The following is a 99,591-nucleotide window of genomic DNA, read 5'->3' on the forward strand; positions in this document are numbered from 1 at the left end:
GCCGATGGTACTGCAGGGGGGACCCTGTGGGAGAGTAGGACACCGCCGGACACCATTCACGATGGCCACCCAGAAATGGGTGGCCATCGCTGTTTAACCACCACCTCGGATCCCCGCTGCTCACTGGAGCGCGGTGCGGGTTAGGGTGGTGAGACGGTTACGGCCGTCCTCCCCGCCCTCGGGCGGGTCAACTCCACAGAGCATCACCACGACAGGCGAGGAACGCATGGACGACTCAGGATCCGACCGCAACGACCGGGACTCCGGACGTCGTGACGAGCGGCCGCCTCGCGCCGGCGGCCCCGGCCGCTCCTCGAACGATCGCGGCGGCTCGGGCGATTCCCGCCCCCGCCGCGACGGTGATGCTCGTCCTCCCTATCGTGGCGGTGGCGACTCCCGTCCGCAGCGTGATGGTGACTCGCGTCCTCCGTACCGCGGTGGTGGCGATTCCCGTCCGCAGCGCGACGGGGACTCTCGTCCTCCGTACCGTGGTGGTGGGGACTCCCGTCCGCAGCGTGATGGGGACTCCCGGCCTCCTTACCGTGGCGGTGGGGATTCGCGTCCGCAGCGTGATGGTGACTCGCGTGCTCCGTACCGCGGTGGTGGGGATTCCCGTCCGCAGCGCGACGGGGACTCGCGTCCTCCTTACCGTGGTGGTGGCGATTCGCGTCCGCAGCGCGACGGGGACTCCCGTCCTCCTTACCGTGGCGGTGGGGATTCGCGTCCGCAGCGTGATGGTGACTCGCGTCCTCCTTACCGCGGTGGCGGCGACTCTCGTCCGCAGCGTGACAGTGACTCTCGTCCTCCTTACCGCGGGGGTGGGGATTCCCGTCCTCAGCGCGATGGGGACTCCCGTCCTCCTTACCGTGGAGGTGGGGACTCCCGTCCGCAGCGGGAAGGTGACTCGCGTCCTCCCTATCGCGGTGGCGACTCGCGTCCGCAGCGGGACGGTGACTCTCGGCCTCCCTATCGCGGTGACGACTCTCGTGCCCAGCGTGACGGGGACTCCCGGCCTCCTTACCGTGGTGGTGGAGATTCCCGTCCTCAGCGCGATGGGGACTCCCGCCCTCCCTACCGTGGTGGCGGCGACTCCCGTCCGCAGCGTGACGGTGACTCGCGTCCGCCGTTCCGCGGTGGATCGCGCGACGGGGGAAGCCGGCCGTGGTCGGACGATCGTCGGGGCGGCGGAGACCGCCAGGGCGGCGGACGCGGACGCGAGGGCTTCGGCGGCGGACGCGGCGGCCCCCGCGAGGAGCCGGAGCTCACCGAGGAGGAGCGCGAGCGGCGCTCCCTCCAGTCGGTGCGTCCGCGCCACGACGACCCGGACCTTCCGGACGACGTGCAGGCCAAGGACCTCGACAAGGTCGCCCGCAACGAGCTGCGCACGCTCTCGAAGGACAACGCCGAATGGGTCGCCCGTCACCTGGTGATGGCCGGCCGCCTCCTCGAGGAGGACCCCGAGCTGGCGCACCGCCACGTGCTCTCGGCGGCCCGCCGCGCGGGACGCATCGCCGTTGTCCGCGAGTCGCTGGCAATCTCGGCGTACGCGACGGGCGACTTCGCCCTGGCGCTGCGCGAGCTGCGGACCTTCCGTCGGATCTCCGGCTCGGACGAGCAGGTGCCGCTGATGGTCGACTCCGAGCGCGGCGTGGGCCGGCCCGACAAGGCGCTCGAGCTGGGTCGGTCGATCGACCGCACCACGCTGAGCCCCGGCGCGCAGGTGTCGCTGGCCATCGCCATGTCCGGCGCCCGCCTCGACCTCGGGCAGGCGGAGCTCGCTCTCATGGAGCTCGAGATCCCGCAGCTGGACCCGGACCGCGCGTTCTCGTACAGCCCGGATCTCTTCGCCGCCTACTCGCTCGTCCTCGAGGAGGTCGGCCGCTCCGAGGAGGCGGCCGAGTGGCAGCGTCGCGCTGACATCGCGGCGCAGGCCGTCTTCGCGGCCGAGGGCGGCGGTGACGACGAGACGATCGAGGTGATCGAGGAGGAGCACGAGTCGGCGGAGGCCGAGTCCGCTCCCGATCGCGTTGAGGAAGGGACCGCGGTCGACGACGCGGACGACTACCTGGACGACGAGGACGGCCCGACCGCCGTCGACGACGCGGACGAGGACGAGGTCCACCGGACCTTCTCCGAGGAGATCGCCGACGACGACGACGCGGACGCGGACGACGCTGATGCGACCGCTGGCGCCGAGGCCGACCTCGTCGACACGGACGAGCCGACCTTCGCGGACGAGTCCCTCGAGTCGGACGATCTCGCCGAGACGGACCCGGATGAAGCTCTCGACTCGGCTGACCCGACCGCCGACGAGTCGGTCGAATCCGCCGACACCACCGAGGAGGACGGCGATGTTCCGCAGCAGCAGGACTGAGCCCACTCCGCTCGACGGCCGCGACTCCGTCCTGGCCGACCTCGACGGGGTCGTCTACAAGGGTGCCGACGCGATCCCCTTCGCGGTGGAGAGCCTCAACCGCGCGGCCGAGACGCTGCGCGTCGGCTACATCACCAACAACGCCTCCCGCACGGACGCCTCCGTCGCCGGGCACCTCTCCGAGCTGGGGCTGAGCGTCCGGCCCGAGGACGTCGTCACCTCCCCGCAGGCGGCGGTCGTGCTGCTCGCCGACCTGGTCCCGGCCGGCTCGACGATCCTCGTCGTCGGGGCGGAGGGCCTCACCTCCGAGGTCGAGCGCGCCGGGTTCACCGTGACGCGCAGCGCGGAGGACTCGCCGGCGGCGGTCATCCAGGGCTTCGCGCCCACGGTCGGCTGGGAGCAGCTGGCCGAGGCCTCGTTCGCGCTCCACACGGGGATCCCGTGGGTCGCGACGAACACCGACTGGACGATCCCCGTCGCCCGCGGCATCGCCCCGGGCAACGGGACCCTCGTCTCGGCCGTGCACACCGCGGTCGGTCGGCTCCCGGTCGTCGCGGGCAAGCCCGAGCGGGCCATCTTCGACGCGGCGACCGTGCGCTTCGGCTCGACGAACCCGCTGTTCCTCGGCGACCGGCTCGACACCGACATCGCCGGCGCGAACGGCGCCGACATGGAGAGCGCCCACGTGCTCACCGGGATCGACCGGGCCAAGCAGCTCCTCGCCGCGGAGCCCAAGCTCCGGCCGACGTACATCCTCGGCGACCTGCGCGAGCTGCACCTGCCCTACCCGGCGACGACGGTCTCGCGGAACGGCACGCACGCCATCCGCGGCGCCAAGGTCCGCCTCGACGGCGACTCCGTGGTGATCGTGGACGCCGGCGACGACGCGACAGATCTGCTGCGGGCCGCCTGCTCGGTGATCTGGTCGTCCGGCCGCGCGATCTACGGCCTCGACGTGCCGGAGTCGCTCTACAGCTGAGCCTGCTCGGCGGGCTCCCGGCGTCCCTCGCGGCGCAGGAGCCCGTCGAGCCGGCCGGCCAGACCGACCGCGACGATCGCGATCAGCGCGGCGTACGAGAAGGTTGCGGCGAAGACCCCGGTCCCGGCCCCGATCAGGCCGGTGACCGCCGCCGCGAGGAGGCCCGTCAGCGCGAGGGAGACCGAGGCGCCGGTCGAGTCGGCGATCTGCAGGGCCGAGCTGTTGAAGCCCTCCCGGCCCGGAGCGGAGAGCGCGAGCGTCATCGTCCCCATCCGCGGGAACATCGTGCCCATGCCGCCGCCGGCCAGGAACCAGCCCACGCCCGCGACGATCGGGCTGAGGGCGAGCACCGTGACGAGCAGCACGACTCCGATGCCGGCGAGCACGAGCGACGTGCCGAGCCGCATCGCTCCGCCGTGGCTGAGGCGGGTGCCCGGGCGTCCCTGGAGGTTCGAGCCGAGAGCCCAGGAGACGGCGCCCGCGGTGAGCATGGCGCCCGAGAGCCAGGGCGGCAGGCCGTACTGCTCCGAGAGCAGCAGCGGCAGGTAGACCTCGGTGCCGAAGAACGCCGCGGCGACGAGGGCGCGGAGGAGGATCACCGACGGCAGGACGCCCCGGGCGCGCAGCGTGCCGACGGGCAGGAGCGCGCGAACCGCCACGACCACGATGACCACAGCGGCCGCGGCCAGGAGGCCGGCGAGGTCGGGCGCGAGCTCGGCGCTCGTGCTCAGCACGACGACTCCGGCCGAGACGACCACGGCGCGGGCGATGCGGCCCACTGCCCGGCGGTCGAAGGGGAGGCGCTCGCGCGGCTCGAGCGAGCGGAGCGTCGGCGCGATCGCGGCGCTCGCGAGGGCCACCAGGGCGACGACTCCGAAGAAGACCCAGTGCCAGCTCGCGAGCTCGGCGACGACTCCGGCCACCAGCGGCCCCACCAGCGACGGCACGACCCAGGCCGCGGCGAAGGCGCCGAAGATCCTCGGATGCAGCTCGCTCGGGTAGACCCGCGCGACGAGCACGTAGAGGGTGACGGTGATCCCTCCGCTGCCCAGCCCCTGCAGCAGGCGGGCCGCCACGAAGACCGGCATCGACTGCGCGGCGCCCGCGGCGACGAGCCCCAGGGTGAAGAGCAGGATCGCGACCACGAGCGACGGCGTCGGGCCGCGGCGGTCGGCCGAGGAGCCGGCCGCGACCATCCCGACCACGGCGGCGGCGAGCGTCGCCGCGAAGGCCAGGGGATAGAGGGCGCGGCCGTCGAGATCGGCGCTGACGATCGGCATGATCGTCGTCACGGCGAGCGACTCGAACGCGCAGAGGAAGACGAGGCTCGTCGTTCCGATGGTCGTCAGGAGGAGGGGAGCCGAGGTGATGCCGCGGCGATCACGAGAACGCACCTGCTCAACAGTACGCCGAGCGCACGGCCGGTCAGCGGTAGACGGCCCAGTCGTCCTTCGCGAGCACCGTCGGGGTGCCCTCGATCTCGACCAGCCAGCCGCGGTCGTCGCGCTCGAGGTAGCGCCCCTGCACGATCTCGGGGGCCCAGCCGCCGTCGCGGGAGGAGATCCAGCGGACGAAGCGGACGGTGCCTCCGCGCCGGAACAGTGTGCCGTTGTGGTCGCTCATGCGGGGATCTTCTTCACGGAGAGGTCGTCGGGCGACGAGGTTTCGGGGAGGAGGTGGAGGCCGAGGCGGCCGTTCGAGGCGTTCGAGAGCTCGCGCAGCCAGTGCGGGTTCAGCTCGATCGCGGCGGTGCCGTCGTACTCGTAGCGGGTGGGGATGCCGGGGTGGAGCCACAGTTCGGACCGGCGGCCCTCGGCGTCCTCGATCGTCAGGAGGAAGCCCTCGCCGCGGCGGAACCGCGAGGTGATCACGGTCTGGAGGTGGGCCAGGGCGCGGTCCTCGAAGGAGTGCGAGCTGGCGGGTGCGCCGTAGAGCAGTCGTCCCATCGCGCGCACCTCCTCACCGTCGGCGGCGCACGGAAGGCGTGCCGCACCGTCGACACTAGGTATTGCTAAGTCGGTTGACTAACAGTCTCGGCGCCGACTGCGCTTTCGGGACACACGCCGTCCGATCGCCGGAGAAGTGGTTCGATGGGTGCAGCGAGTTCCCGTCCGGGGCGCCTGCCGCTCGGAAGGTGCACCTCGATGGACGCTCGGCCAGACCTGTTCGCTCTGCTCGCGCGATTGCGCACGGCGGAGCGCGACTACGACGGCCGTGTGGAGCGGCGCCTGGGCATCGGCGCCACGGATCTCGCGGCCCTGCGGCTGATCGGAGTCGGGGAGCGGCGCGACGAGATCGTCCGCGCCGTCGACCTGTCCGCGGCCCTGTCGATCACGACGGCGGCCGTCTCCCTCCTCGTCGACCGCCTCGCCCGCGCCGGCTACGTGGACCGCACTCCCGACCCGTCCGACGGCCGCGGCCGCATCCTCTGCCTGACGGAGCGCGCGCAGAAGGCCATCGTCGGCACCGACGACCCGACCTACGAGCAGATCCGCGCGATGGTCGCGAAGGTGCCCGAATCGGAGGCCGCGACCGTCGCGGTGCTGCTCGACGGCCTCAGCCGCATCCTCGAGGGGCAGCCGCCGCCCGAGCTCGTCGACTGATCAGCTCTGCAGGGTGGCGCTCGGCGACTCGCCGAACCGCTCCGCGTAGGCCGCGCTGAAGCGGCCCGCGTTCCCGAAGCCCCAGTGCCGGGCGACGGCGGCGACCGTCGTCCCGTGGGGCGGGCTCGCCGCCAGCTCCACCCGGGCGCGGTCGAGCCGCACCAGGCGCAGGTAGGCGATCGGGCGCATCCCGAGCACCCGCTGGAACGCGGACTGCAGGCCCCGAACGGTCAGGCCCGACGCCGCCGCCATCTCGGCGGGGCCGATCGGCTCGCTGCAGTGGGCGTGCACGTACTCGACGGCCGTGCGGATCCGTGCGTTCCGGGGGGCGAGGAGCTCGGGCGGGACCGGAGCGGACTCCGGAGGGTAGAGGTCGAGCAGCGCGGAGGCCGTGGCGCGGGTGAGCTCGTCCCAGAGCAGCGGCTCGACGCGCTCGCTGCGCAGCGCGCGGGCGGAGTCGGCGACGGCGGTGCGCCAGCGGCGGATCGCCGCGGAGTCGGGGCGGTGCTCGGAGTCGAAGACGAGGGACCCGACGAGGCCCCGCTCGGCGGCGACCCGGTCGACCACTCCACGGTCGAGGTGCACCAGGCGCTGGTCGAAGTCGACGTAGTCGAAGGCGAACGGCCGGCCGACGGGGAAGAGGACGGGACGGTTCTCCTCCATCGCGATCGAGGCGCGGCCGACGTCGATCCGGCCGGAGCCGCCCACGATCCACTGCACGACGACGTCGTCCGAGTCGCCCACGCCGCCCGCGAGGCGCCCGGACATCCGCGAGGTGCGGAGGGTCATCCCGCAGTCGCCGATGGCCGCGTAGCGGTAGCTGAAGTCGGCCGCGGTGGTGGCGGCGCGCCACTCGTCGCCATTGTAGAGCCGCGCGAGGCTGTGCCGCGCCTCGTCCGGATCCTCGCCGCGGGCCTCCAGCCGGACGCGAGGGTGGTGATCGTCCACAGGTCGTTCCGGTGCCTCAGCGCGTGAGGCGCTCGATGAGCTCGCGGTAGCGCGCGGCCGTGCGCTCGACGATCTCGGACGGGAGGGTCGGCGGGAGGCCCTGGCCGTCCCAGTTGTCGGAGAGCCAGTCGCGCACGATCTGCTTGTCGAACGAGCGGCCGCGGATGCCGGCGTCGTAGTCGTCGGCGTCCCAGTAGCGGGAGGAGTCGCTGGTGAGGACCTCGTCGCCGAGGGTGACGACTCCGGTCCCGCGGTCGACCCCGAACTCGAACTTCGTGTCGGCCAGCAGCACGCCGCGGGCCAGGGCGATGGTGGACGCCTCGCGGAAGACGGCGAGCGAGAGGGTGCGCAGCGCCTCCGCGGCCTCCTCCCCGACGATCTCGACCGTGCGCTCGAAGGTGATGTTCTCGTCGTGCTCGCCCTGCGGGGCCTTCCACGCCGGGGTGTAGATCGGCTCGGGGAGCGGGTCGCCGTCCTGGAGGCCCTCGGGGAGCGGGACGCCGCAGACGGAGCCCGTCTCCCGGTACTCCTTCCAGCCGCTGCCGGAGAGGTAGCCGCGGACGACGCACTCGATCGGGAACATGTCGAGCGTCTTCACCAGCATCGACCGGCCGCGTACCGCCTCGGGGATCGCGCCCGGGATCAGATGGTTGGGGACGTCGGAGAGCTGCGCGAACCACCAGAGGGAGAGCGTGGTCAGCAGCTCGCCCTTGCCGGGGATCCCGGGCTCGAGGACCGCGTCGTACGCGCTGACCCGGTCGCTGGCGACGACGAGCATGCGGTCGGCGCCGAGCACGGGGTCGGCATCGTCGGGGGTGTAGAGGTCGCGCACCTTGCCGGAGTAGGCGTGCTGCCAGCCGGGCAGCGGCGCCGTGGTGTCGAAGGACAGGGAGTCGTCGCGGGTCACCGCACCATTCTCCCCGATCCGGGGGGCTCCGCGGCTCCTGAAGACCTCCTGTGTCCTGGCGGATCGGGGCTGTCAAGCACGCGCGGCCGCCGATCCCGCGCGCCTAGCGTCGAGACATGACCTCGCAGAACGACCAGACTCCGCAGAACGACCAGTACACGTTCCAAGACCCGACCGCGATGTTCGCCGACATCGACACGGAGGCCCAGTACCAGGAGGGCTCCGGCCTCGACTCGAAGATGGACGACCCCGCCGACCGCGGCGAGTCGACCTACCGCGGCTCCGGCCGTCTGACCGGGCGCAAGGCGCTCGTCACCGGAGGCGACTCGGGCATCGGCGCGGCCGTCGCCATCGCCTACGCCCGCGAGGGCGCCGACGTCGCGATCGTCTACCTCCCCGAGGAGGAGTCCGACGCGAAGAAGGTCGTCGCGCTGATCGAGGAGGCCGGCCGCACCGCCGTCGCCATCCCCGGCGACATCACCGACCACGACTTCGCGGTGGGCGCCGTCGCGAAGGCCGTCGAGGGCCTGGGCGGACTCGACATCCTCGTCAACAACGCGGGCAAGCAGCAGCACGTCGAGGACTTCCTCGAGCTCTCGGACGAGCAGTTCGACGAGACCTTCAAGACCAACGTCTACGCGATGTTCTGGATGACGAAGGCGGCCGTGCCGCACCTCGCCCCGGGCTCCGCGATCATCAGCACCTCGTCGATCCAGGCCTACCAGCCGTCGCCGATGCTGGTCGACTACGCCAGCACGAAGGCCACGATCAACACGTTCTCGAAGGCGCTCGCGCAGCAGCTCGCGCCCAAGGGGATCCGCGTGAACGTCGTCGCCCCGGGCCCGATCTGGACGCCGCTGCAGACCGCGGGCGGCCAGCCGTCCGACAAGCTGCCCGAGGTCGGCTCGCAGACGCCGCTCGGACGCTGGGGCCAGCCGGCCGAGCTCGCTCCCGCCTACGTGTTCCTCGCCTCCCCGGAGTCGAGCTACGTCGTCGGCGAGACGCTGCACGTCAACGGCGGCATGCCCACGCCGTAACACTCGGCGCTCACGGCGGGCCCGGTCGCGGCGCGGAGGAACCCTCTTCCGCGCCGTGGCGGGGCCCGCCGTTTTGGTTGTCGTAACAATCGACTGCTGTGCAGGTTCGTGCGCGAGAGTCGGTGCATGACCGATTCCCTGCCGATCCTCGACCTGTCCCGCCTCGACCAGGGGGAGGCGGAGGCCGCCGCCTTCCGCCGCGACCTCCGGGAGACCACGCACGACGTGGGATTCTTCTACCTCGTCGGCCACGGCGTGCCGCAGGACCTCCTCGACGACGTCGTCGCCGTCTCCCGCCGCTTCTTCGACCTGCCGGAGGAGGAGAAGCTCGCGATCGAGAACACCCTCAGCCCGCAGTTCCGCGGCTACACCCGCTTCGGCGCCGAGCTCACCAACGGCGACGTCGACTACCGCGAGCAGGTCGACATCGGCATCGACCGACCGGCCGTTCCCGCCGGGCCCGGCGTCGCCGACTACGAGCGCCTCGAGGGGCCGAACCTCTGGCCCGAGGCGCTGCCGGAGTTCCGCGAGGTCTTCGAGCGCTGGCACGCGGAGCTCGCGGCAGTCGCGATCCGGCTGCTGCGCACCTGGGCCGTCGCGCTCGACGCCCCGGAGGACGTGTTCGACGAGGCGTTCGCCGAGCGGCCGTTCTCGCTGGTGAAGGTCGTCCGCTACCCGGGCACCTCCGACCCGGAGCCCAAGCAGGGCGTGGGCGCGCACCGCGACGGCGGCGTGCTGACGCTGCTGCTGGTCGAGCCCGGCAAGGGCGGCCTGCAGGTCGAGCACGACGGCTCGTGGATCGAGGCACCCGCGATGGAGGGCGCGTTCGTCGTCAACATCGGCGAGATGCTGGAGCTCGCCACGGGCGGCTACCTCAAGGCGACGCTGCACCGCGTGATCTCGCCGCTGATCGGAACGGACCGGATCTCGATCCCGTTCTTCTTCAATCCCGCGCTCTCGGCCACCATGCCCTCGCTCCCGCTGCCCGAGGAGCTCAAGTCCGGCCTCTCGGTCGACCCGACGAACGCGCCGATCCTCGAGACCTACGGCGAGAACGCGCTGCGCTACCGCCTCCGGGCTCACCCGAACGTGGCGGCCGTCCACCACGCGGACCTGCTCGCTCCCACCGTCTGACCCGGGACGACGAAGGGCCCCCTCCCGCGCGAGCGCAGGAGGGGGCCCTTCGTCGTCAGTGCGTCAGCAGCGCGCGGCGGCCACGGGGACCGTCGCGGTGAACGCGGGCTGGCCGGTCGCCGATCCGGTCACCGTCACCGTGCCGGCCGGCATCGAGGCCAGGCGGGTGGTGAAGGCGGCGGAGGCGGACGATCCGGGTGCGACCGCGGTGAACGACTTCGAGCCGTAGGCCGAGGCGATCGTGACGTCCGCGGCAGCGGTGTCGGTGTTCTTCACGGTCGCGGTGAGCACGATCTTCCCGGCGACGCAGCGCGTGGCGACGGCGGGGACGAGCTCGAGGGTGTCCAGCGGGACGGCGGCCGAGACCGACGTGCGCACCAGCTTGTCCGGGTACCCGGTGTAGGAGGCCGTGACGCCGGTCACGCCCGCCGGGACCGAGACGCTCGCCGAGCCGCCGGAGAGCGGGACGGTCGAGGTCCACGAGCCGCCGGTGAAGGTGACCGAGCCGACGACGTCGCCCCTGTCGGCCGCCGCGACCGTCGCCGTGACCGTGCGGCCGTCGGCGGTGAGGGTCGTGGTGGAGTCGACGGCGGTGACGCCGGTCCAGTTCTTCATGGCGGTGAGGACCGTCTGCGGGACGCTCACGAACGCGCCGTGCCTCGGGCTGGCCGGGAGGCCGGCGCGGCTCTTGGGCGAGACGTTCCAGTCGGCCGACTGCGAGAGGCGGTTCGTCTGCGAGCTGCCGGCGATGGCCGCTCCGGAGGTGAGGAAGGCCTTGTAGCCGCCGTCGCCGTAGTTGTCGACGAGGAAGGCGTAGCCGTCGCCCGTGCCGGTGGTGTCGTTCGGGTCGCCCGCGTTCAGCTTGATGATCTCGGGTCCCTCACCGGCCTGGCCGGTCTCGAGCGAGGTCATCCGGGTGTCGGTGAGCTGCCACGTGGTGTTCGGGTCGGCGCTCCAGTTGGAGGAGGTCGTCCCGGCGGTCAGGACCTTCGACTTCTCGAGGAAGATGTCCTTCCCGGCCTCGAGGGTGCCGGCGGCGCCGCCCTCCTCGTTCTTGGTGAAGCGGTAGTAGTAGTCGCCGATCTTCGTGATCGTCGAGTCGATCCGCGCGTAGCCGGTGTCCTGCCAGGTGGCGGGAGGAGCGGTGAAGGTGCGGAAGTCGCGGGTGATCACGGAGAAGACGCGGGAGTAGAGCTTGTCGTTGTTGGTCTTCGTCGCGTCGGAGTAGAGGCGCGAGGAGAAGAACACGACGTAGGACTGCAGGGCGTCGTCCCAGTACGCCTCGGGCGCCCAGGTCATTCCGGCGGCCGGCTGGTTCACCGTGATGCCGGTGTCGGCGCCGTTGGTGCGGGTCCACTGCACCAGGTCGGTCGACTCCCAGACCTCGATCTTCAGGCTGCCCTTGGACTGGGCGTCGCCCCAGCCGGTGCCGCAGGAGATGCAGAGGTCGGTGGCGACCATGTAGTACTTGTCGCCGTTGTGCGAGCGGAGGATGAACGGGTCGCGCAGGCCCTTCGTGTCGGTCGTCGAGGTGATGACCGCCTTGCCGCCGTTGACCGGCGAGAAGGTGAAGAAGTCGTTGCCCGAGGTCGCGGCCTGGTAGATCTTCTCGTCGCCGTCCGACTTGAAGTACGCCGAGGCGTAGCCCGCGTCGGGAGCGGTGCGGCCGAGCTCGGCGACCGTCAGCGTGAAGGCGCGCGTCTCGGTGACTCCGTTGAGCGTCGCCTTCGCGGTGAGGGTGACGGTCCTGTCGCCGGAGCCGTAGGCCGGCCGGGTGACGACGCCGCCGCCGCGGTACGGGTCGGCCGCGCCGACCGCCGGAGCGGCGTAGGACGTGTTCGTCGGGGTGACGAGCGCCGGGTCGGACGAGGTCCAGGTGATGTCGGTGCCGTTCTTGGCGCCCTTCACCGCGAGGGGGAGGTTCTCGGTCGTGCGCGTGGCGAGCTTCAGCGCGTCGAGGTCGTCGTTGATGCTCGGGGCGAGCACGACGACGTCGAAGGCGATCGTCGCGCCCTGAGCGGTGGTCGCCGTCAGAGTCACCGGGGTGTTCTGCGCGATCGTGCGCGAGACGACGCCGGTGGTCGAGACGACCGCGCTGTTCGAGGAGGTCCAGGTGAGCGGGACGCCGCTGCTGGAGGCGGGCAGCGTCAGGTTCGAGGAGACCTGGGTCAGCGACGGGTTGCCGGCCAGCAGGACGGGCTGGATGTCCGAGCGCAGCAGGGCGGAGGTCGCGGACGCCTTCGCGTCGGCGGTCGGCATGCTCGAGGCGACCTGCTCGGCGGTGAGGGAGGTGTCCCAGAACTTCACGTCGGTGACGTCGGCGGTCACCAGGGCGTCTCCGGTGTAGAGCGAGCGCCCGAGGTAGCCGAGCGTGGATCCGGTCGGGACGATGCTCGCCATCGACTTCGTGGTGTTCGCCGTCGAGATCTGCGTGCCGTCGCGGTAGAGGGTCAGCACGGTGCTCGACCCCGTGCCGGTGCCGACGAGCGTGAGGGTCGTGAACCCGGGGTTCAGTGTGCCGCCGAACGGCATGCGGGTCTCGCCGTTGCTGGTGGGCTCCTTGACGCGGATGCCCGCGAGGACCTGTCCGCTGGGCGAGCCGTCCGGGTTGCGCGGGTTCACGAAGACGTGGTTGCCGAGCTGCGTGGTGTTCCACGGGCCGACGCCGTCGCCGATGACCCAGCCGAACTGGTTGGCGGTGGTCTGCGTCTTCACCGTGTACTCGACGGCGAAGGCGTTGTCGGCTCCGGTGACCAGGCCCTGGGGGAGGCTCGCGTAGCCGTCGTTCTTGAACCGGGCGACCTGGTCGCCGCCGGCGTTCGCGAAGGAGGCGTCGGTGAGGCCGGTCAGGGTGGCGTTGCGTCCGTTGCCCGAGATGTCGAGCAGGGCCGAGCCGGCGTGCGACATGTCGTAGTGCGCGGTGGGCGCCGGGACGTCGACGGCCTGCGCCGAGACGGGGACGAGAGCACCGGTGAGGGCGACGCTCGTGCAGGCGAGAGCGGAGAGGAAGAGGGATCGCACGCGGCGCCGAGGCGCGGCGGCAGGGGGCTCCGGGGAGCGTCGTCTCATCGTCGAGACCTTTCCTTCAGGGGAGGGATGCGTCGAGCCGAGGGGACCGACGCGTGTGTTCACGTTAACATGTGAGCCGCCTCAGAGCCATGGTGGAATTGCTCCGGCGTCGGGAGCGAACCATGCGACAGGGGCACGCCTCGGCGCAAGACCTGCACCCGCGAGCGCCCGGGGCGTAGCGTGAACGCACCGCATCCTGGCCCCCGGTGACGGAACCATGCCCATCCGCCTGCCCTGCGAGGACTTGACCATGACGACGCTCTTCCACACCGGAGGCTCCCTCTCCCTCGACGACGCGACCGCCGACGCCGTCGTCCGCTACTCGCTCGCGCTCGCGCAGCAGCACCGGATGAGCACGGTCAGCGTCGCCGACGACTCGGCCCCCTCCTCCGTCGTGACGCTCACCATCGGGCTCGGCGTCCCCCTGGTGGTCGCAGGGACCGGTAGCGCAGCGGCGGAGTCGAGCGCCGAGATCCTCGCGCGCCTCGACGCGCTCGACGGCGCGGGCGGTCCGGTGCCCGCCTCGGACGTCGACCCCCGCGCGACGTGGGAGCTCGAGAACGAGTACTGAGCTCCGAGCCGCGGCGCCGCCGGCGCGGATGCGCCCCGCTCCTGCTCCGTGGGCGCGGAGCGTCAGCGCCGGTAGTCGCGGATGATCTCCTGGGCGAGCGTCGTGATCGGGGTCGACGTCGCTCGCGCGCGGACCCGCAGCACCTCGAAGGCCTGCTCGACCGTGGTGCGGTGGGCGTAGGCGAGGATCCCCTTCGCCTGCTCGATCAGCACCCGGCTGTCGAGGGCGTGCTGCAGCTGCTCCTGGGTGACCGTGCTCTGCTGGAGCGCGCGCTGATGCAGGATCCCGATCGTCGCGACGTCGGCGAACGCCTGCACGACCGCGATGTCGTCAGGATCGAGCCGCCCCGGCCGGGCCTGGAAGAGGTTGAGGGAGCCGATCGTCGTCCCCGCCGAGCGCATCGGCACGCAGTGCGCCGAGAGCACGTCGAGCTCGACCGCCAGCGTCCGGAACTCCGCCCACTCCTCGCCCACGGCGCGGGCGTCCTCGACGATCACCGGCCGCCCGGTCTCGGAGCACTGGATGCACGGGCCCGACCCGCTGTCGAGCTGAAGCAGCTCGATCAGCCGGGTGTCCTCGTCCGTGGAGGCGAGCACCTCGAGGGAGCCGGTGGAGTCGGCGAGGACGAGCCCCGCCGAGACGGCGTCGAAGAGGGTCGCGCTGCTCTCCACGAGGGTCTGGGTGAAGTCGACGACGTCGTAGTCGTCGACCAGTGTGTCGGAGAGGGCGACGAACGTCTGGATGACGCTGCGCTCGCGGGAGTTCGTCACCATGTGTCGTCCTGGGCGGTGAGAGGGCGGTCGGGGAACCCGTCGTGCCGGGCCACGATGCCGGAGGCGACATCGACGACGGAGCGCTGCTGGGCGAAGGCGTGGGCGCGCAGCAGCAGCTGCGCCTCCTCGGCCGTGCTGCCGTAGCGCGCGATGATCATGCCGGTCGCCTGGTGCACCACGCGTCGCGAGCGCGGATTCGTGCTCTCCTCGACCTCGTTGTCGCGCAGCACCGCGGCCAGCACCAGCAGCGCCGTCGCGGTGGTCGAGGCGCTGATCCGGCCGAGGAGGGAGTCGCTGAGCGACGTGGGGCGGCGGGAGTAGAGGTCGACCGCGCCGATCGAGAGCCCCGCGATCGAGAGCGGGAAGGCGAAGACCGCGCGCACCGCCGTGGGGCCGATCGCCTCGGTGAAGAGCGGCCAGCGCTCCTCCGCGCCGGTGTCCGGCACCGAGACGGGGCCGGCAGCGCGGATCGCCTCCCAGCACGGGCCCTCGCCGAGGTCGATCTGGATCTCGTCCAGCCGGCTCGCGGTGCTGTCGCTCGCGGCGACGGTCTCGCCGCCGAAGGGGCTGCCGAGCGTGGAGATCGCGACGCCGTCGATCGGATACCCGCGCAGATACGGGTCGCAGAGAGCGTCGGAGTCGGTCACCGCGCCCATTTTAGCCGTCGGCTCCGCTCGGAGCGACGCTCCGCCGGACCGGCGGGGACCACGACGCGGTGACGCGCGGGGGCCCGCCTGGCTGCGCTGCCCGGGCGCACGAGGCGACGGCCCGTGAAGCGGCTCGTCGGGCGCGGACGGTGCATGGTGCGGGGCGGCGGGAGCCGGAGGACGGCGGCCTGCACGGCGACGGAGCGGCTCAGGCCGGGGTCGATCGAGCCGGGACGCTCGAGGGCGGCGATGAGGTCGTCGAGGACGGCGAAGGCGGGATCTGTCATCACGGCTCCTGGCCGGGTGTCCGCGGCCGTTGTTCTGCGCGCCGGGGCGCGGGCGGTGTCGATCGGGTGTCGCCGTGCGGGGTCCGCGCACGACGTCGACGAGGTCCTGCACGACGGTACGGGGCGCGGATCGACCGGACGACGTGGTTGACCTCCCCGAGGTCCGCCGCTACTCGTGCTCTGCGTTGAGCTCGTCGAAGTCGTTCGTGATGATCGACAGCGGGGTGTACGGCGTGATGAGGAGGAGCGCCGGGTTCGCGCGTCCCTCGCCGTAGTTGACCGTCAGCCATTGCGGCGTCGGAGAGGCGAGGGCGGCCTCGACCTCGGCGCGGAACTCGTCGAGGCTCCTGTTGTTGACCGTGTAGGCGGTGCCGTTGTAGATCAGGTCGATGCGCTTCACAGCTGATCGCCCTTCGCCGGAGGACGCACCGGTTCGGCGGGCTCCGAGATCACGTACAGCCCGCCCGCGGAGTTCGCGAGGTCGGTGAGCGCGGAGATCCAGGCGGGGTTGATGCGGGGCATCCGGCCGCCGAAGTACTTGTAGCGGAGCGCGTGGGAGGGGTGGATCCAGATCGCGCTGCGGCCGTCGCCCATGCTGTGGTCGTCGCGCCAGCTGAGCAGGAACGACTCGTTGCGGCGCAGCTTCGCGGTGATGACGATCTGCAGGTGCGCGAGCACGCGGTCCTCGAAATCGATCTCGACGGTCCCGTCGTAGTGCAGCTTCCCCATCGGCGTCTCCAGCCCCTGATCTCCGGCCGGCAGGCGCCCGCCGTTGCCACCACCCTTCCGCAGACCGGAGGGATCCGACAACCCGGCCTGCCATTCTCTGCTCGATCTGTCCAGGTCTTCCGTCAGCGGCGGTCCTCTGTCAACCTCCTCCCTCCACGCAGCCGGCGCTGCCGAGCATGGACGGCATGAAGCACATCCTCTTCGCCGACAAGACGATCCTCGTGGGGGACGAGGCGGCCGACGCGCTCGTCGAGTACGCCGTCGCCCTCGCCGCGAAAGGCGCGGCCGACACCGTCGAGTACACGGGGATCGGCGCGGACGGCGGGACGGTCGACGCCACCTTCCTCGTGAACGCCGCGGCCGCCCTCATCGTCGAGACCACGCCGAGCGACCTGCCCGAGCCGGACAACGCGGCGGAGGTGGCACGGCTGCGCGAGCGGATCGACGCGCTCACCGGCGAGCATCCCGTGCAGCCCGGCGACGGCGAGCTGACCAGTGGTGCCGACTACGAGGACTCCTACGAGCAGTGAGTGGTTCCCGTGGTGCGGACCCGGACCCGGACCCGGACCCGGACCCGGACCCGGACCCGGACCCGGATGCGACCGGCGTCCGCTACCACTGCGAGGCTCCGCAGTGAACCCCCTGATCGGCTGAGGGGAGGCGGACGTACCGTGGCCCTGCGGGTCGCCGACGACACGATCACCGGTCGACCGCTACGGGCACGGCCGCGGGTCGGCCGGGGAGGACGGACACCATGACCGGAGACCATCCCTTCTGGGTGCGCCTCGCGCGCAAGGAGCCGCAGTGCGCCATCGTGCGCGGCCGGGTCTTCGAGATCGGTGCCCCCGACGAGCGGGACGGCGCCTTCCTCCTCACGGTCTGGGAGAAGGGGCGGCCCGTCGGGCACGTCCTGAACGTGGATCCGCCCGCCTACAAGCCGTGCGGACCCGGGCACCCGGTCGAGCCGCAGCGGGTCGACGGGGTCGAGGAGCTGCTCGAGCTCCTGGTGCCCCAGCGCACCCGGCTCGCGGCGCACGGCTGACGCCGCTCCCGTCCGCGGGGGCCGCCCGAGTCCTGTGCACCGGGAGCGGGGCGAGCGCTGAGCACCCGCTGACGGACGCCCGGGACGGGGGAGTCGTGCGGCCGGGCGGCGGCTGGCATCCTGACCTCGGTGCGACGAGCGCGCCCGCGAGGGGGAGCCCGATGAGCACCACCGAGGACGTCGACGACGGGACCGCTGAGTTCGGGTACCGCCCCTCCCTCACCCGCGGCATCGGCCGCTTCGGCAGCTTCGCCGCGGGCGTGAGCTACATCTCGATCCTGACCGGCACGTTCCAGCTCTTCTCCTTCGGCTTCGCTCTCGGCGGTCCCGCCTACTGGTGGTCCTGGCCGATCGTGTTCGCCGGGCAGCTCATGGTGGCCCTGTGCTTCGCCGAGCTCGCCGCCCGCTACCCGGTCGCCGGCTCCGTCTACAACTGGAGCAAGCGCCTCGCCGGGCCGACGGTGAGCTGGCTGGCGGGCTGGCTGATGGCCACCGCGTCCGTGGTCACGCTCGCGGCCGTCGTGCTGGCGTACCAGGCGACGCTCCCGCAGATCTGGAGCGGGTTCCAGCTCGGCGGCTCCGCGGGGGTGAGCGCGGTGGTCTGGGGAGCGCTGCTGATCGCGTTCACCACCGCGGTCAACGCGCGCGGCGTGCGCCTGATGGCCCGGATCAACAGCGTCGGCGTGCTGATCGAGCTCGTCGCGGCGGTGCTGCTGGTGGCGGTGCTCGCGGTGAACGTGGTGCATCCGCCGACCGTGCTGCTCGACACCAGCGACTACGGCGGGAGCACGCCGGGCGGGTACGCCGGCGCGTTCCTCATCGCCGCGATCGCGTCGGCGTACGTGATGTACGGGTTCGACACCGCGGGCTCGCTCGGCGAGGAGACGGTCGACCCGCGCCGGACCGCGCCGACGGCGATCCTGCGGGCGGTGACCGCCTCCTTCGTCCTCGGCGGCCTCATCCTGCTCCTGGGCATCCTCTCGGCGCCCGACCTCGCCGACCCGGCGCTCGGGCAGGCGTCGGGCGGGCTGCAGCGGATCGTGCTGCAGGTGCTCGGGGCCCCCCTCGGAACGGTCCTCCTGCTCTGCGTGGTCGTCGCGATCACGGTGTGCGCGCTGGCGGTGCACACGGCGGCCATCCGACTGATCTTCGCGATGGCCCGCGACAACGCCCTGCCCGGCAGCCGCGTGCTCGCCCGCGTCGACCCGCGGCGCGGGACCCCGGTGGCGCCGGCGCTGGTCGTGGGGGTGCTCGCGGTACTGATCCTGGTCGTGAACATCGGGACGCCGGCGATCTTCACGGCCGTGACGAGCGTGGCGGTCATCCTGATCTACCTCGCCTACCTGCTGGTGACGGTGCCGCTGCTGATCGCCCGGCTCCGCGGCCGGTGGCCCGCAGCCGCGCCCGGGCGCTTCTCGCTCGGCCGCGGGGGCCTGCCGGTGAACGTCGTCGCGGTGCTCTGGGGCGCGGCGATGACGGTCGACCTCGCGTGGCCGCGCGTCGAGGTCTACGGGGAGGAGCTGCGCTGGAGCGCGGTCGTCGTGATCGCCGCGGTCGTCGGGATCGGCCTGGCCTGGTTCCTCCTCCGCGGCCGGCACCGCCTCGGCACCCTTCCCGCGCACGCGCTCCCCTCGACGCCGCCGCAGGGCTGAGCCGGAAGGCCCGTTCTCGAGGCGGGAGGACGGGCGTGCCAGGGCGAATCGGCGGCGGCACCGGGAGGAGGATGGGGGAGCGCGTGCTCGGCCGAGCGCCGCGGGGAGGAGCGCGCGTGCGGAACCGCCTGGCGACTCCGTCCCTGCTCGCGCACGCCGTGCTCATCCAGGCCGTCGCGTTCCTGCTCCGGCCGGCCGCCGTCTACCAGGCGATCCGGCTCGACGTGCCGGCCTGGGCGCTCGGGGCGCTCGGCGCCTCGTTCGCGCTGGTGCCGCTGCTGATCGCGCTGCCGGTGGGCGGGCTGGTCGACCGGGTCGGCGCCCGGGCCGTGATGGCCGTCGGCTCGCTCGTCGCGGTGGGAGCGGCCGCGGTGCTGCTCCTGGCGGGCGGGAGCGTCGCGGGGCTGCTCCTCGGCATCGCCCTGCTCGGCGCGGGGCACCTGGGCTGCGTGGTCGGGCAGCAGACCGTCGTCGCGGGCGGCACCGGAGGGACGCGGCTCGACAGCCGCTTCGGCTACTACACGTTCGCCGCGTCGCTCGGGCAGGCGATCGGGCCCGCATTCATCCCGGTGCTCGCGGGCGGCTCGGTGCGGCCCGACCCGGCGCCGCTGTTCCTCGTGGGCGGGATCCTCGCGGTGCTGCTGCTCGTCTCGACGGCGGGGATCCGCAGCCCGTCCCCGCGCGGACCCGCGGCGGAAGGGGCGGCGGCTCCGGGCTCGACGCTCGGTCTCCTCCGGGTGCCGGGCCTCGCGCGCGCCCTGCTGACCAGCGCGACCGTCGTCGCCGCCGTCGACCTGACCGTCGTCTACCTCCCCGCCCTCGGCGCCGAGCGCGGGCTCCCGGCCGGCGTCGTCGGAGCCCTGCTCACCGTGCGCGCGCTCGCGTCGATGGCCTCGCGGCTCCTCCTCGGCGCGGCCACCGCCCGGCTCGGGCGCACCCGGGTGATGGTGGGCGGCATCCTGATCTCGGCGCTCTGCCTGGTGCTGGTCGCCCTGCCCGCGCCGACCGTGCTCCTCTTCGTCGCGGTCGCCGCCCTCGGCCTGGGCCTCGGGATCGGCCAGCCCATCACGATGTCCTGGCTGATCGAGCGCACCCCCGCCGACCGCCACGGCCGCGCCCTCGCGCTGCGCCTGGCCGGGAACCGCCTCGGGCTGATCGCCCTGCCCAGCCTCCTCGGCGTCCTCGCGGCGGCGTCCGGAGCGGGCGGCGTCCTCATCGGCACCGGTGCCGCGGTCGGCGCGACCCTCCTCCTGCTGCGTGGGGTGCGCCTGGACTGAGGTGCCCGGGGCCGCAGCGGATCGGCGGCGCGAGCGGCGATGCCGGGCCTCGCAGTCGGAAGACCGGAGGGTCAGCTGCCCGGCTCCTCCACGCGGACGTCCTCGGCGGCCTTGTCGGCGCGCCAGCCGCGCCAGACCGGCTGGCGGAGGGTGCCGGAGGCGGTGCGCTCGCGGTAGCGGACCTCGCCGACCAGGACGGGCGACACCCAGTGCACTCCGCGCGACTCGAGCGGAGGGACGGAGACGGCGGGCTCCTCGGTGGCGTGCTCGGCCAGGCGGTCGACCAGTCCGCGGCGCTCGCGGTCGCTGAAGCCGGTGCCCACACGGCCGGAGTAGGCGAGCCCGTCCTCGCCGGGGATCGCGGTCAGCAGCGCCCCGACCGAGCCCTGCAGGCCGCCCTCGCCCTCGCGCCAGCCCACGATCACGACCTCCTGCAGCCGGTGGTGGGTGAGCTTGATCCAGTCGCGCGAGCGGCTGCCCTCCTGGTAGCGCGAGTCGCGGCGCTTGGCGACCACGCCCTCGAGGCCGAGGGCGCGGCTGGTGGCCATCGCCTCCTCCAGGTCGCCGTCGAACACGGACGGGACGTGCACGCGCTCGTTCTCGGCGACCAGCTCGACCAGTGCCGAGCGACGGGTGTCGTAGTCGCTCCCGGTCAGGTCCTCTCCTGCGCGCTCGAGCAGGTCGAAGACCATCAGGTGCACCGGAGTGGACCGGGCGGCCGCCTCGATCTCGCGCGGCTTCGTCAGCCCGCCGCGGGTCTGCAGGGCACCGAAGTCGGGGCGCCCGCGAGCGTCGAGGGCGACGATCTCGCCGTCGAGCACGGCGTCGGCGGCGGCCTCGGCGAGCGGGGCGAGCAGATCGGGGAACGCCGCGGTCAGGTCGTTGCCGTTGCGGCTCGTGAGGGTCGCGGTGCCGCCCTGCACCCGCACGAGAGCGCGGTAGCCGTCCCACTTCATCTCGATCGCGGCCCCCGGGTCCACGTCACCGCGGCGTCCGGCCGTGGCGAGCATGGGGCGGTGGCGGCGCGGGGCGGAGTCCTCGGCCGGGCGGTCGGAGGAGGGTGCGGGGCGGGGAGCGGGCGACGCGGCGGACGCGGCCGCCCTGCCCCGTCGCTGCGTCCCGTGCCCGTGAGCGGGACCCGGCGCCATCAGGTGCAGGAGCCAGTTCTTCTCGGCGCCCTCCCTCGAGCCCGTGTGCAGCAGGGCGTAGCGACGGGGCTCGCCGCCGAGCCCGCCGTCGGGGCGGCCGGTCAGCACCGCGATCACCTCCTTCCCCTCGCGCCACTTCTCGAGCGCGTAGGTGCCCTCGTCCCAGATGCGCACCTCGCCGCCGCCGTACTCGCCGGCCGGGATCGTGCCCTCGAAGGTCGCGTACTCGAGGGGGTGGTCCTCGGTCTGCACCGCGAGCCGGTTCGGGTCGCCCTCCAGCGGCGGGCCCTTCGGCACCGCCCAGCTGACCAGGACGCCGTCGTGCTCGAGCCGGAAGTCGTAGTGCAGGCGCCGCGCGTGGTGCTCCTGGATGACGAAGGAGTCGCCCGAGGAGGTGCCCGCGGACGCCGCCTCGGGCACCGGCTCCGGCGTCTTCGACGCGTCGCGCATGCTGCGGTAGGTCGCCAGGCGGTCGGAGGAGGCGTCCGTCGCGGCGAAGCCCGCCATCCGCTCCGGGGTCGGCTCGAGCCCGGCACCCCGGACGGCGAGCAGCGGGCGGAGGAGGTCGCCGTCGCTCCGCAGCCGCTCCACCACCTCGTCGGGCGACAGGTGGCGCAGGTCCTCGGCGCCCAGCTCCTCCCACGTGCGGGGCGCGGCGGCGGCCGGCCGGAGGCGCCCGCGGAGGGAGTAGGGGGCGATGGTCGTCTTCGCCGCGCTGTTCTGGCTCCAGTCGACGAGGACCTTGCCCTCGCGCAGGGTCTTCTTCATGTCCGAGACGACGAGGTCGCGGTGGTCCGACTCGAGCGCGCGCGCCAGCTCGTGCGCGACCGCCGAGATCTGGTCGCTGGAGGCGGAGGCGTCCAGCGGGCAGTAGAGGTGGATCCCCTTGCTTCCGCTGGTCACCGGCAGCGGAGCCAGCCCCATCCCCTCCAGCAGGTCGCGGGCGAGGAACGCGACCTCGGCGCACGCGGCGAGGCCCGCCCCCTCGCCCGGGTCGAGGTCGAGCACGAGACGGTCGGGCGGACGGCGCTCGCCGTCGGAGCCCACCCGCCACTGCGGGACGTGCAGCTCGAGCGCCGCCTGCTGCGCCAGCCAGGTGAGCCCGGCGACGTCGTCGACCAGCGGGTACTCGACGTCGCGCGACGAGTGCGCGAGCCGGGTCCGGCTCAGCCAGTAGGGGGCGGAGGAGGGGAGGTTCTTCTCGAAGAAGACCTCGCCCGGATGCTCGGCGGTGCCCACTCCGTCGACCCAGCGCTTCCGGGTGACCGGGCGGCGCGCGAGATGGGGCAGCATCGCGGAGGCGACGGAGGCGTAGTAGGAGAGCACGTCGGCCTTGGTGAAGCCCGTCTCCGGGTAGACGACCTTGTCGAGGTTCGTCAGCCGCAGCCTCCGCCCGCCGACCGAGACGATCTGCTGCGAGGCGGCCATCCCCCCATGGTGGAGGCAGGCGCGCGCCGAGGGAACCCCGGACCGTCGCGGGAACCCGCAGCGAGCCGCCTCCACGACTCGGGGTTCCCTCGGCGGCGGGGAGTAGCGTCGACGCACCACGTCCGAAGGAGCCCTCCGTGCCCGACACGATCGCCGACATCCCCCTCACCACGATCGACGGCACCACGTCGACCCTCGCCGACTACCCGCCCGTGCGGCTGATCGTCAACGTCGCCTCCCGCTGCGGCCTCGCCCCGCAGTACGAGAAGCTCGAGGCCCTGCAGAAGAGCTACGGGGAGCGCGGATTCACGGTCCTCGGCTTCCCGAGCAACCAGTTCCTCCAGGAGCTGAGCGACGAGGACAAGATCAAGGCGTACTGCTCGACGACCTGGGGGGTCACCTTCCCGATGTTCGAGAAGGTCCGCGTCAACGGCCGCTCGGCGCACCCGCTCTACGCGGAGCTCACCAAGGCGGAGGACGAGAACGGCAAGGCCGGCCGGGTGAAGTGGAACTTCGAGAAGTTCCTGATCACGGCCGACGGCACGGTCCACCGGTTCCGCCCGACGGTCGAGCCCGACGACCCGCGGATCGTCGACCTGATCGAGGCGTCGCTCCCCGCCTGATCCCGCTCAGCGGCGGGCGCGGGGCGGAGCACGCCGCCCGTCGCGGATCAGCGGTCGCGGAGCCCCAGGGTCGAGCGGGCGTCCGCGGGCTCGACGCCCTCGGGGCAGACGATGTCCGAGACGTCGAACGGCGTCGCGCGCGAGAACGGGATCATCTCGATCCCGTCGACGTGGCGCAGCAGCACGAGGCCGCCCTCGCCCTCGCGCAGGCTCCGGCGCACCTGGCGCAGGAAGATGCCGGCCATGTCGAGCTCGACGACGAAGGAGCGGCCGCTCACGTCGATCCGGCAGCCGATGACCGGCTGGGAGCCGACGGAGACGGAGTCCGGCACGCGGTGCGGCTCGATCGGCTGCTCCTTGCGAAGCGTCCGCACCGGGGTGAGGGTGGGCAGGCCGGTCGCTCGCGCGGTGTCCGTCATGGTCGTCTCCGTCCGTCGACGTCCGCCGATGGTTCCGGGGACGTCTTCTCGACGGTACTTCGCGTCCCCCGCAGAGGGGACGGGGTTGACGGCCGTGCGATCAGGGGGCAGCGGGGCCCAGGAGCGGCGGAGCTCAGGAGCCCTGGCGCTGCTCCTCGGGCTCCGGCAGGACCGAGAGCTCGCCGTGCATGCTGGCGACGCTGAGCATCTGCTCGATCCACGCGCGGTTGAGCTTGGGCTGGTGCGCCTCGGTGAAGCGGAAGTGCAGCGGCACCGACGGGTGCAGCCAGACGGAGCTCCGGCCGTGTCCGGTGGAGGCGTCCTCCATCCACGAGAGCGAGAAGGCTTCGTTGCGGCGCAGCTTCGAGAGGACGGCGACCTTCAGGTGCGCGAGGACGCGCTCCTCGAATTCGATCTCGAGGTTCTGCGGTCCGTAGATGAGCGTGGCCACGGGCCCCCTTCGTTCATCGGGCCGGCCCTGGCGGACGGCTCCTCGGGGGACGGTATCCGCTCGGACCCCGGTGCGGGGAATCGGGCGGGAGACACGCCGGACCCCCATTGACAGTCCCGCGGACGGGACGTAGCACTGCCGGGCGTGCTGGGCGCCACGTTAGCCGACGCATGTAGCGAGAGTCGATGCTCCGTCGCGGATCTCCCGTCGGCCGGGGCCGGCCCGGGAGCGAGCGCGGGCACCTCCGGCCGCCGGCCGCGCCGCTCAGGATCCCGTCACGGCCCGGCCGGCGCGTCCCACCCCTCCTGCGGAGTCGCGCAGGTGCCGCGGAAGACGTACTGCGACGGCAGCTTCCGCTGGTGCGAGGACCAGTCGATCGCCGGCCGCCGCTGCTCCGGAGGCAGGTAGCCGAGCCGGTACACCGCCATCAGCTCCAGCTCGTCGGGCACGGCGAGCAGCGACTCGATCCGCGCCCACGCTCCCGGCACCTCCATCGGGAACGACACGAACTGGATCCCCATCCCCAGCTCGACCGTGCTCAGCCAGACGTTCTCCATCGCGGCGCCCATGCTGAACACCGAGTAGAAGGAGGAGAGCTCGCCCGGCCGGTACTCGGAGCGGTCGAGCATCACCCCGAGCAGCAGCGGCGATCCCGCGACGAGCCGGCGGTTCTCCTCACCGAGCGTCTGCGGGACGCGGAGGGAGTTCATCAGGAACTGCCCGCGCTTCGTGAAGACCTGCTTCGTGAAGGGGCGGAGCGGAGCCGGCAGCTTGTCGAACAGCATCCCGTCGCGCCGCTGCTCCATCTCCTCGCTGCTGAAGCGGAAGTAGGGCTTGTAGCGCTCGAAGAACGTGCCGTTCGACATCGCGGTGGTCATGCTCTCGCCGCTGATCGCGGCGATCCGGTCGATCGTCTCGCGCTCCTCGACGAGCACGAACCGCCACGGCTGGCTGTTGAGCTGCGAGGGCGCCCGGCCGGCCACCTCCATCAGGAGCCGCTGGTGCTCCTCGGAGACGGGGTCGGGCAGGAACGCGCCGTTGGTGGTCTTCCGGCGCCGGACGACATCGAGGAACTCCATGCCTCGATCCTGCCCCGATCGATCGCGCAGAGGGGGGAGCGGCGGCGGCCCGGGGCGCGCGCGGTAGCATCGAGGGTCCTGTGCAGGCTCGAGGGAAGCGGTGGAACGGTGAAGACGAGGGTCATCTTCTACCTTCTCGGAGGTGTGTTCGTGCTCGGCGCGGGCATCAACTCGGTCGTGGGCAGCGGCTTCTCGGTGCCGAACCTGCTGACGATGCTCTGCGGCGCGCTGATCCTCGCGATCGCCGGCTGGCAGGCGCTGCGCTCGTACCGCTCCGACCCCGACCGCGACGTCGAGCCCCCGCGCTAGAAGCCGGGGCGCGTCAGCGCAGGGCTGACCCGGCCCTGAGACGCTGGAGCACTCCTCGGCGCCGCGCCGGCCGCCGCGTCCGCCCGAGAGCGGCGAGCACGAACGGAGCCGCCGCCAGCGCGATCGCCGGGTGCCGACGTCCGTGCGTCCCCGCGAAGGGGATCACCGCCAGCGGGACGGCGGCGGGAGCCAGCGCGGACGCGGCGCGGGTGTCCGACCGTCGCAGCGTCGCCCAGGCCAGAGCGGTGAGCGTCGACGTGCAGATGTAGAGCGCGTGATGGATCCAGTGCCAGCGGCCCGTGCGGAGAGCGCCGGTGGCGACGGCGGTGCCGAGGGCGCAGTTGGCGGAGTAGCTGACAGCGGCGGCGCGCAGCCAGAGCGGACCGGAAGCGCTCACCCTCCGCCGCGTCCTCACACCTCGCCCCGCGCGAGCAGCAGCCGGTAGGGCGCCGCGCGCTCGACCCGCCACCCCTCGGGCGCCACAGTCCGCAGCTCGGCGGCGGTGAAGCTGCGCCGCACCGACAGCGACCCGTCGTAGTGGAGGAACGAGCCGGCCGCGATCGGTCGCGTGGCCAGCAGGTAGGCCGTGTAGGCCAGCCGCGAGCGCTCGATGTCGTTGTGGAGGGCGCGCGGGGCCAGGCGCTCGCTGTCGGCGAGCAGGTCGGCGAGCGACTCCGGCGACAGGTGGTGCAGCACGTGGTTGGAGGTCACCAGCTCGAAGTGCTCGCCCTCGGCGACCAGGTCGGCGCTGCTCGCGCGGCGGAACTCGACTCCGGGCGGCGCGGGCGTGGACGTGGCGAACGCGGAGGCGCGCTCGTCCGGATCGACGGCGGTGATCGCCAGGCGGAGGCCGTCCTCGCGGGCCCAGCCGGCGAGGGAGCGGGCGACGTCGCCGCCTCCGGAGCCGATGTCGAGCAGGCGGAACGGCTCGTCGGGCCGCAGCAGCGGACGGAGGCGCGAGCGGTAGAGGCCACGCCACCCCGAGACCAGCCGGTTCACGGTGCCGAAGCGGGCGTAGGTGGCGTCGAGCAGGGTGCGGTCGCAGTCCGGGTCGTCCATCAGCTCCTGCTCGGAGACCTCGCGGTGGCGCAGGTCCGGCGCGAGAGGGGCTCGCGGAGTCACTCCCCGCCCCGCTTGGTGAGCAGCGCGAGCTCGACGGTGAGGCCGGGCCCGAACGCCATCGCGCCGATTCGCTCGCCGTCGGCCGCCTCGCCGTGCAGCAGGCGCCGCAGGATGAAGAGGACGGTCGCGCTCGACATGTTGCCGTTGGTCCGCAGCACCTCGCGCGACGGGGCCAGCTGCTCGTCGCTGAGGGCGAGCGAGGCCTGCACCTTGTCGAGGATGCTGCGGCCGCCGGGATGGATCGCCCAGCGCTGCACGTCGCTCCGCTCGACCTCGGCGCCGGCCAGCAGCGGGGCGACGGCCGCCTCGATGTTCGCTCCGATGATCGAGGGCACGTAGGTGCTCAGCCGCATCGAGAAGCCGTGGTCGCCGATCGTCCACGCCATCTCGGTCTCGCCCTCGTCGGTGAGCGTCGTGGCGAGCGCGTCGAGCTCGAGCACCGGGACGCCGGGCGCGGCCTCGCGGGCGGTGACGACGGCCGCCGCACCGCCGTCGGCGAAGACGGAGGTCGCGACGATCTGCTCCGGGTCGTTGGAGCTCGTGAGGTGGATGGTGCACAGCTCGACCGCGACGACGAGGACGACCGCCTCCGGGCCGGCCTCGCAGAACTGGCGGGCGGCGCGCAGGCCGGGGAAGGCGCCGTAGCAGCCCATGAAGCCGAGGTGGAAGCGCTGCGTCGAGGGCGCGAGGCCGAGGCGGCGGACCAGCTGGTAGTCAGGCCCCGGAGCGTAGAAGCCGGTGCAGGAGACGGTCACCACGTGGGTGACGTCCTCGGCCGTCATCGACGCGGACGCGAGGGCGCGGCGGGCCGCCTCCGTGAAGAGCTCGGGAGCGCGCTCGGTGTAGACGGCGTTGCGCGCCGCCGTCCCCGGGTCGAGCACCAGGCCGCTCCCCGCGTCGTAGAAGACGCTCGCACCCTCCCGCTCGACCCGGTCGAGCTCGTCGACCACCGTGCTGCGGGTGTCGATCCCGGACGCGTCGAAGGCCGCGCCGATCAGGCGGGACCCGAGCCGGGTCATCGCGGGCTGGGACGCGAAGAGGTCGCGCACCTCGGACTGGCGCAGGACCGTGGTCGGCACCGCCGTCTCGATGCTGCGGATGTGGACACTCACCCGCAGGAACCTATCGCGGAATCCTGCGGGTGAGCGGTGCCCTGGAGCGTGATCAGAGGATCGGCTTCCCGCCGGTGACGGCGATCGTCGACCCGCTGATGTAGCTCGCCTCGTCGGAGGCGAGGAGGACGTAGGCGGGGGCCACCTCGGCCGGCTGCCCGGGGCGGCCCAGCGGGACCTGCTCGCCGAACTCGGCGACGGCCTCCTCCGGCATGGTCGAGGGGATCAGCGGCGTCCAGATCGGGCCGGGCGCGACCGAGTTGGCGCGGATGCCCTTCTCGCCGAGCGCCTGCGCGAACGAGGCGGTGAGGCTGAGGATCGCCGACTTCGTGGCGGCGTAGGGGAGCAGCTGGTACGACGGCTGGTCGGACTGCACCGAGCTCGTCGCGATGATCGACGCGCCCTCCTTCAGGTGGGGCAGCGCCGACTTCACGAGGTGGAAGTAGGCGCTGATGTTCGTCGCGATCGTGCGGTCCCACTCCTCGTCCGGGATGTCGGTGACGCTCTCGCGGCTCATCTGGAAGGCGGCGTTGCTGACGAGCACCTCGAGGTGGCCGAAGCGCTCGACGGTCTCGGTGACGACGGCGCGGCAGTGCGCCGGGTCCTGCAGGTCGCCGGGGAGGAGCAGCGCCTCGCGGCCGGCCTCCCGGACCCACGTCGCGGTGTCCTCGGCGTCGTCGTGCTCGTCGAGGTACGAGATCGCCACGTCGGCGCCCTCGCGCGCGAACGCGATCGCGACGGCCTTGCCGATGCCGCTGTCGCCGCCCGTGATGAGGGCGACCTTGCCGCTGAGGCGGCCGGAGCCGCGGTAGCTGGTCTCGCCGTGGTCGGCCTTCGGCGTCAGCTCGGCCTCGGTGCCGGGCGGTGTCTGCTCGGGGGATTCCGGAGTCATGACTCTCCCTCTCGTGTCGTCGGTCGGTGCCTCCATGCAAGCGGGTGGGAGGGAGGGGGCGCAGGGGGTTGACGACCGGACCGCTCCGTCCTGTCGTCAAGCCCGCGACACCGAGGGCTCCCTGGGTCTTGACTGAGCGTGTCGCCCTTCTTCGGGGCGCTCGGCCAGGAGGTTCGACATGAGCACGACAGACAGGGATCCGGCTGACGGCGGACTGCCACGACGGGCAGAGGGCTCGGCGGCGGGCGGCACGGCGCGCATCGACTCGGCGGGGGACACGGGAGCGGCTGCGGCGACGGACCGCTCCGCGACTCCTGACCGCTCCGCCTCGACGGACCGCTCCGACTCGGCGCACTCGGCCCCCGAGCACCGCGCGCCCGTCGACCCCGACTCCGCCGAGGCGAAGCAGGCCCGTGCGGCCGCGCGCAAGGACATCCACCAGCGCGAGCGCGACCGCTTCGGCGGCTTCAAGATCGGCTGCGCCTTCTTCGGCTGGCTCGCCGCCACCGGACTCGCCGTCCTCCTGACCGCCCTCGTCACCGCGATCGGGGCCGCCGTCATCGGCACCCAGGACGTCACCGGCGACCTCGCGGCCGACCCCGCCGCGTTCGGCTGGGCGGGCGCGATCGCACTGCTGGTCATCCTCCTCGTCGCCTACTACTGCGGCGGGTACGTTGCCGGCCGCATGGCCCGCTTCAGCGGAGCGAAGCAGGGCGTCGGAGTGTGGGCCTGGGCGGTCGTCGTCGCGATCGTCGTGGGCATCGTCTCGGCGATCACCGGCGGCAGCCAGGCGCTCTCCGCGGTCAGCGGCTTCCCGACGATCCCCCTGGACGCCGGCGACGCCACGGCCGCGGCGGTCGTGACGGCGCTCGCCGCCCTGATCGTCGCGCTGGTCGGCGCCGTGCTCGGCGGTCTCGCCGGCATGCGCTTCCACCGCCGCGTCGACCGCGAGGGCCTCTCCGGCCTCTCCGTCTGACGCTCCCGTCCCTCCTCCCTCCCCGGAAGCTGCCGCTCCGGTACGCCACGCACGCCGTGCCGCGCACCGGAGTGGCAGCTCGCGGAGGGGAGGTAGGGTCCATCGCGTGACGGGGGAGCGAGGGGCGCGGCTGGCGGGCGAGCTGCGGGAGTGGGACGCGGGCGCGCTCGCGGACCTGCGGGACGAGTACCTGGCGTTCCTCGAGCAGCGCGGCGAGTCGGCGCTCGAGCGCGACGGCGGACCCGAGCACCTGACGGCGAGCTGCTTCGTGCTCTCGCCGGATCTCGCGCAGGTGCTGCTCTGCTTCCACCGCAAGGGCCGGTTCTGGGTGCAGCTCGGCGGTCACGTCGAGCCCGGCGACGGCTCCACGGCCGACGCGGCCCTCCGCGAGGCGCGGGAGGAGAGCGGAGCGGCAGGGCTGCAGCCGCTCGGCGTCCTGCCCCTCGACCTCGACCGGCACGCCCTCGGCGACGGCTTCGGCCGCTGCTCCCGCCACTGGGACGTGGGCTACGGTGCGATCGCCGATCCGGACGCTCCGGTGAGCGTCAGCGACGAGAGCGACGACGTGGCCTGGTGGCCGGTCGACGCGCTGCCCGCCGAGGTGCCGCCGGGGTTCGCCGAGCGGCTGGCCGGGGCGCTCGCCGCGGCGCGTCTGCTCCGCGGTGCGGGGTCGCTCGGCGGCTGACCGAGGCCCGCCTCCACCCACTCCGCGTCCCGGCAGCGCGCCTGCGACGAGTCCTCCCCGTGACTCCGGCGCCGTGCGGCACGATGGGGCGATGAGCAGCACCGCTGACCCCGTCGTCGTCCTCGCCGGTGCGAGCGGATTCCTCGGGACGGACCTCACCCGCCGCTTCACGGCCGACGGCTGGACGGTGCGGAGGATCGGCCGCTCCGGGCCGGACGCGCGCTGGGGCGACACCGCCGGCATCACCCGGGTCCTCGACGGTGCGCGCCTCCTGGTGAACCTGGCCGGCAAGAGCGTCGACTGCCGGTACACCGCGGCGAACCGCGCCGAGATCCTCCGCTCGCGCGTGGCGACCACCGCGGAGCTGCACCGCGCGGTCGAGGCGGCCGCGACTCCTCCGCCGGTCTGGATGAACGCGAGCACGGCCACGATCTACCGGCACGAGGAGGAGCGGGCGAACACCGAGGACGAGGGCGTGCTCGGCGAGGGCTTCTCGGTCGACGTGGCGCGGGCGTGGGAGTCGGAGTTCTTCGCCGGGGAGACGCCCGGCGTGCGGCGCGTGGCGCTGCGGATGTCCATCGTGCTCGGAGACGGTCCGGCGACGGCGATCCTGCTGCGGCTGGCGCGGCTCGGCCTCGGCGGTCCGCAGTTCGACGGGCCGTGGCCCTCGACGCGCGCGCGCCGCGAGGCCGGCGTGCACCACGAGCACCGGCGCACCAGCGGCCGTCAGCACTTCAGCTGGATCCACGTGGAGGACGTCCACCGGTCGATCCGCTTCCTCGAGGAGTCGACCCTCGACGGGCCGGTGAACCTCGCGTCGCCGAATCCGAGCGACAACACCGAGCTCTCCCGGCTGCTCCGCGCCGCCGTGGGCCGCCGGATCGGCGTGCCGGCTCCGCGCTTCGTCCTCGAACCCGCGGCGCTCCTGCTCCGCACCGAGTCCGAGCTCCTGCTCAAGTCCCGCTGGGTCGTGCCCGCCCGCCTCGAGGACGCCGGCTTCACCTTCGCGCACCCCCACCTCTCCGAGGCCCTCCGCACCCTGGCCTGACCCGCCCCCCCCGCGAGGCGACCGACCTCCGCCGCGAGCCCGTGTCGCGGAGGTCCGAGTCCGAGCGCGGGTCCACTCCACCCCCGGCCACCCTCGAGGCGTCGACCGGAACGCGTGCCGAGCGTGTCGGACGCGCCGATCGCTCCCCGAGACCCGGCCACTCTCCCAGCCGACCGCGCCACGCCGCGCGGGGAGCGGCGTGGCCGACATCACGCTGAGGTCGCTCTACTTCGCGACCTTCGCCGCGATGTCGCTCCGATACAGCCCGCCGTCGAGGTGGATCAGGTCGAGCGCGCGGTACGCCCGCTCCCGCGCCTCGGCGAAGTCGGCGCCGCGTGCGACGACGTTGAGCACGCGGCCGCCGGTGGCGACGAAGCTCCCGTCGACCAGCTGGGTCGCCGCGTGGGCGATGGTGACGCCTGGGACGTCCGCCGCCGCGTCGAGTCCGGTGATGGTCCGTCCGGTGACGGCGTTCTCGGGGTAGCCCTCGCTCGCGAGGACGACGGTGACGGCGACCTCGTCCGTGAACGCGGGCCACGGGACGGAGGCGAGCGCGCCGGTGGCCGCCGCGTGCAGCAGCGCGGACAGCGGGGAGGCGAGGCGGGGGAGGACGACCTGGGTCTCGGGGTCTCCGAAGCGGGCGTTGAACTCGATCACGCGCAGGCCCGCGTCGGTCACGATGAGGCCGCAGTAGAGGAGTCCGACGAAGGGGGTGCGCTCGCGCTCGAGCTGGCGGATGGTCGGGATGGCGACCGTGTCGATCACCTCGTCGACGAAGGCGCGCTCGCTCTCCCAGCGGTCGGCGAGCCAGGGGAGCGGGGAGTAGGCGCCCATGCCGCCGGTGTTCGGCCCCTCGTCGCCGTCGCTCAGGCGCTTGAAGTCCTGCGCGGGGGAGAGGGGGACGACGTCGTGGCCGTCGGAGAGGAGGAAGAGGGAGACCTCCTGGCCGGCGAGGAACTCCTCGATGAGGACGTCGCCGGACTGCAGCCAGAACTCGGCGTGCGCGATCGCGGCGCTGCGCGACTCCGTCACCAGGACGCCCTTGCCCGCGGCGAGGCCGTCGGCCTTGACGACCGAGGGGAGTCCGTACTCGTCGATGGCGCGGGTGGCGTCGACCAGGGTGGAGACGCGGGTCGCGCGGCCGGTGGGCACGCGGGCCATGTCCATCACGCGCTTCGCGAAGGTCTTCGAGCCCTCGAGTGCGGCGGCGGCCCGGTCGGGGCCGAAGGTGGGGATGCGGCGCTTGCGGAGCGCGTCGGCGACTCCGGCGACCAGGGGCGCCTCGGGGCCGATGACGACGAGCTCGATGCCCTGCTCCACCGCGAAGTCGCTGACCAGCCGGGGGCTGTTCGTGTCGAAGTGGATGACCTCGACGTCGCGCGCGATGCCGGCGTTGCCGGGCGCCGCGATGATCTCGTGGTGCTCCTCCTCCGCGAGGAGAGCCGTGATGATGGCGTGCTCACGGGCACCCGAACCGAGGACGAGGATCTTCACCCTGACAGGATAGGGCGCCCCGCGCCGGGGCTGGTCCCTGTGACGTCCTCCTCCGCAGGGCGGCGCTGCGGACGCCGACACGCCGGGCGGAGCCCTGCGGAGGCCTCCGGGAGCGAGCGGCGGCGGCAGGATGGGTGCATGGCCAAGGGCAGGATCGACGAGGCGAGCGGGCAGTCCGCGGTGCGGGCGGCGCTCGCCGGAGGAGCGGACCGGAACACGACGGCGACGGCGGTGCGGTTCCTCCTGCAGATCATCGAGACGAACGTCCCCGGACGCAGCGTCGAGGTGCGCGTTCCGCCGTTCGGCGCGGCCCAGTGCGTCGAGGGACCGGGCCACACCCGCGGGACTCCGCCGAACGTGATCGAGATGGACGCGGCGACCTGGCTGCCGCTCGCGACCGGCTCCCTGCCGTGGAGCGAGGGCCTCGCGAGCGGGCGGATCCACGCCTCCGGAGTGCGCGCGGACCTCACGCCGTTCCTCCCCATCCTGCGCGTCGGCTGAGCGTCGGCGAGTTAACTTCTCGTAAACGCGGCGGCGAGCCGTCGTCAGATTGTTTGACCTGGGGTCCGCCGTCGGGTTGTCTGGGAATAACCCCCTCACGCGGCACGAATCCTCTCCGGATCCACCGCTCGATGCTTGGAGTCCCCTTCACGATGCGCAGTACTTCCCCGGGCCGACGCGGCCTCACCCGACTCCTCTCCGCGACCGCCGTCGGCGCCGTCGCCGGAGCGGCCCTCCTCGGCGCCACGCCCGCCGTGGCGGCCGAGGGCGATGTCGCCATCGACATCCTCTCGATCAACGACTTCCACGGGCGGCTCGCCGCCGACCGCGCCGTCGCCGGAGCCGCCGTGCTCGCCGGCGCCGTCGACTCCTACCGCGCCGCCAACCCGAACACGCTGTTCGTCTCGGCCGGCGACAACATCGGCGCCTCGACCTTCGTGTCGAAGGTGCAGGGCGACATCCCCACGCTCGACTCGCTCAACGCGATGGGCCTCGACGTCAGCACGCTGGGCAACCACGAGTTCGACCAGGGCCGCGCCGATGTCGACGGCCGCGTCGTGGACGCCTCGGCGTTCCCCTACGTGAACGCGAACCTCTACGACACCGCGACCGGCGAGCGCGCCTACTCCCCGTACGTGATCACCGAGCAGGACGGCGTCTCCGTCGCCTTCATCGGCGCGATCACCGAGGACCTCGGCAAGCTCGTCAGCCCCGCCACGATCTCGACGCTCTCCATCGAGCCCATCGCCGAGAACGTCAACGAGGTCGCCGCGCAGCTCCAGGACGGCGACGCCGCCAACGACGAGGCCGACGTGGTCGTCCTGCTCCTGCACGAGGGAGCCGACGCCGACGCGGCCGAGCTGAACACTCCGGAGGCGGACCCCAAGTTCGGCGCGATCGTCAACGCGGTCGCCCCGAACGTCGACGCGATCGTCTCGGGCCACAGCCACCAGGAGTACAACGCGGGCATCGACGCCGGCCGGGCCTTCCCGACCGTCGTGTCGCAGACCGGCAGCTACGCCGAGAACATCGGCCGCATGTCCCTGACCGTCGACCCGGCGACCAAGCAGCTCACCTCGCTCACCAGCGAGGTCGTGCCGCTGACGAAGGTCGTCGACGACCCGGCCTCGGATGACCCGGCCAAGACGATCGTCGTCGGCGCCTTCGAGCCCGACCCCGAGGTCGAGACCATCGTCGCCGACGCCCAGGCCGTCGCCGTCCGCGAGGGCAGCGTGAAGGTCGGCACCATCACCGAGGACATCTCGCGCGCCTACCGCCCGGACGGCACCACGACCAACCGCGGCTCGGAGTCGACCCTCGGCAACCTCGTCTCGGACGCTCAGCTCTGGGCCACCCGTGAGCTCGGCACGCAGATCGCCTTCTCGAACGCGGGCGGCCTGCGCGACGACCTCTCCTACACCGCGACTCCGGACCAGCCCGGCGACGCGGACGGCGTGGTCACCTACGCCGAGGCCTCCGACGCCCAGCCCTTCGCGAACACCCTGGTGACCCTGCAGCTGACCGGCGAGCAGATCTCCGACCTGCTCGAGGAGCAGTGGGTGGGCAGCTCCAGCCACCCGCAGCTGAACCTCTCCACCTCGAAGGACCTCACCTACGTCTTCGACGCCACGGCGCCCGAGGGCTCGCGCATCTCGCAGGTGTTCTTCCAGAACGAGCCGATCGACCCGGCCGCGACCTTCACCGTCGTGACCAGCAGCTTCCTCGCGAGCGGCGGCGACGGCTTCAGCACCTTCACCGAGGGCACCGGCACGGCCGACTCCGGCCGCATCGACCTGGACGCCTTCGTCGGCTACATCCAGGACCTCGGCACCGTCAGCCCCGACCCCGTGCAGCGCACGATCGGCCTGACCGACAACGTCCCGGACTCGGGCGAGTACGCGGTCGGCGACACGATGACCGTCGACCTCTCCTCGCTCCTGTTCAGCACCGGAGCCGCGGCCGACACCACCGTGACCGCGAGCGTCGACGGCACCGTCGTCGGCACCGCGACGATCGACCCGACCCGGGCCGTCACCGACGACTCGACCGGTCGCGCCTCGTTCTCGGTCCCGATCGACGAGAGTCTGGCGGGCGGCGCGCACACCGCGACGTTCGTGCTCGACACCACCGGCACCGAGATCAGCGTCGGCTTCGCCGTCGCGGCCGGCGCCGGAGCGGGCACCCCGACTCCCGGACCGACCACGGAGCCGACGCCCGCGCCGACCACGCCGCCCACCACGGGCCCCGCGCCGACGCCGACCACTGCTCCGGTCGCCGGCTCGCACCACCTCGCCGAGACCGGAGTGGACGCGACCCCCGCGTTCGCCGCCGGGATCGCCGCTCTGCTGCTCGGTCTGGGCATGACGGTCGCGCGCCTGCGCCGCCGCACCGCCGCGAAGTAGCCGCACCGCGCGCACGACGGGCCCTCGACTCCGGTCGGGGGCCCGTCGTCGTGTGCGGGGCGAGCCGATGGTCGACCGCCGGGAGCCGCGGCGGGGAGGCGCTCCCCGAGGAGCGGCGGTAGCCCCCCGGAGACGCGAGAACGCCGCCTCCCGATCGGGAGACGGCGTCGGAACGCGATGAGGTGCTGTCGCGGAGCGGCGGGGCTCAGTGCTGCGCGGGGACCTGACGGTAGCCGTCGCGGCTGGCGACGAGCACCGTCGACACCGTGCCCCATGCGGCGAGGCCACTGAGGACGACGAGGATTGCGATGCTCATGAGTGTTCTGCCTTTCGTTGCGGCGGCTTCTGATCGATCCGCCGGGATGCTGTGTACAACGTCCAGTGTCCGGCCCGGTGTTCCGTAGGACAATCGAACTGTTCTTGCCCTGACGTGTAGTTTCTCTACATGGATGTGCGACGGCTGGAACTGCTCCGCGAGCTCTCGATGCGCCGCTCGATCACGGCCGTGGCGGAGGCGACGCACCGCACGCCCTCCGCGGTCTCGCAGCAGCTCAAGGTGCTCGAGCGCGAGGCCGGCGTGCCGCTGATCGAGCGCTCCGGCCGCGGCGTGGTGCTCACGGCGGCGGGACGCGAGCTCGCCCGGAGCGCCACCGAGATCGCGATCGCGCTCGAGCGGGCCGACGCCGTCTGGCAGACGTTCAAGAACAACCCGATCGGCGAGGTCACCATCGCGACCTTCCCCACCGCGGGCCAGATGCTCCTCCCGAACGCGCTGGTCGCGCTCCGCAGCGTCGAGGGACTCGTCGTGCAGTGCGAGGACGCGGACCCCGGCACCGACGAGTTCGCCGACCTGACCGCCGACTTCGATATCGTGCTCGCCCACTCGCCCACCGGCAGAAGCGCCTGGGCCGGCCGCGGACTCGCGATGGCGGAGCTGATGGTCGAGCCCCTCGACATCGGCCTGCCGGCCGGGCACCGCCTCGCGGACCGGGCGACGGTCTCGGCGGCGGACCTGGTCGGCGAGACCTGGATCGGCGTCCCGGACGGGTTCCCGTTCGAGCGCGTGATGCAGGACATCGAGACCGCGTCCGGCGAGGCGGTGCGGGTGGAGCAGCGCTTCGCGTCGACCCGAGTGACGGAGGCGTTCGTCGCGGCGGGCCTGGGCATCGCGGTGCTCCCGCGCTACACGGCGGGCGGCGCGGGAGTGGTGGTGAAGCCGCTCCGCGGAGTGAACTCCGTGCGGCACATCGTCGCGCTGATGCGGCCGGACCGGGCGGAGCGGCTCTCGGTCCGCACCGTCGTCCGCGAGCTGCGCGCGCAGGCGGGCCGGCTCGTGCACGCGCTCTGAGCGATCACGGTGCCTCGCCCTCGCCCGCGCGGGGGAGAATGGAGACATGAGCGATCCCGCCCGCCCCGAGGTCACCCGCGAAGAGGTCGACGTCCGCCGCTCCCCGCGCGTCTGGCGCATCCTGACCCTCGGCGTCGGGCTCGGAGCGATCGCGGCCTTCGTGCTGACCTTCGCGCTGCCCGAGACGCAGGGCTTCTCCCGCGGGCAGGTCTTCGGCTTCAGCCTGCTGCTCTTCGTGACGCTGTTCGGCGCTCTCGCGGGGCTCGTCGTGGTGCTGCTCGACCGGGTCGTCGGCCGGAAGGTCGTCCGGACCACCGCCGAGCGGATCGTCGAGCGCGAGGACGCGGCCGAGGAGCCCGTGGCCGAGGAGGCCCTGCCCGACGCGCGGACGACGTCCGACGAGGACGACCCGCAGACGGGGTCCGACCGGGTCTAGCCGGCGGAGGCAGGCCGCCCTGCGGCCGCTGCACTCCGCCCTGCGCTGAGGGTCCCGCCCGCGGCTCGCGCTCGCGGACGGGACCGCGGCGTCAGCGTCCCCGGCGCGACGAGGAGCGGCGGCTGCTGCTCGCGCTGGACGTCGGGCGCTTGGCGGCGGCGCGCTTGGCCTTCTGCGACTTCGAGATCTTCTTGGCCACGAAGGTGAGCAGGAACGGAAGGATTCGGTAGATCACGGGGGACTCCTCGGGTGCATGCGCGCGGGGCCGCGCACCCTCCGATCATGGAGCGGCGCACGGATCCGCGGCACCCGTTGCGCCGCGCCCGGCGCTGTGCAGAGCTCAGCTCAGCTGCGTGCGCTCCACCCAGTCGAGGTACTCCGGGGTGACGGTGCCCGTGACGTACTCGCCGGTGAAGCAGCTGGTCTCGAGGTCGGTGACGTCCGAGCCCTCGAGGATCGCCGCCTTCATGTCGGCGACCTCCTGGTAGATCAGCTGGTCGGCGCCGATCGCCTCCGAGATCTCGGGGATGCGGCGGTTGTGGGCCACGAGCTCCTGGCGCGAGGGCATGTTGATCCCGTACACGTGCGGGTAGCGCACGGGAGGCGCGGCGGATGCGAAGGTGACCGTGTTCGCGCCGGCCGCGCGGGCCATGTCGACGATCTCCTTGGAGGTGGTGCCGCGGACGATCGAGTCGTCGACGATCAGGACGTTCTTGCCCTTGAACTCGCTCGACATCGCGTTGAGCTTCTGCCGCACCGACTTCTTGCGGACCGCCTGCCCGGGCATGATGAACGTCCGGCCGACGTAGCGGTTCTTGTAGAAGCCCTCGCGGTACTCGATCCCGAGCTTCTGCGCGACCTGCATCGCGGCGGGGCGGGAGGAGTCGGGGATCGGCATGACGACGTCGATCGCTCCGCCCGGGGTGTACTGCGCGATGGTGTCGGCGAGGCGGTCGCCCAGGCGCAGGCGCGCCTCGTAGACCGAGATGCCCGACATCACGGAGTCGGGGCGGGCGAGGTAGACGTACTCGAACGAGCACGGGATGAGTCGCGGGTCCTTCGCGCACTGGCGGCTGGCCATCCGGCCGTCGGGGGTGATGAAGACCGCCTCGCCGGGAGCGACGTCGCGGACGATCTCGAAGCCCTGCGCCTCGAGCACGAGCGACTCGGAGGCGACGACCCAGTCGTCCGGCGCCCCGGTGTTGCTGCGGCGGCCGACGATGAGCGGGCGGATCCCGAAGGGGTCGCGGAACGCCAGCAGCCCGACGCCGGCGATCAGCGCGATGGTGGCGTAGGAGCCCTCGACGCGCTCGTGCACGCGGGCGACGGCGTCGAACACCTCGTCGGCGTCGAGGTCGCGGCCCGACATCGAGGCCTGCAGCTCGTTCGCCAGCACGTTGACCAGCAGCTCCGTGTCGGAGGTGGTGTTGAGGTGGCGGCGGTCGATGCGGAAGAGCTCCTCGGTGAGCTCGCGCGTGTTCGTGAGGTTGCCGTTGTGGACGAGGATGATGCCGTACGGCGCGTTCACGTAGAACGGCTGGGCCTCCTCCTCGCGCTCGGCGTTGCCCTTCGTCGCGTAGCGCACGTGGCCGAGGCCCATGGATCCGAGCAGCGAGCGCATGTCGCGGGTGCGGAACGCCTCGCGGACCTGTCCCGCGGCCTTCTTGATGTGCAGAGTGCTGCCGTCGGCGGTCGCGATGCCGGTCGAGTCCTGGCCGCGGTGCTGCAGGAGGGAGAGGCTGTCGTAGATGGACTGGTTGACCGGTCCGGAGGACACGATCCCAACGATTCCGCACATGCCGGAGGGGCTCCCAAGGGGATAGCAGGGGGGTTTGACGGTCCATCCTGGCACGCGGGGGACTCATCCCCTAATGGTTCGCCGTGGGCGGATCCGTGGTCGCGGGGGTGCTCGGGGCGGCGCCGACCGGCGGATCGGCCGGGCGGTCGGTCGGGGAGCCGCGCGGCCGCTCAGCTGCTCGGAGCCGTCCAGGCTCCGGCGAGGCTGCGGTCCAGGACGCGGCGCCAGCCCTGCGGAGCCGCGGACTCGCGGCTGGTCGTGCCCGCCATCCAGAGCAGGGCCATCAGGTCGTCGTGGGTGAAGTCGGGGGAGAGGGATCCGTCGCGGTGGGCGGCCTCGACGAGATCCCGGCCGAGCTCGATCGAGCGGTCGCAGGCCTCGATGAGGGCGACCGCGTCGGGGAAGCGGCGCAGCATCGCGTCGTTGAGGGCGGGGTCCTCCAGCTGGAGGTCGATCATCCCGGAGACGAAGCGCTCCAGGCGTCCGCGGGAGGACCGCTCGGCGAGAGCGCGCTCGGTCAGGCCCTTCAGCTTCTCGCCCGCGACGGCCGGGATGACGGCGTCGATGAGCTCCTCACGGGAGCCGACGCGGTTGTAGAGGGTGCCGATGCTCACGCCGGCGTGACGGGCGATGTCCTCGAGGGGGGCGGCGAGGCCGCGGGAGCCGAAGACCTCGAGGGCGGCGGCGTGCAGCTTCTCGACGTTCCGCTGCGCGTCCCGGCGCAGGACCTTCTGCTCGTCCATGCGATCCTTCCGATGATCTTGAGGTGCCACTCAAGTTATGGTCCAATGAGTGTTGAGGCTGACCTCAACTTAGCAGCCCCGCTCATCGCGCCCCGGGGCGCACGACGACAGGACCTCTCATGCCCCTTCTCACCGTCATCGGCGCGGGCCCCGGCCTCGGCCTCGAGATCGCCCGCGTCTTCGGCCGGGCCGGCTTCACCGTCGCCCTCGTCTCGCGGAACCAGGAGAAGCTGGACGGCCTGGCCGCCCGCCTCGCCGAGGAGGGCATCGAGGCGACGGGGTTCGCCGCCGACATCGCGCAGCCCGAGACCCTCACCGCCGCGCTGCGGGCGATCCGTGCCGACCTCGGTCCGATCGACGTCCTCGAGTTCTCCCCCGCCGACTCCGCTCTCACCCCGGTCGGCGTCCTGGACGTCACGCCCGAGAACCTGCAGCCGCAGATCGACTTCTACCTCGGCGGCGCGCTCCGCGCCGTCGGCGAGGTGGTTCCGGACATGATCGCCGCCGGCAGCGGGACGATCCTCGTCACCACCGGCGGCGGCTCCGTCTCCCCGCACGCGGCGCTGGCGAACATCAACATCGCCGCCGCGGGCCTGCGGAACTGGGTCCTCAACCTCCACTCCGCGCTCGAGCCCCGGGGCGTCTACGCCGCCCACGTGGCGATCACCGCGCTCATCGACGGCGGCCACCCGGACGCGGCGGCCGAGGTCATCGCCCGGTCCTACCTCGACCTCCACCGCAGCCGCGACCGCGCCGAGCTGCACTACGTCGCCTGGGACGCGTGACCGCGGGCGCGGAGCGGGAGCCGCCTGTGCGGCGGACCCGGATCCGCGCCGCGGCGGGAGAGGGCAGTCGGTAGGGTCGTCGCGTGAGTGATGAGACGAGCAGCTACGCCCGCGCAGGAGTCGACACGGCGGCGGGGGACCTCGCCGTCGAGCTGATGAAGTCGGCGGTGTCGGCGACGCACGACAGCCGGGTCCTCGGCGGGGTCGGCGGCTTCGCGGGCCTCTACGACGTCTCCTTCCTCCGCGACTTCCGAGCCCCCCTCCTCGCGACCTCGACCGACGGCGTCGGCACCAAGGTCGCGCTCGCCCAGGCGATCGACAAGCACGACACCATCGGGCAGGACCTCGTCGGCATGGTCGTCGACGACATCGTCGTGGTCGGCGCCCGCCCCTTCTTCATGACCGACTACATCGCGTGCGGCAAGGTCGTCCCGGCCCGCATCGCCGACATCGTCGCCGGCATCGCGCGCGCCTGTTCCGAGACGGGCACCGCGCTCGTCGGCGGCGAGACGGCCGAGCACCCGGGCCTGCTCGGACCCGACGACTACGACGTGGCGGGCGCGGCGGTCGGCGCGATCGAGGCCGACCAGGTGCGCGGCGCCGACCGCGTGCGCGACGGCGACGTCGTGGTGGCGATGGCCTCCTCCGGACTGCACTCGAACGGCTACTCGCTCGTGCGCCACATCCTCGCCGAGCGCGGCATCGGCTTCACCGACCGCTCCGAGGAGCTGGGCGGCGTGGTCGGCGAGGTGCTGCTGGAGCCGACCCGCCTCTACACCCGGCCCCTCCTCGACCTGCTCGACGACGCCGAGCTCGGCCCGGCCGTCCACTCCATCAGCCACGTCACCGGCGGCGGGATCGCGGCGAACCTCGCACGGGTGCTGCCGCGCGGCTCCTGGGTCGAGGTCGAGCGGGCGAGCTGGAGCCCGTCCGACGTGTTCCGCGCGCTCGCCGGGATGTCCGGCGCGACGCTCGAGAGCACCGAGGGCACCTGGAACCTCGGCATCGGCATGTTCGCCGTGGTCGCGGCGGAGGCGGCCGACGGCGTGATCGCGCGCCTCGAGCGCTCGGGCGTCCCGTCGTGGGTCGCGGGCCGCGTCTCGACCGCCGCGCGCGGGTTCGAGGGCTTCGAGCAGGGCGCGAAGGGCGTCGACGGCGGAGCGGTCCGCCTGGTCGGGTCCTACGCGGGCTGATCCCCGGAGGCGTCGCGGATCAGCGCGGTGCGGCGTGCGCGCGCTCCCAGGAGTGCTCGTGCCGGGTCAGCAGCCACGAGCCCGCCGCGCAGAGGGCGCAGGCGGCCGCGGTGGCGAGCAGGGCGGTCGCCCAGGTCGGGGCGTCGCGGCTGACGAGCAGGTTCGCACAGGCGACCAGCACGCCGAGGCCGGCGCCCGCGCTGGTGCCGAGCACGAACGGGCCGTCGCGGCGGCTCGCGACGCGCACCGCGACCATGCCGGCGACCGCTCCCGCGCCTCCGACGACTCCGATGCCCGCGCCGGAGGCCGCTCCCATGAGCAGGCCGAAGCTCACCAGTCCGGGCGGTCCGTCGGCGGCGAGGACGCCGGGCAGGTAGAGGACCAGGGCGACGGCGGCGCCGACCGCGCCGCCCACCAGGATCGCGCCGACCAGCAGGGCGGCGGTGACGTAGCCGACCCGCGCGACAGGCCGCGCGGATCCTCCGGGTTCGAACATTCGCGGCTCCATCGACGCGGCCCGCGGGGCAGCGGGCGGTCCTCGGACAGTACGCCCGAACGCCCCTCGGCGGAACCGTCGTCGGGGATCGGCGGGGCTAGCGCCGGAGGGTCTCGCTCGGGAGCTCGCCGAACCGCGTCGCGTAGTGCTGGGCGAAGCGGCCGCCGCTGATGAACCCCCAGCGTGCGGCGACGTCGCCGACCACCAGCGAGCCGATCGATCCGGCCGAGAGCTCCTCGTGCGCGCGCTCGAGGCGGACGTCGCGCAGGTAGTGCCGCGGGGTCTCGCCGAAGGCGCGCTGGAACGCGAGCTGCACGCCGCGGACCGTGAGCCCGGCCGCGTCGGCGATGTCGGCCACTCCGAGGGGCAGGTCGGCGTTGGCCTGCACGAACTCCACGGCCCGGCGGAGGCGCCGCGCGCTGACCGAGGGCGGCACGGCCGGCAGCGGGGCGATGCGGTGGGCGAAGGTCTGCAGGGCGGCGAGCGCGGCGATGCGGGCGACGCCGTCGCGCTGCAGCACGGTGGGCGCGTGCGCGGAGGCGAGGGTGTCGCGCAGGAGCCGGATCGCCGCCCACCAGGCGGTCGTGTCGCGCGCCACGGGGGCGAACCGCAGCGGGCCGGGCTCGGTGCCGTGCAGCTCGGCGGCGATCGCCTCGAGGTGGGCGGCCTCGAAGTGCACGAGCGCGTCGCGGTACTCGAAGGCCTCGAAGCCGAAGGGCCGGCCGCTCGGGAACATGGCCGGGCGCCCGACGACGAGGCGGTGCTCGTCGCGCCCCAGATCGAGGGAGGCGCGCCCCGCGGTCAGCCAGAGGGCGACGTAGACGTCGCTCGGGGCTACCGTGCCGCGCACCCGGCCCAGGAAGGAGGCGGAGTGGAGGCTCACGGGCCCGGGCCCGGTCGTCGTGTAGCGGAACGCGAACGGCACGACCGAGCGCTCGGCCCGGAAGCCGGAGCCGTTGTACGAGCCGGCGTAGAAGTCGCGCGCCTCGTCGAGGTCGCTCCCGCGACGCTCCGACTGCCACACGGGCAGCCGTGCGGGCGGGGAAGTGCTCATCGGGTCAGTGTCCCAGGGGGCACCGACATTCTGCACTCAGTGGCGGAAAGCGGGAGAACGTGCTCGGCCGAGCGACCCGCGCTCCAGGTCGGGTCCCTCACCCGCCGGATCGCCGTCCGCACGCGAAACGGGGCCGCCCCGAGGGAGCGGCCCCGATTCACGGGAGGAGTCACGCACGCTTCTGGTGCGGCTCCTCGACGAGGTCCGTGTCGTCGCCGTCGTCCTCGGCGTCGATCCACTTCGAGTAGTCCGGCTCGTCCGGGTGGCTGAGCTCGCGCTCGAGCGCGCTGTAATCGACCGCCGGGCTGAACGACTTCAGCTCACGGGCGATCTTGGTGTTCTTCGCCTTCTGACGGCCGCGCCCCATGGGTGACCCCCTCACGATGACAGGCCAGACGGGCAGTGAGCCGGCTGGGGAAAAGAGCAGACAGGGAAAGTTGAAATCTACGCGGTAGTTTAGCAGACGGGGGACACGCCACCCCGGGCCTCGATCTGCCGGACGGCCGCCCATCCTCGACCGCGTCAGGAGCACCGTGGACAGCGTCGCCCCACCGCGTCCCGTCGTGGTGATCGGCGCGGGCCAGGCGGGTCTGTCCGTGGCCTACTACCTGCGCCGTCTCGGCCTCGTCCCCGGGCGCGACCTGATCGTCCTCGACCGCGGTCCGGAGCCCGGCGGGGCCTGGCAGTTCCGCTGGGAGGCCCTGCGGCTCGGCTCCGTGCACCGCGTGCACGATCTCCCGGGCATGGAGCGGATGGGGCTCTCGTTCCGCACGGCCGATCACCGGCGACCGGCACGGGACGTGGTCCGCGAGTACTACGGGCGCTACGAGGAGGAGCTCGGTCTCGAGATCCGCCGTCCGGAGTCGGTGCGGCGCGTCACGAGTGCGACGCCGCACGACACGAGGTCGCCGCTCGTCGTCGAGTCCGACCGCGCGGTCGAGCGCGCGAGTCTGCTCGTCAACGCGACCGGCACCTGGGGATCGCCCTTCGTCCCGCACTACCCCGGGCGCGACCGCTTCCGCGGCGTGCAGATCGACCCGACCGAGTACGCCCGCGCCGAGGACTTCGCCGGGAAGCAGGTGCTCGTGGTCGGCGGCGGCACCTCGGCGATCGGCTTCCTGCTGGAGCTCGAGCGGGTGGCGCGCTCGCTGACGTGGGCGACGCGGCGACCGGTGGTCTACCACGACGGCGAGCAGCTGGCGATGGAGTCGGCGGTGGAGGCGGTGGCCGAGCAGGACCGCGCCGCCCGCGCCGGGCTGCCCCTCCCGAGCATCGTCGGCGGCACGGGCGTGCAGCGCACCCGCCGGGTGGTCGCCGGGATCGAGCGCGGGCTCCTGCACGAGCGGGGCATGTTCTCGTCGATCGAGGAGGAGGGCGTGCGCTGGCCGGACGGCTCCTTCACGCGCGCCGACGCGATCATCTGGGCGACGGGCTTCCGGCCGGAGCTGCGCCACCTCGCTCCGCTCGGGCTGCGCGAGCGCGAGGGCGGCATCGCGGTCGCCGACGGAGCCTCGCTGACGGATCCGCGCGTCTTCTTCGCCGGCTACGGCCCGACGGCCTCGACCATCGGGGCGAACCGCTCGGGCCGGCGCATCGCGCGCGCGGTCGTGGCGCGTCTGCCCTGAGCGCGCCTGCCCTGAGCCGGCCTGATCTGAGCCGGTCCGCCCTGAGCGGCGCGGCGCCTCAGATCCTGCCGTCCCAGTCCACCGGCACGACGGAGCCGCGGTAGCGGATCCCGTCCACGCGGATCGGCCCGGCGAGCGCGGGCGAGAGCGGCGCGACGACCAGGGTGTCGCCTCCGGGAGCGAGCCCCAGCGCCGCCGACAGCACGGCGACGGAGGCGGCCGCCGACCAGGCCTGCGGTCGGCAGGCCGCCGGGTACGGCACCGGCGCGTGCACCTCGGCGGCGGGGTCGCCCGAGTGCAGCTCGGGCATCCGGTAGCCGAAGCCCTCGGCCGCGGCGATCAGTCCGCGCGAGAGGGTCGTCGCCTCCGCCCCGAAGCCCTCCCGGGCGAGCCCGGTGACGGCGATCGCGGTGTCGTGGGCCCAGACGGAGCCGCCGTGGTACGACAGCGGCCAGTAGCCGCCCGAGCCGGTGTCCAGGGTGCGCAGGCCGAAGCCCGAGTCGAGCCCGGGGGAGACCAGCAGCTCGGCGACCCGGGCGGCGTGCTCGGGGGAGAGGATGCCGGTGCCGAGGAGGTGGCCGAGGTTGCTGGTGATCGTGTCGACCGGGCGCCCGGCCGCGTCGAGCGCGATCGCCGGGTAGCCGCCGTCGGCGTCGTCGATCCAGAACGCCTCCGCGAAGCGCGCCTTCAGCGTCGACGCCGCCTCGCGCCACTCCGAGCCCTCACGGCCGAGGTGCTCGAGCAGCGCCGCTCCGCCGACCATGGCCTCGTGGGCGTAGGCCTGCACCTCGCAGAGCGCGATCGGACCCTCGGCGAGCGTGCCGTCGCGCCACTGGATCGAGTCGCCCGAGTCCTTCCAGCCCTGGTTGGCGAGGCCGTGCCCCGTGGTGTCGACGTACTCGAGGAACCCGTCGCCGTCCGAGTCGCCGTCGTCGCGGAGCCAGCGCAGCGCCGCCTCCAGAGCGGGCAGCAGCTCCTCGACCTCGTCGTCCGGGAGCCCCCAGCGCCAGGCGTCGTGGAGGAGGCAGACCCAGAGCGCGGTGGCGTCGACCGTGCCGAAGTAGAGCGGGGGCAGCGAGACGCCCTCGCCGGGGATCTCGAGGGTCGTGGCGCGCAGCTCGTGCATGATCCTGCCCGGCTGCTCGGCGGTGTCCGCGACGTGGCGGGTGCCCTGGAGGCCGGCCAGGACGCGGAGGGTGGAGGCGGCGATCCCGGTCCCGAGGGGGAGGAGCATCCGCGCCGCCCAGATCGAGTCGCGGCCGAAGAGGGTGAAGAACCACGGCGCTCCCGCCGCGAGGAACGGCTCGCCGGGCCGCTCCACGGTGACCATGCGCAGGGCGTCGAGGTCGTCGAGCGCGGCGCGGCACCAGGAGGCGAGGCGGGAGTCGCCGGTCTCGAGCGCGGTCCCCGCCCATTCGGCCGGTCCGGACGCGGCGGCGACCACGGCGGAGGCGTCCTCCGCGGCGACGCTCCACACGACCTCGACGCTCCCGCGGGCCGGGACCACGACGCTCCAGGTGAGCACCGTGCCCGAGATCGAGGCGCCGGGTGCGCGCAGCTCGGCGCGGACCGGGCCGTGGGTCCAGTCGAGGCCCCCGTCCACCGGAGCGGTCGCGAAGGAGGGCTCGTCGCGGAGCCCCGCCTTCACCACGTGCACGAGCGAGAAGTCGGGGTCGAGGGTCAGCTCGACGGTCGTCGCGACCTCGTCGGGGAGCGCCGACTCGAGGCGGATGCTCTCGCGGACGCCGCCGGCGGAGACCTCCCGCGAGCGGACCACGCGGATCCGCGGGTCCGCGGCGGCGTCGTCGAGATGGCGGGCGAGCGCGGTGAAGCGGGCGGAGGAGGCGCCGTCGCGGCCGGTCGCGATCGCCTCGAGCGCCGCGCCGCCCACGCGGAGCGAGGCGCCCGCGAGCACGCGCACGTCGCCGAGGTAGAGCCCGTGCACGGGGCGGGAGCCGACCTCGCCCGCCTCGTCCGACCACAGCTGCACGGGTGCGCGGAGCAGGACGAGGGAGTCGTGGAGGAGGGGCTGGCGGGGCGGGGTCTGTCGGTCGTCGCGCTCGGTCGTCACGGTCGACTCCTCACTGGATCGTCGGTGCTGGGGGCGTGCCGCCGATCGTCCTCCGCCGGCCCCGGGAGTGCCGGAGCGTGGCGGACGGTTGACAGCGGCGTCGTCGGAGGTAACCTTACCGAAGGATTTGATCGATCAAACCGGTATATTCCGCCAGGTTGGAACGATCAAGAGCACGTCGAGGAGGACCCATGGCACTGCCGACCGTCGAGGACGTCGCCCGTGCCGCCGGCGTCTCGCGCCAGACCGTGTCGAACGTGCTCAACAGCCCGCACATCGTCCGTGACAGCACCCGCGAGCGCGTGGAGAAGGCGATCGGCGACCTCAACTACCGGCCGCACGCCTCGGCCCGCCGCCTCCGCACCCGCAAGTCCGGCACCATCGGCGTCCGGATGGACCGCGTGCTCGACGGCATCTCCGGCAGCCTGCTCGACCGCTTCCTCCACGCCGTCACCGAGCAGGCCGATGCGCGGGGCATGCGCATCCTCCTCTACACGGCGAAGAGCCCGGAGGAGGAGATCGAGCGGATCGGGCGCCTCCGCGACGGAGCCGACGTCGACGCCTTCGTGCTCACCTCCACCTTCTACGGCGACCCCCGGACCGCCTGGCTGATCGAGCAGGCCGTGCCCTTCGTCACCTTCGGCCGGCCGTGGGGCGTCGACGACCGCAACGACCCGCAGCACCTCTGGGTCGACGTCGACGGCGCCGCCGGGCTCGCCCAGGCCACGGCGCACCTCGCCGACAGCGGCTGCTCCCGCATCGGCTTCCTCGGCTGGCCGAGCGGATCCGCGACCGGCGACGACCGCCGCGGCGGCTGGGAGCGGGTGCACCGCGAGCGGTTCCCCGACGCGCCCCTGCTCGCCGCCTCCTCCGAGGACGACGTCCAGCAGGCCCGGATCGCGGCCATCGAGTTCCTCCGCTCGACCCCGGAGCTCGACGGGCTGGTCTGCGTCTCCGACTCGCTCGCGCTCGGCGCCTCGATGGCCGCCGTGGCCGTCGGCCGGTCCTCCCTCCCGATCGTCGGCTTCGACAACACCCCCGTCGCCGCGGCCGTCGGTCTGCCGAGCATCGAGCAGGACCTCGACGCGGTGGCCGCGGGCGCGCTCGAGCTCCTGCTGGGCGAGCGCGGCGACGACGTCGTCCACCGCTCGCTCGCGCCGGGCGAGGCCCACCGCCTGATCGAGCCCCACCTCGTGCTCCGCACACCCCTCCACCACCCCGCCGACTGAGGCGCCGTCACTCCGACCGGCGCCCCTCCCCACGAAAGGCCAGACCATGACACCCACCCACCGCGCGGCACGCTGGGGTGCCGCGATCCTCGCCGGAGGCCTGCTGCTCCCGCTCGCCGCCTGCTCGAGCGGCTCCGACTCCGGTGACGCGGGCGGCGACTCCGCCCTCACCGTGATGATCGGCTCGTCCGGCGACGCCGAGACGACCGCCGTCACCGACGCCGTGAACGCCTGGGGCGAGCAGAACAGCACGACGGTCGACGTGGTCGCCGCCAGCGACCTGACGCAGCAGCTCGGCCAGGGCTTCTCCGGCGGCAACCCGCCCGATCTCTTCTACATGAGCTGGGACCAGTTCCAGACCTACGCGAGCAACCGCTACCTGGAGCCGTACGCCCAGGACGCCGGGAACGCCGACACCTTCTACCCGGCGCTGCGCGACGCGTTCAGCTACGACGACCGGTTCTACTGCGAGCCCAAGGACTTCTCCACGCTCGGCCTCGTGATCAACACGGACCTCTGGGCGGCGGCCGGCCTCACCGACGCGGACGTCCCCACCGACTGGGCCTCGCTCGAGGCGGCGGCGACGAAGCTGACCGCGAACGGAGTGACCGGGCTCTCCTTCGGCGCCGAGTACGCGCGCATCGGCACCTTCATGAACCAGGCCGGCGGATCGCTCCTCTCGGAGGACGGCACCACCGTCACCGCGGACACCCCCGAGAACGTCGCGGGCCTGACCGAGGTGAAGACGCTGCTCACCGACGGCGTGCTGAAGTTCCCGGCCGCGCTCGACTCCGGCTGGTCCGGCGAGGCGTTCGGCAAGGGCGCGGCGGCGATGGTCATCGAGGGCCCGTGGATCAACGGAGCGCTCGCGGCCGACTACCCCGACGTGAACTACCGCGTCGCCGAGCTCCCCGCCGGCCCCGGCGGGAAGTCGACCTTCACCTTCAGCAACTGCTGGGGCATCCCCGTCGGCAGCGCCACGGCCGAGAAGACGGAGTCGCTCGTGTCGGCCCTGACCTCGGACGAGCAGCAGCTCGCCTTCTCGGACGCCTTCGGAGTCATCCCCTCCACCGAGACCGGAGCCGCCGAGTACGCGACGAAGTACCCCGAGAACTCCGCCTTCGTCTCCGGCAACGACTACGCGGTGAGCCCGGTGGCTTTCGCCGGCGCGGCGACCGTCATCACCGACTTCAACTCGGCGCTCGAGGGCCTCGCGACCGGCGACCCGGAGTCGATCCTCGGCGATCTGCAGACCAACCTGCAGGACGCGCTCGACACCGCGAACGCGAAGTAGCCCGGCCGGGAGGCGGCGGACCCGACCGCCGCCTCCCCGTGCCCGACCGGCACGCCCCACCCCGCGCACGTGAGTCGAAGGAGACGCATCGATGAGCACCACCGCCGCCCCCCGGAGCCGCCGCTCCGGCATCCGCGGGCACGAGGCCCGCTACGGCTGGCTCTTCACCCTCCCGGCGATCGTCGTGATCGGCGTGTTCCTCGTCGTCCCGATCGGCCTCGCCCTCTGGGTCAGCGTCAGCAACTGGAACGGGCTCGGCTCGCCCCTCGGGCCGACCGCGCAGTTCGTCGGAGCCGACAACTACCGCGCGGTGCTCACCGACTCCGGCCTGGCGCAGAAGGACTTCGGCACCGCGATCCGCAACAACGTCTACTACGTGCTGCTCGTGGTGCCGCTGCAGACCGCGCTCGCGCTCTTCCTCGCCGTGCAGGTGAACCGGCGGATCCTGCGGGGCCGGGGCTTCTTCCGCACCGCCTTCTACTTCCCCTCCGTCACCTCCTCGATCGCGATCACCGTGATCTTCCTGTTCCTCTTCTCCGCCTCCGGCGTCGTCAACGCGGTGCTCGGCTGGTTCGGCGCCGACGGGCCGACCTGGATGGCCGACCCGACCGGCGTTCTGCACTCGCTCCTGGGCGCCGTCGGCGTCGACGGCTCCGGGCCGCTGGCCGCGGGCGCCCCGCTCGGCCTCACCTGGTGGGACTGGCTGTCCGGCCCGTCCGTCGCGATGTGCGTTCTGATCACGATGGCGATCTTCACCACCTCGGGCACGTTCATGCTGCTGTTCCTCGCGGCGCTGCAGAACATCGGCGCCGAGATCGACGAGGCGGCGCTCATGGACGGCGCCGGCCCGCTCCGGAAGTTCTTCTCGGTCACTCTGCCGATGCTCAAGCCCACGCTCTTCACCGTGCTGACCCTCGGACTGATCGGCACCTGGCAGGTGTTCGACCAGATCTACCTCACCGGAGGAGGGGCGCCGGGCAAGACGCTGCTCACCCCGGCGTACCTCGCCTACGAGTCCTCGTTCACGGATCTCCGCTGGGGTCAGGGCGCCGCGATCGCCTTCATCCTCTTCTTCATCATCGTCGTGCTGACGCTCCTGCAGCGGGCGCTCCTCCGAGAGAAGGGGGAGCCGCGCCGGCGCCCCCGCCGCGCCGCCCGCGCCGACGCCGCGACGACCCTCACCACGGGAGGCATCCGATGAGCACGCTGACCGAGCCCGGCACCCGCGCCCCCGAGAGCCCCGAGCCCGCCGCGCCGGTCCCGCACCGCCGCATCCGCCTCGGCGCGCGCGGCCGCGCGTCGCTGATCGGCGGCTACCTGCTGCTGATCGCGCTGGCGCTGGTATACATCTACCCGTTCCTGATCTCGGTCGCCTCGTCGTTCAAGTCGGACGCCGACGCCACCGCGAACCCGCTGTCGCTGCTGCCCGCGACCTGGTCGTTCGCCTCCTACGAGCGGCTGTTCACCGACGTCCCGCTGCCGCTGTGGACGCTCAACTCGGTGATCGTCACCGTGTTCGTCACGGTCGGCCGGGTCTTCTTCGACTCGCTGGCCGGCTACGCGCTGTCGCGGCTGCGCTTCCGCGGACGGGGCCTGCTGTTCGCGCTGTTCATCGGAGTGATGAGCGTGCCCGCGGTGGTGCTGCTGATCCCGCGGTTCCTGATCCTCAAGCAGCTCGGCCTCTACGACAGCTACGCGGGGATGATCGTCCCGCTGATCGTGGACGCGGCGGGGATCTTCATCATGAAGCAGTTCTTCGACTCGATCCCGCTCTCCATCGAGGAGGCCGCGCGGATCGACGGAGCCGGAGTGTTCCGGACCTTCCGCTCGATCGTGGTGCCGATGGCGCGTCCGGCGATCGTGACGCTGTTCATCCTGTCGTTCCAGGGCTCGTGGAACGAGTTCTCGCACTTCGTGGTGTCTCGGCAGTCGCCGGAGCTCAACACGCTGACGACCGGAGTCGCGTCGCTCGTGTCGGGGCAGCTGGGCACCGGCAACCAGTACCCGCTGCAGCTCGCGGCCGCGGTGCTGATGTCGATCCCGGTGGCCGTGCTGTTCTTCGTCTTCCAGCGGCGGATCATGAACACGACCGAGGGCGCGGAGAAGGGCTGACGCGGGGGCTCCGGCTCCTGCTGAGCGAGCATCGCGCGTGGGTGACCGGTTCCTGCTGATCGAGCAGCGCACAGGGCGCGTATCGAGATCCGTGTCCGTGCGACGGGCCTCGATACGCGCCTGCGGGGCTGCTCGACCAGCATGCGGGAGTGCCGCCGCTACTTCGCGAGGAACTCCAGGACGACGCGGTTCCACTCCTCCGGGTGGCTCACGGTCACTCCGTGCGGGGCGCCGTGGACGACGTGCAGCTCGGAGCCGGGGATCGCCGCGTGGGTGCGGGCGCCGGAGCCCTCGAACGGAACCGTGCCGTCGCCGTCGCCGTGGATGACGAGCGCGGGCACCGACACGTTGGGCAGGTCCTCGCGGAAGTCGGTGGTCGCGAACGCCGTCATGCAGGCGAGGGCCGCGTGCTTGGCCGACTGCTTCGCCAGAGCGATCGCCTCCTGGCGCTGCTCCTCCGTCACCTTCAGCACGCCGTCGACCGAGAAGAAGTCGGTGGTGAACTGGTCGTAGAAGTCGTCCTCGCTCTTCGTGAGGCCCGCGGTCATCTGCGCGGCCTGCGCCTTCTCGAGCGGGCCGTCCGGGTTGTCGTCCGTCTTCATCAGGTACGGCGGGACGGCCGAGGCGAAGACGACGCTGTGCAGGCGATCGGCGCCGTACTTCGTGAAGTAGCGGGCGACCTCGCCGCCGCCCATCGAGAAGCCGACCAGGGTGACGTCCTGCAGGTCGAGCTCGGTGAGGAGGGTGTGCAGGTCCTCGGTGAGCGTGTCGTAGCTGTAGCCGGTGAGCGGCTTGTCGCTGCGCCCGAAGCCGCGGCGGTCGTAGGTGACGACGCGGTAGCCGGCCTCGGCGAACGCGGGGACCTGCTCCTTCCACGACTCGCCCGAGAGGGGCCAGCCGTGGATGAGGACCACGGGGCGGCCCGATCCGCCGGTGTCGTCGACGTGCAGGTCCGTGTCCTTGAAGAGTCCGTGGTGGGCGGTGATCTCGGCCATGGCGAGTGCTCCTTCCGGCGCCGACGATCGGCGTCACTTGATGTTCGAGGACGTCCCTGCGAGCGGATGGCCGGGGCGGGGAGGGTTGACAGCTCCCGTCACTCCGCGACGACGGCCGCGGCGAGGCCCCGCAGCGCGGTGTGCAGCCCGGGGCTCATGGGCAGCCCGGCGTCGAGCACCGCGTTCGCGGCGGCGACCAGCACCGGTGCCGCAGGGGAGGAGACCACGGTGAGGCCGGCGGGCGGATCCGCGTCGCCCGAGGGCCGCACGACCAGGACGAGCCGGGAGCTGGGAGCGCTCGTGCTGATCGTCGCTCCCGATCGGGCGGGCAGCACCGCGAGGGTGCCGCGGCCGACGAACTCGCGCTCCTCCCGACTGGCGACGGTGAACGCGCCCTCGAGCGGGAGCAGGAGCACCACCGACCCCGGGTCGGCGCGGGGGCTCGGGCGGAAGTCGATCGTGCCGGCCGTGTGCCAGATCCGCCGGAGGAGCACGCCCTCGGCAGCCGCCTCCTGCCCGGTGACGGCGAACGCGGGGTCGGGCCCGGCCTCGGCGTGGCGGGCCCGCAGCCAGTGCCGGGCGGAGTCGCCGCGGAGGGGCATCGGGCGGATCAGCGGATCGGACACGGCGGCTCCCGAGGAACGCGGACCTGAATCGGCCGAGACAGTGAGGAACCATCATCCTAGGAGCGGCGGGAGGCGTGGTCTCCGGAGTGGCGCGTCCTCACATGCCGATGCCGCCCCGGCCGCGCTGAGCGCGACGCCGGAGCGGCATCCGAAGGGTGGTGCGGACTACTGGAATCCGCCGCCGCGGTCCTCCGGGTCCTCGATCGGGTCGGAGTCGGGAGTGTCGATCGAGTAGGTCACGTGGACCGCCTCGCCGACCTCCTTCGCGGAGACGGCGTTGTAGACGAGGTGCGTCTCCTGGCCGTCGACGGCGGCGTAGACGTCGACCTCCTTCTCGTAGCCCCCCTCGGTGCTGACGCGGTTCTCGGTCTGGCCGTCGAACGGCCCGCCCTGGAAGAAGGCGAGGTAGCTCTCGCCCTCGGCGAGTGCGCGGATGTCGTTGCTCATGCCCCCAGGTCTACCACTCGGCGCCTTCCCGCCGCTCGGCCTTGCGCTCGGCGGGCGGAGGAGGGCCGGGGCGCCGCATTCCTCACGCCGGTCGTTCTCGGCTCCGCGGCCGGGGTCAGGAGGCCGACCGTTCCATCCGGCGCCAGGCTCCGCCGAGCAGCGGAGTGCCGGCGGCGACCACGTAGACCACGGCGGTGACGGCGAAGGTGAGGCGGAGGCCGAGCGTGTCGGCGGCGAGCCCTCCGAGGACTCCGCCGAGCGGCATCCCTGCCCAGGTCCCGGCGGACACGAGTCCGAGCACGCGCGCCTGGAGGGCGGTCGGGATGCGATCGAGGAAGACCGCGCCGAGGATCGGGTTCAGGGCTCCGGCGGCGAGCCCGCAGACGGCGGCCGAGGCGGCCAGCCCCACGACACCGAGACCGAGAGCCGGCGCGGCTCCGTAGGTGGCGGCGACGAGGAAGCAGGCGGCGAAGGGGATCCGGCGCGGCAGGCGGTGCGCGACGAGGCCGAAGGCGAGCGTTCCGGTCAGGGCGGCCGCGCCGAACACGCCGGAGACGAGGCCGAGGGACGACGCGCCCTCGAGGTGCCGCTCGGCGTAGAGGGGGAGGAGCGTGCTCGACCGGGCGGCGTCGAGGGTGTTGGTGACGAGGACGAGGGCGATGATGCAGCGCAGGAGGGGATCCCGGCGGATGAAGCGCAGACCCTCCCGGAGGTCCGACCAGTAGCCCGTCGAGCTCTCCTCCGGCCCCTCGGGGGTGGTCGACGGTGCCCGGACGAGTGCCGCCGTGAGGATCGCGGACGCGGCGAAGGACACTGCGGTCGCGAGGAGGGCCGCATCGGCGCCGAGAGTGCTGACCATCACCCCCGCGAGCGGCGCGCCGAGCATGGTGGAGAGGCGGGTGGTGGCGTCGAGGAAGCCGACCGAGCGCTCCAGCGGGATGCCCGCCGTCTGGGAGAGGCGGGGGAGGAGGACGCGTCGGGCGGTCTCCCCGGGGACGTCGAGGAGGCCGCTGACGAAGACGATCGTCAGGAGGACCGGGAACGGCAGCGCGTCGAGCGCGGTCAGGAGCGGGATGAGCGCGAGACTCGTGCCGCTCACCGCGTCGGAGAGCACGGACGACCGCACGAGGCCGACACGATCGACGAGTGCGCCGCCGAGCGGCCCGCCGAGGAGGACGGGTGCGGTCGCCGCGGCGGCCGCTGTCCCTACCTCCACCGGTCCTCCGCCCGCGCTCAGCACCAGGAACGGCACGGCGAACAGGGTGACGACGTTGCCGGTTCTGGAGAGGACGTGCCCGACGAGGAGTGCGGCGAGGGGCCGCGAGGAGCGCTCCGCCGCGCTCATCGCGGCCGGCGGTAGGCCTGGACGAGGAAGAACACCTCTTCCGACCCGTCGTCGGTCCGGTGGTCGTCGCTGATCCGCGCCCACTTCCGGTCGAGCTGCGCGAGCTCGTCGCGCAGCTCCCACAGCTGATCCGCGCTCAGGCGCCAGCGGCGGTCGCTGCTCGTGCCGGCGCTCACCCACTCCTCCGGCAGCGTCGGCGTCGACGCGAGGTACTCGTCGTACTGCTGCGCGTAGACGCGGGAGATCGCCGCCGCCATCTCACGGAGGGCTCCGAGCTTCTCCGGGTCGCGTGCGACCTCGCTCTCGTCCCACACGGTCTCGAGGTGCTTCGCCCTCCACCAGCGTTCCCGCCGATCCCGGCCCGACTCCGGCGCCTCCTCGATCAGCCCGGCTCCCGCCAGCTTCGTCAGGTGGTAGCTCAGCGTCCCCGGCGCCTCGTCGATGTGCTCCGAGAGCTGCGCGGCGGTTCGTGGGCTGAGCTCTCGGAGCAGCCCAAGCAGGCGTAGGCGGGTGGGGTGAGCAAGGACGCGCATGTGAGCTGCGTCGTGCAGATTCGATCGGTCGACCATGCGCTCAGCCTAAAGCACAAGAAAGATTGTGCAAGAAGCGTTGTGTATCTGGGTGGCGGCGCGGTACTTCGACGACCCGTCAGGGCACGAGCCGCTGCGTGATCGAGGCCGTCGGCCCGCTCAGCGCGATCTCGGCGAGCGCGCCGTTGACCAGGGGCATCTGCGGCGGCTGGTGCCCGGTGTCGACGTCGAGGATCACCGGCACGCCGAGATCGCCGAGAGCCCGCCGCACCGCGTCCTCCTGGCTCAGCTCGGGCAGGGACGCGCCCTCGGTCCGGCCGATCAGGACGCCGGTCGCCTGCTCGAACCACCCCGCGAGCCGGAGGGAGGTGAGCATCCGGAGCACCGAGACGGAGTCGGACCCGGCCGCCTCCAGGTAGACGACGGTGCCCTCCGCCGCGTGCCGGCGAGCGAAACCCGGCACGTCGCCGTAGGGCGTGCCCGCGAGCAGGGACACCGTCTCGAGGCATCCGCCGATCAAGCGGCCGGACATCGCCGCGTCCGCTGCCCCGTCGAGCGAGCGCCAGCGGGTCGGCTCCTCGTAGGCCCGATCGCGGTCGAGCGGCTCGTCCGCCCACGCACCCCACGGACGGCTCCGGCGTCGCGGCGCGGCGTGCTGCGTGAACGCGGCTCCGGGCTCGAGACCGGCGACCTCCGTCCAGCGGTGGAACCCGACCGGCAGCTCCCACGGCTCGTCCATCAGATTGGCGCCGTGGATCGTCGCGAGCCCGGTCGTCGTCGTCAGGGGCAGGAGCAGCGTCGAGACGTCCGACCAGCCGACGAACCAGGGCCGGGCCTCCGCGAGGGCGTGCCAGTCGAGCCTCTCCAGCAGCTCGACGGCGAGCTCGCCGCCCCATGGAGGAAGGACCGCGTCCCCGCTCCGGAAGGCGTCGTGCAGGTCGGCCGCCCGATCCGCGGCGGACGCCGGAGCGAGTCCGCCGAGGAGGGCGTGCGGCCGGACCCGGACGTCGTATCCCGCCGAGCCGAGTCGGCGCGCGGCGTCCTGCAGCCGGTCGTGCAGGTGCTCGGGGACTCCCATCGAGGGCGCGGGCACCTCCACCCGGCCTCCGACGCGGAGGGGCGCGGGGTACGTGATGCTCGCCATCCGACGACGCTAACGCCCCTCGCGGTGACGGGCTTCGAATGCTCCGTCCGGCGAGTACCTCCGCGCCCTTCCTGCCCCGACTCGCGGGCGGCCGCTGAGCGCGATCGCGAGAGGGGTCGGCGCGAGTGCCGCGCCGCCCACCCACCCACTCGTGCGCAGCGCCGCCCGCCGGGAAGAAAGATGGGGCCGGGAGGCGCACCGGAACGTGACGTCCCGGTCTCGCACAGGCGTCTCGGCTCCGCTGCTGCCTGCGGCGACCCGCGCCACGCGGCGCCCTCAGCTCGTGAGGCGGCCGATCTCGTCCTCGGAGAGGAGGCGGTCGGAGTAGAGCACGATGCGAGCCGCGGGGTCGGGGCTGTGCGCATCGGGGCCCGCCCACCTCCGGTCGAGACCGAGTCGAGCGACCGTCCGGTGCGATCGCTCGTTCCGTTCCGCGACGACCGCGGTCACGGGGAGCTCCGGCCTGAGCCGCCGCGCCCGCGCGATGCCTGCGGAGGCGATCTCCTGGGCGTACCCCCTGCCCCAGTGGTCCGGATGGACGGTGAACGCGACGTTCCAGGCCGTGTCGGTGAGGAGGGTGCATCCGCCGATCCCGATCGCACCGTCCGCGCCGCCCTCGGGACTCCGCAGCCGGACGACCCAGCTGCTGAGGTCGTCCCGTGCCCACTGCGCCGTCCGGCGGGCGAGCACCGCCCGGGTCTGCTCGACGGAGCCGTGCCGGAGGAGGGGGTCGCCCGCCGCGATCCGCTCGTCGGAGTACAGTCGCCACAGCTCGTCCAGATCGCTCTCGGCGGGACGGAACAGCCGGAGCCGCTCGGTCGTCTCGTCGGGGCGATCACCGGCGCCGATGCTGCCGCCGCTCGCTCGAGGGGGGACTCGCGACCACCGGCGCGGTCGCTGAGGGGTGAGGCGAGCGCGGTGACCGCGCCTGGACGTCCACCTGCTCAGCCCGTGATCAGGCCGGTGAGGCGGTCGGCGGCGGCTCCGACGGTCGAGACCGCGCTGACCGTGAAGAGGCACGCGACGCCCCAGAACCAGGTGCGACCGGGTGCCCCGGCGCTGCGCCGCTCGAAGGCGAGCCACCAGGCGCCGACCACCGAGACGCACGCCGCGACCACCGAGCCGAGCGCCATGCGGACGTACTCCTCCGGTCCGGGGGAGGACCAGGCCGTGGTCGCGAGGACGATGAGCAGCGGGGCCACGATCATCCCCAGTGCGCCGAGCAGCACCGCGTGGAGGTGACTGCGGGGAGGGGCCCCGGCCGTCGTCGTCGCGGTCCGCGTCCGAGTCGTGTCCATGCCGCGTCCCCCGTCGCCGCGGTCCGGTCCGCGCTGCCCCGACGCTATCCGCTCGCTGTCCCGCCGTCACCCCGCACCTCGAAGCGGGCCGCGTGCCAGGGTGGCGTCAGCACCACGCCGCCCGCGCCGCCCCGGCCGAACGCCGAGAACGTAGGATGTCCGGGATGACGATCGGACGCCGCCTCTTCCTCTCGGGAGCCGCCACGGGAGTCGGGCTCCTGGCTCTCGCGGGCTGCACGCCGTCGCGTCCGACGCCGACCCGCTCCGTCACGAAGGCCCCCGTGCCCACGCCGAGCACCACCGCCGTCCCCGCGCCGGCCGCCTTCGTGCGCTCCGCCTGGGCCGAGGATCCGTACGCGCTCGGCTCCGTCTCGTACCTGCCCGTCGGCGCGACGCCGCAGCACCGCACCGACCTGGGCACGGCGGTCCTCGACCGCGTCTTCCTCGCGGGCGAGGCCACCGACACGGAGGCGCCCGGCACGCTCCAGGGCGCCTGGAGCTCCGGGGTCCGCGCGGCCGCCGAGATCAGCGCCGTCGCCGACGAGGGCGAGCGGATCGCGATCGTCGGGGCCGGTCTCGCCGGAGCGGTCGCCGCGCGGCGCCTGTCCGACGCGGGCTTCGACGTCACCGTGGTCGAGGCGCGCGAGCGCACCGGCGGCCGCATCGCCACCGCGACTCCGGACGGCTGGCCGATCGCCGTCGAGACCGGAGCCTGGGCGCTCACCGGCCCGGGAGCCGCCCTGCGCGAGAGCATCGCGGACGCGGGCGTGGTCACGACCGCGGTCGACCTCGCCGACGTCCGCTCGAGCGACGCCGACGGCGCGGCTCTCGACACCGGCACCACGGGTGCCGACGCCCTGACCCGTGCTCTCGAGTGGGGAGCGGAGCAGCCGGAGGATCTGGCGCTCGCCGAGTCGTTCGCCGGCTCCGGAGCGCCCGATCCCGCCGAGGCCGAGCCGGGCTCCGGCGACGGCGACGCCGCCCGCGTGGCGGCGCACCTCGCCGGGACGACCGCGCTGCGCACCGGCGCCGCTCCCGAGGAGCTCTCCTCCTGGTACGGACTGGGCGACGCCTCCGCCGCCACGACCGCGGAGGAGCTGAGCGACGACTCCGGCGACGCGCTGCTGACCGACGGGCTCGCGCCGCTGGTCGACACCTTGCTCGCCGACGTCGAGGTCTCGCTGCGCGCCGTGGTGAGCGGCATCGGCTACACGGAGACCGGCGTCAGCATCCGCCTGGGCACCGGCGAGTCGTTCACAGCCGACCGGGTGCTGGTCACCGTGCCGATCGGGGTGCTCCAGACGGACGCGATCGCCTTCGACCCGCCGCTCCCGTTCGCGCAGCGCGCGGCCGTCGCGGCCCTCGGCTCCGGCGTCGTCGAGACGCTGTGGCTGCGCTTCGACGAGGCGTTCTGGGAGGCCGACGCCCCCGCGCGCTGGTCGCTCGTCGGCTCCGAGGCGGGCATCACCGAGTGGCTCAATCTTCAGCCGTCGACCGGCGAGGCGGTGCTCGTCGGGCTGGTCGGAGCGGATCAGGCCCTCTCGCTGCAGGATCTCAGCGACGACGAGCTGGTCACCCTCGCGCAGACGGCGCTCGAGCCGTTCGCCGTCGTCCCCGGCTGACGAGCTCGCGGAGCCGCGCCAGCGGCCCCCGCCACTCCGACGCGTGCGCCGCCCCGAGCGGCCGCACCCGGCTGAGCGCGAGGACGAACGCGGCGATGCCGGAGATCAGGCTCAGCACGATCACGTCGTAGAGCACGAACATCACGGGTCCGTCGACCTGGCCGGGGTCGAGGAAGAAGTACGGGTACCAGCCGATGAGGGCCCCGCGGACCAGGGTGATGACGCCCCAGACGATCGGGAAGCCGAGCACGGTCAGCGCCCCGCGCCAGGCGACCGGGCGGCGGCCGGGTCCGAGGATCCAGTCGAGGATCGCGAGCGTCGGGATCACGAAGTGCAGGAGCGCGCTCGACCAGGGCACGTCGACCCGCACGCCGCGGTTGTTGGCCTCGACCGCGATCAGCCCGAAGACGATCCCCGACACGACCATGTAGGTGAGCACGAGCGCCCGCACCGTGCTGAGCCAGCGCGGCTCCCGCTCGCGCGCGAGGGCGACCAGGCCGGACAGGCCCAGCACCACGACCCCGGCCATGTTCGACTGCGTCGTGAAGTAGGCGAAGAAGTTGTCGATCTGGAACGCGCGGAAGCCCAGTGTGTAGAAGAAGTCGCCGACGAGTCCGACCGCGCCCAGCCCGGCGAGGGCCAGGCGGAGGATCGCGAACGCCTTCCGCACACCCGCTCCGATCCGTCGCCGCTGGGCCCGGAGGGCCGGACTTCCGGACGATTCTACGGTCGCCGCGCTCGGAGCTCCCCGAGCGCGCAGCTCCGCCGGACGGGGGAGGCGGGCCTCGCGGAGGCGATCTAGCGTGGAGCGATGGTGCGCGCACAGGACGGGAAGGGTTCGGGTCGGATGTCGTCGGAGGAGGCGTCCCGGCGCTGGAACGCGGTCACGGGTCCGCTGTTCCTCGCGGCGGGAGCGGTCTTCGCGGTCCTCGGGAATCCGGTCTGGCCGGTGTTCCTCGTCCTGGGGATCACGTTCCTCGGGCTGACCGCCGGCCCCGGGAGGCCGACGAGCCGGAGCGGAGCGCAGGAGCCGGACCGCGATCGGTGACGCGCGCTTCGCGACGCGGACACTCGCCGGACGCGTCGCCGGGATAGCGTGCGTGTCATGCCCTTCACGCCGAGCCACGCCGTCGTCGCGCTCGCGTTCTCGAACGGCCGGATCCCCGCCGCGGCCGTGGCCATCGGCGCGATGGTCCCGGACATCGGCATGTACCTCCCGATCGCCGTCGCCCGCGAGTCCACCCACTCCCTCCTCGGCGTCGTCACCGTCGACCTGCTGCTCGGGATGCTCGGCCTCGCGCTGTGGAGCGCGGTCGTCGCTCCGGCCTGGCGCGACCTCGCGCCCGCGCTGGTCCGCTCGCGCCTGCGTCCCCGGCGCTCGCCGCCCCGCGGGGCCGCCGAGTGGATCCGCGTGCTCGTCTTCGCGGCCGCCGGCATCGCCATCGGAGCCGCCAGCCACGTGATGTGGGACGGCTTCACCCACCGGGGCGGCCTCTTCGTCTCGGCGATCCCCCTGCTGCAGCAGGAGCTCGGGCCCTTCCCCGGCTTCCGATGGGCGCAGTACGCGAGCGGCGTGCTCGGGCTGCTCGGGCTCGGGATCGGCGCGGTGGTCTGGTACGTCGGCCGCCGTCCCCGGAAGCTCCGCTCCGACGGCCGGCAGCCGGTGCGCATCGCGGCCGCGGCCGTGGTGCTCGCGGCCGCGGTGGTTCCCGCCGGGATCGTGCTGGCGGGGGCGGGCATCGATCCGCTCGACGCCGCCTACCGGGCGCACGTGGTGCGGGCGGCGATCCTGCTCGTGGGCGGCGGCGCTGCGGCCGCGGTCGCCGTCGCGGCGGTCTGGTGGCTCACCGGCCGAGGGGTGCGCGGGGCCGTCGTCTGAGACGACGGAGGACGAGCCTGTCGTCTCAAGGGAGCACGGGCATCCGTCGCGAGGAGGATGCGCCGGTGCATAGCCCACCGATAGCGTCGGACACGGCCCGTTGGGGCGGGCCGCCTTCGGGGGAAGGCACTAAGGGGAAATCGGGGGCTCGCGGCACACGCCGCGGGCCCTCTACCCGTTTCCGGGCCCGCGCCGGCTCGGGGCCGCCGCCGCCTCAGCGCCGCTTCGAGCGCGGCCGGTTCTGCGCGGCCGGGCGCTGCGGGATGCGCGGAGCGCCCTCGCCGGCGGCTCCCTGGGGGAGCGAGGACGCGGGCGGGATCGGGCGGCGGGTCACCGGGCGCACCGGCTCGCCGCGGCGCGTCTGGCCGGGGATCGGACGGGAGCGGCGTCCGTAGATCAGCTCGGACGAGTCCAGCAGCCACGGCACCAGCGCCACCGTCACTCCGTGCACCAGCAGGAGCTTCTGGCGGATCCGCCGCGACTTGTGGTTGTGGAGGAACGCCTCCCACCAGTGCCCGACGATGTACTGCGGCATGTAGACGGTGGTGATCTCGGAGCCGTGCTCGAGGCGGTGGGCCTTGATGTACTTGATCAGCGGGTACGAGATGTCGCGGTAGGGAGAGGCCACGCAGCGCAGCGGCACCTCGATGTCCATCTGCGCCCAGTCGGCCTTGAGCTGCGCGGTCTGCGCGTCGTCGATGGAGGAGTGCACCGCCTCCAGCGTCTCGTGCCGCGCCGCGATGGCGTAGTCGAGAGCCTTCAGCGTGGGCTTGTTCATCCGGCCCACCAGCACGATCGCGTGGTCGCCGTTGGCGCCGAAGGTCGTGGTCGGGTCGACCTCGATCTCCTTCTCGACGTCGCGGTAGTAGCGGTAGACGCCGGCCATCAGGACGCCGAGGATCGGCATCACCAGGTAGACGAGCCAGGCGCCGTGGGTGAACTTCGTGATCGTGACGACGACGAGCACCGCGAACGTCAGCGTCGCGCCGAACAGGTTGATGGCCAGGCTCGTGTAGACGGTGCGCGAGCCCTCGCCGTTGCGGATCATCCGCACCCAGTGCTTGACCATGCCCGACTGCCCGAGCGTGAACGAGACGAAGACGCCGATGATGTACAGCTGCACGAGGCTCGTGAGCGAGGCCTGGTAGACGAGCAGGATGATCGCGGCGACGAGCGCCAGGATGATCACTCCGTTGGAGTAGATGAGGCGGTCGCCGCGGGTGTTCAGCGACTTGGGCGCGTAGCCGTCGCGGGCCAGCACGGAGCCCAGCAGCGGGAAGCCGTTGAACGCGGTGTTCGCCGCGAGGAGCAGGACGGCGGCGGTCGCGGCCTGGATGATGAAGAACAGGATCGTGTTGTTGCCGAACGTGGCGGCGGCGACCTGCGCGATCACGGAGCGCTGCGGGGTCGTGGCGCAGTCGGCGAAGCCCACCAGGTGGCAGGCGTTCTCGGCGTAGTGCACGTTCGAGAGCAGGGCGAGGGCGGTCAGGCCGACGAAGAGCACGATCGCGATCGTGCCCATCGCGACGAGGGTGCGCTGGGCGTTCTTGACCTTCGGGGCGCGGAACGCGGGCACGCCGTTCGAGATCGCCTCGACGCCCGTGAGCGCCGCGCAGCCGCTGGCGAAGGAGCGCAGCAGCAGGAGGACGACGGCCGCCTGCGTGAGCTGCTCGCCCTGCACGGTGAAGCCCGCCGACTCCGCGACCGGGGTGTCGCCGAAGGCGGTGCGGACCAGGCCGACGACGACCATGACGAAGACGCTCGCGACGAAGAGGTACGTCGGGACGGCGAAGGCGCGGCTCGACTCCGAGACGCCGCGGAGGTTCACGGCCGCCAGCAGCACCACGAAGAGGATGGCCAGCTCAACCCGCAGCGGCGCCAGCTCGGGCACCGCGGAGATGATGTTGTCGACTCCGGAGGCGACGGAGACGGCCACGGTGAGCACGTAGTCCACGAGGAGGGCGGCGGCGACCGTGAGGCCCGCCGTCTCGCCCAGATTGGTGCGAGCGACCTCGTAGTCGCCGCCGCCGGACGGGTAGGCCCGGATCAGCTGGCGGTAGCTCAGCACCACCACGACGAGGAGGACGACCACGCATGCGGCCACCCAGGGGGCGAAGGTGAGGAAGGAGAGCCCGCCGAGCAGCAGGATCATCAGCAGCTCCTGCGGCGCGTAGGCCACGGAGGAGAGCGGGTCGCTGGCGAAGATGGGGAGCGCGAGCCGCTTCTGCAGCAGCTGTCCCTCGAGCTTGTCGCTGGGGAGCGGCTCGCCGATGAAGAAGTGCTTGGCGGTGCGCAGCTCGGTCGCGTCGGCCGACGATCCGTCCGCGGCGGACGGGGGGCCCTCGTGTGTCACGAGCGATGACACTACTCCGTACGAGGGGGCAGTCAAGACGGCCGGGAGCGGGCCGAGCGGAGGCTGATCTCGCGCTGTGACCGGGAGTTTCCCGGTGCGGCGGGGAGCGGCGGTCGGCGTGCTCGCGGCCGGCGCCCCGAGCGGGGGGTCAGCGGCCGTCGCGGGTCGCGGCTCCGATCAGGCCGGTGAGGCTGTCGCGGAGCGCGGTGAGCTCCTCGAGGGGGACGTCGAGCCGCTCCGCGATCTGCGGAGGAACCTGCAGGGCCTGCTCGCGGAGGGCCGCTCCGGAGGGGGTCAGCGCGACGTCGAGGCGGCGCTCGTCGTCGCTGCTCCGGGCCCGCGTGACGTGGCCGCTCGCCTCCAGGCGCTTCACGAGCGGGCTGAGCGTGGCCGGCTCGAGGCGGAGGGCGGAGCCGAGGTCGGCGAGCGAGCGGGGGCTGCGCTCCCAGAGCGCGAGCATCACGAGGTACTGCGGGTGCGTGAGTCCGAGCGGTTCGAGCACGGGGCGGTACAGCCCGATGACGGTGCGCGCCGCGACGGCGAGGGAGAAGCAGACCTGGTTCTGGAGGGCCAGCGGGTCGGTTTCCACGGCGTCATCCTCTCATCGTGCCCTGATGGTTAGTACACTAAGGATATGACGCGGAAGAAGACCGGCTCCCTCTACCAGCGCTTCAACGCGCGGCTGTTCCCCTGGATCGGCCCGCCGCCGCTCGGCCCGTACGATCAGCCCGAGCAGGAGGCGCCGGCGGGGCAGGCGTGCCCGCTCTGCGGCCGGCCGATGTCCGAGCACGTCATCGACCGCTCCGGTCCGCGCACCCAGCTGTACTGCCCGAGCGACCCCTCCTGAGTCGCACGCCCCCGTTCGGGGGTCAGGGGCTTGGGGCGGCGGGGGCGGATGATGAGCGCATGTCCCGTCTGAGCCCCACCGCCGCCCGCGTCGTCCAGTACAGCCGTTTCGGCGACGCGGACGTCCTCGAGATCGTCGAGGTCGAGCGGCCGAAGCCCGGGGCGGGCGAGGTGCTGGTCGAGGTGCTCTCCGCCGGGGTGAACCACATGGAGGCGTTCATCCGGCAGGGCCAGTTCGACTCCGACCACTCCGCGGCCTTCCCGATGCGCCAGGGCACCGACTTCTCGGGCGTCGTCGTCGCCCTCGGCGAGGGCGTCACCGACATCAGGCTCCGCAGTGACGTGGTCGGCCACGCGCTCGTCGGCTCCCACGCGACCCACGTCGTGGTGCCGCGCCGCAACCTCGTCGCCAAGCCCGCCTCCGTGAGCTGGGAGGTCGGCGGCGCGCTGTTCCTCGCCGGAGTGACCGCGTGGCGCGCGCTGGAGGCCACGCATGTGGGACCCGACGACACCGTCCTCGTCTCCGCGGCGGCCGGAGGAGTCGGCAGTCTCGAGATCCAGCTGGCGAAGCTCCGCGGCGCGACGGTGATCGGCACCTGCGGCGAGCGCAACTTCGACTACCTCCGCCAGATCGGCGTGAAGCCGGTGGTCTACGGCGACGGGATCGCCGACCGCATCCGGGCCGCGGCGCCCGGCGGGGTCACGGTGTTCCTCGACAACTTCGGCGGGGAGAACGACGCCCTCGCCGACGAGCTCGGCATCGCGGCGGGCCGCTTCCACTCCAGCGACGACCGCAAGGAGATCGAGCTGCGCGCCGTCTGGCCCGACGCCGAGACCGCCCAGCGCGACACCGAGATCCTCGGCGAGCTGGTCGGCCTCGTCGGCGAGCAAAAGCTGCGGGTGCTCGTCTCGGGCTTCTACCCCTTCGACCAGGTGCAGGACGCCTTCGACGACCTCGAGAAGCGGCACTCGCGCGGCAAGATCGTGCTCGGCATGAACCCGGTGGACCCGGCGAAGGTCACCAAGGCGCGCGACATCCACGAGGCCGGCCGCTAGCCGCACCCTCCCGGCGGCTGTCCGGGCTGCTCTCCGGGCGGCCACAATGGGGCCGTGGCGCGCGGACGCCCGGGAGGAGTGACGCGATGGAGGAGCCCGTCGTCGCGATCGTCTGGATCGTCTCGTTCGTGGTGGTGACCGTCCTGGTCACCGGGCTGTCGGGGCGGGTGAACTGGTCCGCTCCCGTGGCGCTCGTCGCCGTCGGGGCCCTCGCCTCCTTCGTCCCCGGGATCCCGGAGGTGGTGGTCGAGCCGGACGTGGTGCTGTTCGGGATCCTGCCGCCGCTGCTCTACGCGGCGGCGATCCGCACCTCCGTCCTCGACGTCCGCGCTCGTGGCGACAGCATCCTCCTGCTGTCGGTCGGGCTCGTCGTCTTCACGGTCGCGGTGGTCGGCGCGGTGGCGTGGATGGTCGTCCCGGCGATCACGGTCGCCGCGGCCCTCGCGTTCGGCGCGATCGTGGCGCCCACGGACGCGGTGGCGGTCACGGCGATCGCGGGGCGGCTCCGCCTGCCGCGGCGGATGCTCACGGTGCTCGAGGGCGAGAGCCTCCTCAACGACGCGACCGCGCTGGTGGCGCTGAACGCCTCCCTCCTGGCGATCGTCAGCACGGTCACTCCCGGGCGCATCGCGCTCGACTTCGTGCTGGCCGTGGCGGTGGGCGGCGGGGTCGGGATCGGCATCGCCGTGCTGCTCGGGTTCGTGCGCAAGCAGGTGCAGTCGTCCGTCCTGGACACGAGCCTCTCGCTGGTGACGCCCTACGTCGCGTTCATCCCGGCGCAGCTGCTGCACGGCTCCGGGGTGCTGGCGGTCGTGGTCGCGGGGCTCTACCTGGGCTACCGGGCGCCGGTCATCCAGTCCGCGCAGGCGCGGATCGCGGAGTCGCTCAACTGGCGGACGATCCAGTTCCTGCTCGAGAACGCGGTGTTCCTCTTCATCGGGCTGAGCCTCTCGTCGGTGGTGGAGGCGACGGCCGACTCGGGCATCGGGGTCTGGCAGACGGTCGGCATCGGCGCGGCCGTGCTCGCGGCGCTGGTCGGGAGCCGCGTGGCCTGGATGTGCATGACGACGCTGCTGTTCCGGCACGGTCCGCGCCGGCTGCAGCAGCGCGGGTGGACCTGGCCGACCGCGATCGGGGTGTCGTTCGCGGGCATCCGCGGCGTGGTCACCCTCGCCGCCGCGTTCCTCCTGCCCGCGGAGACGCCGCAGCGCGCGTTCCTGCAGTTCCTCGCCTTCATCGTGGTGGCGGGGACGCTCGTCGAGGGGCTCGCGCTCCCGCGGCTCGTCCGCGCCCTGAAGCTGCCGGCCCCGAACGAGATGCAGGAGCACGTCGAGAAGCAGATGCTGCTCGCCGAGGCGCAGGCCGCCGGGCTCGCCCGGCTTGACGCGGAGCCGCAGGACGGAGTGGAGGACCGCGTGCTCGACCGGCTGCGGCGGAACGCGACGTTCCTCGCCGACGCCCTGGAGAACCCGCCGGAGGGCGAGGGCGTGGAGCCGCTCCCGCAGGCCTACAACCGGCTCCGGCGCGTGATGATCGCGGCCGAGCGGGAGGCGGTGCTCCGCGCGCGCTCCGAGGGGCGGTACCAGGAGCCGGCGGTGGTGAGCGCTCTGGCGTTCCTCGACGTGGAGGAGGAGGCGCTGGCGGTCGGGCGGCAGTAGCGCCGAGAGCGCGGGGACCCCGGGCGGGATCCCCGCCCTCCCGGCGGTGCGGTGTCCGGGCTCAGCCCAGGGTGGAGCGGACCGAGGCGCGGGCCTCGTCGAGCGCGGCGCGCAGGGCGTCGACGCTCGCGGTCGTCACGGATCCCGAGGAGGCGGCGGTGCGCAGCTCCGCGCGCAGCTCGTCGCGGAACTCGGTGAGCAGCACCTCGGCGTCGCGCAGAGCGATCCGCGAGGCGGTGCGCGCGTCGGCCGAGGCCGGTGCGGCCTGCTCCGGCGCGGGCTGCTCGGAGGGGGTGCCGGACGTGTCCTGCGGGCGCGGCTCCTCGGCGGAGTGCTCCGGTCGGCGTCCGGGCTCCCGCGAGTCGCGCGCAGCGCTGGCCAAGTCGGCGCGGAGGCTCTTCATCGCCTCCGCGACGCCGAGGCGGACCTCGTCGGCGAGCCGGCGGACGGAGTCGGTGAGCTCCTCCTCGATGTCGCCCAGGTCGGTCGCGCGGTTCGCGAGCTCGGCGCGGCCGGCGTCGGTGATGGAGTAGACGGTCTTGCGGCCGTCGGCCTCCTTCGTGACGAGTCCCTCCTCCTCGAGCTTCGCGAGGCGTGGGTAGACCGTGCCGGCGCTGGGCGCGTAGGTGCCGCCGAAGCGCTCGCTGAGCGCCTGGATCAGCTCGTAGCCGTGGCGCGGCGACTCGGCGAGGAGGTTGAGCAGGTAGAGGCGCAGGCGGCCGTGCGCGAAGACGGGGCTCACAGCGAGCTCCCGTCCATCGGGCGGCGGTCGTCGGCGGGGCCGGTGCCGGGGGAGCCCCAGCCCTCGCCCACCGAGGCGGAGGACGCGGCGACGGACCGGCGGACGACGACCACGTCTCCCGAGACGGAGTTGGCGGCGACGTCGACCCACTTCGAGTCGAGCGAGCCCGTGGTCGAGGTGAAGCCCCGGCCGAAGGTGCCCTTGACGACGGAGCCGTCGAGCTGGAGCGTGCCCGAGACGGTGTTGATGCGGTAGCGGGCGCCGAGGCCCTCGTCGACGCGGATCGTGAGGTCGCCGCTGACGGTGTTGGCCTGGATCCGGTCGGGGGTGCCCTCGGCGTCGACGAACACGCTGCCCGAGACGCCGTCGACGGTGAAGCGGGTGAGCTCGCCGGTCGCGGTGACGTCGCCGGAGACGGTGCGCGCGGTGACGCGGCCGGTGTGGCTGCGGACCGAGAGCTCGCCGTGGACGGTGTTCACCTCGATGTCGCCGTGCAGGCCGTCGACGACGATGTCGCCGCCGACCGTCGAGACGCGGGCGTCGCTGTGGAGGCCCGAGACCAGGCCGTCGGCCGAGACGGTGTCGAACTTGAGGTCGACGCCGCGGGGGACGAGGAGGCTGATGTCGGCGCGGTCGCCGCGGCGGCAGAGGCCCTTCACGACGTCGACGATGGTGTCCCAGCGGAGCTGGACGTGGTCGATCTCGAGGCGGTCGCCGTCCATCGAGACCTTGAGCGGGCGGCCGTCGACGCTGTGGACCTCCACGCGAGCGGTCGGCTCGTCGTGGGCGATGACGTCGATCTGGCCGCCGACGAGGGCGACCTTGACCGAGCGGACGACGTCGAGGTCGATGACCTTCGTCTCGCCGGCCTGTACGAGCCATTTCTCGAGGGACATGAGCTCCTCCTCCTGCACCGGGGTGCCTTTCTGAAACGCGATACATCGCGAGTGGACGAGAGTCACGATATATCTCGATCGCTGCGGCCGGCAACGGGGCTCGGCCGGTTCCCAGCGTCGAGCGGCCGGGACCGGGGCGGGGCCGAGGCGGGATGAGGCCGGGGGCCGGAGCCGAGGCCGCCGTCGAGGGGGTGAGGCCGCGGCGGGCGCCGTGGTAGACCGGGCGCATGGACCCGATCGCGGCACTCGAGGAGATCGCAGCACTGCTCGAGCGGGAGCGGGCCTCCCGCTACCGGGCGAAGGCGTTCCGCCGCGCGGCCGCGGTGCTGGAGGGGATGGCGTCCGCCGAGCGGGACGACCTCGCCCTCGTGCGGCGGGCCTCCGGGATCGGCGACACGACCTTCACGGTGATCGAGCAGGCGCGGTCGGGCCGGGTGCCCGACTACCTCGCGGAGCTGCGCGGCTCGACTCCTCCGCCCGCGAGCGCCTTGCGGGGACGGCTGCGCGGCGATCTCCACAGCCACAGCGAGTGGTCCGACGGGGCGACGCCCGTCCTCGCGATGGCGGACGCGGCCCGCGCGCTCGGCCACGAGTACCTGGCGCTCACCGACCACTCGCCGCGGCTCCGGGTCGCCCACGGTCTCAGCGCGGAGCGGCTGGAGGAGCAGCTCGCCCATCTCGCGGGCCTCGACACCGGGCCCCTGCGGCTGCTCAGCGGGATCGAGGTGGACGTCCTCGAGGACGGCGCGCTCGACCAGACGGACGAGCTGCTGGACCGCCTCGACGTGGTCGTCGCGAGCGCCCACTCGAAGCTGCGGCTGCCCTCCCGCGAGATGACGGCCCGGCTGGTCGCGGCGGCCTCGGATCCGCGGACCGACGTCCTCGGCCATGTCTCGGGGCGGCTGGTGTCGGGCGAGCGCGGCACCCGTCCGCCGTCGACCTTCGACGCCCGGGCCGTGTTCCGCGCGTGCGCCGACCACTCCACCGCGGTCGAGATCAACGCCCGCCCCGAGCGCGAGGACCCGCCGGACGAGCTGATCGCGCTCGCGCTCGAGGAGGGCTGCCTGTTCTCGATCGACAGCGACGCGCACGCTCCGGGCCAGCTGGGCCTGCTCGACTACGGGGCCGAGCGGGCGGAGCGGCTCGGCGTCCCGGAGGAGCGGATCGTGACCACCTGGCCGGTCGAGCGGCTCCTGGAGTGGACCCGCGGTTGAGGATCCTCGCGCGTTGCGCAAACGAACTGCGGCCATCACCCCCTTGACAGGAGGCCGTACCGCGGGAGGAGATCCGACGCAAGTGGCGAAATCCCAGCCGCCCACGCGGCATGCTCGGTACCGGTCCGCTCCTCCTGGGCCGCTCCAGCGGTCGGGAGTCGCGCTCCGTCGCACTCTCCGCTCCGACAGACCAGGTGAACCATGGCCACGCAGACCGCTCTCGACGCCGTGCGCGCCGCTCCCACTCTGCTCGAGGCCGTCCGGATGGCGGATGAGCTGACGGTCGCCGCGGTGAGCGACGGCGGCGGCCGCGCGGTGCGCCTGCTCACCCGCGCAGCCCTGGACCCCTCGGACCAGCTCACCGCGATCGCGGCCGTGCACTCGCTCGCGCAGGTCTTCGACGAGGAGGCCGACCTCGCGCTGCTGATGCTGCTCGAGGACGAGCGCCCGTACCTCCGCGAGCACGCCGCCTGGGCCTTCGGCGGGCGCCTGCCCCGCCCCGCCGCGCTCGGACCGCTGCTGCGCCTGGTCCGCGACGGCGGCTTCTCCGGCATGCTCGCGCAGCGCACCGTCCTGCTCTGGGCCTCCTCGACCCCCGACCTCGTCGCCGTCGCGCTCGAGGGCGCGCTGCTCGGCGAGCGCGAAGCGGCGGCCCGGGCACGGCTCGTCGAGACCCTGGGCCTCGTGCCCGGCACGATCGCCGAGCGCACCCTCCTGCACGTGGCCGCCGATCGCGCGGAGGGGCTGGAGGCGCGGGCCGCCGCGACGGACGCGCTCGGCGAGCGCGGCTCCGACGACGCCGAGCTCCTGCTCACCGGCCTGGCCGAGGAGGCGGCGCCGATCGGGCCCCTCGCCCGGCTCGCCCTCGGCGACCTCGCCCCCGCACCGGCCGTGGAGGCCGGGCCGACGGTCGCGCAGCTCTTCGTCCACGCCGACATCGACGGCACCCTGACGCGGGTGGGCGCCGGCGACAACGGCGGCATCGCGACCCTGCTGGTGCGCCTGGGCGACTCGCTCGTCGAGCAGGAGGGCATCGACCGGGTGCTCACGCTCTCGCGCGGGACTCCGGCCGAGGCCGAGCGCGCGCTCGGCGAGCTGCCCGACTCCGGCCACGGCTTCGCTCCGGTCCCGTTCGTGGGTCCGCCCGTGGCCATGCCCCAGGCGTGGAGCCGCCGCATCGCCGCCGAGCGCGGCATCCGCCGGATCCTGCGCGCGGCCGGCCGGGTCGACGTGCTGCACCTGCGGATGGCGGACGTCGGATCCCTCGCGGCGGCCGCGGTCGCCCGGGAGCTCGAGATCCCCGTCGTGTTCACCCTCGCTCCGGACCCGCACGCCCTGATCGCGGGCCTGGACGCGTCCGGCGCCCTCACCCGCGCGGACTTCGGCGAGCACGACGCCGCCGAGCACTTCTGGTTCCGCGTGCGCCTGGTGCAGCGCCTGGCCGCCGACGCCGCGCACACCGTCCTGTTCCCGCGGGAGGAGCTGGCGGCGACCATCCGCGAGCTGATCGGCGTCGACATCACCGCGCACCCGGAGCGGCACACGATCGTCCCGGAGGGGATCGACGTCGGCCTGGTCGAGCGCGGCGAGTCGGCCGCACGGGCCTCCGCCGCCGGTGAGCCGGTCGCGCTGGACGAGGGCGGCGACCTGGCCTCGCTCGACCTCCTGCTGGAGGAGCTGCCCGAGCACCGCCGCGGCCTCCCGCTGCTGCTCAGCGTGGGCCGCCTGCACCGGGTGAAGGGGATGGCGGCGCTCGCCGAGGCCTGGGCGTCCGACCCCTCGCTCCGGGAGCGCGCCAACCTGCTCCTGGTCGGCGGCGACCTCGCCGACCCGAGTCCCGACGAGCGCGAGCAGCTCGACCGCATCCGCGCCGTCGCGTCCGACGGGCTGCTCCTGGCCGGCCACCGCCCGAACGGGTCCGTGGCCCGCTGGCTCGGCGCGATCCGGCACGGCCGACCGGGGCTCTCTGCTCCGGGAGGCGCCTACGTCTGCGCGAGCGTCAAGGAGGAGTTCGGCATCGCCCTCCTCGAGGCGCTCTCCGCAGGACTGGTCGTCGTCGCTCCGGCGACAGGCGGGCCCGTGACCTACGTCGAGGAGGGGGAGACCGGCTTCCTGGTCGACACCGCCGACCCCGCGGCGCTCGCCGCCGGCGCCGCCACCGCACTGGATCTCGCAGGAGGGCCTCTCGGCGAGCACGCCGCGGCCCGCGGGCGCGCGATGGTCGCCGAGCGCTACACGGTGCAGGCCATGGCTCATGCCCTCTCGGGCGTCTACGCGCACGCGACCGCGGACCAGGAGCGTCCCCTCCGCTCGCCGCTCGTGCTGGGGGCCTCGTGACCCTGCTGATCATCAGCCCCGACTACGCGTCGCACCTGCTGCCGCTGGCGACCCTCGGCACGGCGTGGCAGGAGGCGGGCGAGCGCGTCGTCGTGGCCACCGGCGACGCGACGCGCTCCATCGTCGACGGCTTCGGATTCGAGCACATCGCGCTCCGGCTGGGGCGCGGCTCCAACCCGGGCACGATCCGCGCGGAGGAGCAGGCGCCCGACGAGGGCGCGTCCCTCCGCGGCTTCTTCGACGCCACCCGGCGCGGGATGGTCCCGACCCTCGCCTACCAGGCGCGGGAGCGGCTCACCGACCTGCTCTGGGATCCGGCCGGCGTCGCCGCGCGCCTGCGCGTGATCCTCGACGAGGTGCAGCCAGACGCGATCGTGGTCGACCACCTCGCCTTCACCGCGCGCGTGGCGCTGAAGGCACTCCGCGTGCCCTACGGCGACGTCGTGCTCGGCCACCCCAGCGCGCTCACGGTGCCCGGCGAGGTCTACGGCTTCCCTCCGGTCTGGCCGGACGCCTTCGCTCCGGAGCCCGACGACCTCGATGCGCTCCGCGCCCTCTGCGAGCGTGTGCGCGACTCCTTCACCGAGGAGTGGAACGCCGCCCTCACCACCCTCGACCCCGGGGCGGCGCCCAGCGCCGACGCCTTCGCCGAGAGCGGCGACGTCCTGCTGCTCAACTACCCGGGCGAGCTCCACGACTCGGCCCGCACCGCTCAGCTGCCGCCGCACGCGTTCCTCGGCTCCGCCGTCCGCGAGGAGCCCGACGACGCGGAGGTCGAGGAGTGGCTCGCCGCGTCCGAGGATCCGGTCGTCTACGTGAGCTTCGGCAGCTTCCTCTCGGTGCGCGACGACGTGCTCGCCCGGGTCGTCGAGGCCCTGGCCGGCGTCGAGGCCGGGGGCAGGCCCGTCCGGGTGGCTCTCGCCTCCGGCGCGACCGAGCGCTCGGCTCTGGGCGAGATCCCCGAGGGCTGGCTGGTCCGCGGCTTCCTGCCGCAGGTCGCGCTCCTGCGCCGGGCCGTGCTCGCGGTCAGCCACGGCGGCAACAACAGCGTCACGGAGGCGATGACCGCGGGCGTGCCGCTCGTCGTCCTGCCGTTCTCGACGGACCAGTTCGCGGGGGCGGCTGCTCTCGAGGACGCCGGGTTCGCCGCCGTGCTCGACCCCAACGCCGCATCCGCGGGAGAGCTCGCGGAGGCTGCGCGGCGGATGCTCGCACTCGACGCTCCCGCCCGGGAACGGCTGACGGCGCTCGCCGAGGCCCTCGCCCGCGAGACGGGACCGCAGCGGGCCCTCTCCGCCCTGAGCGGAGCGACCGTCCAGCGCTAGCCTGGGCCTATGGTCGAGCCGACACCCCGGGACGCGCCCCTGCGCGCCGAGCGGGACGCCGCGCGGGCGGACCCGATGCTGAGTGCTCTCGGACCGTTCGGGCGCTTCGAGGGGATCGTCCCTCCGCTGTTCGAGGCGGCCGTGCGGATCCTGCACCCCTCCGACGACCCGCCCCGGCGCTGGCGCGAGGTCGCCGAGCGGGAGGGGACGCTCCTGCATCCGCTCGCGCAGTGGTACTCGCTCACCGGCGAGCATCCCGACGAGTACCCGGAGCCCCGCCTCGGAGTGCTCCCGCTCGACGAGCTCGCGGCCGTCGCCGCCGTGCTCGCGGAGCACACGAGCACCCCCGACGACTGCCTCGCCGTGTTCTGGGAGGGGTTCGGCGTGCTGAGCGGCGGGTCGCGGATCCTGATCTCCCGCTCGGACGCCTCGGACGAGCTGCCCGAGTGGATGAGCGACACTCGGCCGACCGGCTGGGAGCACCCCGAGACCGCCGCCGCGGCGACGGTCGAGCTGCCGGGGCGGGAGGGGCCTCTGCTCTCGCTCGACGTCAGGGTGCTCGAGGACACCGCGTGGGCGCGCGCGGCGGGCTTCGCCGACGCCTCCGGGCTCGTCGTGCAGACTCCGCTCGCGCTCTGGCCGGAGGACCGGGCCTGGTACCTCGCGAGCGAGGTCGACTTCGACTCGACGCTGATCGGCGGCTCGCGCGCCCTCGTCGACGACCTGCTGCGGCTCTCCGCCGCGGGGCGGATCGAGGCGCTCCTCCTGCCGGATCAGGTGGACCTCACGAGCACCGGTGACGAGCTCAATCCCAGGCGGCGGTGACGGGGTGAGCGACGAGGACGACGAGCGCTGGCTCGTGGTGAAGGGCCGCCGATGGCGGCGCACCGACCCCTCGCTGCCGGAGGACGTGGTCGCCGGCCTCACCTCGCACCTCGGGCGCGGGCGCTCGGGAGTGCGCTCCGCCAGGCTGCACGAGGACGCGGAGGCGGAGGCGCTGGCGCGCAGGAGGGTCGGGCTCGCCAAGCACGGGCTGGGCGAGCGCGGACCGGCATGGTGGGACGAGCCCGAGGCCGATCGGCTCGAGCGCGCCCGCGAGGCGCTGCGGGCGCTCGAGGAGCTCGACGCTCCGGAGGACTGACTCGGCTTCTGCATCCCCCGAGCGTGCTCGCCGGGCGAGGCGGGCGGGGAGTGCCCGAGCGGATCCGGGGAGAGCGCGCGGAACCGCGGCCTGTGGAGGAGGACCGCTCCCGCTGAGGCCGCCGACCGAGGCCGCCCGCCGAGGCCGCCAGCCGAGCCCGCCCGCCCCTAGCGGAACCTCACCACGAAGCCGTCCTCCGGCCCGGTCGGGAAGCTCTGCAGGCTCACGCGCAGATCCTGCCCGTCCTCGACGTCGTACGGGTGCCCCGCGGCCAGGAGCTCCAGCGCCGCGGACAGCAGGTCGACGGTCGCCGGCTCGCCCGGGCACCGGTGGTCGCCTCCGTAGTGCCCGCCGCCCTGGGCGATGAAGCCGTTGCGGTCGACCGGCGACCGGAACCGCTCCGGATCGAAGCGGCCCGGCGCCTCCCAGTGCGAGCCGTGGTCCGTCGCGTAGAGGTCGAGCAGCATCCACTGCCCTGCGGGAAGCGTCTCGCCGAGGAAGTCCAGCTCCCGGCGGGCCCTTCCTCCGACCATCGGGAAGAACGGGTAGAAGCGCCGCACCTCGTTCGCGAACGCGACGCGCTCCTCCTGGTCGGCGAGCCGCTCCCGCCACTCCGGATGCCGGTGCAGCGCGAGCGCCGCCAGCACCACGAAGCGCCCCACCGCGACCGTGGGCCGCAGCACGTTGATCAGCTCCACCGCGGCGACCTCGACGGGCAGGAGGCCGCCGTCCTCCTTCTCGTGCGCGATCCGGTGCAGGGGAGTCGGGGAGGGTCCGGCCGTCCGGCTCGCCTCGATCAGGCCGCGCGCCCACCGCTCGGTCGAGCGGCGGCGGAGTCGCGCGGCCCAGTTGGGCGGGCCGAAGCGCCCGGCGTTGTCGATCATCGCCCGGAGCTCGTCCGTGCGCCGCAGCACCTCCTCCTCGTCGGCCTCGATGCCGGCCCACGACAGGACCGCGCGGCCCAGGACCTCGGCGGCGACGTCCTGGAGGCGGACCCGCTCGCCGGTCAGCCGGGCGGCGGACGCCTGCCACTCCCGCGCGAAGGCCGAGACCAGCCTCGACCGCTGCTCGGGCGTCTCCACCAGATCCAGGAACATCCGCTTCCGCCTCCGGTGCGGCTCGTCCTCGAGGGTCTGCACGCTGCCCTCGTCCTGCAGGAGGTGCAGCACGGAGCCGGGCAGCGCGCCCTCGCGGTCGAAGCGCCCGCCCTCGTAGAAGAAGCGCGCCGCCTCGATGCCGCGCGCCATGATCACGGGCCGTCCGAGGATCCGGGTGCGGAACGCGTCCGCGCCCACGTCGTCGAAGCGCCGCGTCCCGAAGAGGTAGCCGTCGGCGAGGACGGCCGCGCTGCTGTCGATCGCGGGGAGGACGGGGATCGAGGCGGCGATCAGCCGGCCGATCCCTCGGTGTCGTCGCCCTCGGCCTGCGAGGGCTTGTCGACGCCCGCGTCGTCGACGTGGTCGTGGTTCTGCGGGTTCTCCTGCGGCTGCTCGGTCCGGTCGGTCATGGTGCTCCTCTCGCGTCGGCGCGGTGCGCGCCTCGCGGCCACGGTAGGAAGAGCGCGGCGGGCCCGGGTACCCCGTTGACTCGCGGGGGAGGGGCGGGCAGACTCCGCCGCCCTCAGCGCCTCCGCAGGAGGACCGGCGCGGTCGCCCAGACCACGGCGAGCAGCAGCAGCACGCCTCCGCCCGCCCAGAGGCCCGCCGGCCCGCCCAGCACGACGTCGAACACGAAGCCCACGACTCCGACGAACAGCAGCGATCCCGCCGCGAGGCACACCGTGACCACCCGGTTGCCGAACCGCACCAGCTCGGCCTTCCTCCGCCGCTGGAACAGCAGCCGGTGGGCGATGACCGGCGCCAGCGCCAGGATCGTGACGCACGCGGCGAGCAGGACGAGCACGAGGTAGAGCGCCACGTCCGGCGGCGCGAGGTCGGCGAAGCGCTGCTGGAAGCACAGCGTCAGCAGGAAGCCGCCCAGGATCTGCGTGCCGGTCTGCACGACCCGCAGCTCCTGCAGGATCTCGTTCCAGTTGCGGTCGGATCGCTCCTCCACCGTCTCGTCGCGACCGGAGTCGGGGGCGGAGGGGTCGACGGGTCGCTCGCTCATGGAACGAGGGTAGGGCTCAGCCGAGCAGGGACTCCGCCAGCGAGATCGCCCCGCGCACCCCGGACTCGTCGCCGAGCGCCGGGCGCACGATGCGGATCCGTCCGCCGCCCGTCCCCGTCGCTCCGGGCGCGCCCATCAGCCGCTCGACCTCGGCCTCGACGGCGGGGACGAGTCCCGGCGTCTTCGACACGCCTCCGCCGACGACCGCGAGCCGCACGCCCGCGACGTAGGCGAGCGTCGTGACGAGCTGCGCGAGGTAGTAGGAGCTGAAGCGGAGGTTGGCGGCCGCCTCCTCGGGGCCGAGGCGGGAGCCGTCGACGCCCCAGCGCGCCGAGATCGCGGGACCGGCGACCAGGCCCTCGAGGCAGTCGCCGTGGAACGGGCAGGTGCCGGCGAAGCCGTCCTCGGGGTGGCGGCGGGGCAGCAGGTGCGCGACCTCGGGCCAGCCGCTGCCGGCGAGGAGCCGTCCGCCCGCGATCACGCCGCCCCCGACTCCGGTGCCGACCGTCAGGTAGACGAAGTCGTCGACTCCGGCTCCGGCGCCCCAGCGGGACTCGCCCAGGGCGGCTCCGTTCACGTCGGTGACCAGCGCGAGCCGGGCGCCCGGTGCGGCCGCGCCGATCGGGCCGAGCACGTCGGTCCCCTCCCAGCCGAGCTTCGGCGTGGAGGTGAGGTGTCCGTAGGTCGGCGAGCCGGGGTCGATGTCGAGCGGGCCGAAGGAGGCGACGCCGACCGCGGCGACGGTGCCGTCGACTCCGTGGCCGCTGACGAAGCCGGCCAGATCGGCGAGCGTCTCGGCGGGCCCGCGGGTCGGCAGGGTCGTCGTCGCGAGGATCCGCTCGGGATCAGCGGCGTCGGCGACCGCCGCGACGACCTTCGTGCCCCCGGTCTCGATGCCGACGAGGAGGGGACGGTCGGCGGTGGCGCTCATGGATCTCCAGGGCTCGTGCGGTGCGTCTCGGGTCTCAGCAGGCGGACAGCGAGCGCACCTGCGCCGACAGGGTCAGGGGGCTGCCGAGGAGCAGCACCTGATCGAGGTCGTGGCCCTGCATCTTCACACGGGTGCTGCGCGGCAGGCAGGTCGGCTCGCTGAGGTAGAGCGGGGCGCCCTGCTTCGCGGCGACCGGGCCCACGGCCAGCGCGTCGGCGAAGCCGGTGGCGGTCGCGAGGTAGACGGTGTCGCCCAGCTCGGACGGCGGGAAGACGTCGTTGAGGCGTCGGCTGGTGTCGTGGCGGTCCGTCCCGGCGATGCGCGACACGGTGTCGGCGATCTTCGCGGCGCGGAGGTCGGCCTCCACGGCGGTCGAGATCGACGGCGCACCGCCGAGCAGCTGCACGGAGGAGGGGTCGAGTCCGGCGAGGGTGTCACGGGTCGGCTGGTCGAGGCGCGAGCGGGCGCCGTCGACGAGGAGGACGGGCTCGGCGCGGCGGCCGGCGATCGGCGCGACCGAGAGGGCGTCCGGGAAGTTGGTGCCGGTCGCGACGAAGACGTTCTCGTAGCTGCCGTCCGGGAAGGCGTCCTCGACGATCCGGCGCGAGGTGTCGTAGCGGTCGACGCCCTCGATGCGCTCGGTCGGGATCCCGAGGGCCCTCACCTGCTGGAGCACCGAGTCGCTCACGGAGAGGGCGCTGCCGACCACGACGATCCGCTGCGGGGCGAGGCGGCGCAGCTCGGCCGCCACCACGGCGGGCAGGACGCTCGGGTCGGTGAGCAGGAGGGCGCCGCGCTGCTTCGCGGCGGCGGGGCCGGCGCTCAGCGCGTCCGGCCAGTTCGCTCCGCTGGCGAGGTAGACGACGGGGGCGCCGTCGGCGAATCCGGAGGCGGTCACCGCGACGGCGGTCGCGTACCGGTCGGTCCCGGCGAGGCGGGCGACGTCGGAGGAGTAGGCCGACGGGAAGAAGTCGATGCCGCTGCGGCCGCCCGGCGGCACGGAGACGACCGCGCGCTCGTCGAGGCGGGCCAGGCGCGAGAAGTACTGGTCGTCGTAGGCGGGGTACCCCGGCTCCACGAGGCGCAGGAGGTAGTCGCCGGCGGGCAGGGCGAGGTCGCTCGTGTCCCACGCGCGGGCGGCGCCGGGGGCTCCGGTGACGGGGACGGTGTCGAGGAGCGAGTACGTCCCTCCGTCGACCCACCAGGCCTGCACGTCGAAGGAGGGGGAGGAGACGCCCGGGACCGCGTCGGCGGTGATCGATCCGGACAGCTCGGCGGTGCGCAGGAGGGAGATGGCGACGGACTCGTCGGTCCCCCGGGTCGTCCTCGCGGCCTCGGCGACCGGGGTGTCACCGAACCAGGTCGGGTACCAGTCGTCGCTGCCGATCAGGTTCGCGCGGACGGTGAGGGGCTCGCCGCCGGGAACGGGGAGGGAGAAGTCGGCGCCCGTGTTCACCTCGGCGACCACGTCCCCCTCGGCGTTCTGGACCTGGACGTAGAAGGACGGGTTCTCGGGGGCGGGGTGCTCCTCGTCGGCGTCGCGGAGCGCGATGGTGCCGGAGAGGACGACCTCGGCGGCCGCCTCCTGCGCGGCGCTCGCGCCCGGGAGATCGGGGGCGGCGACGGCCGGACCGGCGGCGAGGCCGGCCAGCAGGAGAGCGGAGACGCCGATCGCGGCGAGGGAGCGTGCGGGCACGGCGGGCCTTTCGGCAGGATCCGCGGGAGGCCGCGGCGGACACGGTGTCTGAATGCTAGCCGCCGCCCGCCTCCGGGCGAGGGCGGGTGTCGGCGGGATGGGCCCCCGTCCGGGGGACGATGGTGGTGGATTCCCGGGCCGCCGAAGGAGTCCGCGCGAGCAGGCTCGCCCCGGCGACCCGGGTCGGATCCCCTACTTGACGACCGCTGTGGTGGCGGCGGAGGTGCGCGTCGCCGTCGTGTAGTCGGCCTTCTTGCCGGTGACGGTCACCGTGATCTTCTTCCCCACCGTGGCGCTGGTCGGCTTGTAGGTGGCGGAGGTCGCCCCGGAGATCGCGGTGCCGTTCGCCTTCCACTGGTAGGTGAGGGCCACCGGCGAGGGACCCCAGGAGCCCGGCTTGGCGGTCAGGGTGGAGCCGACCTTCGCGGTGCCGGTGATCGTCGGGGTCGCGGCGGAGAGGGTTCCCGCCACCACGGCGCTCGTCTTCGCGGAGGTCTTCGTCACGGCGGTGAATCCGGACTTCGACCCCGTGACCGTCACGGTGATCGTCTTCCCGAGAGTGGCGCCGGTCGGCGTGTACGTCGCGGACGTCGCCCCGCTCAGAGCGGTGCCGTTCGCCTTCCACTGGTAGGCGAGGGCGACGGGGGAGGGGCCCCAGGTGCCGGGCTTCGCGGTGAGGGTCGAGCCGACCTTCGCGGTGCCGCTGATGGTCGGCGTAGCAGCGGTGATCGCGCCGCCGGTCACGGCAGCGGTCCCGGAAGAGACCCGCGTGGTTGAGACGTAGCCCGACTTCGAGCCCGTGACGGCGACGGTGATCACCCTGCCCGCGTCGCCCGCGACCGGACGGTACGTGGTGCCGGTCGCCCCGCTGATCGCGGTGCCGTTCGCACGCCACTGGTACGCGAGGGCCACGGGGGAGGGGCCCCAGGTGCCGGCGCTCGCCGTGAGCGTCGAGCCGACCGCGGCGGTGCCGGTGACGGTCGGAGTCGCGGCGGTGAGGGCGGTGCCGCCGATGACGATGCTCCTCGTCACGGCGTAGCTCTCTCCGGCGGAGTTCAGAGCGCTCACCCGCAGCGTGTAGGCGGAACCGACGGTCAGATTGGAGAAGGTCTGCGAGAGCTTCGACGCCGACACCACGGTGGACCAGGGACCGGCTCCACTGTTGTCGATGCCGTCGCGCGACACGCGGTAGCCGGTGATCGAGGTTCCTCCGGTGTCGGTCGGCACCTTCCAGTTCAGGGTCGCGCTTCGGGTGGAGCTGTCGGGGATCGCTACGACGGAGTTCGGCTCCGAAGGGGCGTGGTGCGGCTCGACGACGATCGTGGTCGTCGCGGATTCGCCTTGACCGATCTTGTTGAAGGCGGTGACCGAGAAGGTGTACTCGGTGTTCGCCTTCAGATTCGTGAAGGTCTGGCTGTAGGGCTGAGCGGGATCGCTCCGCACGGTACTGACGATGGTCGACCAGGGTCCGCTACCGCTCGCGTCAGTGCCGGACCGGCCGACGCGATAGCCGAGAATCGGCGAGTTGCCGTCCCCAGCCGGCGGCTGCCAGCTCACGACGACTCGGCGATCCGATCCTGCCGTTGCCTGGAGCGATGAGACGGAGGCTGGAGCGGAGGTGCTCCACGTCGCCGTCGCGCACATCTCTTCGCCTCTCGCGAACTCGGCAGTCTCATCTCCGGTGTACTCGTATGTCTCGGCGGCGACGCAGAACTCGTACTGCTGCCCCGGCTTCATCTGGAAGGACGTTTCGCTCGTTCGGAAATCGACGATATCTTCGTATTGATCCGAATAGTCCTGAGTCGCCGCACGCCAGCTGTATCGGTCGAAGGAGCACGACATCCCATCCTTCGTCGGCGAAGTCCATCGCCAGGTGACCGTTCCGGTGCTCGACACCTCTCCGGAGACCTGAGCCGGAGCCGGTGCGGTCCAGAAGTGGTCGATCTCCGCGATCGAGCTGGTGCTCTGGGTATCGGAAGGCACGAGCAGGACTCCGTCGGAACCGCCCTCGAACGGAACGCTGAAATCAGTGACGCTCGCCACTTCGAAGTAGTACGGGTTCCGGTCGGACCCGAGATCCACCGTGATCGACGTGCTGCCGGAAGTTGAGTAGAGCCGGACGGTGTCCTTCCAGCCGCCTCCGTCCCACCAGTCGCCCTCGATCGTGTAGATGTGCACGCGATAGCCGGCGACCTTCTGCGCGGGTGCCGTCCATGAGATGGTGACGGCGTCCGTGCAGCTGTTGTCGGAAGCGACGACGTTCGTCGGCGCAGCCGGCGAGCCCGCGGCCTGGGCCGGGGTCGCGACGAAGAGGGAGAGGAGCAGGGCGAGGAAAAGGGAGACGCTGAGGGTCTTCGTTCGCATGGAGGAGAGCATCCGGATTCGTCGGAGCGAGAAGGCCGACGACTGTCGGACCGGAGGGATCGTCCCATGCCGCTTATCGCTGCACTAAGTCCCCCATTCAGGGCAGAATTCGGTGGATTCCACAGATGTCATCAGCGCGATGACAAGAGAGAGGGATAAGGCCTTCTCGCCGAGAGGCGCAACGTCGTCCCTCCGAAAGCCCCTGCCTCAGGGCGAGGAAGAGTAGTCGCTGCCGCAATACAGCGCCCCGCGCGAGAGCCGCGGCGGTTTCCCGCGCCGCACCCACCGTTCACGCGCGTTCCGTGCGCCCCACGGCGAGAACCGCACGATCGGCGCGTGCAAGACTGGGCGCGAGCGTGCTCCATCCCGTTGCGTCATGCGCGGGGCACGGAGCCACTGGACCCGGTCCGCTCATCCGCATCCTTTCGCAGGAGGACTCGAATGACCGATACCGCCGTGCTCGCCGAGGCACCCGCCCGAACCGCCGTCGCGAAGACGATCCTGATGTGCCGTCCCGAGCACTTCACCGTCGTCTACCGCATCAATCCGTGGATGGACCCGCAGGTCCCCACCGACACCTCCCTCGCCGTCCGGCAGTGGCAGACCCTCTACGACACCTACGCCGACCTCGGCTTCACGATCGAGCTGATCGAGCCCGAGGCCGGACTGCCGGACATGGTCTACGCGGCCAACGGCGGATTCGTGATCGACGGCATCGCCTACGGCGCCTCCTTCACCTACCCCGAGCGCCAGCCCGAGGGCCCGGCGTACATGGACTGGTTCCGCTCGGCCGGCTTCGACGTCCGCGTCCCCGAGGAGGTCAACGAGGGCGAGGGCGACTTCCTCCTCGTCGGCGAGCGGATCCTCGCCGGCACAGGCTTCCGCTCCGCCTCCGACTCGCACGCCGAGGTCGCCCGCGTCTTCGGCCGCGAGGTCGTCACGCTCGAGCTCGTGAACCCGTCGTTCTACCACCTCGACACCGCGATCGCCGTGCTCGACGACACGAACATCGCCTACCTTCCGAGCGCGTTCAGCGAGGAGGGCAACCGCACCCTCCGCGAGCTCTACCCCGACGCGATCCTCGTCTCGGAGGAGGACGCGTCCGTGCTCGGGCTCAACTCCTTCTCCGACGGCCTCAACGTCGTCATCGCCTCCCGCGCGACGGGCTTCGAGCGCCAGCTGCGCGAGCGCGGCTACAACCCGATCGGCGTCGACCTGTCCGAGCTGCTGCTCGGCGGCGGCGGCGTGAAGTGCTGCACGCTCGAGCTGCGCCGCTGACCCACTCCCCGTGGTCGGCGACCCGCAGCGCCGACCCACCCTCCACTGTCCACGATCCGTCGCACTCGACGCCGAGTGCGACGACTCCTGGAGAGTCGATCGTCCCCTCAGGAGGAACGACATGAGCATCACCGACACCGACACCGCCCGCTCCGCCGCCCTCATCGCCGCGGAGGAGGAGCACGCCGCCCACAACTACCACCCGCTGCCCGTCGTCGCGGCCACCGGCGAGGGCGCCTGGATCACCGACGTCGAGGGCGTCCGCTACCTCGACTGCCTCGCCGCCTACTCCGCCGTGAACTTCGGCCACTCGCACCCGGTGCTGCTGGAGGCGGCCCGCGAGCAGCTCGGCCGCGTCACCCTGACCAGCCGCGCGTTCCACAACGACCGCCTCGGCCCGTTCGTCACGGCGCTCGCCGCGCTCGCCGGCAAGGACATGGTCCTGCCGATGAACACGGGCGCGGAGGCGGTCGAGTCGGGCATCAAGGTCGCCCGCGCCTGGGGCTACCGGGTCAAGGGCGTCGCTCCGGGCCGGGCGAACATCATCGTCGCGGCGGGCAACTTCCACGGTCGCACGACCACGATCATCTCGTTCAGCGACGACGCGGAGGCGCGCGACGGCTTCGCCCCGTTCACGCCCGGATTCCGCACGGTCCCGTTCGGGGACGCGGAGGCCCTCGAGGCCGCGATCGACGACGACACCGTCGCCGTGCTGATCGAGCCGATCCAGGGCGAGGCGGGCATCGTCGTGCCGCCGGCCGACTACCTCCCGGCCGTCCGCGAGATCACCGCTCGCCGCAACGTCCTCTTCATCGCGGATGAGATCCAGTCCGGCCTCGGCCGCACCGGCGCCACCTTCGCCTGCGACCTGGTCGGAGTCGTCCCCGACGTCTACCTGCTCGGCAAGGCGCTCGGCGGCGGCATCGTCCCCGTCTCGGCCGTGGTCGCGGACGCCGACGTGCTCGGCGTCCTGCAGCCGGGTCAGCACGGCTCCACCTTCGGCGGCAACCCGCTCGCCGCCGCCGTCGGCCTCGCGGTCGTCGAGATGCTCGCGACCGGCGAGTACCAGGCCCTCGCCCGCGAGCGCGGCGCGCAGTTGCACGCGCGCCTCGAGGCGCTGATCGGCCGGGGAGTGGTCGCCGTCCGCGGCGCGGGACTCTGGGCCGGCATCGACATCGACCCGGGGCTCGCCTCGGGCCGCGCCGTCTGCGAGGCCCTGATGGCCCGCGGAGTGCTGGCCAAGGACACGCACGGCTCGACGATCCGCCTGGCGCCGCCGCTCGTGGTCACCGCCGCCGAGATCGACTTCGCCGTCGACGAGCTGGAGGCCGTGCTCGAGTCGCTGCGCTGAGGCGCACCGTCCTCCCTCCGCGAGGTGCCGCTCCGGTCCGCGGCACGCCGTGTCCGGCGTGCCCGAACGGCATCCCGCGGGAGGGGGAGGGACGTGTTGAGACGGGACGTCTCGATGTCGCGGCAGGCCGTCGCCGCTCTGCGATACTCGCGCGATGAGCACACCTCTCCCGCCGGAGAACACCCCGCCCTCGTCCCCCGACCAACCCGCCGCAGGCCCCGCCTACGGCACGGCGACCCTCCCTCCCCGCCCCCGCGCGACCGGCCCGACCGGCCTCGCCATCGCCGCACTCGTCGTCGGCATCGTCGCGTTCCTCGTCGGCCTCGTGCCGGTCTTCGGAGCACTCGTCGGGATCGCCGCCGTCGTCCTGGGCATCCTCGCCCTCCGCCGCGGTCAGTCGAAGGCGATGTCGATCACCGGCGTCGTCCTCGGCGGTCTGGCCGTCCTCGCCTCGCTCCTGACGACGATCGGCTTCGGAGCCGCCGTGAACTCCGCCTCGAGCGACCGCCCGGCGGCCGTGATCGTCGAGTCGTCCGAGCCCACGACCGCTCCCGTCGTGCCGGCCACGGAGGAGGCGGAGGTCGTCGAGACGGCGGAGCCCGCACCCGTCGAGACGGTCGCCCCTGCCCCGGCGCCTGTCGAGACGGCGGCTGCTGCGCAGGTCTCGCCCGAGTTCGCCTCGGCACTCATCAAGGCGCAGAGCTACTCCGAGATGCTCCACATGAGCAAGGCGGGCCTGTACGGCCAGCTCACCTCCGAGTACGGGGAGCAGTTCTCGCCCGAGGCCGCGCAGTACGCGGTGGACACCGTCTCCGCCGACTGGAACGCCAACGCGCTGGCGAAGGCCAAGGACTACCAGGCCCAGATGGCGATGGCGCCGGAGGCCATCCGCGACCAGCTGACCAGCGAGTACGGGGAGCAGTTCACGAGCGACGAGGCCGACTACGCCATCGCGCACCTGAACGACTAGTCCCACTCGGACCGTCGCGGCACTGCGCGGCCACTGAGCAGGTCCTCCCGGAGCGCGCCGCCGTCCGTCGCCCACGACCCGGGCGACGGAGGGCGGCGGACCACCGGAGCCGGTTCAGGCCAGGACGGCGAGGGTGACGGGGAGCGCCTCGCTCCACCTGCCGGTCAGCCGCTCCTCGCCCTCGAGGAACGGCGGCGCGAGGACCCGTGCGAGGACGAGAGTCAGACCGTCGGCCGAGGTCGTGGTGGTCCGTGCGTCGCTGCGGACGAGCACCGTCGACGGCGGCCCGGACGCTCCGGCGCCTGATCCGCTGCCCTGCACCGTCGCGGTCGGCGGGCGGACGATGCGCTGCCCGTCCTCCTCGAAATGCTGCTCGACCTCCCGGGCGCCGGTGCGGATCGCCGTGGCGAAGGCGGCGATCGCGACGGGGTCGCCGGCACCGTCGTAGACCCAGCGACGACCGAGGACGGTGTGCTCGACGGTCGCGAGGAGATGCGCGTCACCGCCGGCGAGAGGCGAGCCGCGGTAGGTCAGCGGCACTTGGAGCGGCGGCTGCCCGGTCGACTGGACGATCAGCGTCTCCACTCCCACCTCGCCATCGGGGTCGTCGAACCGGTAGGCGCCGAGCTGCGTGAATCCGCCGCCCTCGCACCAGGGCTGCGTCGGCGCCCATGCCTCCACGATCTCGAGCTTCCCGGGGGTGATCGTCGCACGGTGCAGAAGGGCCATGCACCGAGAGTAGAGCCGGCCGATCCGTCCGGAGGAGTGCCCGTCAGCGAGCGGCGCCCGCCGTCGCCGACTCGGGCAGGCTGCTCATCGGGAGCGTGTACTCGCCCTTCAGCGCCGAGATCCAGACGGTGGTCGGGGCGACGGCGGCGAAGTTCGAGTTGAGCAGCGCCATCAGCGTGGTGTGCAGGGAGTGCGCGTCGATGGAGCCGGCGTCGTTCGCGATCGCGATCGCGCCCGTCGCGTCCGAGAGGACCTCGGCGCGGAGCCCGTGCGTCTCCGCCTCGGCGGCCGAGGCGAGGATGCAGTTGTTGGTCATGTAGCCGACGAGGGTGATCGTGTCGACGTCGTGCTCGCGGAGCCAGTCGAGCAGGTCGGTCCCCGCGAAGACCGTGCCGAACCGCTTCGTGACGTTCTTCCACGAATCCGAGCGGCGCTTCTCGATCTCCGGGTGCAGCGCGAAGGACGGACCCGACGGGTCGAAGATCGGCGCTCCCTCGCCCGCGCTGTGCTGGACGACGGCGATCGGGAGGCCCGCGGCGGCGGCGGAGTCGAGGGCGGCGGCGATCCTCGGCAGCGACTGCGCGTGCGGCGGGTACTGGATCTCGAGCGGACCGCTGAAGTACTCCTGCTGCACGTCGACGAGGATCAGTGCGCGGCGCGGTGTGGTCATGAGGGGCTCCCATCGGTGGCGGACGTCCCCGATCCTCCCGCCCGGGGCTGGGAGCGGCGGTCAGCCACGCGGCCCGCGACCCGGTCGTGGGCGCAGGCCCACACCTCCTCGTGCTCGAGCGGAGTGAGGACGCCGGCGTCGAGCAGCCGGTCGGCCCGCCGCAGCGCGGCCGCGATCGCCGCCTGCTCGGCGACGGCGGGGGAGTCGACGTCCGCGATCACGAGCCGGCGGGCGCAGGCCCGGCGGAGGCGGCGGGTCGAGCGGGCTGAGAGGAGCAGGAGCGACGCGGTCGGCAGGGCGAGCGCGGCCAGCAGGAGGAGCGGCAGCCGGTCGAGCGCGAGCGTCCCGACGGCGCCGGCGGCCGTCACGGCCACGACCAGCTGCGGACCGGCCGCGTGCAGGCGGAGGCGCCTCCGCTCCTCGACGGAGGTGCCGGGCGCGAAGACCACGAGCTCGCTCCGGACGACGCCGTACCGGCTCGCGCCGACGGTGTGGCGGCCCCAGCGGGGACCGGCGTCGAGGAGGCGGAGGAGCAGGTGCACGAGCGCCATCGTCGGCCCGCGACGGCGGGTGGGAGGAGGTCCTGACGGAACGCGGACGCGTACCGGGCCGATCCGCACGGTCCGCTCGCGCGACGCTCACGACCCCCTCACGACGCGGGATCGCGCGTCGACGTCCCTCCCCAGCCGATTACCCGTGAGGAAAGCGTGAGGATCCGCTCATTCCGGGCGGGCGCGCTCCTCACGGCGAGTAGAAACATCCAGTGACCTCTTCCGTCGTCCGTGGCGACCCCGACGCCCTCGAACCCTCCCCTCTCTCCTCCGCGCGCGCGGGCGGGGTGAAGGCGTGGCTCCTCGAGGGCCTCCGCGACGACTCCGGAGCCCACCCCGGCCCCCACGCGGCCACCGGCAGGACGCACTCCTGGTGGCGCGTCATGTGCCTCACCGGCGTCGACTACTTCTCCACCCTCGGCTACCAGCCGGCGATCGCGGCGCTCGCCGCCGGCCTGGTCTCGCCGCTCGCGACGATCGTCCTGGTGGTGCTGACCCTCCTCGGCGCGCTCCCCGTCTACCGCCGCGTGGCCCGCGAGAGCTTCCGCGGCGAGGGGTCGATCGCGATGCTCGAGCGCCTGCTGCCCTGGTGGGGCGGCAAGCTCTTCGTGCTCGTGCTGCTGGGGTTCGCGGCAACCGACTTCATGATCACGATCACCCTCTCGGCGGCCGACGCGACGGCGCACGCGGTCGAGAACCCGTTCGCCCCCGCCTGGTTCCACGGGGCGGAGGTGCCGCTCACGCTGGGGCTGATCGCCCTGCTGGGGATCGTGTTCCTCCGCGGGTTCCGCGAAGCCATCTCGATCGCGGTCGTGCTCGTGGCCGTGTTCCTCCTGCTCAACGCGATCGTGATCGCCGTGGCGATCGGGCACGTGGCCGAGAACCCCGTCGTCATCGGCGACTGGTGGTCGGCGCTCACGACCCAGCACGGGAATCCGCTGATCATGGTCGGCATCGCCCTCATCGTGTTCCCCAAGCTCGCGCTCGGGCTCTCCGGCTTCGAGACCGGGGTCGCGGTCATGCCGCAGATCCGCGGCGACGCGGGCGACACCGAGGACGCCCCGGTCGGCCGCATCCGCGGGGCGAAGCGGCTGCTCATCACCGCCGCCGTCACGATGTCGGCGTTCCTCATCACCTCGAGCTTCGTCACCACGCTGCTCATCCCGCAGGCGCAGTTCCAGCCGGGCGGCGAGGCCAACGGCCGCGCGCTGGCCTACCTCGCACACGAGTACCTCGGCGAGGGCTTCGGCACGGTCTACGACATCGCGACGATCTGCATCCTCTGGTTCGCGGGCGCCTCCGCGCTGGCCGGCCTGCTCAACATCGTCCCGCGCTACCTGCCCCGCTACGGCATGGCTCCGCAGTGGGCCGGCGCCGTCCGTCCGCTCGTGCTGGTCTTCACCGTCGTCGCCTTCGTCATCACGATCCTCTTCCGCGCCGACGTCGACGCGCAGGGCGGGGCCTACGCGACCGGCGTGCTGGTGCTGATCACCTCCGCGTCCGTCGCCGTGTTCCTCTCGGCGAAGCGCAGGAAGCAGCGCAAGCGCGCCGTGGGCTTCGCGGTCATCGCGCTGGTCTTCGTCTACACGACGGTCGTGAACGTGGTCGAGAGGCCCGACGGCGTGCGGATCGCGGCGGTCTTCATCGTCGGCATCCTCGCGGTCTCCCTCGTCTCGCGGGTGCACCGCTCGTTCCAGCTGCGCGCCACCTCCGTGGTGTTCGACGCCGCCGCGATCGACTTCCTCACCACGGACGCCGACGACTACGGCGTGATCCGCATCCTCGCGAACGAGCCCGACGACGGCTCCGAGGCCGAGTACCGGGACAAGCTGGCGGAGGAGCAGCGCGACAGCAACCTGCCCATGCGCGGGCCGGTGCTCTTCCTCGAGGTGCACACCACCGACTCCTCCGACTTCGAGGAGGACCTGGTCGTGCAGGGCCGCGTCTGCCACGGCTTCCGCGTGCTGACGGTGACCAGCGGCAACATCCCGAACACCATCGCCACGGTGCTGCTCGAGATCCGCGACCTCACCGGCGTGATCCCGGACGTCTACTTCGAGTGGACCGAGGGCGGCCCCATCTCGAACATGTTCCGCTTCCTCATCACCGGCACCGGCGAGGTCGCCCCCGTCACCCGCGAGGTCCTCCGCCGCGCGGAGTCCCGCCGCGACCGCCGACCGGGCGTGCACGTGGGCTGACGCCTGCAGCGGGGCGGGGCGTGGCGGCGCCGAGGTGCCGCTCCTGCTGCGCGATTCCGCCGAGACGCCGCTCCGTCATCGAGTCATCGCTGCAGGAGCGGTGCGTCGGCGGAGGAGCGGTGTCCCGGCGCGCGGCCCCGTAGCGTGGGCGCGGACGCCCGTCGGGGCGTCGACACCGACGAACGGACGACGATGACCCTCGAGGACCAGCGCGCGCACATCCTGACCGGCGCCGTGTACGACGACATGACCCCCGAGCTGGTCGCCGCGCGCGAGCGGGCGGTCCTCGCCTCGAACGCGTACAACGCGAGCTTCGGACGCCCACCGGTCGAGCGGGAGGCTCTGCTCCGCGAGCTCGTCGCCTCGGTGGGCGCGGACACGCACCTCGAGCCGACGTTCCGCTGCGAGTTCGGGTTCAACATCACGATCGGCGACCGCTTCTACGCGAACTTCGACTGCATCCTGCTCGACGGCGCCCCCATCACGATCGGCGACGACGTGCTGTTCGGCCCGCGCGTCTCGATCTACACGTCGAACCACGCCCTCGACCCGGCCGAGCGCGCCGCCGGTGCCTGCACCGCGAAGCCGGTCGTCGTCGGCGACGGCGTCTGGATAGGCGGCGGCGTCACGATCAACCAGGGCGTCACCATCGGCGACGGGGCCGTGATCGGCTCGGGCAGCGTCGTCACCCGCGACGTCCCCCCGCTCACCATCGCCGCCGGCGTCCCCGCCCGCGTCCTCCGCTCGATCACCCCCGACGACCGGACCGGCTACCGCCCGGCTCACTGACGCGGACCCACTCCGGCTCCGAGACGCCGGCTCCGAGACGTCGCGGGACTGCTCCCGGCCTCGCGGCGATCCGCCCTCAGGACTTCACGGTCGACAGGGGCTCGGTGATGCTCTCGAGGCTGCGGCGCTCGGCGTCCACGCCGAAGATCAGGGCGATCACGCCGCCGAGGATCATCACGGCGGCGCCGACGAAGTAGCCGATCGTCAGAGGACCGCGGTCGCTGCCGTCGCCGATCAGGGCGCCGTAGAGGGCGGGGGCGACCGCTCCGGCGATCTGGCCGAGGGTGAAGAAGTACGAGATCGCCTGGCTGCGCAGCTCGAGCGGGAAGATCTCGCTCACGGTGAGGTAGGCGCTCGAGGCTCCGGCGGAGGCGAAGAAGAACGACACGCACCAGAGGATCGTCTGCGTCGTCGCGGTCAGGACGTCCATGCTGAAGAGGACCGCCGAGACGGCCAGGACCGCTCCCGAGACGCCGTAGGTGAGGAAGATCATCTTCCGCCGGCCCCACACGTCGAACAGGTGGCCGAGCACCAGCGGCCCGACGAGGTTGCCGATCGCGAACGGGAAGAAGAAGTACGAGATCGCGCTCTGCTCGACTCCGTAGAAGTTCTCGAGCACCAGCGCGTAGGTGAAGAAGATCGCGTTGTAGAGGAACGACTGGGTGATCATCATCGTCGCGCCCACCAGCGTCCGCTTCGGGTACTGCCGCAGCAGCACCCGGGCGATGGTGCGGAACGGGATGCTCTCCGTCGCCTTCACGGTGATCGCCTTCGCGTCGTCGACAGGCTCGAGCACGCCGCCCTCCGCCTCCACTCGGCGCTCGATCTCGTCGACGGTGCGCTCCGCCTCCTCCTCGCGGCCGTGCGTCATCAGCCAGCGCGGGCTCTCGGGGATGTGGCGGCGGAGGTAGATGATCGCCAGTCCGAGGATCGGGCCGAGGAAGAAGCCGAGGCGCCAGCCGACGTTCTCGGCGAAGAGCGCGTCGTTCAGGAAGAACAGGTTGGCCGCGGAGCCCAGAGCCGCACCGCCCCAGTAGGTGCCGTTGATCGCGATGTCGACGCGGCCGCGGTACTTGGAGGGGATGAGCTCGTCGATCGCGGAGTTGATCGCCGCGTACTCGCCGCCGATCCCCATGCCCGCGAAGAAGCGGAACACGGCGAGGAAGACGTAGTTCGGCGCGAGTCCCGCCAGGCCGCTGGCGACCAGGTAGATGACGAGCGTCAGGATGAACAGCTTGCGCCGCCCGAGCTTGTCGCTCAGCCGCCCGAAGATCAGGGCGCCCGCGATCTGGCCGCACAGGTAGATCGTGCCGAGCAGGCCGACCTCGAAGGCCGAGAGCCCGAACTCCTTCGCGAAGCCGGCGGAGGCGACGATCTGGATCTCGAGGCCGTCCAGCACCCACGAGAAGCCGAGGCCGACGACGATCGACCAGTGGAAGCGGGTCCAGGGGAGCCTGTCGATGCGGGCGGGCACGAGGCTCCGGACCGGGCCGCGCGGACTGGTGGATGTCGACATGGCGAGCGCCTTCCTGTCGCCCCGGCGTCGTTGCGGAGGAACGCTGTCCCGAGCGCGGCGAGACGACACTAGACCCGCGGGCGGCTCCATATCGCCGGGCTATTCACCCCTTGTCACGGACGGCCGAGCGGGTGTATCCCGGGGATCTGTGCCCACCCGGAGGCGGAGCGAGGCGCGGAGCTCATCGGCCCGGATCCGGAGCGAGGCGCGGTGGACGCGAGCCCGGATCCGTCCCGCGGGGCCTGACACCGCCCGCCTCCTCGGCCTAGCGTGGAGGCATGATCGACGCGACGCCCGCGGGCACCCCCACCTACGTCCTCAGCGAGGGGCCCGTCTGGGATCCGGACACCGCCCGCCTCACCTGGGTCGACATCGAGGCCGGCGCGGTCCTGTCCGCCCCCGTCACCGCGGAGGGGATCGGAGCGATCTCGCGCACCGACGTCGGCGAGCAGGTCGGCGCCGCGCTGCCCCTGGGCGACGGGCGGACGCTCGTCGCGCTGACCCGGCGGCTCGCGATCCTGGAGGTCGACGGCTCCCTCACGCGCGGCTCCGAGCTGCTGCCGGAGGGGCACCGCTTCAACGACGGCACGATCGACCCGCAGGGGCGCCTCCTGGTCGGCTCGCTGACCCTCGGCGAGTCGGCGGGCGACGACGTCCTGCTGCGCATCGAGCACGACGGATCCGTCACCGTGCTCGACGACGACCTGCGGCTCTCGAACGGACTCGGCTTCTCGCCGGACGGCTCTGTGCTGTACTCGGCCGACACCGAGTCGGGCGTGATCCACCGCCGCTCCTATGCGGACGCCGAGCACGGCCCGCGCGAGCCGTTCGTCGAGCTCGAGGAGGGCGTGTTCGCCGACGGACTGACCGTGGACGCCGACGGCCGCGTGTGGGTCGCGGTCTGGGGCGGGAGCGGCGTTCGGGTGTTCGAGGCCGACGGCAGCCCGGTCGAGGGCGAGGGCATCAGGATCGACGCCCCGCACTCCTCCAGCATCGCCTTCGCGGGCGAGGACCTGGACATCGCGGTCGTCACCTCCGCATCACGCGACCTCTCGGCGGACGAGCGGGCGCGTCATCCGCACGCCGGCGGACTGTGGATCGCGCAGCCCGGAGCCCGCGGCCGCGCCGCCACGCGCTGGGTGGAGGGCCCTCTGCCCTAGGCGCGGCCGGTCGCCCGTCAGACGGCGGGCGCCGTCGGCGGGCTCGGCTCCGACGCGGGCTGCGGCACGAGGGTCAGCCGCGAGATGCGGTAGCGGTCCGTCTCGGCCACGCGGAGCAGGTGGTCGCCGACGAGCACGGAGTCGCCCACGACGGCCACACGGCCGATCCGGTCGAGGACGAATCCGCCGACCGTCTCGTACGGACCCTCGGGCAGCTCGATTCCCAGCTGCTCCGCCAGGTCCTCGAGGATCATCCCGCCGTCGACGTCGTGCAGCTGCTCGGCCGCCTTCGCGTCGACCGCCTGGCGGGCGCCGTCGTACTCGTCGTAGATCTCGCCGACGAGCTCCTCGAGCAGGTCCTCCAGCGTGATGATGCCGTCGGTCCCTCCGTACTCGTCGATGACGACGGCGATCTGGTGGCCGTCCTGGCGCATGGTGCGCAGGGCCGCGAGCACCTTCGTCGTGCCGGGGACCGCGAGGATCGGGCGGGTGATGTCGGCGACGCTGCTCGCGGTGCCGGCGCGGCCCGCCTCCGGGAACGCGGACATCAGGTCGCGCACGTGGACGAAGCCGAGCACGTCGTCGAAGTCGTCGCCGACCACCGGGTAGCGCGAGTGCGGCTGGTCGAGGACCGCCGCGTAGCCCTCGGCCACGCTGAGCGCGCCGCGGAGGAAGTCGACGTCCGGGCGCGGGCGCATCACCTCGGCGACGCGACGGTCGTCCGCGCGGAAGATGTCGGTGAGCAGCCGGCGGCTGTCCTCGTGGATCTCGGTGTTGCTGGAGATCATGTCGCGCACCTCGTCGGCCGAGACGCTCTCGCCCTTCTCGCGCGGGTCGGCGCCGAGGAGGCGGACGACGGCGTCGGTCGAGACGGACAGCAGCCAGATCACGGGGCGCATCAGGCGCGCGAGGGCGTTGAGCGGCGGTGCGAGGGCCTTGGTGAACGCGACGGACTTCTGCATCGCCAGGCGCTTGGGGACCAGCTCGCCCAGCACCAGGGAGAGGTACGCGATGACGAGGGTCATCAGGATCAGGGCGACGGTGGAGGCGGCGGAGGCCGAGAGGCCGAGCGACTGCAGCGGCGGCACGAGGTCGGGCGCGATGGTCGAGGCGCCGTACGCCGAGGAGAAGAAGCCGGCGAGCGTGACGCCGATCTGGACCGCGGAGAGGAACGTGTTGGGGTTGCGGACGAGCTCGGCGATGCGCCGGCCGCGCTCGCTGCCGGCCTCGATCGCGCGTACCTGGCTCTCGCGGAGGCTGACGATGGCCATCTCGGTGCCCGCGAAGACGCCTCCGAGGAGGACGAACAGCACGACGAGGCCGATGTTGAGGAGGGTGTCGAGATCCACGCCGACCAGAGTAGGGATGCCGGCCGTGAGAACGCCTCGTGGACTCTCAGGGAGCGGGGTCGGGCGGGACGACGCCCCGCCCGCCCCCTCGCTCAGGACGCGTCGGCCGGGCGCACGCCGATCGTGAGGATGAGGTTCGCGTAGATGCGGCGGTCGCCCGAGGCGATGGTGAGCGCGACGTCGGGGGTGCGCGCCTCGGCGTAGAAGGCGTGCCGCTCGAGCGAGGTGAAGGGGATGCCGTCGAGGGACCGGCGGAAGGAGACCTGCGCGGGGACGTCGATGCCGGGCGCGGGGGTCATGACCGTCGCCTCCTCGACGACGATCGCCGAGAGCAGGGCGTCGACGATCTCGTCGACGGTCAGCATGTCGGGCCGGAGGTTCAGGTGCACCAGCGCGGAGTTCGGTCCGAGCGTGGTGCCGACGGGGTAGTTGCCGTCGGCGATGAGGACGCGGGAGCCGTGGCCCGCGCGGGCGAGCGCGTGCAGGATCTCGGGGTGGAGGAGGGTCGTGGTCAGCAAGAGGAGCTCCTAGAGGTCGTGGAGGTGGGCGACGGACGAGCCGGCGAGCAGGCGGCCGGGGAGCCTCCGCTCCTGGGGGCCGGGCTGCTCCGCCCCGGAGTCGAGGCGGAGGCGGACGAGGGCGGCGGCCTCGGCGGCGATCGCCTCCGTCGGCTGGGCGATCGTGGTCAGGTGCGGGCGGACCACGCGGGCCAGCTCGACGTTGTCGAAGCCGACGACGGAGAGGTCCGTCGGCACGCGCAGCCCGGAGTCGCCGAGGGCGATCAGGGCGCCGGCCGTCAGCTCGCGGTTGCTCGCGAACAGGGCGGTCGGCCGGGGGCTCAGGGCGAGGATCCGCTCGACGGCGGCGACCCCGCTCTCGACCGTCAGGGGGCCGCGCACCACGGCGTCGGCGGCGGGGTGGACGCCGCGCTCGGCCAGGGCGGCGAGGAAGCCGGCGGTCCGCTCCCGGGTGGAGGACACTCCGTCCTCCCCGCCGAGCACCGCGATCGAGCGGTGGCCGTGGTCGAGGAGGTGGCGGGCGGCGGAGGCGCCGGCGCCGGCGTTGTCGAGCGCGACGCGATCGGTGACCAGTGCGTCGTCGATCCAGTCGACGGCCACCACGGGGGTGCCCTGCTCGGAGGCGCGGCGCAGCGCGTCGACGTCGCCCGCGGACGGCACCGCCACGATCCCGTCGACCATCTTCTCGAGCAGCAGGTCGACCGCGGCTCCCGGCTCGGGGCGGCTCACACCGACCAGCACGCCGATGCCCTCCTCGCGCAGGGCCCGCTCGAGGCCCGCGATGATCGAGAGGTGGAACTCGTTGTCGAGGGCGGGCAGCAGCACCCCGACCGTGCGGGAGCGCCGCGAGCGCAGGCCTCGAGCGAAGCCGTTGACCCGGAAGCCGACCTCGGCGGCCGCCGCCTCGATCGCCGCCCGGTTCTCAGGGCGCACGGAAAGCCCGTTGTAGTGCTTCGAGATGGTCGAGAGCGAGAGGCCGGTCAGCCGCTGCAGATCCTTGTAGGTGGCCACGTCACAGGGTGGCGCGGGGCGAGCCGTAGCCGCTCCAGCCCGGGATCGTGCCGTCGGCGTCCCACAGATCGAGCCAGCCGGTGCTGCCGGGCCAGAGGAAGACCTGGCCCTTGATCAGCCGGTTGTTGCGCTCGGCGCCGCGCAGCGCCTCCTGCTCCTCGGCCGTGAGCACCAGGGAGGCGGCGGCCAGGTTCGCCTCGATCTGCTCCGGCTTCACCGCGAACGGGATCGGGATCTGGCCGCGGTTCACCGCCCAGGCGAGGCACACGACGGCCGGATGCACGCCCCGCTCGTCGGCGATCGCCCGCACCGCGGGGTGCTCGATGTCGACGATGTCGCCCTCCACCCGGTCGCGCTCCGGCCGCGACGGCGAGCCCAGCGGCGAGTAGCCGATCGGCTGGATGCGGTGGTCGAGGCAGAAGCGGAAGAGCTCCGGCTGCTGGAAGCAGGGGTGCAGCTCCATCTCGTTCAGCTGCGGGGCGATGCGGACGTCGGCGAGGATCCGCTCGAGCTTGGGGATCGTGACGTTGGAGGTGCCGAGGTGCCGGACGAGGCCCCGGTCGACCAGGCTCTCGAGCGCGCGCCAGGTCTCGAGGAACGCCTCGTGGACGTACGGGCGGGCGTGCGGATCGCGTGCGTCGGTCTCGGCGTGCGGCGGGTGGTGGTTGGGGAAGGGCCAGTGCACGAAGACGGCGTCGAGCACGTCGAGGCCCAGGTCGGCGAGCGAGCGCTCGACGGAGGCGACGGCCGCCGCGGGCTCGTGCGCGTCGTTCCAGATCTTCGACATGACGAAGAGCTCGTCGCGGTCGGCTCCGGAGTCGGCGATCGCCCGGCCGACGCGCGGCTCGTTGCCGTAGACGGTGGCGCAGTCGAGGAGGCGGAAGCCGGCGCGGAGGGAGTGCTCGACCGCGAGGCCGACGGTCTCGGCGTCGTAGCGGTCGGAGCCGAACGTCCCGGCGCCGATCGCGGGGATGCGGCTGCCGCTCGCGAGGACGCGGTGGCTCGGCGGAGTGGGGGCCATGCGGATCCTCCTGGTGCGGCGGCGGGGGCGAAACGTTGCGCTTCACGGTAGGCGGGGGAGGGTAGCGGCGTCAACGATGCCCTGGACTGGGGTGCGTAACGTTTCGTGCGGTGGGTGCTTTCGTCCTCCGTTCCTGCCCCGCCCCCCTCGAAACGCCGATAGTCGTCGCACTCGTGCGCGACTGCGACGACTACTGGACTCTCGAGCCGCGCGCTCGGCTCGCTCGCGCGAGAACGCAGGAGTCGTCGCACTCGTGCGCGACTGCGACGACTCCTGGACTGTCGAGAAGAGCCCCGCCCCTCCGCTCCGCTCAGACCAGCCGGCGCCACTCCTCCGTGACCACGCGGAACCAGCGCGCGCCGTAGCCGTCGAGGGGCACCGACACGGCGCCGTCCTCGCCGAGCGGGAGCGACTCGCCGCCGAGGGAGTCGACCAGCCGCGCCCCGGCGGGGGTGTCGGGGAGCGTCAGGTGCGCCGTGCGCGGGTTCGACGCCAGGTTGTGCACCGCGACGGTCGTGCCGGTCGACGCGGACATCCGGTGCGCGAGCACGCTCGGCTCGTCGCAGGGGAGGTGCGTGTACTCGCCCCAGCCGATCTCCGGCGACCGCCGGTACAGCCAGGCGAGGCCCTTCACGTGGGCCAGGAGGGAGTCCGGATCCTGGAGCTGCGCGGCCGCGTTCACGTGCTCGGGTCCGAAGCCGCCGCCGGGAGGGGCGGCGATCAGGTCGGAGGCGTCGGCACGCGAGAAACCGCCGTTGGCGGCGCTGCTCCACTGCATCGGGGTCCGCACGGCGCTGCGGCCCGGGATGTCGGCGTTCTCGCCCATCCCGATCTCCTCGCCGTAGTAGAGCACCGGGGTCCCGGGCAGCGAGAAGACCAGGCTGTGGACCAGGCGGACGCGGCGCGGGTCGCCGTCGACCATCGGCGGGAGGCGGCGGACGATGCCGCGCCCGTGGATCCGCTGCGACTGCTCCGGAGCGAACGCCGCGAAGACCTCGTCGCGCTCGTCGTCGCTCAGCTGGTCGAGGGTGAGCTCGTCGTGGTTGCGCGCGAAGTTCGCCCACTGACTGCCGACGGAGATCTCGGGGCGGCTCGCGAGCGCCTCGACGAGCGGCGCCGCCTCCTCCCGGGCCAGCGCGAGGTAGAGGCGCTGGTTGCCGATGAAGTCGAACTGCATCGACAGCTCGTCCGCGTCCTCGCCGCCGAAGAAGCCGAGCTGCTCCTCGCGGGTCACGTTGACCTCGCCCAGCAGCATCGCCTCGCCGGAGCGCCGCGAGACGAAGCGGCGCAGCAGGCGCAGCCACTCGTGCTCGTCGCGTTCGCCGGGCTCGATCAGGTACGGCACCGCGTCGACCCGGAAGCCGTCGACGCCCAGCTGCAGCCAGAATCCGATGAGCTTCGCGATCTCGTCGCGCACGGCCGGGTTCTCGGTGTTGAGGTCGGGCTGGTGCCGGTAGAAGTGGTGCAGGTAGTACTGGCCCGCCTCCTCGTCACGGAACCAGACGCCGTCCTCCGCGTCCGGGAACACGTTCGCGGGCTGATCGGCGGGCGGCTCGTCGCGCCAGACGTAGTAGTCGCGGTACGGGCTGTCGGGGGAGGAGCGGGCGGCCTGGAACCAGGGGTGCTGGTCCGAGGTGTGGTTGACGACGAGGTCGACGATCACGCGCATCCCGCGGTCGTGGGCGGTCCGGATCACCTCGACGACGTCGCCGTGGTGCCCGAAGCGCTCGTCCACTCCGTAGAAGTCGCTGATGTCGTAGCCGTTGTCGCGGCCGGGGGACCGGTAGAACGGCGCGAGCCAGAGGCAGCTGACGCCGAGCTCGGCCAGGTAGTCGATCCGGTGGACGAGGCCCTCGAGGTCGCCGACGCCGTCGTCGTCCCAGTCCATGAACGTCTTCACGTCGAGGTTGTAGAAGACGGCGGTGCGCCACCACAGGTCGCTCGTGTCGGTGACCCTCATGCGCGGGGCTCCGGGCGGAGGATCGCCCGCGGAGGAGTCCGCCACCTCGCGGCGGTAGCGGCGC

At 73.0% G+C, this 99,591-nt stretch carries 98 protein-coding genes; 43 read left to right on the forward strand and 55 right to left on the reverse strand.

The features are described from left to right. Positions 1–235: 235 nt before the first annotated feature. Positions 236–1,315, reverse strand: a complete 1,080-nt coding sequence (locus tag C5B92_RS17295; RefSeq protein WP_181028788.1) for a hypothetical protein — start codon at positions 1,313–1,315, stop codon at positions 236–238. Here C5B92_RS17295 and C5B92_RS09740 point away from each other — a divergent pair. Further along, entirely contained in the window at positions 1,301–2,374 is a 1,074-nt protein-coding gene (locus C5B92_RS09740) for a hypothetical protein (protein WP_181028789.1), read from the forward strand. The two genes, C5B92_RS17295 and C5B92_RS09740, sit on opposite strands and share 15 nt — an antisense overlap. Next, complete coding sequence (locus C5B92_RS09745; protein WP_104256554.1) at positions 2,352–3,353, forward strand: HAD-IIA family hydrolase; 1,002 nt, start codon at positions 2,352–2,354, stop codon at positions 3,351–3,353. The genes C5B92_RS09740 and C5B92_RS09745 overlap by 23 nt, the downstream gene beginning before the upstream one ends. On the opposite strand, the gene C5B92_RS09750 is transcribed toward C5B92_RS09745, so the two are convergent. From C5B92_RS09750 to C5B92_RS09760, 3 genes are read right to left on the reverse strand one after another with little or no spacing between them, the layout of a single operon-like run. Then, positions 3,344–4,747, reverse strand: coding sequence for an MFS transporter (locus C5B92_RS09750; protein WP_258061328.1), 1,404 nt, complete (start codon positions 4,745–4,747; stop codon positions 3,344–3,346). The two genes, C5B92_RS09745 and C5B92_RS09750, sit on opposite strands and share 10 nt — an antisense overlap. A 31-nt stretch (positions 4,748–4,778) precedes the next feature. Then, the gene (locus C5B92_RS09755) at positions 4,779–4,976 is read right to left on the reverse strand and encodes a hypothetical protein (RefSeq protein ID WP_068256013.1); all 198 of its coding nucleotides are present in this window, start codon (positions 4,974–4,976) and stop codon (positions 4,779–4,781) included. After that, positions 4,973–5,299: a hypothetical protein gene (locus tag C5B92_RS09760; protein WP_104223794.1), complete on the reverse strand. Its 327-nt coding sequence runs from the start codon at positions 5,297–5,299 to the stop codon at positions 4,973–4,975. The genes C5B92_RS09755 and C5B92_RS09760 overlap by 4 nt, the downstream gene beginning before the upstream one ends. 198 nt (positions 5,300–5,497) lie before the next feature. Here C5B92_RS09760 and C5B92_RS09765 point away from each other — a divergent pair, with 198 nt between their 5' ends. After that, positions 5,498–5,956 (forward strand): MarR family winged helix-turn-helix transcriptional regulator, encoded by a 459-nt coding sequence (locus C5B92_RS09765; protein ID WP_104326055.1) that lies wholly within the window; start codon positions 5,498–5,500, stop codon positions 5,954–5,956. On the opposite strand, the gene C5B92_RS09770 is transcribed toward C5B92_RS09765, so the two are convergent. Continuing rightward, a complete protein-coding gene (locus C5B92_RS09770; RefSeq protein ID WP_104256555.1) occupies positions 5,957–6,904 on the reverse strand; it encodes a helix-turn-helix domain-containing protein in 948 nt (315 codons plus the stop codon). 16 nt (positions 6,905–6,920) lie between these two features. Then, the gene (locus C5B92_RS09775; RefSeq protein ID WP_258061329.1) at positions 6,921–7,811 is read right to left on the reverse strand and encodes a phosphoribosylaminoimidazolesuccinocarboxamide synthase; all 891 of its coding nucleotides are present in this window, start codon (positions 7,809–7,811) and stop codon (positions 6,921–6,923) included. A 116-nt stretch (positions 7,812–7,927) separates the two neighbouring features. On the opposite strand from C5B92_RS09775, the gene C5B92_RS09780 reads away from it, so the two are divergent. Next, entirely contained in the window at positions 7,928–8,848 is a 921-nt protein-coding gene (locus C5B92_RS09780) for a glucose 1-dehydrogenase (RefSeq protein ID WP_104223791.1), read from the forward strand. A gap of 126 nt (positions 8,849–8,974) precedes the next feature. After that, entirely contained in the window at positions 8,975–9,982 is a 1,008-nt protein-coding gene (locus tag C5B92_RS09785) for an isopenicillin N synthase family oxygenase (RefSeq protein ID WP_104256556.1), read from the forward strand. A gap of 63 nt (positions 9,983–10,045) precedes the next feature. Here the strand turns inward: C5B92_RS09785 and C5B92_RS09790 are convergent, their stop codons facing one another. Then, on the reverse strand, positions 10,046–13,003 hold the full coding sequence (locus C5B92_RS09790; RefSeq protein ID WP_258061330.1) for an immunoglobulin-like domain-containing protein: 2,958 nt from the start codon (positions 13,001–13,003) through the stop codon (positions 10,046–10,048). A 298-nt stretch (positions 13,004–13,301) separates the two neighbouring features. Between C5B92_RS09790 and C5B92_RS09795 the strand changes: the two genes are divergently transcribed. Then, on the forward strand, positions 13,302–13,622 hold the full coding sequence (locus tag C5B92_RS09795) for a hypothetical protein (protein WP_104256557.1): 321 nt from the start codon (positions 13,302–13,304) through the stop codon (positions 13,620–13,622). A 62-nt stretch (positions 13,623–13,684) separates the two neighbouring features. Here the strand turns inward: C5B92_RS09795 and C5B92_RS09800 are convergent, their stop codons facing one another. The 5 genes from C5B92_RS09800 to C5B92_RS09820 all read right to left on the reverse strand — a co-directional run bounded on the left by C5B92_RS09800 (position 13,685) and on the right by C5B92_RS09820 (position 16,058). After that, positions 13,685–14,395, reverse strand: coding sequence for a GAF and ANTAR domain-containing protein (locus C5B92_RS09800; RefSeq protein ID WP_104256558.1), 711 nt, complete (start codon positions 14,393–14,395; stop codon positions 13,685–13,687). Beyond that, on the reverse strand, positions 14,389–15,042 hold the full coding sequence (locus tag C5B92_RS09805; RefSeq protein WP_104351715.1) for a GAF and ANTAR domain-containing protein: 654 nt from the start codon (positions 15,040–15,042) through the stop codon (positions 14,389–14,391). The genes C5B92_RS09800 and C5B92_RS09805 overlap by 7 nt, the downstream gene beginning before the upstream one ends. After that, a complete protein-coding gene (locus C5B92_RS09810) occupies positions 15,039–15,329 on the reverse strand; it encodes a hypothetical protein (protein ID WP_104350354.1) in 291 nt (96 codons plus the stop codon). Before C5B92_RS09810 ends, C5B92_RS09805 begins: the two co-directional genes overlap by 4 nt. 169 nt (positions 15,330–15,498) lie before the next feature. Continuing rightward, positions 15,499–15,729 (reverse strand): hypothetical protein, encoded by a 231-nt coding sequence (locus tag C5B92_RS09815; RefSeq protein WP_104250777.1) that lies wholly within the window; start codon positions 15,727–15,729, stop codon positions 15,499–15,501. Further along, a complete protein-coding gene (locus C5B92_RS09820) occupies positions 15,726–16,058 on the reverse strand; it encodes an ATP-dependent DNA ligase (RefSeq protein ID WP_104223784.1) in 333 nt (110 codons plus the stop codon). Before C5B92_RS09820 ends, C5B92_RS09815 begins: the two co-directional genes overlap by 4 nt. 185 nt (positions 16,059–16,243) lie before the next feature. Here C5B92_RS09820 and C5B92_RS09825 point away from each other — a divergent pair, with 185 nt between their 5' ends. From C5B92_RS09825 to C5B92_RS09840, 4 genes are all read left to right on the forward strand, one after another. Continuing rightward, positions 16,244–16,588: a hypothetical protein gene (locus C5B92_RS09825; protein WP_104226802.1), complete on the forward strand. Its 345-nt coding sequence runs from the start codon at positions 16,244–16,246 to the stop codon at positions 16,586–16,588. Positions 16,589–16,812: 224 nt separating this feature from the next. Continuing rightward, on the forward strand, positions 16,813–17,100 hold the full coding sequence (locus C5B92_RS09830) for a hypothetical protein (RefSeq protein WP_104223782.1): 288 nt from the start codon (positions 16,813–16,815) through the stop codon (positions 17,098–17,100). Positions 17,101–17,261: 161 nt separating this feature from the next. Further along, positions 17,262–18,752 (forward strand): APC family permease, encoded by a 1,491-nt coding sequence (locus tag C5B92_RS09835; protein WP_104256559.1) that lies wholly within the window; start codon positions 17,262–17,264, stop codon positions 18,750–18,752. A gap of 116 nt (positions 18,753–18,868) precedes the next feature. Next, positions 18,869–20,029 (forward strand): MFS transporter, encoded by a 1,161-nt coding sequence (locus C5B92_RS09840; protein ID WP_258061331.1) that lies wholly within the window; start codon positions 18,869–18,871, stop codon positions 20,027–20,029. A gap of 71 nt (positions 20,030–20,100) precedes the next feature. On the opposite strand, the gene C5B92_RS09845 is transcribed toward C5B92_RS09840, so the two are convergent. Continuing rightward, a complete protein-coding gene (locus C5B92_RS09845; RefSeq protein ID WP_104256561.1) occupies positions 20,101–22,605 on the reverse strand; it encodes an ATP-dependent DNA ligase in 2,505 nt (834 codons plus the stop codon). Between the two features lie 137 nt (positions 22,606–22,742). On the opposite strand from C5B92_RS09845, the gene C5B92_RS09850 reads away from it, so the two are divergent. Continuing rightward, on the forward strand, positions 22,743–23,228 hold the full coding sequence (locus C5B92_RS09850; protein ID WP_244229546.1) for a glutathione peroxidase: 486 nt from the start codon (positions 22,743–22,745) through the stop codon (positions 23,226–23,228). 47 nt (positions 23,229–23,275) lie between these two features. On the opposite strand, the gene C5B92_RS09855 is transcribed toward C5B92_RS09850, so the two are convergent. The 3 genes from C5B92_RS09855 to C5B92_RS09865 all read right to left on the reverse strand — a co-directional run bounded on the left by C5B92_RS09855 (position 23,276) and on the right by C5B92_RS09865 (position 25,177). Continuing rightward, on the reverse strand, positions 23,276–23,647 hold the full coding sequence (locus C5B92_RS09855) for a hypothetical protein (protein ID WP_104256562.1): 372 nt from the start codon (positions 23,645–23,647) through the stop codon (positions 23,276–23,278). A gap of 133 nt (positions 23,648–23,780) precedes the next feature. Further along, on the reverse strand, positions 23,781–24,098 hold the full coding sequence (locus tag C5B92_RS09860) for a hypothetical protein (protein ID WP_244229547.1): 318 nt from the start codon (positions 24,096–24,098) through the stop codon (positions 23,781–23,783). Between the two features lie 275 nt (positions 24,099–24,373). Then, complete coding sequence (locus tag C5B92_RS09865; RefSeq protein ID WP_104256039.1) at positions 24,374–25,177, reverse strand: nitroreductase family protein; 804 nt, start codon at positions 25,175–25,177, stop codon at positions 24,374–24,376. A gap of 108 nt (positions 25,178–25,285) precedes the next feature. Between C5B92_RS09865 and C5B92_RS09870 the strand changes: the two genes are divergently transcribed. Beyond that, positions 25,286–25,486 (forward strand): hypothetical protein, encoded by a 201-nt coding sequence (locus tag C5B92_RS09870; RefSeq protein WP_104223776.1) that lies wholly within the window; start codon positions 25,286–25,288, stop codon positions 25,484–25,486. A 13-nt stretch (positions 25,487–25,499) separates the two neighbouring features. Here C5B92_RS09870 and C5B92_RS09875 read toward each other — a convergent pair whose 3' ends face one another. From C5B92_RS09875 to C5B92_RS09890, 4 genes are read right to left on the reverse strand one after another with little or no spacing between them, the layout of a single operon-like run. Then, positions 25,500–25,883, reverse strand: coding sequence for a hypothetical protein (locus tag C5B92_RS09875; RefSeq protein ID WP_104247377.1), 384 nt, complete (start codon positions 25,881–25,883; stop codon positions 25,500–25,502). Positions 25,884–25,897: 14 nt separating this feature from the next. Then, the gene (locus C5B92_RS09880) at positions 25,898–26,608 is read right to left on the reverse strand and encodes a class I SAM-dependent methyltransferase (RefSeq protein WP_258061332.1); all 711 of its coding nucleotides are present in this window, start codon (positions 26,606–26,608) and stop codon (positions 25,898–25,900) included. Beyond that, positions 26,605–27,720: a type III polyketide synthase gene (locus C5B92_RS09885; RefSeq protein WP_104256040.1), complete on the reverse strand. Its 1,116-nt coding sequence runs from the start codon at positions 27,718–27,720 to the stop codon at positions 26,605–26,607. Before C5B92_RS09885 ends, C5B92_RS09880 begins: the two co-directional genes overlap by 4 nt. A gap of 52 nt (positions 27,721–27,772) precedes the next feature. Next, positions 27,773–28,612: an SDR family oxidoreductase gene (locus tag C5B92_RS09890; RefSeq protein ID WP_104256041.1), complete on the reverse strand. Its 840-nt coding sequence runs from the start codon at positions 28,610–28,612 to the stop codon at positions 27,773–27,775. 178 nt (positions 28,613–28,790) lie between these two features. Here C5B92_RS09890 and C5B92_RS09895 point away from each other — a divergent pair, with 178 nt between their 5' ends. The 3 genes from C5B92_RS09895 (at position 28,791) to C5B92_RS09905 (ending at position 31,321) form a co-directional block, all read left to right on the forward strand. Then, the gene (locus C5B92_RS09895; RefSeq protein ID WP_104256042.1) at positions 28,791–29,588 is read left to right on the forward strand and encodes a hypothetical protein; all 798 of its coding nucleotides are present in this window, start codon (positions 28,791–28,793) and stop codon (positions 29,586–29,588) included. A gap of 106 nt (positions 29,589–29,694) precedes the next feature. Further along, on the forward strand, positions 29,695–30,273 hold the full coding sequence (locus C5B92_RS09900) for an NUDIX hydrolase (RefSeq protein WP_258061333.1): 579 nt from the start codon (positions 29,695–29,697) through the stop codon (positions 30,271–30,273). A gap of 91 nt (positions 30,274–30,364) precedes the next feature. Further along, the gene (locus tag C5B92_RS09905; RefSeq protein ID WP_104256043.1) at positions 30,365–31,321 is read left to right on the forward strand and encodes an epimerase; all 957 of its coding nucleotides are present in this window, start codon (positions 30,365–30,367) and stop codon (positions 31,319–31,321) included. 225 nt (positions 31,322–31,546) lie between these two features. Here C5B92_RS09905 and purD read toward each other — a convergent pair whose 3' ends face one another. Beyond that, positions 31,547–32,815 carry a phosphoribosylamine--glycine ligase gene (purD, locus tag C5B92_RS09910; RefSeq protein ID WP_104233829.1) on the reverse strand — a complete coding sequence of 423 codons (1,269 nt, stop codon included), beginning with the start codon at positions 32,813–32,815 and terminating at the stop codon, positions 31,547–31,549. Positions 32,816–32,953: 138 nt separating this feature from the next. On the opposite strand from purD, the gene C5B92_RS09915 reads away from it, so the two are divergent. From C5B92_RS09915 to C5B92_RS09930, 4 genes are all read left to right on the forward strand, one after another. Further along, positions 32,954–33,316 carry a sterol carrier family protein gene (locus C5B92_RS09915; RefSeq protein ID WP_104223770.1) on the forward strand — a complete coding sequence of 121 codons (363 nt, stop codon included), beginning with the start codon at positions 32,954–32,956 and terminating at the stop codon, positions 33,314–33,316. A gap of 152 nt (positions 33,317–33,468) precedes the next feature. Further along, positions 33,469–35,718, forward strand: coding sequence for a bifunctional UDP-sugar hydrolase/5'-nucleotidase (locus C5B92_RS09920; protein WP_181028790.1), 2,250 nt, complete (start codon positions 33,469–33,471; stop codon positions 35,716–35,718). A 445-nt stretch (positions 35,719–36,163) separates the two neighbouring features. Continuing rightward, positions 36,164–37,066, forward strand: a complete 903-nt coding sequence (locus tag C5B92_RS09925; RefSeq protein WP_104238722.1) for a LysR family transcriptional regulator — start codon at positions 36,164–36,166, stop codon at positions 37,064–37,066. A 46-nt stretch (positions 37,067–37,112) separates the two neighbouring features. Then, the gene (locus C5B92_RS09930; protein ID WP_104250788.1) at positions 37,113–37,502 is read left to right on the forward strand and encodes a hypothetical protein; all 390 of its coding nucleotides are present in this window, start codon (positions 37,113–37,115) and stop codon (positions 37,500–37,502) included. A gap of 91 nt (positions 37,503–37,593) precedes the next feature. On the opposite strand, the gene C5B92_RS17300 is transcribed toward C5B92_RS09930, so the two are convergent. The 3 genes from C5B92_RS17300 to C5B92_RS09940 form a co-directional block, all read right to left on the reverse strand. After that, positions 37,594–37,737 carry a hypothetical protein gene (locus tag C5B92_RS17300; protein WP_181028791.1) on the reverse strand — a complete coding sequence of 48 codons (144 nt, stop codon included), beginning with the start codon at positions 37,735–37,737 and terminating at the stop codon, positions 37,594–37,596. 105 nt (positions 37,738–37,842) lie between these two features. Next, the gene (purF, locus tag C5B92_RS09935) at positions 37,843–39,300 is read right to left on the reverse strand and encodes an amidophosphoribosyltransferase (RefSeq protein ID WP_104223766.1); all 1,458 of its coding nucleotides are present in this window, start codon (positions 39,298–39,300) and stop codon (positions 37,843–37,845) included. Positions 39,301–39,470: 170 nt separating this feature from the next. Then, the gene (locus tag C5B92_RS09940; protein ID WP_104256046.1) at positions 39,471–40,043 is read right to left on the reverse strand and encodes a TetR/AcrR family transcriptional regulator; all 573 of its coding nucleotides are present in this window, start codon (positions 40,041–40,043) and stop codon (positions 39,471–39,473) included. 119 nt (positions 40,044–40,162) lie between these two features. On the opposite strand from C5B92_RS09940, the gene C5B92_RS09945 reads away from it, so the two are divergent. Both C5B92_RS09945 and purM read left to right on the forward strand, forming a co-directional pair. Next, the gene (locus C5B92_RS09945; RefSeq protein ID WP_104256047.1) at positions 40,163–40,828 is read left to right on the forward strand and encodes an SDR family NAD(P)-dependent oxidoreductase; all 666 of its coding nucleotides are present in this window, start codon (positions 40,163–40,165) and stop codon (positions 40,826–40,828) included. A gap of 83 nt (positions 40,829–40,911) precedes the next feature. After that, a complete protein-coding gene (gene purM, locus C5B92_RS09950; RefSeq protein ID WP_104223764.1) occupies positions 40,912–42,021 on the forward strand; it encodes a phosphoribosylformylglycinamidine cyclo-ligase in 1,110 nt (369 codons plus the stop codon). Positions 42,022–42,040: 19 nt separating this feature from the next. On the opposite strand, the gene C5B92_RS09955 is transcribed toward purM, so the two are convergent. The 3 genes from C5B92_RS09955 to C5B92_RS09965 form a co-directional block, all read right to left on the reverse strand. Then, positions 42,041–42,517, reverse strand: a complete 477-nt coding sequence (locus C5B92_RS09955; RefSeq protein ID WP_104256048.1) for a hypothetical protein — start codon at positions 42,515–42,517, stop codon at positions 42,041–42,043. A 97-nt stretch (positions 42,518–42,614) separates the two neighbouring features. Beyond that, positions 42,615–43,571, reverse strand: a complete 957-nt coding sequence (locus C5B92_RS09960; protein ID WP_104256049.1) for a helix-turn-helix transcriptional regulator — start codon at positions 43,569–43,571, stop codon at positions 42,615–42,617. A 169-nt stretch (positions 43,572–43,740) separates the two neighbouring features. Beyond that, positions 43,741–43,938: a DUF3073 domain-containing protein gene (locus tag C5B92_RS09965; protein WP_097167615.1), complete on the reverse strand. Its 198-nt coding sequence runs from the start codon at positions 43,936–43,938 to the stop codon at positions 43,741–43,743. 166 nt (positions 43,939–44,104) lie between these two features. Between C5B92_RS09965 and C5B92_RS09970 the strand changes: the two genes are divergently transcribed. Further along, the gene (locus tag C5B92_RS09970) at positions 44,105–45,196 is read left to right on the forward strand and encodes an FAD-dependent oxidoreductase (protein WP_104256050.1); all 1,092 of its coding nucleotides are present in this window, start codon (positions 44,105–44,107) and stop codon (positions 45,194–45,196) included. Between the two features lie 58 nt (positions 45,197–45,254). Here the strand turns inward: C5B92_RS09970 and C5B92_RS09975 are convergent, their stop codons facing one another. After that, positions 45,255–47,267, reverse strand: a complete 2,013-nt coding sequence (locus C5B92_RS09975) for a glycogen debranching N-terminal domain-containing protein (RefSeq protein WP_104256051.1) — start codon at positions 47,265–47,267, stop codon at positions 45,255–45,257. A gap of 191 nt (positions 47,268–47,458) precedes the next feature. On the opposite strand from C5B92_RS09975, the gene C5B92_RS09980 reads away from it, so the two are divergent. The 4 genes from C5B92_RS09980 to C5B92_RS09995 all read left to right on the forward strand — a co-directional run bounded on the left by C5B92_RS09980 (position 47,459) and on the right by C5B92_RS09995 (position 51,902). Continuing rightward, on the forward strand, positions 47,459–48,496 hold the full coding sequence (locus tag C5B92_RS09980) for a LacI family DNA-binding transcriptional regulator (RefSeq protein WP_104256052.1): 1,038 nt from the start codon (positions 47,459–47,461) through the stop codon (positions 48,494–48,496). A gap of 46 nt (positions 48,497–48,542) precedes the next feature. Then, positions 48,543–49,790, forward strand: coding sequence for an extracellular solute-binding protein (locus tag C5B92_RS09985; RefSeq protein ID WP_104256053.1), 1,248 nt, complete (start codon positions 48,543–48,545; stop codon positions 49,788–49,790). A 91-nt stretch (positions 49,791–49,881) separates the two neighbouring features. Next, positions 49,882–50,991, forward strand: coding sequence for a carbohydrate ABC transporter permease (locus C5B92_RS09990; RefSeq protein WP_104238714.1), 1,110 nt, complete (start codon positions 49,882–49,884; stop codon positions 50,989–50,991). Then, positions 50,988–51,902 (forward strand): carbohydrate ABC transporter permease, encoded by a 915-nt coding sequence (locus C5B92_RS09995; RefSeq protein ID WP_104238713.1) that lies wholly within the window; start codon positions 50,988–50,990, stop codon positions 51,900–51,902. Before C5B92_RS09990 ends, C5B92_RS09995 begins: the two co-directional genes overlap by 4 nt. A gap of 158 nt (positions 51,903–52,060) precedes the next feature. On the opposite strand, the gene C5B92_RS10000 is transcribed toward C5B92_RS09995, so the two are convergent. The 8 genes from C5B92_RS10000 to C5B92_RS17305 all read right to left on the reverse strand — a co-directional run bounded on the left by C5B92_RS10000 (position 52,061) and on the right by C5B92_RS17305 (position 58,287). After that, entirely contained in the window at positions 52,061–52,897 is an 837-nt protein-coding gene (locus C5B92_RS10000; RefSeq protein ID WP_104223760.1) for an alpha/beta fold hydrolase, read from the reverse strand. Between the two features lie 98 nt (positions 52,898–52,995). Next, positions 52,996–53,523 carry a hypothetical protein gene (locus tag C5B92_RS10005; RefSeq protein WP_104256055.1) on the reverse strand — a complete coding sequence of 176 codons (528 nt, stop codon included), beginning with the start codon at positions 53,521–53,523 and terminating at the stop codon, positions 52,996–52,998. 165 nt (positions 53,524–53,688) lie between these two features. Then, complete coding sequence (locus C5B92_RS10010; RefSeq protein ID WP_104223758.1) at positions 53,689–53,970, reverse strand: oligoribonuclease; 282 nt, start codon at positions 53,968–53,970, stop codon at positions 53,689–53,691. A 115-nt stretch (positions 53,971–54,085) separates the two neighbouring features. Continuing rightward, positions 54,086–55,315, reverse strand: coding sequence for an MFS transporter (locus tag C5B92_RS10015; protein WP_181028792.1), 1,230 nt, complete (start codon positions 55,313–55,315; stop codon positions 54,086–54,088). Further along, positions 55,312–55,884 (reverse strand): winged helix-turn-helix domain-containing protein, encoded by a 573-nt coding sequence (locus tag C5B92_RS10020; RefSeq protein WP_104256056.1) that lies wholly within the window; start codon positions 55,882–55,884, stop codon positions 55,312–55,314. The genes C5B92_RS10015 and C5B92_RS10020 overlap by 4 nt, the downstream gene beginning before the upstream one ends. A 79-nt stretch (positions 55,885–55,963) precedes the next feature. After that, positions 55,964–56,989 (reverse strand): LD-carboxypeptidase, encoded by a 1,026-nt coding sequence (locus C5B92_RS10025; protein ID WP_104256057.1) that lies wholly within the window; start codon positions 56,987–56,989, stop codon positions 55,964–55,966. Positions 56,990–57,265: 276 nt separating this feature from the next. Further along, complete coding sequence (locus C5B92_RS10030) at positions 57,266–58,009, reverse strand: GNAT family N-acetyltransferase (RefSeq protein WP_181028793.1); 744 nt, start codon at positions 58,007–58,009, stop codon at positions 57,266–57,268. Beyond that, positions 57,934–58,287: a hypothetical protein gene (locus C5B92_RS17305; protein WP_181028794.1), complete on the reverse strand. Its 354-nt coding sequence runs from the start codon at positions 58,285–58,287 to the stop codon at positions 57,934–57,936. Before C5B92_RS17305 ends, C5B92_RS10030 begins: the two co-directional genes overlap by 76 nt. A 164-nt stretch (positions 58,288–58,451) precedes the next feature. Here C5B92_RS17305 and C5B92_RS10035 point away from each other — a divergent pair, with 164 nt between their 5' ends. Further along, positions 58,452–59,909, forward strand: a complete 1,458-nt coding sequence (locus C5B92_RS10035; RefSeq protein WP_181028795.1) for an NAD(P)/FAD-dependent oxidoreductase — start codon at positions 58,452–58,454, stop codon at positions 59,907–59,909. Here C5B92_RS10035 and C5B92_RS10040 read toward each other — a convergent pair. Continuing rightward, positions 59,860–60,579: a Pr6Pr family membrane protein gene (locus C5B92_RS10040; RefSeq protein WP_104233845.1), complete on the reverse strand. Its 720-nt coding sequence runs from the start codon at positions 60,577–60,579 to the stop codon at positions 59,860–59,862. The two genes, C5B92_RS10035 and C5B92_RS10040, sit on opposite strands and share 50 nt — an antisense overlap. Positions 60,580–60,720: 141 nt before the next feature. On the opposite strand from C5B92_RS10040, the gene C5B92_RS10045 reads away from it, so the two are divergent. Together C5B92_RS10045 and C5B92_RS10050 are read left to right on the forward strand one after the other, a co-directional pair. Continuing rightward, on the forward strand, positions 60,721–60,957 hold the full coding sequence (locus C5B92_RS10045; RefSeq protein WP_104353577.1) for an SdpI family protein: 237 nt from the start codon (positions 60,721–60,723) through the stop codon (positions 60,955–60,957). A gap of 57 nt (positions 60,958–61,014) precedes the next feature. Further along, positions 61,015–61,788: a DUF4184 family protein gene (locus C5B92_RS10050; RefSeq protein WP_104256060.1), complete on the forward strand. Its 774-nt coding sequence runs from the start codon at positions 61,015–61,017 to the stop codon at positions 61,786–61,788. A gap of 214 nt (positions 61,789–62,002) precedes the next feature. Here the strand turns inward: C5B92_RS10050 and C5B92_RS10055 are convergent, their stop codons facing one another. Both C5B92_RS10055 and C5B92_RS10060 read right to left on the reverse strand, forming a co-directional pair. Continuing rightward, on the reverse strand, positions 62,003–64,141 hold the full coding sequence (locus C5B92_RS10055) for an APC family permease (protein WP_374952928.1): 2,139 nt from the start codon (positions 64,139–64,141) through the stop codon (positions 62,003–62,005). A 148-nt stretch (positions 64,142–64,289) separates the two neighbouring features. Then, positions 64,290–64,730, reverse strand: a complete 441-nt coding sequence (locus C5B92_RS10060) for a MarR family winged helix-turn-helix transcriptional regulator (protein WP_104350356.1) — start codon at positions 64,728–64,730, stop codon at positions 64,290–64,292. A 45-nt stretch (positions 64,731–64,775) separates the two neighbouring features. Here C5B92_RS10060 and C5B92_RS10065 point away from each other — a divergent pair, with 45 nt between their 5' ends. The 3 genes from C5B92_RS10065 (at position 64,776) to C5B92_RS10075 (ending at position 67,701) form a co-directional block, all read left to right on the forward strand. Then, entirely contained in the window at positions 64,776–64,988 is a 213-nt protein-coding gene (locus C5B92_RS10065) for a hypothetical protein (protein WP_104223750.1), read from the forward strand. Positions 64,989–65,047: 59 nt separating this feature from the next. Further along, positions 65,048–66,043, forward strand: a complete 996-nt coding sequence (locus C5B92_RS10070) for an NADP-dependent oxidoreductase (RefSeq protein ID WP_104226826.1) — start codon at positions 65,048–65,050, stop codon at positions 66,041–66,043. Positions 66,044–66,129: 86 nt separating this feature from the next. Then, positions 66,130–67,701 carry a sodium:proton antiporter gene (locus tag C5B92_RS10075; RefSeq protein WP_104223748.1) on the forward strand — a complete coding sequence of 524 codons (1,572 nt, stop codon included), beginning with the start codon at positions 66,130–66,132 and terminating at the stop codon, positions 67,699–67,701. Positions 67,702–67,762: 61 nt separating this feature from the next. Here the strand turns inward: C5B92_RS10075 and C5B92_RS10080 are convergent, their stop codons facing one another. Together C5B92_RS10080 and C5B92_RS10085 are read right to left on the reverse strand one after the other, a co-directional pair. Continuing rightward, positions 67,763–68,443 carry a PadR family transcriptional regulator gene (locus tag C5B92_RS10080; protein WP_104226827.1) on the reverse strand — a complete coding sequence of 227 codons (681 nt, stop codon included), beginning with the start codon at positions 68,441–68,443 and terminating at the stop codon, positions 67,763–67,765. After that, a complete protein-coding gene (locus C5B92_RS10085) occupies positions 68,440–69,339 on the reverse strand; it encodes a DUF4097 family beta strand repeat-containing protein (RefSeq protein WP_258061335.1) in 900 nt (299 codons plus the stop codon). The genes C5B92_RS10080 and C5B92_RS10085 overlap by 4 nt, the downstream gene beginning before the upstream one ends. A gap of 227 nt (positions 69,340–69,566) precedes the next feature. On the opposite strand from C5B92_RS10085, the gene C5B92_RS10090 reads away from it, so the two are divergent. The 5 genes from C5B92_RS10090 (at position 69,567) to C5B92_RS10110 (ending at position 75,356) form a co-directional block, all read left to right on the forward strand. Then, entirely contained in the window at positions 69,567–70,553 is a 987-nt protein-coding gene (locus tag C5B92_RS10090) for a PHP domain-containing protein (protein ID WP_104350357.1), read from the forward strand. 201 nt (positions 70,554–70,754) lie between these two features. Next, entirely contained in the window at positions 70,755–72,890 is a 2,136-nt protein-coding gene (locus C5B92_RS10095; RefSeq protein ID WP_104350358.1) for a glycosyltransferase, read from the forward strand. Then, positions 72,887–74,215, forward strand: a complete 1,329-nt coding sequence (locus tag C5B92_RS10100) for a glycosyltransferase (RefSeq protein WP_104350359.1) — start codon at positions 72,887–72,889, stop codon at positions 74,213–74,215. The genes C5B92_RS10095 and C5B92_RS10100 overlap by 4 nt, the downstream gene beginning before the upstream one ends. A gap of 9 nt (positions 74,216–74,224) precedes the next feature. Beyond that, a complete protein-coding gene (locus tag C5B92_RS10105) occupies positions 74,225–75,040 on the forward strand; it encodes a hypothetical protein (protein WP_104350360.1) in 816 nt (271 codons plus the stop codon). Between the two features lie 4 nt (positions 75,041–75,044). After that, positions 75,045–75,356, forward strand: coding sequence for a biopolymer transporter Tol (locus C5B92_RS10110; protein WP_104223799.1), 312 nt, complete (start codon positions 75,045–75,047; stop codon positions 75,354–75,356). Positions 75,357–75,523: 167 nt separating this feature from the next. On the opposite strand, the gene C5B92_RS10115 is transcribed toward C5B92_RS10110, so the two are convergent. The 5 genes from C5B92_RS10115 to C5B92_RS10135 all read right to left on the reverse strand — a co-directional run bounded on the left by C5B92_RS10115 (position 75,524) and on the right by C5B92_RS10135 (position 82,456). Further along, entirely contained in the window at positions 75,524–76,651 is a 1,128-nt protein-coding gene (locus C5B92_RS10115) for a cytochrome P450 (RefSeq protein WP_104350361.1), read from the reverse strand. Positions 76,652–76,976: 325 nt separating this feature from the next. Further along, complete coding sequence (locus C5B92_RS10120) at positions 76,977–77,465, reverse strand: DUF6328 family protein (RefSeq protein ID WP_104256068.1); 489 nt, start codon at positions 77,463–77,465, stop codon at positions 76,977–76,979. A gap of 16 nt (positions 77,466–77,481) precedes the next feature. Then, the gene (locus tag C5B92_RS10125; RefSeq protein WP_104239529.1) at positions 77,482–78,396 is read right to left on the reverse strand and encodes an ROK family protein; all 915 of its coding nucleotides are present in this window, start codon (positions 78,394–78,396) and stop codon (positions 77,482–77,484) included. Between the two features lie 34 nt (positions 78,397–78,430). Then, complete coding sequence (locus C5B92_RS10130; RefSeq protein WP_104350362.1) at positions 78,431–80,092, reverse strand: cell wall-binding repeat-containing protein; 1,662 nt, start codon at positions 80,090–80,092, stop codon at positions 78,431–78,433. A 192-nt stretch (positions 80,093–80,284) separates the two neighbouring features. Then, positions 80,285–82,456, reverse strand: coding sequence for a fibronectin type III domain-containing protein (locus C5B92_RS10135; protein WP_181028796.1), 2,172 nt, complete (start codon positions 82,454–82,456; stop codon positions 80,285–80,287). A 441-nt stretch (positions 82,457–82,897) separates the two neighbouring features. Between C5B92_RS10135 and ddaH the strand changes: the two genes are divergently transcribed. The 3 genes from ddaH (at position 82,898) to C5B92_RS10150 (ending at position 86,055) form a co-directional block, all read left to right on the forward strand. Further along, a complete protein-coding gene (ddaH, locus tag C5B92_RS10140) occupies positions 82,898–83,734 on the forward strand; it encodes a dimethylargininase (RefSeq protein WP_104256072.1) in 837 nt (278 codons plus the stop codon). Positions 83,735–83,855: 121 nt separating this feature from the next. Beyond that, the gene (gene rocD / locus C5B92_RS10145) at positions 83,856–85,085 is read left to right on the forward strand and encodes an ornithine--oxo-acid transaminase (protein ID WP_181028797.1); all 1,230 of its coding nucleotides are present in this window, start codon (positions 83,856–83,858) and stop codon (positions 85,083–85,085) included. Positions 85,086–85,239: 154 nt separating this feature from the next. Then, positions 85,240–86,055, forward strand: coding sequence for an Ltp family lipoprotein (locus tag C5B92_RS10150; protein ID WP_258061336.1), 816 nt, complete (start codon positions 85,240–85,242; stop codon positions 86,053–86,055). 114 nt (positions 86,056–86,169) lie between these two features. On the opposite strand, the gene C5B92_RS10155 is transcribed toward C5B92_RS10150, so the two are convergent. The 3 genes from C5B92_RS10155 to C5B92_RS10165 are packed head-to-tail and all read right to left on the reverse strand — an operon-like array spanning position 86,170 to position 87,996. Next, on the reverse strand, positions 86,170–86,784 hold the full coding sequence (locus C5B92_RS10155; protein ID WP_104227321.1) for a hypothetical protein: 615 nt from the start codon (positions 86,782–86,784) through the stop codon (positions 86,170–86,172). A gap of 43 nt (positions 86,785–86,827) precedes the next feature. Next, a complete protein-coding gene (locus tag C5B92_RS10160) occupies positions 86,828–87,454 on the reverse strand; it encodes an isochorismatase family protein (protein WP_104256665.1) in 627 nt (208 codons plus the stop codon). Next, positions 87,451–87,996: a DUF6611 family protein gene (locus tag C5B92_RS10165; protein WP_146078891.1), complete on the reverse strand. Its 546-nt coding sequence runs from the start codon at positions 87,994–87,996 to the stop codon at positions 87,451–87,453. Before C5B92_RS10165 ends, C5B92_RS10160 begins: the two co-directional genes overlap by 4 nt. Before the next feature lie 221 nt (positions 87,997–88,217). Here C5B92_RS10165 and C5B92_RS10170 point away from each other — a divergent pair, with 221 nt between their 5' ends. Together C5B92_RS10170 and C5B92_RS10175 are read left to right on the forward strand one after the other, a co-directional pair. Next, positions 88,218–90,203, forward strand: a complete 1,986-nt coding sequence (locus C5B92_RS10170) for an amino acid permease (protein WP_374952929.1) — start codon at positions 88,218–88,220, stop codon at positions 90,201–90,203. 192 nt (positions 90,204–90,395) lie between these two features. Further along, positions 90,396–90,992, forward strand: coding sequence for a sugar O-acetyltransferase (locus C5B92_RS10175; RefSeq protein WP_104256672.1), 597 nt, complete (start codon positions 90,396–90,398; stop codon positions 90,990–90,992). A gap of 76 nt (positions 90,993–91,068) precedes the next feature. On the opposite strand, the gene C5B92_RS10180 is transcribed toward C5B92_RS10175, so the two are convergent. Further along, complete coding sequence (locus C5B92_RS10180) at positions 91,069–92,508, reverse strand: MFS transporter (RefSeq protein WP_104225083.1); 1,440 nt, start codon at positions 92,506–92,508, stop codon at positions 91,069–91,071. 278 nt (positions 92,509–92,786) lie between these two features. Between C5B92_RS10180 and C5B92_RS10185 the strand changes: the two genes are divergently transcribed. After that, positions 92,787–93,668: an SMP-30/gluconolactonase/LRE family protein gene (locus C5B92_RS10185; protein ID WP_104239634.1), complete on the forward strand. Its 882-nt coding sequence runs from the start codon at positions 92,787–92,789 to the stop codon at positions 93,666–93,668. A 17-nt stretch (positions 93,669–93,685) separates the two neighbouring features. Here C5B92_RS10185 and C5B92_RS10190 read toward each other — a convergent pair whose 3' ends face one another. From C5B92_RS10190 to C5B92_RS10210, 5 genes are all read right to left on the reverse strand, one after another. Continuing rightward, complete coding sequence (locus C5B92_RS10190) at positions 93,686–95,017, reverse strand: hemolysin family protein (protein ID WP_104233863.1); 1,332 nt, start codon at positions 95,015–95,017, stop codon at positions 93,686–93,688. A 92-nt stretch (positions 95,018–95,109) separates the two neighbouring features. Beyond that, positions 95,110–95,535 carry an RbsD/FucU family protein gene (locus tag C5B92_RS10195; RefSeq protein ID WP_104256668.1) on the reverse strand — a complete coding sequence of 142 codons (426 nt, stop codon included), beginning with the start codon at positions 95,533–95,535 and terminating at the stop codon, positions 95,110–95,112. Between the two features lie 9 nt (positions 95,536–95,544). Next, positions 95,545–96,546 (reverse strand): LacI family DNA-binding transcriptional regulator, encoded by a 1,002-nt coding sequence (locus C5B92_RS10200; protein ID WP_181028798.1) that lies wholly within the window; start codon positions 96,544–96,546, stop codon positions 95,545–95,547. Between the two features lies 1 nt (position 96,547). Continuing rightward, complete coding sequence (locus tag C5B92_RS10205; RefSeq protein WP_104256670.1) at positions 96,548–97,567, reverse strand: aldo/keto reductase; 1,020 nt, start codon at positions 97,565–97,567, stop codon at positions 96,548–96,550. A 310-nt stretch (positions 97,568–97,877) separates the two neighbouring features. Beyond that, positions 97,878–99,527 (reverse strand): alpha-amylase family protein, encoded by a 1,650-nt coding sequence (locus C5B92_RS10210; protein WP_104274468.1) that lies wholly within the window; start codon positions 99,525–99,527, stop codon positions 97,878–97,880. Positions 99,528–99,591: the final 64 nt, after the last annotated feature.

This window comes from Rathayibacter sp. AY1A4, from assembly GCF_002930955.1.
Taxonomy (GTDB): domain Bacteria; phylum Actinomycetota; class Actinomycetes; order Actinomycetales; family Microbacteriaceae; genus Rathayibacter.

What these genes read in the sequence shown, in the direction of transcription:
- C5B92_RS10180 (WP_104225083.1), bottom strand. Translation starts at nt 92,508, where the DNA reads ATGTCGACATCCACCAGTCCGCGCGGCCCGGTCCGGAGCCTCGTGCCC.
- C5B92_RS10205 (WP_104256670.1), bottom strand. Translation starts at nt 97,567, where the DNA reads ATGGCCCCCACTCCGCCGAGCCACCGCGTCCTCGCGAGCGGCAGCCGC.
- C5B92_RS09765 (WP_104326055.1), top strand. Translation starts at nt 5,498, where the DNA reads ATGGACGCTCGGCCAGACCTGTTCGCTCTGCTCGCGCGATTGCGCACG.
- C5B92_RS09905 (WP_104256043.1), top strand. Translation starts at nt 30,365, where the DNA reads ATGAGCAGCACCGCTGACCCCGTCGTCGTCCTCGCCGGTGCGAGCGGA.
- C5B92_RS09835 (WP_104256559.1), top strand. Translation starts at nt 17,262, where the DNA reads ATGAGCACCACCGAGGACGTCGACGACGGGACCGCTGAGTTCGGGTAC.
- C5B92_RS10065 (WP_104223750.1), top strand. Translation starts at nt 64,776, where the DNA reads ATGACGCGGAAGAAGACCGGCTCCCTCTACCAGCGCTTCAACGCGCGG.
- C5B92_RS09895 (WP_104256042.1), top strand. Translation starts at nt 28,791, where the DNA reads ATGAGCACGACAGACAGGGATCCGGCTGACGGCGGACTGCCACGACGG.
- C5B92_RS10210 (WP_104274468.1), bottom strand. Translation starts at nt 99,527, where the DNA reads ATGAGGGTCACCGACACGAGCGACCTGTGGTGGCGCACCGCCGTCTTC.
- C5B92_RS10120 (WP_104256068.1), bottom strand. Translation starts at nt 77,465, where the DNA reads ATGAGCGAGCGACCCGTCGACCCCTCCGCCCCCGACTCCGGTCGCGAC.
- C5B92_RS09930 (WP_104250788.1), top strand. Translation starts at nt 37,113, where the DNA reads ATGAGCGATCCCGCCCGCCCCGAGGTCACCCGCGAAGAGGTCGACGTC.
- C5B92_RS09915 (WP_104223770.1), top strand. Translation starts at nt 32,954, where the DNA reads ATGGCCAAGGGCAGGATCGACGAGGCGAGCGGGCAGTCCGCGGTGCGG.
- C5B92_RS09980 (WP_104256052.1), top strand. Translation starts at nt 47,459, where the DNA reads ATGGCACTGCCGACCGTCGAGGACGTCGCCCGTGCCGCCGGCGTCTCG.
- C5B92_RS10000 (WP_104223760.1), bottom strand. Translation starts at nt 52,897, where the DNA reads ATGGCCGAGATCACCGCCCACCACGGACTCTTCAAGGACACGGACCTG.
- purF (WP_104223766.1), bottom strand. Translation starts at nt 39,300, where the DNA reads ATGTGCGGAATCGTTGGGATCGTGTCCTCCGGACCGGTCAACCAGTCC.
- C5B92_RS10125 (WP_104239529.1), bottom strand. Translation starts at nt 78,396, where the DNA reads ATGAGCGCCACCGCCGACCGTCCCCTCCTCGTCGGCATCGAGACCGGG.
- C5B92_RS10075 (WP_104223748.1), top strand. Translation starts at nt 66,130, where the DNA reads ATGGAGGAGCCCGTCGTCGCGATCGTCTGGATCGTCTCGTTCGTGGTG.
- C5B92_RS09890 (WP_104256041.1), bottom strand. Translation starts at nt 28,612, where the DNA reads ATGACTCCGGAATCCCCCGAGCAGACACCGCCCGGCACCGAGGCCGAG.
- C5B92_RS09925 (WP_104238722.1), top strand. Translation starts at nt 36,164, where the DNA reads ATGGATGTGCGACGGCTGGAACTGCTCCGCGAGCTCTCGATGCGCCGC.
- C5B92_RS09960 (WP_104256049.1), bottom strand. Translation starts at nt 43,571, where the DNA reads ATGAGCACTTCCCCGCCCGCACGGCTGCCCGTGTGGCAGTCGGAGCGT.
- C5B92_RS10015 (WP_181028792.1), bottom strand. Translation starts at nt 55,315, where the DNA reads ATGAGCGCGGCGGAGCGCTCCTCGCGGCCCCTCGCCGCACTCCTCGTC.
- C5B92_RS09820 (WP_104223784.1), bottom strand. Translation starts at nt 16,058, where the DNA reads ATGGGGAAGCTGCACTACGACGGGACCGTCGAGATCGATTTCGAGGAC.
- C5B92_RS10105 (WP_104350360.1), top strand. Translation starts at nt 74,225, where the DNA reads ATGGTCGAGCCGACACCCCGGGACGCGCCCCTGCGCGCCGAGCGGGAC.
- ddaH (WP_104256072.1), top strand. Translation starts at nt 82,898, where the DNA reads ATGACCGATACCGCCGTGCTCGCCGAGGCACCCGCCCGAACCGCCGTC.
- C5B92_RS10035 (WP_181028795.1), top strand. Translation starts at nt 58,452, where the DNA reads ATGACGATCGGACGCCGCCTCTTCCTCTCGGGAGCCGCCACGGGAGTC.
- C5B92_RS09920 (WP_181028790.1), top strand. Translation starts at nt 33,469, where the DNA reads ATGCGCAGTACTTCCCCGGGCCGACGCGGCCTCACCCGACTCCTCTCC.
- C5B92_RS10050 (WP_104256060.1), top strand. Translation starts at nt 61,015, where the DNA reads ATGCCCTTCACGCCGAGCCACGCCGTCGTCGCGCTCGCGTTCTCGAAC.
- C5B92_RS10025 (WP_104256057.1), bottom strand. Translation starts at nt 56,989, where the DNA reads ATGGCGAGCATCACGTACCCCGCGCCCCTCCGCGTCGGAGGCCGGGTG.
- C5B92_RS09830 (WP_104223782.1), top strand. Translation starts at nt 16,813, where the DNA reads ATGACCGGAGACCATCCCTTCTGGGTGCGCCTCGCGCGCAAGGAGCCG.
- C5B92_RS09945 (WP_104256047.1), top strand. Translation starts at nt 40,163, where the DNA reads ATGCCCCTTCTCACCGTCATCGGCGCGGGCCCCGGCCTCGGCCTCGAG.
- C5B92_RS10095 (WP_104350358.1), top strand. Translation starts at nt 70,755, where the DNA reads ATGGCCACGCAGACCGCTCTCGACGCCGTGCGCGCCGCTCCCACTCTG.
- C5B92_RS09825 (WP_104226802.1), top strand. Translation starts at nt 16,244, where the DNA reads ATGAAGCACATCCTCTTCGCCGACAAGACGATCCTCGTGGGGGACGAG.
- C5B92_RS09785 (WP_104256556.1), top strand. Translation starts at nt 8,975, where the DNA reads ATGACCGATTCCCTGCCGATCCTCGACCTGTCCCGCCTCGACCAGGGG.
- C5B92_RS09810 (WP_104350354.1), bottom strand. Translation starts at nt 15,329, where the DNA reads ATGACAGATCCCGCCTTCGCCGTCCTCGACGACCTCATCGCCGCCCTC.
- C5B92_RS09780 (WP_104223791.1), top strand. Translation starts at nt 7,928, where the DNA reads ATGACCTCGCAGAACGACCAGACTCCGCAGAACGACCAGTACACGTTC.
- C5B92_RS10085 (WP_258061335.1), bottom strand. Translation starts at nt 69,339, where the DNA reads ATGTCCCTCGAGAAATGGCTCGTACAGGCCGGCGAGACGAAGGTCATC.
- C5B92_RS09965 (WP_097167615.1), bottom strand. Translation starts at nt 43,938, where the DNA reads ATGGGGCGCGGCCGTCAGAAGGCGAAGAACACCAAGATCGCCCGTGAG.
- C5B92_RS10160 (WP_104256665.1), bottom strand. Translation starts at nt 87,454, where the DNA reads ATGACCACACCGCGCCGCGCACTGATCCTCGTCGACGTGCAGCAGGAG.
- C5B92_RS10020 (WP_104256056.1), bottom strand. Translation starts at nt 55,884, where the DNA reads ATGGTCGACCGATCGAATCTGCACGACGCAGCTCACATGCGCGTCCTT.
- C5B92_RS09940 (WP_104256046.1), bottom strand. Translation starts at nt 40,043, where the DNA reads ATGGACGAGCAGAAGGTCCTGCGCCGGGACGCGCAGCGGAACGTCGAG.
- C5B92_RS09800 (WP_104256558.1), bottom strand. Translation starts at nt 14,395, where the DNA reads ATGGTGACGAACTCCCGCGAGCGCAGCGTCATCCAGACGTTCGTCGCC.
- C5B92_RS09990 (WP_104238714.1), top strand. Translation starts at nt 49,882, where the DNA reads ATGAGCACCACCGCCGCCCCCCGGAGCCGCCGCTCCGGCATCCGCGGG.
- C5B92_RS09755 (WP_068256013.1), bottom strand. Translation starts at nt 4,976, where the DNA reads ATGAGCGACCACAACGGCACACTGTTCCGGCGCGGAGGCACCGTCCGC.
- C5B92_RS09845 (WP_104256561.1), bottom strand. Translation starts at nt 22,605, where the DNA reads ATGGCCGCCTCGCAGCAGATCGTCTCGGTCGGCGGGCGGAGGCTGCGG.
- rocD (WP_181028797.1), top strand. Translation starts at nt 83,856, where the DNA reads ATGAGCATCACCGACACCGACACCGCCCGCTCCGCCGCCCTCATCGCC.
- C5B92_RS10150 (WP_258061336.1), top strand. Translation starts at nt 85,240, where the DNA reads ATGAGCACACCTCTCCCGCCGGAGAACACCCCGCCCTCGTCCCCCGAC.
- C5B92_RS10175 (WP_104256672.1), top strand. Translation starts at nt 90,396, where the DNA reads ATGACCCTCGAGGACCAGCGCGCGCACATCCTGACCGGCGCCGTGTAC.
- C5B92_RS10070 (WP_104226826.1), top strand. Translation starts at nt 65,048, where the DNA reads ATGTCCCGTCTGAGCCCCACCGCCGCCCGCGTCGTCCAGTACAGCCGT.
- C5B92_RS10135 (WP_181028796.1), bottom strand. Translation starts at nt 82,456, where the DNA reads ATGCGAACGAAGACCCTCAGCGTCTCCCTTTTCCTCGCCCTGCTCCTC.
- C5B92_RS09985 (WP_104256053.1), top strand. Translation starts at nt 48,543, where the DNA reads ATGACACCCACCCACCGCGCGGCACGCTGGGGTGCCGCGATCCTCGCC.
- C5B92_RS09955 (WP_104256048.1), bottom strand. Translation starts at nt 42,517, where the DNA reads ATGTTCGAACCCGGAGGATCCGCGCGGCCTGTCGCGCGGGTCGGCTAC.
- C5B92_RS10185 (WP_104239634.1), top strand. Translation starts at nt 92,787, where the DNA reads ATGATCGACGCGACGCCCGCGGGCACCCCCACCTACGTCCTCAGCGAG.
- C5B92_RS09855 (WP_104256562.1), bottom strand. Translation starts at nt 23,647, where the DNA reads ATGACGGACACCGCGCGAGCGACCGGCCTGCCCACCCTCACCCCGGTG.
- C5B92_RS10045 (WP_104353577.1), top strand. Translation starts at nt 60,721, where the DNA reads ATGGTGCGCGCACAGGACGGGAAGGGTTCGGGTCGGATGTCGTCGGAG.
- C5B92_RS10010 (WP_104223758.1), bottom strand. Translation starts at nt 53,970, where the DNA reads ATGAGCAACGACATCCGCGCACTCGCCGAGGGCGAGAGCTACCTCGCC.
- C5B92_RS09795 (WP_104256557.1), top strand. Translation starts at nt 13,302, where the DNA reads ATGACGACGCTCTTCCACACCGGAGGCTCCCTCTCCCTCGACGACGCG.
- C5B92_RS09995 (WP_104238713.1), top strand. Translation starts at nt 50,988, where the DNA reads ATGAGCACGCTGACCGAGCCCGGCACCCGCGCCCCCGAGAGCCCCGAG.
- C5B92_RS09745 (WP_104256554.1), top strand. Translation starts at nt 2,352, where the DNA reads ATGTTCCGCAGCAGCAGGACTGAGCCCACTCCGCTCGACGGCCGCGAC.
- C5B92_RS09865 (WP_104256039.1), bottom strand. Translation starts at nt 25,177, where the DNA reads ATGGAGTTCCTCGATGTCGTCCGGCGCCGGAAGACCACCAACGGCGCG.
- C5B92_RS09760 (WP_104223794.1), bottom strand. Translation starts at nt 5,299, where the DNA reads ATGGGACGACTGCTCTACGGCGCACCCGCCAGCTCGCACTCCTTCGAG.
- C5B92_RS10090 (WP_104350357.1), top strand. Translation starts at nt 69,567, where the DNA reads ATGGACCCGATCGCGGCACTCGAGGAGATCGCAGCACTGCTCGAGCGG.
- C5B92_RS10155 (WP_104227321.1), bottom strand. Translation starts at nt 86,784, where the DNA reads ATGGCCCTTCTGCACCGTGCGACGATCACCCCCGGGAAGCTCGAGATC.
- C5B92_RS17305 (WP_181028794.1), bottom strand. Translation starts at nt 58,287, where the DNA reads ATGGACACGACTCGGACGCGGACCGCGACGACGACGGCCGGGGCCCCT.